This window comes from Planktotalea sp. (assembly GCF_965659345.1).
Lineage (GTDB): Bacteria > Pseudomonadota > Alphaproteobacteria > Rhodobacterales > Rhodobacteraceae > Planktotalea.
In genome coordinates, this window is record NZ_CBFHVK010000005.1 from 119,736 (window position 1) to 211,349 (window position 91,614).

A 91,614-nucleotide genomic window follows, 5' to 3' on the forward strand; every position below is an offset into this window, starting at 1 on the left:
GTCCATCTCAGCGCCGTAACGCGACTTCGCAGCCCGTGCGAGGCTTTCTTCCATGGCCTCAATCACAAGACCCGGATCAATCATCTTTTCGCGCGCAACCGCTTCTGCGGTTTGCAACAGCTCAAGCTGGTTCGCTGAGGTGATAGCCATGGTTATTTCTCCTCCGACAACGGCGTTTCATCCGTTTCAATTTCGTCAAACTCATCTTCGTTAATATCGCCTGCGGCTTTGCGCTGGCGTAGCATCTCTGTGATCAACTCATCCGTGAGAACCAATTTGGCATCGCTCAGCCAATCAAAGTTCAAACCGACAGTCCCCTCTTCGATGTTGATCAGCACATCATTGCCCTCAACACCTGCAAGCTGGCCTTTGAAACGACGGCGGCCATCAATCAGCTCAGTCGTTTCAATTTTAGCTTCATACCCTTCAAACGTCGCGAAATCCTTAAGACGTGTTAAAGGACGGTCGATACCAGGGCTCGACACCTCAAGCGTGTACTCGTCCACAATCGGATCTTCGACATCCAAAGTCGCGCTGACCGCAGTGCTAATCGCTGCACATTGATCAACTTCAATGCCACCTTCAGGGCGTTCCGCCATAATCTGCAAAGTCGTCGTTTTGCCCGACATCAAGCGCACGCGCACCAATTCAAACCCAAGATCTTCAATCACAGGCATGATGATCCCAGCAAGGCGTTGGTCGATAGCAGCTTTGGCAATCAAATCGTTGTTCATAACTTATCCTGCCTGCACTCAGGCACAAAAAAAACGGGCGCGCGGCCCGTTGATCGTTCTCGGTGGAGCGTTTGGTTTGGACCCAGCCGCGCCGCTGTTGAGACGCATATAGACAAGACTAACTGAGTCCGCAAGGCCACATGTCACAATAACAAAGCAACACTCTTCGAAGATAACATCATCTTCTATTGCGGCGCACACCGCTTAAAGATTAAAAACCTAAGGGAACACACTTTTTACGTGCAATCCTTCCTTGTTGTAACGAGTTCTCAGTTAAGGCCGCCCTCTCACCGGGCGGTCTTTTTTACGCAAAACTTTCTGCTATCTGATCCATCGCCCTCACAAGCTCCGCACTTATGCCCGGCTCGCTCAAGGCATGCCCCGCATTACGCACCATGCGTATGTCTGCGTTCGGCCAGTTCTGAGCAAGATCATAAGCAGACTTTGGGGGGCAAATCATATCATAGCGCCCCTGCACAATCACACTTGGGATATGGCTGATGCGATCAACGTTGTCCAAAATCCAACCGTCGCTTTCCAAGAAAGCCCCATGCACGAAATAATGGTTTTCCAATCGCGCAAACGCACGTGCATACTCTCCTGGTGCGTCTCCGCTGCGCCCATTCGAATAGACCGACGCCAATGCATTTTCCCAGCTCGACCATGCTTTGGCAAAACGCGTCTCTAGCTGATAGTCACCGCTGAACAAACGCCTATGATACGCACCGATGAAATCGTCGCGCTCGTCCTCAGGCACAAGTTTCACAAAATTCGCCCATGTTTCTGGCCAAAATTGCCCAGCGCCGCCGCCATAAAACCAATCCAGCTCTCGCTGCATCGCTAGGAAGACACCGCGTAAAACCAAATGGGTCACACTGTCTGGGTGGGTTTCTGCATAGATTAGCGCCAATGTCGCACCCCAGCTTCCACCAAAGACGATAAACTGTTTGATGTCCAAAGCATCACGAATGCGCTCAATGTCAGCGACCAGGTCCCATGTCGTGTTGTTCTCAACAGACGCATGCGGACGAGAACGGCCACATCCTCGCTGGTCAAACAGCACAACACGGTACACCGAAGGATCAAAGTAACGCCGCATCGCAGGGCTACAGCCACCACCAGGGCCACCATGCAGGACAATTACAGGAATGCCATCGGGGTTGCCACATTGCTCAACATAAATGTTATGCCCCCCTGGCATCTCCATCATACGTTGATCGAACGGGTCAATCGGCGGGTACAAATATTGCACCGCGCTCTTTTGGCCTGAGATTTTATCGAGATCCATCCTATATAACCCTCTGAAGGCCCGTTAAGCCCAGATGAGCATATGGAGACAGGAATGCAAGCCGCCCAAACCACAGTGGACCCCTCAGAAGTCGCAAAGTTCGAAGCTATGGCCGCCGAATGGTGGGATCCAAAAGGTAAATTCAAACCTTTGCACATGCTTAACCCTTGCCGCCTCGACTATATCACCAGCCAGATCGCAGGTGAGTTTGATCGCGATCTGAGCACCCCAGAGCCATTTAAAGGTCTGCGCATCTTGGATATTGGATGCGGCGGTGGTCTTTTGTCCGAACCAATGGCGCGTCTTGGTGCAACTGTTGTTGGTGCCGACGCAGCAGAACGCAATATACCGGTTGCACAAGTCCACGCAGAACAATCCGGCCTGACTATTGATTATCGCTGCACCACCGCCGAAGCCCTTGCCGAAGCAGGTGAGCAGTTTGATGTTGTGATCAATATGGAAGTGGTCGAACACGTGGCCGACCCGCTTGCGTATCTCACAGCATGTCAGCAACTTTTGAAACCCGGTGGTTTGCACGTTTGCTCTACCATCAATCGCAATCCAAAAAGCTATGCGATGGCGATCATTGGAGCCGAAGTCATCATGCGCTGGCTACCCAAGGGGACGCACGAATGGAACAAGTTCATCACGCCAGATGAGCTTTGCGATCTATTATCTCAATCAGGTGTGAACCCAGTTGATCGCAAGGGCTTTGTGTTCAATCCAATCCTTTGGAGCTGGAGCCTGTCTGATCGAGATCTGAGCGTGAACTACGTAACGGCCAGTGTAAAACCAAGCTAGCGCTTCCTCTCTCCTTAAATATCCCCGCCGGAGGCACAAAACTCTTCCGGCGTGGATCACGCTTTCTCGAGCATCAGTCGCAAATCACGCAAAAACGGCAAAGCTGCGCGCAGCTTTTCACTGCCCAGCGCTTCGACGATCTCTGAAATAACCGGATCCATCTCAAGCAACGCGGCATCGCGTGCCGCGCGTCCCGACGGGCTAATCGCAACTTGTTTGCGTCGCGCGTCATCCCAATCTGGGCGAATATGAATATATCCGGCGCGCTCTAATTTGCCCAAAGTGTTAGTCATCGCCCCGCGCGTTAAATGAAAGCTTTTCGCCAATTGAGCAGGGGTACGTTCACTCGACTTGCCAGCCAAATGATTCAGAACGGAAAAATGCGACAGCTCCATCCCTTTGGGCAAAACGCGACCCAACTTGTTACGCAGCAGTTGATCAGAGGTCAGGATTTCACTGAACAACGTCACTGCTAAAGCATTCGCATCTTCGGACATCAGGGTCCTTCAAAACTTCGATCATGACACAGCGCCGCGATCTTCCGTCTTGCTTGTGCCACTTCTGCGCGGTCAATTTCAACCAAGACAGTACGTTCTTCGGTTCCACCATCTGCCAGAACCTCGCCCCAAGGCGAAATCACAAGCGAATGCCCATAAGTTTGGCGCGCTTTGCCATGCCCCGCACTATGCTGACCCGTTTGCGCAGGAGCCAGGACATAGCACCCAGTTTCAATCGCACGCGCACGCAAAAGCGATTCCCAATGCGCCTTGCCCGTGACTGGGGAGAACGCCGCGGGCACCGTCAAAATTTCCGCGCCCGCCTGCGCCAACGCGCGATAAAAATAAGCAAAGCGCAAATCATAACAAATACTCAGACCCAAATCGCCAAACGGCGTCGATGCGACAACCGCCTGCGTGCCCGGGCGATACCCATCAGATTCGCGGTAAGTTTCGTCTTTGCTCACATCAACGTCAAACATGTGAATTTTGTCGTAGCGTGCAGTGACCGCTCCATTTGGACCGATCAGAAAAGAACGATTGGCAAAGCGACCATCCGCATCACCGGTCTTGAGCGCGAGAGAGCCAATCAGCAGCCAAATCCCCAACTCACCCGCAAGCTTGCGATAGCCAGCTAGGGACAAATCTTCCGCTTCAAGCTGCAACACTTGCTCTTGGTGCGAACGGCTCATTGAGATGCAGTTGCTCACTTCAGGGGTCAGAACAAACTCCGCCCCATTGCTCGCCGCTTCACGAATACGCGCTGAAATCCGCGCAAGGTTCTCGCGCGGATCGTCGCTTGAGGTTGTTTGAATCAGTGCAACCAGCATCAGGCTGCGAGCACGCCATCCAGCTTGCCAGCGCGTTCCAACGCATAAAGCTCATCGCAACCACCAACGTGCTCGTCACCAATGAAAATCTGCGGCACAGTACGTCCACCATTCGCGCGCTGCATCATCTCTGCACGGCGCTCAGGCTCCACAGCAATGTCGACTTCGGAAAACGTAACGCCTTTTGACGTCAGCAAACGTTTCGCGGCATGGCAAAAACCACAAAGCGGCGATGTGTAGATCTCAACTTGTTTCACGAGCATATTCCTTTTCAGCTTGCTCGTAAGTTAGTCATCCTTTGCCACGCGCGCTAGGGTTACAACACAAACCTCGCTCGCCTGTGATTTAAGACACGCTTCTGCACAGGCGGCGAGCGTTGCGCCCGATGTCATCACGTCATCAACCAGCAAGATTGAACGCCCCCTCATCTCCCCTGCGCGTTTTGGGTTCACAACAATGGCGCCCTGCAATTCGGCGAACCGCTCTTCACGAGACTTTCCATCCAAGGACACTGTCGCACGCGTACGCATCAAAAGATCAGCACTAAACGAAGCACCAACCTCGCGCGCCATAGCTTGGCCAATTAAACTCGATTGATTGTAGCGACGGCGCACCATGCGTGTCCAATGCAGTGGAACAGGCGCAACCAACATATCATCGCGCAAGATGTCCTTCACAGCCCGCGCAAGCCACAGACCTACAGGACGCACAATATCATGGCGGTCACTATGCTTTAGCGCCAATACCAAGGCGCGCCCACGATCCTTATACAACAGTGCGGCCCGCCCCTGAGACCAGGGTCGCGCAATGCTCAGACAGTCGTCACATCGATCACCTCTTTGCACATCGCCATGCATTGGCACCCCGCAAGCATCACAAACGTCACCCGTTATAAACGCAGTATCGCGCCAACATGGGCCACACAGCCCGTCATCACTTGCCACACGCATCCGACACGAAAGACATTCGGGCGGAAAAACCGCATGCACAAAGGTTTGTAAGATCGGCCCTCGCGCAATAAGACGTGACATATGCAAAACACTCCACTCCTCACTGATCGCACCGCCCTGCTTCGCAACCGCTCCCGCGCGAGCGATCGCTTTTTGCACGAGATTGCGAGCGATGAACTGCTTGATCGCCTGAGTCTGGTTAACAGGGAGTTTAAAGATCCGATAATTATCGGCCCTGCCGATAAGTTCCTTGTTGGCGCGCAACTGATTGAGGACGCAGAAACCCTTCACGTCACCCCAGCCGCGCATGATCTTGCGATCCACTTTATGGCGCTGCATTGGGCAAACGATCCTGTCGGCCAGATCATTCAAAGCGCTCGCGCCCTGCGACCCGATGGCCATTTTCAAGCAGCCTGTCTTGGCGGCCAAACCCTTCATGAACTCCGTTCCTGTCTCGCTCAGGCCGAGAGCGAAGTTACAGGTGGTCTTTCTCCGCGCATTGCACCTATGGGCGAAATTCGCGATCTTGGTGCGCTCTTACAACGCGCAGGGCTTGCTCTGCCGGTGGCTGACAGCATCACAATCAAAACCAGCTATCAAAGCGTTTACCATTTGATGCGGGACTTGCGTAAATTTGGCGAAACAAACGCGCTTTACGCACGTCTGCGCCGCCCAACGCGACGCTCCGTCTTTGAGCGATGCGCAGAGCTATACGATCAGACGTTTTCTGAGAATGGCAAAATCATCGCGACGTTCGAATTTCTATTCCTATCCGGCTGGGCTCCATCCGCAGACCAGCCCAAACCTTTGCGCCCAGGATCTGCGACAACTCGCCTCGCGGATGCCCTGAAAACAACAGAAAAGCCGCTGCGCGATTGACCGCACGCATATTTCGCTTATCTGGCGTATCAACAAGACACTTCGGAGTGACCCCATGCGTGACGACACAATTCCTATGACCTGCCCAATGCATGCCCCAGATGATCACCCTAAGCTGCCTAAACCAAAGGTCGGCGTCCTTTTGTCAAACCTTGGGACACCCGACGATACGGACTACTGGTCCATGCGCCGCTATCTGGGCGAGTTTCTTTCCGACCGTCGCGTCATTGATTATTCTCCTTGGCTTTGGCAGCCGCTTTTGCAGCTCATCATCCTGACCAAGCGTCCATTCACCTCCGGTGCTGCATACCGCACAATCTGGAATGAGGAAGCAAACGAAAGCCCGCTCCTCACAATTACCAAACAACAAAACGCCGCTATCCGCGAAACCATGAAGGCGCGCTACGGCGATGACGTTATGGTTGATTACTGCATGCGCTACGGCAACCCTTCGACCAAAAGCAAGGTGCGCGAGATGGTCGAAGCAGGCTGCACCAAAATCTTGTTTGTCCCGCTTTACCCACACTATGCAGGTGCCACATCCGCCACAGCGAACGATCAATTCTTTCGCGCTTTGATGGAAGAAAAATGGCAACCCACAACACGCACGATTGAACCCTACTTCGAACATCCGCTCTACATCGAAGCACTCGCACAGTCTGTTGAGCGCGCCTACGCAGCGGCAGAGCAGAAACCAGACATCTTGGTGTGCTCTTATCACGGCGTTCCAAAGCGCTATTTGATGGAGGGTGACCCCTACCACTGCCAATGCCAAAAAACGACGCGACTTCTAAAAGAACGCCTTGGCTGGGCCGACACAGAAATCGCGACGACGTTTCAATCTAAGTTTGGCCCCGAAGAATGGCTTCAGCCCTACACAGTGAAAGAAGTGGCGCGCCTCGCGGAAGAGGATGGCAAAAAGAACATTGCCGTCATTGCACCCGCGTTCTCGGCAGATTGTATTGAAACGCTGGAAGAGATTAACGAAGAAATCAAAGAGAGCTTCGAAGAAGGTGGTGGTGAACACTTCACCTACATCCCATGCCTCAATGATGATCCAGCTCACATCACTGCGCTCTCAGCCGTGATCGAAGAAAACCTCAAAGGTTGGCTCGACTAAAAGCTTCACGTTTCCAGATAAACTCCCGCCGGAGGCAATACTGCATATCTTTTAAGATATGCTAAACCTGTGCGCGTTTGCGCGCTCAATTAAAAACCGTTTAGACAAAAAGAAAGAGCGGCACCAAACGGTACCGCCCTTCCTAAACTGTGTCTTCCTAGCGAAAAGCTTAGGAAAGAGCCGCAGCCAATACAGCCAAGATCAACAGTGGAACGATGATGTTGGAAGAAGAAGAAGCTGCCTTTGCTTCTTCAACGATGATTGGAGCTTCCATGATTGGAGCTGACATGTTGCCAGCGAAAGCTGTGGAAGCAGCGACGGAAAGTGCAGCAGCAAGTGCGATTTTTTTCATTGTAGTATCCTCTAGAATTCGCCTACAGCCCAGACATAGGACCATAAGCACCCAAGACTTAAACCTCGTATCCCGTTCTAAACAGCTATTTTAACGGAATGCAAACCCATCTTTTAACCATTCAGCCCGAGATCGACATGATGTCGTCAAATAAGCAACACTTGTGTGCCCACTTTGGCCATCCCAAACAGCTGCGCAATGTGCTCATTATAAAGGCCAATACACCCATTTGATGACCGACGGCCAATTTTTCGCGTGTCGTGCGTCCCGTGAATGCGATAATAGGTCCAGCTCAGATACAGCGCATGCGTACCAAGTGGATTATCTGGGCCTGGCTCAACAACATCAGGCCATTCAGGATTACGCTTCTTCATGGATGGTGTGGGTCGCCAAGTCGGACCTTCAACCTTACGCACCACTTTCGTGCGGCCTTTCTTCGTCAAATCAGGCGTTAATGGTACGGAAGATGGATACAGTTTATACGTATCGCCCCCTTCGGACCAATAATGCAAAGCCCGACTTGAAATATCGACCAAGATCGCACCGTGATTCAAATTGTTAAAATAAGGCTGCCAATCCAGCGTGCGGAACGACGAAATGTTGCGGCGCACCGCTTCGCTGATATCGCGCTCAAGTTCTACGGTTCCATTGCTTGGCAATCCTGGTTGCGTCGCCAAAGCTTGCTGGGCGATCGCCGGAGCTGCAAGAACCGATGCACCGGCTGCCCCGATAAAGCTACGACGGCTTAACGCCTTATTTGATTGTCCACTCATACCGCTCTCCAATTCAGACACTGGTTTTTACAGCGCACATTAGTGCGCGAAAGCCTCACTCGCAATTCAAACGCACGCATTTGTGCAATTCTCAACCGATTGTGGGTTTGAATCGCAACGCATTGGGGGATAGTGCTAGAAAAAAAGCAGGCTAGGGTAAGTTAAAATGACGCGCATCGGATTTCTATTAATATCAGCACTGCTGGTTTTGTCAGCATGTGGCGGCTCACAAACCACCCTAGCGCCAGATGGCAAACCACTTCCAAAAGTCTACCGCATTGGCTCAAACGAGCTACCGAAGATACAATTCCGTATGCTTGATGCCGTCAACTCACTTCGCCAAGCGTCTGGCGCAGCGCCGCTACAGCTTGATGCCAAACTCAACGCAGCTGCAGCAACGCATTCGCGTGATATGTCCATTCAGAACCGCCCTTGGCACTTTGGCTCCGACGGGTCCTCCCCAATCGATCGCGTACGCCGCGTTGGATATTTTGGTGAGCTGAAAGGCGAAAACATCTCTGAGACATATGAGACAGAACTCGAAACTCTAGGCGCATGGATGGAAGACCCAAGCACGCGCAACGTGGTTCTTGATAAAACTGCTACTCAGATGGGCTTTGCATATTTCCAAGAATCCAACGGCAAGATTTGGTGGACACTGGTTACAGGCGCACCATCAAGTGCACCGCCCCTGCAGCTCGCAGCGAATTAATCAGGGATAGATTGTGATTGGCGTGCCATTTTTAACCATGGCGTAGATCTGTTCCATTTCCTTGTTAGTCACGGCGATACATCCAGCAGTCCAATCGGGACCCTTTGGAACGAACGCGTTTGGCTGCCCGTGGATAAAGATATCACCACCCGGGCTGACGCCCGCGGCACGCGCTTTTGCTATGTCTTGCGCATTTGGATAATCAATCCCGATCGACAAGTGGAACTTTGAATTCGGGTTTCGGCGGTCAATAATGTAATTGCCCTCAGGTGTGCGGCCATCACCCTCTTCTCGCTTATGCTGATATGGCGCAAAACCAAGATCAAAATCATAGCTGCGCAGTGCTTTGCCTTTGTGCATCAGATGCATCTTACGCTCACCTTTGAAAACGATGACGCGCGTGACCTCAGGGCCATTATACCGCTTAAATTTGCTACCACACGCAGTAAGCAACAATGCGGATGCTGCTGAAAAAAGAACAATCCGTCGTTTCATGAAAAGTACTGCCTCAAAATTATACGCTTATAAGTTGCACTTTTCTTAAACGGTTTTGGCCGTTGTTCAAAAGGAAATCATTTACTTTGACGCTGTTGTGACTCTGCTGTCTCTTTGAGCAACTTTTCTATCGCTTGAAGCCGCGCCAGAACGTCATCGCGGTAGGCATCGGTTCGCTGCACGTCCTCTTCCTGATGCGCGTCCTGCATGGAATTCACAATCAAGCCCACCAACAGGTTAACCACGGCAAACGTCGTCACCAGAATAAACGGCAGGAAGAACGCCCAAGCATAAGGATATAGTTCCATCACTGGACGCACGATGCCCATGGACCAGCTCTCAAGTGTCATCACTTGAAACAGCGTATAGCCTGATTGACCAAGTGATCCGAACCACTGCGGAAAATCAGCGCCGAATAGTTTTGTCGCAATCACAGCACCAATATAGAAGATGATCGACATCAGCAGGAAAACACTGCCCATTCCAGGAAGCGCTGTAACAAACCCCTCCACAACACGGCGTAGGCTTGGCGCGACAGATACGACACGCAAAACACGAAGAATACGAAGTGCCCGCAGGACCGACAGACCGCCGGTAGATGGCACAAGCGCAATCGCGACGACGGCGAAATCAAACAGGTTCCAGCCGTTGCGGAAGAAACGCGTGCCTCTTGCGATCAGCTTGGCCACGATCTCCAAGACAAAAATAGCAAGACACACTTGATCAATCGCCAAAATCAAAGTGCCAAACTGTGCCATAATCGGTTTGGACGTCTCCAACCCGAGCACGATCGCGTTCACGATGATAACCACGATGATAAAATTGCTAACGATCGGTCGTTCTAACCACTTGTCTAACGCTTGACGCATATCCGCTTCCTCTGCCTTAGCGCTGCATATGTGGGCGCGAGAGTTTTGCTGCAAGTTCTACATGCGAAGACCAGCGAAATTGATCCACAACCTGCACCCAATCAAGCGTATATCCCGCCGTGATTAAAACTTTGGCATCCCGTGCAAACGTCACTGGATTGCACGACACATAAGCAATTTGCGCAATATCGCTTTTTGCTAATTCAGCGACCTGCGCTTCTGCCCCTGCGCGCGGCGGATCAAGGACTGCAAAATCCAGCTTTGCCAATTCATCAGGCAAGAAAGGTCTGCGGAACAAATCCCGCGCGACCGCTTCGACCTTTTTCAGACCCTTCGCCTCACGCCAACCACGATCAAGCGCTGCGATCATCGGCTTTTCGCTCTCTAGCGCGATCATTTCATAATGCGCGGCCAGTGGTAAAGTGAAGGTACCGCAACCTGAAAACAGATCGACACCTTTCTCACCGCTCACAGCCTCCATGACTGCAGCTGTCAACGCGGCCTGCCCATGCACCGTCGCTTGCAAGAATGAACCGGGCGGAGGCGCCACCTTGCCAACACCAAACTTTTGAAACGGCGGGTTGCGCATACCAATGACTTCATCGTCCCACGTTAAGCGCGCCAACTTATGCGCCTCGACGATACCAGACAGCCCAAGCGTCAATTCGTTATCCAGCGGCTTGCCACCCGTCACAAATATATCAAGACCCACCTCAGAGAGCGTGACATTCACAGCCATCTCCCCCTTGCGCGACCCACCAATACGCGCGAGATCGTTCATCAACGCATCAACAGTGAGCAACTCAGGCAGCACCAACTGACAGTCAGGAACAGCAACCACCGTATCAGAACCGCGCGCATGAAATCCCCAAAGCGCGCCTTTTTTCGTGCGGCGCACCGCAAAGGTAGCGCGCCGACGGCTTTGTACAGGCGATGTCACAATCGGGCGAAACTCAGTTTCGATCCCATGCGCATCCAGCGCGCTTTTTACGATCTGCTGTTTGTACTCTGCGACGAATGGTTCAGCCGCGTGCTGCAACTGACAGCCACCACAGCTTTTGAAGTGGCGACACAAGGGCGCAACGCGCTGATCAGAGGGCTCAACAATTTTCACGTCGCTCAGTCGATCACCGTTGCGAACGCCACTCACGCGTTCACCCGGCAAAGAGCGCGGCACAAACACAGGGCCCTCGGCGATCCCGTCGCCCTGATGCCCTAACCGTTCAATCAAAAATTCATCCATAGGCGCGCTAGTGCCTTATTCCGCAGCAGAACGCACGTCGATAAATCCACCCGATTGCCTGTTCCAATAGCGCGCGTATAGACCGTCTTGCTGCAGCAACATCTCGTGCGAGCCATCTTCCACGATTTGCCCTTGGTCCAGAACGATAATGCGGTCCATCTGTGACAAAGTCGAAAGCCTGTGTGCAATGGCAAGAACGGTCTTGCCCTCCATCGCACGTTCAAGCGCCGCTTGGATCGAGGCTTCAACCTCACTGTCCAAAGCACTTGTCGCTTCGTCCAACACAAGGATCGGCGCATCCTTCAAGATTGCGCGCGCCAAAGCTATGCGCTGCCGTTGTCCACCCGACAGCTTCACGCCACGTTCGCCCAGATGTGCATCATAACCTTTGCGCTGCTTGTTATCGCGCAAATTAGCGATAAATTCATGCGCCTCTGCCTGCTCAGCAGCGTGAATCATATCGTCCTCTGTCGCGCCATGACGGCCATACATAATGTTGTCACGCGCGGAACGATTGAACATAGCTGTCTCTTGCGTGACCATCCCAATCGCGCGACGCAGCGAGGTTTGCGTGACACTTTCAAGCGGTTGCCCATCGATCAAGATACGACCCTGTTCCGCATCATAGAGCCTAAGAAGCAGTGAAACGAGTGTAGATTTACCAGCGCCAGACGCACCAACAATGCCGATCTTTTCTCTTGCACCAATCTTCAGGTTTAAGCCAGTCACACCACCCAACGCATTGCCGTATTGGAAATCTACTTTCTCGAACGTGATCTCTCCTTTGGTCACGTCCAACTCTGTTGCGCTACTCGCGTCCTCAACCCGAACGGGGTTGGCTAAAGTGCGCATACCATCTTCAATCTCGCCGACGTTTGAATAGATCGCCATAAGTGTAAACGACACCCACCCCGTCATCTGCGCGATACGAATGGACACAGCCCCGGCAGCAACAATATCGCCGGGCGTCGCTTGGCCAAGTTGCCAGAAGTAAATCGACGCACCCATCAACAGCACCGGCAAAATGCCCGCGATCACCATTAGGAAAAAGCGGAATGTCGCTGCAAGCCAACCGTAATGCAGTGATTGCTGACGAAACTTACCCATCGCATCCAAGGCGACTTCATCTTCATGCGCATCATGGGCGAACAGCTTAACAGTTTTGATGTTGGTAATCGTATCAACCAACTGGCCCGATACGACCGCACGCGCATTTGCACGCGTTGCAGCGCGCGCACGGATGCGTGGCAAGAACCAAGCAATCAGAGCAAAGTAAAAAACCAGCCAGATCACAAACATACCCGCAACCCGCCAGTCAATCGCACCAAGCAGCGCAAAGCTGCCCAGCAAAGATGCCAATGCAAACGCAACGACGTTGATCGATTCAGATACAACATCCGTCACAGCACGCGCCGTCTGCATTTGCTTCTGCGCAATGCGGCCAGCGAAATCATCATCAAAAAAGCTAACCGATTGGCCCAGCGACCATCGGTGCAAACGTGATTGCACAAGGGTTGAAACGTTGGGCATAACAATGATGTGGTTCGCACCTGAAGACAACGCAAACATCAAAGGGCGAATAACGACAAAGAACCCGACCGCAAGCAGAACCATCAAGATGTTCGCTGGCGTGTAAAAATTGTCCGCGCCAGATCCCACGACAGCATCAATCACGAGCCCAAGAATATAGGCGGTGCCAGCTTCCATTGCGCCTGCCCCTGCAGACAAAAGCGCAGCAAGGATTAAGACCGGCCAAGAACTTGCCAAACACCAGCTGACGAATGCCCAAAGCGTCTTGGGTGGTGGCCCGTCGGCTTCACGAAACGCTTCGATCCAATTCTCAATATTTTTCATGTGTCCTCGGCATTCAAAAATCCACCAGACTGACGCGCCCAGAAATCAGCATATAGCCCACCTTTCGCCAAAAGCGCGTCATGCGGGCCATCTTCGACAATCTGGCCTTGATCCAGAACCAAAATACGATCCATCTGAGCAATTGTGGACAAGCGGTGCGCAATCGCAATTACGGTCTTACCCGCCATCATCCCATAAAGCGTTTCTTGAATCGCTGCTTCTACTTCACTGTCCAAAGCGCTCGTTGCTTCATCTAAAAGCAAGATAGGCGCATCCTTCAACATAACCCGCGCAAGCGTGATCCGTTGGCGCTGACCACCAGACAATTTCACGCCACGCTCACCGACCTGCGCATCGTATCCTTCACGTCCTTCCGCATCAGCAAGGCCGAGGATAAATTCATGCGCTTCAGCTTGCTTTGCAGCGGCGATCACATCCTCTTCAGTTGCATCAGGTCGCCCGTAACGAATGTTGTCCCGCACAGAGCGATGCAGCAACGAGCTGTCCTGCTGCACCATCCCGATATGCGCGCGCAAGCTATCCTGTGTGACCTTGGCGATATCTTGATCGTCAATTAAAATACGCCCGCCATCGGCATCATAAAACCGGAGCAAAAGTTTAACGAGCGTACTTTTTCCCGCGCCAGATCGGCCAATCAAACCGATCTTTTCGCCCGGCTGAATTTGCAAAGAAACAGAGTCTAAACCGCCTGTTTGTCTACCATAATGATGGGTTAATTGATCAATATTGATCTGCCCTTTGCGAAATTGCAACGCCTTCGCATTGCTCTCATCGGTTAAGGTGATCGGCTGCGCAATCGTTTCCATCCCCTCCTTCACAACACCGAGCTGACGGAAGAAAGACGTAAGCGCCCACATGATCCAAGCGGTCATCGCATTCAGCCGCAGCACCAACGCAGTCGTCGCCGCGACAACACCAACTGACGCTTCACCGAGCGTCCAAAGCCAAACAGCGCCACCGACAACACCAATAATCAGCACGCCATTCAACATTACCAAAGTGATGTCCATAATCGTGAAAATGCGCATCTCTGTTTGAAAGGTCGTGCGCGCGTTTTCTATCGAGTCTTTGGCATACTCCAGCTCTTGCGGGCCATGACTAAACATCTTCACGGAATGGATGTTTGTATAAGCATCCACGACGCGCCCTGTCACAGTCGAGCGCGCATCAGATGACGCTTGCGAGGCCGGACCGACACGCTTGACCGTCCACACAACAAGGCAAGCGTAAAGCCCAAGCCAGATGATCAAAGGCAAGGCCAACCGCGGGTCCGCGTTGGCAAGCAAAATTGCAGAACCAACAACATAAGCCAGCGAGAAGGTGATCGCGTCAAACACCTGAAACACTGCTTCGCCAGCTGCAGGTGGTGTTTGCATAATGCGGTTGGCGATGCGTCCTGCGAAATCATTCTCAAACCAACCCACAGATTGACGCAAAACATGTTTATGCGCGCGCCAACGGATAAGCGTGCCGAAATTTGGCAGGATAGTATTGTTTAAAAGCGCGACATCGATACCTTGCAAAATCGGACGCACGAACAAAATAAACAGCGCGACAATCACAAATTCTGTGCCATAGGTCTGCCAGACCAACGCAGGGTCGCCCTGCAAAATATCCACAACGCGGCCCATGTAAGAGATCAACCAAATCTCCACGACAGCAACGACAATCGACATGAACGCCGTAATCCAGAACACACGCTTAAAGGGCTGCGAATAGACCATCATAAACGGCCACAACTTTTGCGGCGGCGTGTCTTGTTCTTCGTAGTCTACATATGGATCAACAAGGCGTTCGAAAAAGCGCAGCATGGTCGTCTGCTTTCCGTTTTTAATGAGTTAGACAAAGACCATGATTGAAAACACAACCAAGGCCAAGGCCATCACCCGTGTGAAATTGTACCAAGCAATTTCAGAACTGAGCAGATAAACCAGCAAAGACCCTGCATATGTCCAAAACATACACACAAAAAAGTTGATGCCAGAGAAGGCGCTGGCAAGCCGCACAGCTTCACCAATTGGGGCTAATCCACCTGGGTAAGCACTGATGGCAGTTAACGCGACAGCCCAGATTTTGGGATTCACCCATTGAAACAAGACCGCCTGTACGAACGTCATCGGCGCGTCAGCTTCATCAATTTCGCGGGGCTTACTGTTCCACAGCCCCCACGCAAGCCAAAGGATCCAAAGCGCGGCACATAATTTCAAAACAAATGTAAGGCTCGGCAAGGCAAGTAAAATTGCCCCTAGTCCAAACGCAGTCAGACCCGCCGTGATACCAACCCCTACGACCACGCCCAAAAGGTGCGGCAAAGTGCGCTGAAAGCCAAACTTTGCCCCTGATGCTGTCAGAAGAATAACGTTGGGACCCGGCGAAAAGAGGCCTAGAAAAACGAAAATGTATAGCGGATCACTTAAAAGGATCATCCAAGCAGCTCTTCTTTAGAAAGCGTGAACTGCGACGTAACCCAAATCGCTTCCAGCTCTTTTAGCTTTGCACCAAGATCGCGCCCCTCAAGAGGGGCAAGATCTTTCGCTTTGATTGGAAACACCGCATTTTCACCTGTCTTTGCTTCGCTCATCGCTTTGACGTCGAATGGCATTTCCAACAGCGCCGCACGCAACAACAAGATATCTTGAGCAATATGTGCTCCATAGATATGGCCCAAGTGCCCCGCAGATTTCATGTCACCAACTTCATCACGCAAAACCGCCCAGCGCTTCTTATCCGCTTTACTGAAACGCAAACGTTCGGCGTTGTCAGAGGTGGCAATCGCAGCCAATCGACGGATCGCATCCGGCTTTTTATCGACCATCTGTTCCAAATGGATCAAAGGGCCCAGCGCGCGATCATCTGGCTCAGCCAAAACAGCGCTCAGAACCCCAGACGCACGCATCGCAGCCACCGCTTGCGTTGGCTCTTGCGCAGAGAACAATTTTTTAAGTTCTGTCCCGACACGTTCACGCGAAAGCCCGGCAAGGCCATCGATATTTTCCGCGATTGCTGCAAGGCCGTCGGCATCTATACCCAGTGCGGGATCTCCGTACCATGCGGTAAAACGAAAGAACCGCAAACTGCGCAAATAATCCTCTCGAATGCGCGCATAGGGATCACCGATGAATCGCACTAAACGCTTTCTAAGATCGGGCATGCCACCCAAGGGATCAATTACAGTCCCGTTTGCTTGCGCATAAATGGCGTTCATCGTGAAATCTCGGCGCTCAGCGTCCTCAATCACATCTTTAGAAAAACGTACTTTAGCATGTCGTCCATCCGTTTCCGTATCAGCGCGAAACGTCGTAACTTCATGCGCAACGCCTTCACAAACAACGGTAATCGTCCCGTGATCTATGCCCGTTGGAATCGCTTTCAAATGAGCCTGTTCAGCACATTTCAAGATCATGTCCGGTTCGGCGTCCGTAGCAATATCGATGTCAGAGACAGGGACATTCAGCAAAGCATTGCGCACGCAGCCACCAACAAAAAGCGTCTGATACCCTTGGTCTGTTAGGCTGGCGCATACTCGTTGCGTTGCTGACGCGTCAATCCATGCACCGCTGATTTTCATTTCACTGCCAGCGTCTCATTGAGCATCTTCAACATCCGCGCTGTCGCACCCCAAATGTAATAGGGGCCATATGGAATGGTATAATAATACCGCTTCTGACCACGCCAACGACGATACTCAATTTGAAAATTCTTTTGCTCGGTCAGAAAGGCAAGCGGCACGGTAAACACCTCTGCAACTTCGCCCGGCTCAGGCACCTCGTCAAAATGCGATATCACATGCGCCACCACGGGTGTCACTGTGAAGCCTGTCACCGTTTCATGGGTCGGCAAATTGCCCAGAACATTTACTTTTTCTCGCGGCAAACCAATTTCTTCAAAGGCTTCGCGAAGTGCGGCATCCTCGAGCGACGTATCACTCTCATCCAGTTTACCACCAGGAAAAGCTATCTGACCCGGGTGATGCTTCAATGCACTGGAGCGCATCGTTAAAATAACCTGCAGTTCACCGTTCTTTTCTATGATCGGGATCAAGACTGCAGCCGCGCGCAACTTACGCTCTTCGGGCAATTTTATCTCTGGATTCAGATCAAAGTCCGACGATGGCAGACCGCTCCCCACTAATAGCCGTCGGATCTGATCTATTTCTTCAAGCATCAGCCTCAAAACCAACGCTCTTTGGGTCCAGATCGTAATGCGCACCGCAGAATTGACAGTCTGCTGTCACACGCCCCTCATCTGTGGTCATCGTTTCGATATCTTTGGCCGAATAGATCGAAAGGCTTTGACGCACACGATCCTCTGAACACGTGCAGCCAAAACGGACAGGCTGCGCATCATAAACGCGCGGCATTTCCTCGTTGAACAAACGAAGCAATAGCGTGTCAGGTGATATACTAGGCCCGATCAGCTCAAGCTCTTCCACCGTATCAAGCAACACGTTCGCACGCGTCCAATTTTCAGCATCATCGCCTTCACCAACAACATCACTCGGCGTGAGCAAGCCATCCTCTCCGCTGCCTTCTACGGTCACAGAGGGCGATGCTTTGGGCATATGCTGCAACATAACACCACCCGCACGCCAATGTGGTTCACCCGATTCCGTCGAAATACCGAAGCTCAACTCAAATCGCGTTGGAATTTGCTCTGACTGTGCAAAATAGGCCTCTGCACAGGCAGCAATAGATCCACCTGCAATTGGAGTGATCCCCTGATACGGCGTCATGTCTGGCCCCTGATTGATCATCACAGCGAAATAGCCTTCCCCCAATTGATCGAAAGGCGACGCATCGCTCAAGCGATCTGCATCGTAACTAGCATATGCGCGAATGCGCGCTGGCTCGCCTTCTTCCGTGGGACCGTAGTAATCAGTCGCAATCATGCGAACTGCACCTTTGGTCTGAACCTGAAGCGATAGTTTCCAGCGTAATTTTATAGTTTGGCCAATCAAAGCGGTCAGCACAGCCATCTCGGCAACAAGTGCTTCCACCACAGGTGGATACGAATGTTGCTCCAATATTCCATCCAAGACACCGTCAAGCCGCGCGACGCGGCCACGAATGTCAGATGCATCGAGTTGGAATGGAAGGACTGAGTCGTCCCAAGCGAGTTTTTGTCCGAGTGACATAGGCTTTCCTTATGCGCAGTGACTTGGCATACCGCGCCTATATAGTCGCAGCAAGCGAAGGTCCAAGGGCAAGAAGATGATCAGACGTTTTGGTGAGCCGCCAATCTCAAATCTTAAATACACTTTGAGACCTGGTGCCTATGCGATTTTGCAGCACGATGATCAAGTTTTACTGACGTTTCAGGACGCACCTTTTTCCGAATTTCAACTACCAGGCGGCGGTATTGACCCGAATGAAAACATTCTTCCCGCGTTGCGTCGCGAGGTTATGGAAGAAACAGGGTATACTATTGGAGCTGCGACTAAGGTTGGTGCGTTTCGCAGATTTGTTCATATGCCTGAATATGACATTTGGGCTGAAAAGCTGTGCCACATCTTCTATGCGCGCCCTGCACTTCGCCGGGGCCCACCGACAGAAGCTGGCCACACCTCTCATTGGGTAAGCAAACAACAGGCTATCGATCTTGTTGCGAATACCGGAGATCGTCACTTTCTAAGACGCATATTCAACGCGCTATAGGTGGCGAATGTTCGTAAAGCACCGCTGAAACATCATCTGGAAAAGGTGCATCATCCGAATATTCAGACAACTTCCAAACCAGCGTTTCGAGCAAATTGACACTTTCAACACCATCTAACTCAGACAATATTTCTTCAAAACCATCTTCCCCCAAAATTTCATCTATAGCATTTGGACATTCAGTAATGCCGTCAGACGCTAGGATTAACTGATCACCTGCGTTGAGCTTGATTTGAAACTCCTCAAACTCTGCTTCAGGAAAAAGCCCGACGGGTAAGCCACCAGGTCCATTCTGCTCAATTGGCCCATTCTTGCGGCGAACAACCGGATGCGGATGCCCCGCTTGGCAAAGCGTTACGACACCCGAATCCATATCAGCAATAGCTAGAATGACCGTAAAGTAATGTTCCGTCTCCATCTCATCCAGCACAATTCGGTTCAAATCAGAAATCACATCCGCCAGTGGGCGCGTCAAAACCGTATCTTGGGAGCCCTGTACCAAAACGATATTCTGCTCTGGCGAGGGTGAAGTCAGATAGCCCGCCAAACGCGCAGTCATGAGCGCGGAACTTACGCCATGACCAGAAACATCAATCGCGAAAAAGCCGACCTCTCGCTTGGACACAGGGAAATATCCGACAAGGTCGCCACCAATATGCCCGGCAGGATGTAGAATAAATGACAAAGCCGCATTCGGAAACTGTCGGTACTTTTCACGCACTAGCGATTGCTGAAGTTTTTTAGCTTCGATCAGATCCTGATTGAGTGAATCGTGCACTTTGCGAAGTTGTTCCAGCGTTTCTGAAACAATTCTTTTCTGTTCAAGCAAAGCGCGCTGCATCTCCACGATCCGCTCACCCGCCATCAAACGTGCACGTAGCTCGACGCCGTTCACTGGTTTGCTCAGAAAATCATCCGCGCCGCATTGAAGCCCTTCAGCAACCTCCTCTTTATCGCTTTTCGAAGTGAGCAGAATAAAATAGCCGTACCCTTCGCGATCAAGCGCCTTGAACGCACGGCAAAAATCAATCCCATCCATGCCAGGCATCATCCAATCGCTCAGCACAAGATCAGGCTGCCAAACTTTGCATATCTCTAACGCGGATTGACCAGAATCCGCTTCACGCGCCTCATACCCATCCCGAGGAAGAAACGCTGAAATAATCTTGCGCTGTAATGTGCTGTCATCAACGATCAAAACTTTGATTTGCGAGCTTTGCGCAGCAGATTCTTGCTTATGTTCAATGGTCACACCTGCCTGCACATCGTCCTCCTTCACAGCAGAGGCTTAGCGTGAAGACACTAACGAAGCGTGAATCGAAAACATGAAATAGAGGGTGGATGCAAAATTTGAAGAAACGAAATTTTTACCTTTAGACCCTTATGACATCCCCCAGGAGGCCGCATGATTGATTGGGCAAGAGTGGAAGAATTGCGCGAAGAAATTGGTGCTGATGACTTTGATGAAGTTGTCGAGCTTTTTCTATGTGAGGTCGAAGAACGTGTCGAACAGCTCAGCAGTCACAAAGCACTATCCGAGATTGAAGAGGATCTACATTTTCTCAAAGGGAGCGCACTCAACCTCGGGTTTACAGCGTTCGCACGCCTTTGCCACGAAGGTGAAAGGATAGCCCAAACTGACCAAATGGTTGCGAACTTAACAGACATCAAAAACGCCTTTCTTGAATCGAAAGGGTGTTTTTTGACCGAATTTGCGAAGACGGCGATGGCATGAATCAAACAAATTTGTGCATGTCTTTAAGTTTACCACTTCCAGACTCGCGTAAAAACTTCCTGCGCAACCCTCTCATCCCCGACAACCAAGCGCTATGATCATTGCCTTTTACCTTACAATAATCAGCTACTTGCGGGTGTGGCAAAATCAAAAACTCTTTCGCCGCAATTCCTCTAACGATCTCATCTGCAGCGCTCTGCGCGGAAATAAGCGACCCAACAATCTCGGTCTCGTCGCTCATATCGATCAATGGTGTCGCAACATATTGAGGGCACACCACAGAAACGTCGATCCCATCATCAGCATGCGTGATCGCAAGCGATTCGGCAAAACTGACAGCCGCGTGCTTGCTGGCACTGTAAGCGGCATCGCCAATCTGATTCAAAAGCCCCGCTGCAGACGCAACATTCACAAGGTGCCCATGACCGCGCTTGATCATTTCTGGCAGCAGTGCGCGTGCTGCAAAGACGTGTGCCAGAACGTGAATTTCCCAGTTCAACTGCCAAACTTCAGTACTCGCCGATGCTGCATGACCTTGTTCAGGTCGCGCAAGTCCGGCGTTGGAAATGAAGACATCAATCGGCCCAAAATGATCTTGCGTAGTGGCGATCAAATCAACGATTTCGCTCTCTTGACGAACATCACATTGCACACCCAGCCCATTAATATCCTCGGCAGTCTTTTGTGCGGCATCCCCATCAATATCGGCAATACAGACATTCGCGCCCTCTTTCACGAAAGCGCGCGCAACTGCAGCACCGATCCCGCTCGCTCCTCCAGTGACAACAACGGTCTTATTTTCAAACATTGCTCATCCTCAAATCAAAAATTGCGCCAAAATCTCGTCATCAGTGATGTCAGTATAGGCAAATCCAGCATCCGTAAGTTTCGCCAGCAGGACAGAAAAGTTCTCCGCCTTCTTGGTTTCGAGACCTATGAGGATCGAACCAAAATTTCGCGCCGACTTTTTAAGATACTCGAAGCGACTAATGTCATCTTCAGGACCCAGTATATTCAGAAATTCCTTCAAAGCACCCGGTCGTTGGGGCATGCGAAGAACAAAATACTTTTTCAGTCCCGCAAATCTTTGCGCACGTTCTTTGACTTCTGGCAGCCGTTCGAAATCAAAGTTGCCCCCTGACGCAATACAAACGACTTTCTTGCCTTTGATCTGCTCTTTCAAATCGCTCAAAGCATCAAGCGCAAGTGCACCAGCAGGCTCTAGTACAATACCTTCGATATTCAGCATCTCGAGCATAGTAATACACAATCTATCTTCATGAATTTGCAGCGTATTCGATAGAGATACGTCTTTCAAAATCTGAAAAGTTCGCGCGCCGATTCGCCCAACGGCAGCGCCATCCGCAAATGTATCTACACGCGGCAGATTAACCGGTTCATGCGCCGACAAAGCCGCGAACAAACATGCGCCACCTAGTGGTTCGACAAACGTCATTTCACTTCTTGTTCCGATGTAGCCACGAACACCGGCTGACAAACCACCACCGCCAACCGGAAGCACAATTCGATCAGGCATTTCGCCAAGTTGCGCTTCTATTTCTACGGCAACCGTCGCCTGACCTTCGATCACGTCATCATCGTCGAAAGGAGATAAAAAATGACCTTCGACGCTTTCACAATGCGCTTGAGCTGCGCGCAAAGTATCATCAAAATAGTCGCCGATCAGCCTAATCTCTATCGTATCCCCACCAAAGATACGCGTTTTCTCAATTTTCTGCTGCGGCGTTGTCACTGGCATAAATATGGTGCCATTCACGCCAAAATGCTTGCACATATACGCTACGCCTTGCGCATGATTACCTGCACTGGCGCACACAAAATTTCGCTTTTTAGGATCAGCGCTTAGAACTTTGCGCATAGCATTGAATGCGCCACGCAATTTGTAAGACCGCACTGGCGAGAGATCTTCGCGCTTAAGCCAAATATCCGCTTCAAATTTTTCGGATAAATGCACATTGCGTTGCAAAGGCGTGGGTGGAAGCACCGCGCGAATGGCGTGCTCGGCGAGAATTGCTCTATCTTGAAAACTTGTCATTCCCTGTGTCTGACGCAGCGCAGACATGCATTCAAGCTTTATAGATCAGCACTTGCCTTGCTCCGATCTCGAAAACACGGTATCGCGCGCTCAAATTCTCCTGAAAGGAACCCGCGATGACTGCGCCTAAAAAAGTCGTTTTGGCCTATTCCGGCGGCCTCGACACCTCGATCATCTTGAAGTGGCTCGAAACGGAATACGGTTGCGAAGTAGTGACCTTCACAGCCGATCTTGGTCAAGGTGAAGAGTTAGAACCTGCACGCGCCAAAGCCGAGTTAATGGGCGTTAAGGACATATATATCGAAGATGTACGCGAAGAGTTTGTGCGCGACTTCGTCTTCCCGATGTTCAGAGCAAACGCCGTCTACGAAGGTTTGTACCTGCTTGGCACCTCGATTGCGCGACCACTTATCTCAAAGCGCTTGATCGAAATCGCAGAGGAAGTTGGCGCCGACGCAATCGCACATGGCGCAACGGGCAAGGGCAACGATCAGGTTCGTTTCGAATTGGCCGCATACGCGCTGAACCCGGACATCAAAGTGATCGCGCCTTGGCGTGAGTGGGATTTGACGAGCCGAACAAAACTAATTGATTTTGCGGAACAGCATCAGATTCCAATCGCAAAAGACAAACGCGGCGAAGCGCCGTTTTCTGTAGATGCGAATTTGCTTCATACGTCGTCTGAAGGCAAAGTTCTTGAGGATCCAGCCGTCAGCGCGCCCGATTACGTTTATCAGCGCACTGTTGCGCCAGAAGATGCGCCCAATGAACCTGAGTTCATCGAAGTTGGGTTTGAGCGCGGTGATGCTGTTTCAATCAACGGTGAAGCTTTGAGCCCAGCGACAATCTTAACAAAACTTAACGAGCTTGGTGGCAAACACGGGATTGGCCGCTTGGACTTCGTTGAAAACCGTTTTGTTGGCATGAAGTCACGCGGCATTTACGAAACGCCCGGTGGCTCTGTTTTACTTGAAGCACACCGCGGTATCGAGCAAATCACACTCGATAGTGGCGCGGGGCATCTCAAGGATAGCCTGATGCCACGCTACGCAGAGCTCATTTACAATGGCTTCTGGTTCAGCCCAGAGCGTGAAATGTTGCAAGCTGCCATCGACAAAAGCCAAGAGCACGTAACTGGCACAGTCCGCTTGAAGCTTTACAAAGGCGCTGCGACTTGTGTGGGCCGTTGGTCTGATCACAGCCTTTATTCAGAAGCACATGTGACCTTTGAAGATGATGCAGGTGCCTATGATCAAAAGGACGCAGCGGGCTTTATTCAACTGAATGCGCTACGCTTGAAACTACTTGCGTCACGTGACCGTCGGCTGAAAAAATAGACACTAAATTGAAATTTTATGCGCTGCCAGTCTTTCATAGAGTGGCAGCGCTTTTTCATTGATCAGAGCCAGCTCACCGCGCAATTCCGGCAGATCACCCTCCGCGCTTGCGAAACCTGAAGACCGATGCACCGCGTCATACCAGTGTTTTGCCCACACCCCGTCAAACGGTTTTGGGCCAACATCCCAGCCTAGCATTGCCGCGTCCCACTCAAGCTCAAGCGCGGCGCAAAGCGCGCGAAGGCTGGGTTCCGGATGCGCGCGTATGTCACTTGCATCTATCACTGTTACGCTTTTGCCCAGCGCAACAACCTGTTCAAAAATCTCTAGTTGCTGCTCAAATCCGATGTCTGCCAAACTTGGCGTATCGTGTTTATTTGCCCAACTGGCGAGAACTCTTGCCGGATGGCGGATCAGAAAAACGTTATTAACCTTAGTTAACCAATCGCGCTCGATAGTCGGCACCATGTGTTGGGTCATATGCTTTTGATAATAATGAACGCTTGGGTCATCTTCCAAAAGCGTCTTAATAACAGTCTTCGGATCGACACTTTGTGAGGCAATGACTTCATCCCGCATCGGGTGCGGTAAGCCAGTTTGTGCAAGATACGTCGCATAGAATGGTTCATCGACAACACGCATATCAACGCGACTGGCAAAGCTATACATCAACGCTGTCGACAAGTTACGCGGACCAGACCACATGGCAATTTTCACAAAACTCTCCTTCATTTCAGCCAAACGGTACGCGCTGTAACGAAAGAGGCCAATCGGTAAAGTCCGCTCACCAAGCCGTGACATTGCATGACACCCGATTGATTACGCAAGCGTGCTGGCGTTAGCGTCAACGAAAGGAGTTCAGACATGTTCCAACTAAAGCAAATAAAACCCGTTATTCTTGCGACCCTAATCGCTATCGGTCTTTCGGTTCATTCGCAGCCCGCCCAAGCGGCTGGTACAGAAGTTTTGACCGTCGCAGGTGGATGCTTCTGGTGTGTTGAGAGTGATTTCGAACGTGTGCCTGGCGTCAAGGAAGTCATCTCGGGCTACACAGGCGGTAAGACCAAGAACCCAACGTATAAAGATGTGACAAAGGGTGGTTCAGGACACTATGAGGCGGTTCAAATCCAATTCGACCCTGACAAAGTTTCGCGGGATCAGCTCTTGAATATGTTCTTCCGCTCAGTCGATCCTACGGATGCTGGTGGACAGTTTTGTGATCGTGGTGAAAGCTATCGCACTGCCATTTTCGTCTCTAATAACGCACAAAATGCCTCTGCTAGCGCAGCCAAGCAAGCCGCGCAGAATGCGTTGGGTCAAAAGATTGTAACGCCAATTCTGCAGGCAAGTCAGTTCTACACCGCTGAAGATTATCACCAAGACTATTATAAAGGCACCAAGCGTGTGCTGACGCGGTTTGGCGCAATCAAGCAATCAGATGCTTACAAACGCTACCGCAAAGGATGCGGGCGGGATGCGCGTGTGAAACAACTTTGGGGCAACGACGCGCCCTTTGTTTCTAACTAATACCTGAAAATTCCTCGACCTCTTTTAGGTCGGGGATTACATCTGCAGTACCCATACGCGTCACCATCAGTGCGGCTGCCCGCATTGCGAGCGAAATGGATTGTCCCATCGTTAAACCACGATCCAATCCAGCCAACACGTACCCCGTGAACGTATCCCCAGCCCCTGTGGTATCGACCGGTTCTACCGCAATCGCGTCAAAGTGCTGATCAGTGCCATCGCCAATCCAACGCGCACCGTCAGAGCCAAGCGTGATAATGATGTCGGTGACATCCAGATCTTCAATCGGTATGCCCAGCGCTTCTTCCAATTGCTGTGCTTCAACAGCGTTTAAGATCAAAAAATCAAGGTATGGCAAAACAGCTTTAACTGAATTGGCGTCAAATGGTGCAGCGGCATAGCAGACCCGAAAGCCCAATTTAGAGCCTATTTCTGCCGCGACGGCCTGAGCGTTCGTTTCGTTTTGTGTAACCAGAATGTCGCCAGTATTTCCAGCGCTGAGCACACTGGCAACCTTGTCTTCTGAAATCGCCTGATTGGCACCCGCAAAAAGCGTAATTGCATTTTCACCAGCATCATCAACATTGATTATAGCATGACCTGTTGGCACGCTCAGTTCAGCGATATGGCGCGTATCAACACCATACTCTAACAAGCGGTTTCGCGCCCAAAGACCATCGGATCCGATTGCGCCAATATGTGCAACATGACTGCCCGCGCGCGCGGCCGCCACAGACATGTTGGCACCCTTTCCACCTAGGCCCGTTTGCAGCGACGTCGCCGCAAGCGTTTCACCTGGTCCCGGCAAATGCGACACACGGTAAACGTGATCAGCATTGATCGAACCAAGGTTAAAAATCGTCATTAGGTGTCCTTTGCTACGTTAGCCAACCTTACAAGACGCCAGAACCGCCATGTTCAGAATGTCATTCGCAGTCGAGTTGGTCGAGCAAATCTGAATTGACTTATCAATCCCGCTCAAGATTGGTCCAATCACAGTTGCCCCCGCAAGTTCCTGCATGAGCTTCACAGAAATGCTCGCAGAGTGGCGCGCAGGAACGACGAGAATATTGGCAGGACCGCTCAGACGAGAGAAGGGGTATTGTTCTGCCGATTTCGCATTCAGCGCGACATCGACGGTCATTTCACCTTCGTATTCGAAATCAACGCCGCGCGCCTTCAAAACCCTCGGCGCAATATGCATTTTCTCTGCACGCTCAGACACTGGATAACCGAACGTCGAGAAGCTAACAAAAGCAACGCGCGGCTCAAGGCCCAAGTGACGCGCAACATCTGCGCCACGCTCCGCGATTGTCGCCAGATCGTTTTCATCAGGCCATTCATGAACCAACGTATCAGCCATCAACACAATACGACCTTTGTGCAACAACGCTGTCACGCCCACTGCACCATGCGCTGCATCCGCATCAAACACATGGTTAACAAGTTCCAGAACATGAGCTGATTTTCGCGTTGCTCCGGTTACCAGACCATCGCCGTGACCATGCGCAAGCATAAGCGCAGAAAACACGTGCCGATCACGCGTAGCAAGCCTGTGTACATCAGCGCTATCATAGCCTTTACGCTGCAAACGCTCATACAAGTAGTTTTTGTAAGTATCCAAATGTTGCGTATTCGCAGCGTTGACGACGTCCAATTCTCTGAACGCGTCACCCATGCCGGCCTCTTCCAGCTTTGCTTTCACATCGTTAGATCGGCCAACAACCAAAGCTTTCCCAAGACCATTTCGTTGATACATAACCGCCGCACGCAAAACACGTGGGTCATCACCCTCGGCGAAAATCATACGGGCCTGAGCAGATCGCGCGCGCGCATTGATGCCGCGCAAAATGCTGGCCGTCGGATCCATACGCGACATGAGCGACAGCTCATACGCATCCATGTCAATGATCGGGCGTCGCGCAACGCCGGTTTTCATACCTGCCTTCGCAACCGCGGGCGGGATACGGTGGATAAGGCGCGGATCAAACGGAGTTGGGATAATATAATCACGCCCAAACGTCAGATTCTTACCATAAGCAAGCGCAACCTCATCAGGTACATCTTCACGTGCGAGATTGGCCAGCGCATGTGCACAAGCGATCTTCATTTCATCGTTAATTGCGCGCGCATGAATGTCCAAAGCACCACGAAATAGGTAAGGAAAGCCCAGCACGTTGTTCACTTGATTCGGGTAATCGCTGCGCCCTGTCGCAACAATCGCATCAGCGCGTACTTCATGTGCTTCCTCTGGCGTAATCTCGGGGTCCGGATTTGCCATCGCAAATATAACCGGATTGTCCGCCATGCTCATAACCATGTCTTGCGTCACAGCACCCTTCACAGAAACACCTAGAAAGACGTCTGCGCCTTTCATGGCTTCTTCTAAAGTGCGCAGCTCTGTTGTGATGGCGTGCCCAGATTTCCATTGGTTCATACCTTCAGTACGACCCTGATAAATCACGCCTTTTGTGTCACAGACGATGCAATTGCTATGTCTTGCACCCATTGATTTGAGAAGTTCGATACACGCAATGCCAGCCGCGCCGGCACCGTTGAGAACGATTTTCACATCCTCAATTTTCTTTCCGCTCAAGTGCAACGCATTTATCAAACCCGCGGCACAAATCACCGCTGTACCATGTTGGTCGTCATGGAAGACTGGAATGTCCATCTCTTCTTTGAGGCGCTGCTCTATAATGAAACATTCGGGCGCTTTAATGTCTTCAAGGTTAATGCCCCCGAATGTCGGCCCCATCAAACGAACCGCTTCACAAAACTTGTCTGGGTCTTCTGTATCGAGCTCGATATCGATCGAATTTACATCTGCAAAACGCTTGAACAGAACGGCCTTGCCCTCCATCACCGGCTTGGAGCCAAGTGCGCCCAAGTTGCCCAATCCCAACACGGCAGTACCGTTAGAAATGACCGCAACAAGATTGCCTTTGTTCGTGTAGTCATAGGCAAGTTCAGGGTTCTCAGCGATTGCCGTACATGGCACCGCGACACCGGGGGAATAGGCCAAGGACAAATCGCGCTGCGTTGTCATTGGCACAGTCGCAGTGATTTCAAACTTGCCCGGCGTTGGCTCTAAGTGAAACGCAAGCGCGTCTTCATCGGTGATCTGTTGCTTCGACATTGCTTCACATTCCTTATGGCGTTCCCGCCTCATATCCCATGAAATCACGGCGCTCAACAGGTACAAGGTTTTTGCCTTTTCCCTTAGCCTACGTGACGCTAGTCTGCGCTCGGATTTCGGGGATTTTTATGAGCACTGCCAAACCAACCGTAACGCCCATGATGGCGCAATTTCTTGAGATCAAGAAAAGCTATCCAGACGCTTTGCTGTTCTACCGTATGGGCGATTTTTATGAGTTATTCTTCGATGACGCCGTTGCGGCATCCGAAGCCTTGGATATTGCGCTGACGAAACGTGGCAAACACGACGGTGCTGAAATCCCCATGTGCGGTGTTCCGCATCACGCCGCCGAAGGATACTTGCTAACGCTTATCCGTAAAGGGTTTCGCGTTGCTGTCTGTGAGCAAATGGAAAGCCCTGCCGAGGCTAAAAAACGTGGTGGTAAATCCGTTGTGCGCCGCGATGTCGTACGCCTTGTCACACCTGGCACATTGACTGAAGAAAGCCTGCTCGACGCACGCAGGCACAACTATCTTGCAGCGTTCGCAGATGTACGCGGCGACGGCGCTTTGGCGTGGGCAGATATGTCCACAGGTGCGTTTCACGTAATGTCACTAAGTGCGGTACGATTGTCCCCTGAATTGGCGCGCCTGGCTCCAAGCGAGGTCATCGTGTCCGACTCGACAGACCCCGAAACTCTTAATTTAGTGTCTGAAACGGGCGCATCCATATCGCCTCTATCACCAGGGGCGTTCGATAGCACACAAGGCACCAAACGAATTTGCGACGTGTTCCAAATCGCGTCACTCGATGCATTTGGTGAATTCACGCGTCCCGAAATCTCAGCGATGAGCGCACTGATAGAATATCTGGAAATAACGCAAAAGGGAAAGCTTCCGCTCCTTCGTCCACCTCAAAAGGAAAACAGCGGTGGCACAATGCAAATTGATGCTGCGACCCGCCGCAATCTGGAGCTCACACAAAGCCTAAGCGGCACGCGCAAGGATACACTCTTATCTGTAATTGACCGCAGTGTAACAGCCGCCGGCGGCAGACTTTTGGAGCGTCGCCTGTCGAGCCCGTCTCGCGACCTCGCAACGATACAAGCGCGCCTTGATGCCGTTTCATGGCTGCATGAGCAAACCCGCATTACCGAAGATCTGCGCAGCACCTTGCGTAAGGTACCTGATCTTGACCGTGCCTTGTCACGTATTTCACTAGAACGCGGCGGGCCGCGCGATGTCGCTGCTATTCGAAACGGGTTGGAGCAAGCCGAAGCAATCCAAGCGACGGACTTGAACGACGCGCCAGATCTCATCCTTCAAAGCGTTCGCGCAATGGGGGGCCATGATGAACTGATCGGCTTGCTCAATGATGCTTTAATCGCCGAACCTCCACTGCTTTCGCGGGATGGTGGCTTTATCGCCTCTGGTTTCGACGAAGAGCTCGATGAAACCAGAGCACTTCGCGACGAAGGGCGCAGCGTGATTGCCGCCATGCAAGCGGAATACTCCGAGCTTTCAGGGGTCAATGCGCTCAAAATCAAGCACAACAATGTTCTTGGCTATTTCATCGAAACCACCGCCACGCATGCAGAAAAAATGCTGGCGTCGCCCTTGAATGAAACTTTCATTCACCGCCAAACAACTGCAAATCAGGTCCGCTTCACAACAGTTGATCTATCAGAAATCGAAACGAAAATCCTAAATGCTGGCAACAGGGCGTTAGAAATTGAGAAACGTCATTTTCAGACACTAACAGCTGCAATACTCAAAACTGCTGCAGAAATTTCCAACACTGCACGCGCGCTCGCAGAAGTTGACTTAAACGCCAGTCTCGCAGCGCTCGCACGCGCAGAGAATTGGAGTAAGCCAAAAGTTGATAACAGCAGAATGTTTCACGTGACGGGTGGCCGACACCCTGTCGTTGAACAGGCTCTGCGCAATCAAGGCGGTGCACCTTTTATCGCCAACAACTGTGATCTGTCGGATGGATCAAATGGTGCTGCGATTTGGCTCTTAACAGGCCCGAACATGGCGGGTAAGTCGACTTTTCTACGTCAAAACGCACTGATCGCAGTTCTCGCACAAATGGGCAGTTTCGTTCCCGCGAGCGAGGCACATATTGGTATTGTCAGCCAGCTTTTCAGCCGCGTCGGTGCGTCAGATGATCTCGCGCGCGGACGCTCAACCTTCATGGTTGAGATGGTTGAAACTGCTGCAATCCTCAACCAGGCTGACGAAAACGCTCTTGTGATCCTCGATGAAATCGGGCGCGGCACGGCGACCTACGACGGTCTTTCAATCGCTTGGGCAACACTTGAACACCTGCATGATGTGAACAAATCTCGCGCACTTTTCGCCACGCATTATCACGAACTCACCAACCTTACCGCAAAACTCGATGGCGCTGAAAACGCGACTGTTTCAGTGCGTGAATGGGAAGGTGACGTCATTTTCTTGCATGAGGTCATCAAAGGCGCAGCAGATAGAAGCTATGGCGTCCAGGTAGCAAAACTCGCAGGTCTTCCAAACGCAGTGGTCGAGCGCGCGCGCATTGTTCTGGATGCGCTTGAAAAAGGCGAACGTGAGGGCGGCGGTCAAAAAGCAGTCATTGATGACCTACCCCTGTTTTCAGCCGCACCACCACCCCCACCAGTGCAAACCAAACAATCGCCTGCAGTAGATATGCTTGGTGAAATCCATCCGGATGACCTCAGCCCGAAAGAGGCGCTAAACCTTATCTATAAACTGAAAGAGGCGTCGCAAACTTAATCGCAACGCCCCTCTTCATTTTTCAAAATAAACTCAATACCGAGCTATCAACCAGGCGTGGAGCTTACCCCAACTTGCGCAGGTCTCAACAATCGATCGTGCAACATGAAGCCTTCCGCGGCCACCTGAACGATCTCACCTGCTTTCGTTCCGGGAACAGGTGCCTCAAACATGGCTTGATGCAACTTGGGATCAAATTTGTCACCGATTTCCGGTGAAACAGGCACGATTCCGTGCTTTCCAAAGACGTTAACCAATTCGCGCATCGTCAGTTCGACACCTTCGATCAAAGCAGACGAGACGTCTCGTTGCTCGTCTGTGGCCGCTTCCAAAGCGCGTTTCATGTTGTCGTACACAGGCAGCAAATCGCGCGCGAGCTTAGAGCCGCCATAGTTTTCAGCCTCGCGACGATCACGATCAGAGCGTTTGCGCGAATTCTCTGCATCCGCCAAAGCACGCATAAAGCGGTCTTTAAATTCGTCACGCTCCGCCGTTACAATTGCCAACTCGTCCGCCGCCAGCTCTTCTTCCGTCGGTTCCGCCTCTTCAGCGTCGTCAAACTCCGCCTCAAGCGCATCTACATCGTCCAGAAAGCCGTCTTCTTCACGCTCTGCCATATCTTTACCCTCTAACTCCGGTCAGAAATCAACTTACCAACCAGTTGCGCCGTATAATCCACTATTGGCACGATCCGTCCGTAATTCAGACGAGTCGGTCCGATAACACCAACAGCACCAATAATTTTTCGCTCAGCGTTCATATAAGGAGAAACAACCAAAGAGGAACCCGAAAGTGAGAAAAGTTTGTTCTCAGAACCAATAAAAATGCGCACACCATCGCCATCTTGAGTCAGCTCAAGGAAATCAGCGATATCGCGCTTGCGTTCAAGGTCATCGAATAGCGTTCTGATGCGCTCCAACTCTTCTTCTTCTGCCTCACCGGCGAGCAGATTTGAACGGCCGCGCACGATCAAACGCTCGTGGTGTTCCCCTTCATTCTGCCAAACGGCCAATCCGCTATCGATCAGATCACGCGCAAGCACATCAATTTCCTGCCGACGCGCTTTGATTTCATCGAGCATTACAGTCTGTAGCTCCGAAAGCGTCCGACCTTCCATCAAAGCATTCAGAAAATTCGCAGCCTCACGCATCGAGCTTGGCGTCTGCCCCGGTGGCGGGGTGAATAGGCGGTTTTCGACATGCCCGTCTGCAAAAACTAAAACCACAAGCGCACGATCTGTCGACAGCGATACAAACTCTATATGTTTGATGACCGCCTCATGCTTGGGGGTAAGAACCAATGATGCGCCCTGCGTGACACCAGACAATGCTGAACCGACACGATCCAACAAGTCACCCACGTCAGATCCGTTTCCAACGGTCGAATTGATCTTGTCGCGATCATCATTGTTCAAATCATCAACTTCAAGAAGCCCGTCGACGAACATCCGCAAACCCTGTTGGGTCGGCACGCGACCTGCACTGACATGGGGGCTGCCTAACAGACCCAGAAGCTCCAAGTCCTGCATCACATTCCGGATTGTCGCAGCACTGACCTTTTCGGACAAAGACCGCGTGAGCGTGCGCGAACCGACAGGCTCACCATTCGCCAGATAGCCTTCAACAATCTGACGAAACACCTCGCGTGAGCGATCGTTCATTTCCGACAAAAGCTGTGGACTGTCCTGCATCTTCACCACCTATTACACCACTGTATTAAGAGCGCCCTGAACACCAAAGGTCAATCGGGGTTGCACACTGCTATGACGCCCCTGTATCCCCTAAGCAAATCGAAAGGATATCTCATGCGACCTTCAGGACGTGAACTAAACGAAATGCGCGCCGTTTCTATCGAAACGAACGTAACAAAACACGCCGAAGGTTCGTGTATGATCAAAATGGGCGACACGCATGTTCTGTGTACCGGAACTATCGAAAACCGCGTGCCGCCTTTTATCAAAGGCTCCGGTCTGGGTTGGGTAACCGCTGAATACGGCATGCTTCCCCGCTCAACCACATCACGCATGCGTCGTGAAGCGACAGCGGGCAAGCAAGGTGGTCGCACAGTCGAAATTCAGAGACTAATAGGGCGTTCCTTGCGCGCAGGTGTTGATCGTGTGGCCATGGGGGAACGTCAAATCACCATCGATTGCGACGTTATACAAGCGGATGGTGGAACGAGATGCGCCTCTATCACGGGTGGCTGGGTTGCTTTGAAACTAGCAGTGAATAAGCTTATCAAAGCAGGTGATATCGTATCCGACCCGCTCATCAGTCCAGTTTCTGCAATCTCTTGTGGCATCTACGCGGGTCAGCCTGTGCTTGATCTTGATTACCCTGAAGACAGCGAAGCAGGCGTTGATGGCAACTTCATCATGCTCGCCAACGGTCAAATGATCGAAACACAGATGAGCGCTGAAGGCAGCACATATTCGCGTGATCAGATGAACCAGCTGATCGACTTGGCGGAAAAGGGTGTCTCAGAGCTTTCGGCACTACAACTGGCTGCAACTACATGAACCGGAAATTCTCAGGCGACACGCTTCTGATCGCGACCCACAATGCAGGTAAGCTCGAGGAAATGCGCGAATTGCTTGCCCCGTTCGGGGTAAGCGTTGTTGGTGCGGCTGAGAAGAACTTGCCCGAGCCTGAAGAGACGGAAGACAACTTCGTTGGAAACGCGCGCATTAAGGCACATGCCGCTGTGAAAGCGACGGGTCTTCCTGCCCTGTCCGATGACAGCGGGATCGAAGTCGAGGCGCTCAACAATGAACCCGGTGTTTACACCGCTGACTGGGCTGAAACGCCCAACGGTCGTGACTTCGTGATGGCGATGACCAAGACACACGACAAGCTTGAAGCGGTTAACGCGCCTCATCCCCGTCGCGCGCGCTTTTGTTCAACCCTCGTGCTTGCTTGGCCTGATGGTCATGACGAAGTGTTCGAAGGAAAAGTTAACGGTTCCCTCGTCTGGCCCATGCGCGGTCAAGTCGGTCATGGCTACGATCCTATGTTCCAACCTGACGGCTATGACATAACCTTTGGCGAAATGGCATTCGAGAAAAAGAATGAAATCAGTCATCGCGCCGATGCATTCGCAAAACTCGTGAAGGGCTGCTTTGAACGCTGATTGGCAAAATGGTGGCTTTGGCATTTATGTGCATTGGCCGTTTTGCCAAGCCAAGTGTCCCTACTGCGATTTCAACTCTCATGTTTCACGCGAAATAGATGAGAGCCGTTGGCTAAACGCGTACACGTCTGAGCTAGACCGTGCAGCACTGGAACTCCCGGGTCGCGTCGTAAACGCCGTCTTCTTTGGCGGTGGCACACCGAGCCTCATGCATCCTGACACAGTCGCTGCGATCATCGGGCGAATCCGGAAACTCTGGCCGATGCCGAACGACCCAGAAATTACACTTGAAGCAAATCCCGGATCTGTGGAAGCTGGCCGCTTTCGTGGATATGCCGATGGCGGCGTCACGCGGATCTCCATGGGTGTGCAAGCGCTGAATGATCGCGATCTCAAGCGCCTTGGGCGCCTTCATAACGTCGATGAGGCGAAAAAAGCCTTCGACATAGCCCGCTCAACCTTTGAGAGAGTTTCATTCGATCTTATCTACGCCCGGCAGGACCAAACGCTGCAAGATTGGAAAAAGGAGCTAAAAGAAGCCCTTTGTTTGGCAATTGATCATTTGTCACTTTATCAGCTAACTATCGAGAAAGGCACAGCTTTTTCGGATAGATACGAAAAAGGAGGGCTCACAGGGCTTCCTGTGGAGGACCTCGCTGCAGATATGTACGACGCGACCAACGAGCTCTGCGAGAGAGCCGGTTTATTTGGTTATGAAGTTTCCAATTACGCGAAGGTCGGAGCCGAATCTCGGCACAATTTGATCTATTGGCGCTACGGCGATTACCTTGGCATCGGACCCGGCGCACACGGTCGACTCACCATCGACGGCGTGAAACACGCGACCGAACATTTCAAAATGCCAAACGCTTGGCTTGAACACGCAGAACGCGGAAGAGGCGAAAAAGTTAGGGACGCACTGAGCGGTATCGATCAAGCGAACGAGTACTTGATTATGGGCCTTCGGATCACCGATGGCATCGACAGAAACCGCCTCGAAAATCTCGCCGGGACTGAAGTTGATAACGCGGCTTTACGCCATCTCACGGACTTAGGCTTGATCGAAGAAAGTGGTTCACGTTTGCGAACTACTTCTCAAGGGCGTTTGTTGCTGAACTCCGTGATCGGGGAACTGATCTTCTAACTGATGCTCAGGATGCGGCAAATCTCATCGAGCTGATCCAAAGACGCATATTTGATCGTCACCTGACCAGACTCCCCGCCCGCTTTATGATCAACTTGAACTGGTAGGCCCAATGCCGCAGACAAATCACTTTCCAGCGCTTTAGTGTCTGCATCCTTCTCGACAGCGGTCCCTTTTGAACGGGTCGAACTGGACGAACCGCCCTCATCCTTTTTCTTGGCCAACGCTTCAGTTGCACGTACAGACAAACCTTGCGCCACAACCTGCTTCGCCAAACCAGATGGATCATCAGATGTAATCAACGCACGTGCATGACCAGCTGAAAGCTTCCCTTCAACCAAGAGCTCTTGAACATCCCTAGGAAGGTGCAACAGGCGCAACAGGTTCGCGATGTGGCTACGGCTTTTGCCCAACTCCTCCGCAAGCTTTTCTTGTGTGTGGCCGAACTTGTCCATCAGTTGGCGATAGCCTGCTGCTTCTTCAACTGGGTTCAGATCGGCACGCTGAATGTTCTCAATGATCGCGACTTCAAGAACTTCCGTATCTGTAAAGTCGCGCACAAGAACTGGGATTTCGTGCAGTTGCGCCATTTGCGCAGCACGCCAACGACGCTCGCCCGCAACAATCTCAAACTCGCCATCTCCTGTCGAACGCTTTCGCACGATAAGCGGCTGAATGATCCCTTTCGCCTTAATAGACGCTGAAAGGTCCTGTAAATGCTCATCAGTAAAACTGCGTCGCGGCTGATCCGGATTTGGAAATACCTTTTCGATCGGGACAATCAAATCAGGACGCGCAGCACTGTTAGGCGTACTCGTAGGTTCTGGCCCAACATCGGCCATCAAAGCTGAAAGGCCCCGACCCAAACCACGGTTCTTCTTCATATCTGCCATATTCGTTTTCCTTTAAGCCGAGAGCCTAGCGTTTTTTGCGATCACTTCACGCGCGAGGTCACCGTAAGCCTTGGCGCCTTTTGACAATGGATCGTAATTCAAAACCGGCACCGCGAAAGAAGGCGCTTCACTGACGCGGACATTTCTTGGGATTTTGGTTTGAAAGACGATGTCACCTAGATTTTCACGCGCATCGTTTTCCACCTGTTGAGACAGGTTGTTGCGCGCGTCAAACATGGTCAAAACAACGCCTTCGATCCGCAGATCTGGATTTGCTGTTTGGCGTACTTCGCGAATAGTCAGCATAAGCTGCGAAAGACCTTCGAGGGCGAAAAATTCACTTTGGAGCGGTACAAGAACAGAATGAGACGCAACCATCGCGTTAACCGTCAATAGGTTCAAAGACGGTGGGCAATCGATCAGAATGTAGTCAAACTCATATTCGTCCATCAAAGGCTGGCGTAGCGCGTCATGAAGAAGAAAACTACGTTTCTCATTGGACATAAGCTCAATATCAGCGGAGCTAAGATCAACTGTCGCTGGAACAATATTCAAGCCATCAGTTTGAGTGTTTAGAATCACATCGGACAACGCGACATCATCAAGCAACAGCTCATACGTTGTATATTCCCGCGCACTTCCTTCAATGCCAAGTCCAGTGGACGCGTTTCCCTGCGGATCAAGATCAATAATGAGAACGCGCATACCTTCAGCCACCAAAGATGCAGCTAGATTAATAGTCGTTGTTGTTTTTCCAACGCCACCCTTTTGATTGGCAATCGCTACAATTTTCGTATCCATAGATCGCGTAGGGTCAGACATGTTCAATCCTGTTTATACGTAAAATAACAGCTTCGTCGCTGGTTTCACTTTTAATCGCTTCATATTCAAAGCGCCATGAGTCTTGTGCCGCTTGAACTTCTTTTTTCCAATTTACGCCCTTAAGAAAAAGGCAAGTTCCGGTTTTTGATAAATGCAAATTTGCAAATTCTAATAGCTTACTCAAGTCAGCAAGCGCGCGCGCTGTCAGTACATCAGCGTTTATTGGGGTTAATTTTTCAACACGCTCTGAAAGGATCTGCACCTTACATTCCGTCTCCCTCGCAACTGTACGGAGAAAAGCGCATTTGCGTTGATCGCTCTCAACCAGAGTTGTCATCCGATCCGGCGCAAGCTGTTTCGAAAGGATTGCCAACACCATTCCTGGAAAGCCACCGCCAGAACCGATGTCCAGCCAACTCGTTGTTTGTTGATCGCTTTGTCGAAAAATCTGCGCAGAATCGAGTATGTGACGCTCCCAAATTTGATCAAGTGTCGCTCTGGAAACCAGGTTTATCTTCGGATTCCACTTCAAAAGCAGCGCTTCATAGTGCTTCAAGCGCTCAATTGTTTCACGTGAAACATCTAGATTACCTAGTTGATCGCTCATTTCAGGCACGCTTCCGCTGACGTAGCTTTGCCAGCAGCAAAGTTAACGCAGCAGGTGTCATACCATCCACACGCCCCGCTTGCGCGATATTCATGGGCTGCACACGACCAAGTTTCAACTTCAATTCATTTGAAAGGCTATCAATACCCTCATAATCGAAGTCTTCTGGGATAATTTGAGCCTCGTCACGCTTCAGCGCATCAACATCCTTCTGCTGACGCGCGATATAGTTCGAATACAGCGCATCACGCTCTACCTGCTGTGCTATCTCTTTATCAGTCTCAGCGAGCTCGGGAAACAGCCCAAACATGTCGGAAAACGCAACATCAGGGAACGCCAGAACTTGTACCCCATCACGGCGATTGCCGTCTTGATTGACGAAAACACCACCAGCATTGATCTCTTTAGGTGTCATAGAACGAGACTTTAGCTTTTCTACAACAGCAAAGATCTTTGCTTTCTTGTTTTCAAACGAGTCCAATCTCTCTTGATGGACGCACCCAAGCTCCATACCAATTGGGGTAAGACGTTGATCAGCGTTGTCAGCACGAAGTGAAAGCCTAAACTCTGCGCGCGACGTAAACATTCTATAAGGCTCGGTCACACCCCGTGTTGTGAGATCATCAATCATGACGCCGATGTAACTGTTTGTTCGGCTGAAGATGAAGGGTTCACGCTTCTGAACTGCTAAAGCGGCATTTAGACCAGCCGCCAGCCCTTGCGCTGCGGCCTCTTCATACCCTGTCGTGCCATTAATCTGCCCAGCAAGATAAAGTCCTTCATACCCTTTTACACTTAAACGCGCATCGAGGGCGCGCGGATCGACATAATCGTATTCGATGGCATAACCAGGTTGAATGATCTTCGCCTCCTCAAGTCCAACGATTGTTTGGACGTAGGCATGCTGCACATCCTCAGGAAGGCTGGTCGAAATTCCGTTTGGATAAACCGTATGATCATTAACTCCCTCTGGCTCTAAAAAGACCTGATGAGAGGTTTTATCAGCGAAGCGTACAATTTTATCTTCGATCGACGGGCAATATCTGGGGCCAATTCCGTCGATGTGGCCACCATACATCGCACTTTGCTTAAGGTTTTCTTCAATCAATTTATGCGTATTGGCGTTTGTGTGGGTGATTCCACAGTTAACTTGCGGCGCACTCACCCCTTTAGACATGAACGAAAACAGGACCGGGTCATTATCACCTGGTTGGCTTTCAAGCATGTCCCAATTTATAGTTCGACCATCTAGCCGCGGCGGTGTTCCAGTTTTTAGTCGCCCCAATGGCAGATCAAAACTATCGATCCGCTCCGCCAGCTTGATCGAGGGCTTATCACCCATACGCCCACCCGGCTTTGACACGTCACCGATATGAATAACACCACGCAGGAATGTTCCAGTGGTCAGAACAACAGCTTCGCACGAAAGCTCACTTCCGTCAGCGAGCTGGACGCCCTTGATCTTCCGACCTTCCATGATGAAATCAGTGACTTCGCCTTCAACGATACTTAAGTTCTCTTGCTTCTCGATCTCATTCAACATTTCAATGCGGTAAATCGCACGATCAGATTGAGCGCGTGGACCTTGAACTGCTGGACCCTTACGACGGTTAAGAAGCCGAAATTGAATGCCGGCCTTGTCGGCGACATGCCCCATTACACCATCAAGCGCGTCGATTTCTCGAACAAGGTGGCCCTTACCAAGCCCCCCAATAGCAGGATTACATGACATAACGCCAATGCCATCTCGGCTTAGCGTAATCAGCGCAGTGCTGACCCCCATGCGAGCGGAAGCGTGCGCCGCATCACAACCCGCGTGACCGCCACCAATAACGACAACATCAAAATGAGATTGTTTCACGTGAAACATTCCTTACTTACCAAGACAGAAGCTGGAAAAAATTTCGTCCAAGAGATTCTCAACATCTACATGACCGATGAGACTGTTCAAAGCACGAATAGCAGAGCGCAAATCCTCAGCAACGATATCATAATGATCCGGGCCAAAGTTTAACCCACTCTTCGCAGCATCCAAACACTGCATCGAAACGATAAGCGCCTGCCTATGCCGTTCCCGCGTTGCTATACCAGCACTCGCAGATCGGTCCAACAAAGTGTTGGAAATCAGCGAGACAAGATCATCTACACCTTCGCCTGTTTTACCAGACACCGCCATTAAGCCTCGATCCGATGAAATATCGGCCTTGCCCACGACTTCGATATCACCTGTTTGAGGAGACAGAGGAAGATCTTCACCATCAAATGACTTAAGAAAAACACGAAGATCTGCCGTTTCGGCGCGTTGAAGCGCTCGATCGATACCGATCTTTTCCACAAAATCTTCCGTTTCCCGTAAACCCGCAGTGTCCAATATAGTTACGGCCAGCCCGTTAAGGTCCAACTTCACTTCAATGACATCGCGCGTTGTTCCAGCATATTCAGAAGTAATTGCCGCATCGCGCCCTGCGATCGAGTTAAGCAACGTAGATTTACCAACGTTGGGTGCGCCTATAATTGCGACTTCAAAACCCGTTCTGATCCGTTCGGCGGATTTCACGCCTTCGGCTTCTTTCACAATCGCGGCTTGGCTGCGCTCAAGAAGCTCCATTACTTCCGGCGTCACGTCTACAGGGACATCCTCGTCGGCGAAATCTATCGTCGCCTCGAGCAGTGATGCCGCTCTTATCAGATCAGTTCGCCAAACTTCAGCTGTGCGACCAAGATCACCGGCCAACACACGCACAGCTTGCTTGCGTTGTGCTTCTGTTTCAGCGTCGATCAAATCAGCAAGTCCTTCGACCTGCGCTAAATCGAGTTTGCCGTTTTCCAAAGCACGACGTGTGAATTCACCTGGCTCTGCGAGGCGCAAACTGTCAACTTCACCAAGCAATTCCATCATCCGAGAAACGATTGCCGTACTCCCATGAAGATGAAACTCAACGACCGGCTCGCCAGTGAAACTCTTACGATCTTCAAACGTCAAAACTAATGCTTGATCAATCAAAGCACCGTTTTTGTCCGTCAGACTTCGAAGCCCTGCCTTGTGCGACGCTGGAAGGTTGGAACAAAACACCAAACCAGCATCCCAAGCGCGCGCACCTGAAATTCGAATGACAGAAACACCTGCTTTACCTTGCGCCGTCGCAAGCGCAAAAATCGTGTCCATGACACCTGCCCCGTGTTGGTTTTAGGTATTCATTGAATCGAAGAACTCAGCATTGCTCTTTGTTTGCTTGAGTTTACCAAGCAAGAACTCAACAGCGTCTGTCGTACCCATCGGGTTAAGGATACGGCGCAGAACGAAGGTTTTCTGCATATCAACCTTATCGATGAGCAAGTCTTCCTTGCGGGTACCGGACTTGAGAATATCGATTGCTGGGTAAACACGCTTGTCAGAGATTTTACGATCCAGAACAATTTCAGAGTTACCCGTACCTTTGAATTCTTCAAAGATCACCTCGTCCATGCGCGAACCAGTATCGATCAAAGCTGTTGAGATAATAGTAAGCGAGCCACCTTCTTCAATGTTACGCGCCGCACCAAAGAAACGCTTTGGCCGCTGGAGCGCATTCGCGTCTACACCGCCTGTTAGTACCTTACCAGATGATGGCACCACAGTATTGAAGGCTCTACCAAGTCTTGTGATAGAGTCTAGTAAAATGACTACATCTCGCTTATGTTCAACCAAGCGCTTGGCTTTTTCGATGACCATTTCGGAAACAGCTACGTGACGCGTTGCCGGTTCATCAAACGTGGACGATACGACTTCACCCTTTACGGAACGCTGCATGTCGGTGACTTCTTCAGGACGTTCATCGATCAGAAGAACAATCAGGTAGCACTCTGGGTGATTCGCTTCGATGCTGGCTGCGATGTTTTGCAGAAGAACGGTCTTACCGGTACGCGGTGGCGCAACAATCAAACAACGCTGGCCCTTACCAATCGGCGCGACCAAGTCGATAACCCGTGCAGAGCGATCCTTGATGGTTGGATCTTCGATCTCCATCTTGAAACGCTCATCAGGGTAAAGCGGTGTGAGGTTATCAAAGGCGATTTTGTGCTTTGTTTTCTCAGGTGCCTCGAAATTGATCTGCATAACATTGATCAAAGCGAAATAGCGTTGATTGTCGTCAGGTGCGGTAATCACACCATCAACCGTGTCACCCGTGCGCAGTGAATATTTGCGGATCATTTCAGGGGAAACATAAATGTCATCAGGGCCTGGAAGATAGTTCGCTTCTGGTGAGCGCAAAAAACCGAAACCGTCTTGAAGAACTTCCAGAACACCGTCGCCCATGATCTCCCAACCTTCATCCGCGCGTTCGCGAAGAATTTGGAACATCATTTCGCCTTTACGCATTGTGGAGGCGTTTTCGATCTCTAGCTCTTCAGCCATGGAAACGAGGTTCTTGGGGCTTTGCGCTTTAAGCTGCGAAAGGGTGAGAGAGTTTTGTGTCATGGAAAAACCTTTGGACAGCACACGAGCGTGGCGCTGTTTGATAAAACTGGAATCAGGAAGTGCGCGTTTGTCCCGAATGGGCGCGCGTTGCGGCTCTGATACAGATCACACGCTGCGAAGTCAAACAGGCGCTTAGAACTTCACAACCACGGATACGACGATAAGGACCATCAAAAGGGTCGGTACCTCATTCATAAGCCTATATTGCCGCCCTGAGAGCGTATTTGAGCCGTTAATGAAATCTTTACGACGTTTACCTAGCCATTCATGGAAGACTGTCATCGCAATCACCGACGCCCCTTTCACCCAGGGCCACCAAGAGGACCAATCAACAATACCGGGTGTTACGACCAGACATAGACCAAAGATCCAGGTGGCAATCATCGCGGGCTGCATGATCACTTTGAAAAGCTTCATTTCCATGTCTTGGTAGGTTTCGTGTAACAGACCTGTGGGATCAGCACGCTCTACGTGGTTCACAAGCAATCTTGGAAAGTAGAACAACCCTGCCATCCAAGAGATGACTGCCATGATATGCAGTGATTTGATCCAAGGATATGCTGAGGCGAGTAAGTCTGACATGTCCTATCCTTAATAATAATAAATAAAAGAAGAAAGGTTGATGATTAAGTAGGGAGACCTGTTTCTGTGGATTAATGAGTTTTCCCCAAGATCACACACATTTTCAAAAGGCGAAACTTATCCTTTAAGACTGTACCATATATAAATATTAACTAACAAAAACAATGTCTTGCACTATTTTTACCTGTGGATAAATATAGCACTTAACCTTGGTAACTTCTGATAGATCAAATATTTGGGCACTTAAATTTATCCTCATCCACAGCGGAGGAATCGGTGCGCTTTTGCTTGGAACGACGTGGAATTCCCCAGCTTGCCAAGTCTCACCAAGTTGCCCAGTAATACTCCTTAATAAATCCTTACCTTGATCCACGGAATTATCCACATGCCTGCTTCCCTTATCCTAGCGTCCGGTTCTGAAACGCGGCGTGAGATGCTGCAAAATGCAGGTCTTGAGATTGACATCATTAAGCCCCGAGTTGACGAAGAGATGATGCGCGACGCGCTGTTGGCAGAAGAAGCTTTGCCACGCGATATTGCAGACGCGCTAGCAGAAATGAAAGCACGTAAGGTGAGCGAGAAATATCCGGATCGTCTTGTTCTTGGATGTGATCAAGTTCTTGATTTTCGGGGGGAATTGATAAGCAAAGCACGCAGTATCGAAGAAGCGCGTGAACAGCTGATCAAACTTCGGGGTGCACGACATACGCTTTTGTCTGCTGCCGTCCTTTATGAAGAGGGAAAGCCAATCTGGCGTCACGTGGGTCAAGCGCGTTTGACCACGCGTGTGTTTAGCGATGCTTTTCTTGATGATTATCTTGCGCGCAATTGGGACGATGTTCGTCATTGTGTGGGTTGCTATAAACTAGAGGCCGAAGGCGTACGTTTGTTTGCGCAGGTTGAGGGCAATCATTTCACCGTCCTTGGCCTTCCCCTCATCGAACTGGTCAATTATCTCACCCTCAAAGGGGAGTTACAGCAATGACTGAGCAGAAAATTCCATTGGCAGGTGTGATCGGTCACCCGATCGCGCATTCAAAATCGCCACAGCTTCACGGTCATTGGCTGCGTAAATATTCAATCAAAGGGCACTACATTCCAATGGATGTTGCGCCTGAGGACCTTGAATCCACGATTAAGATGCTCCCGAAGATAGGGTTTGTTGGCTTGAACGTTACCATTCCGCACAAGGAAGCGGTGATGGATATCGCTGATTTGGTGACAGATCGGGCAAAGCTGATTGGTGCCGCCAACACGCTTATCTTTCGCAAAGATGGCAAGATTCATGCGGACAACACCGATGGCTACGGATTTATGCAAAATTTGCTACAAAGCGCGCCAAGATGGAATCCGAGAGCAGGACCAGCGATGGTGTTGGGTGCTGGTGGCGCTGCACGCGCTGTTCTTGCGTCCTTTATAGATATTGGCGTGCCAGAAATCCTTTTGACCAACCGGACACGTGGACGTGCGGAACAATTAAAGAATGATTTTGGTGACAAGGTTACAGTCATTGATTGGGTTCAGGCTGGCAATGCTATGGAAGGGGTTAATGCTGTGATCAACACGACGTCGCTTGGTATGATCGGCAAGCCTGAAATGCGCGTGCCTTTGGATGCGCTTGCTCCGGGTATGTTGGTAAGTGATTTGGTCTATGCGCCATTGCAGACGAAACTTTTACGCGCTGCAACAGAGGCAGGTGCAACTGCCGTTGACGGGTTGGGCATGCTTTTGCATCAAGCCGCGCCAGGGTTTGAGCGTTGGTTCAAAGTAAAGCCAGATGTTGATGATGAACTCCGCGCAGTTGTGTTGCGATGAGTTTCAAGCTTGGACTGACGGGTTCCATCGGGATGGGAAAATCGACGACAGCGCAAATGTTCGCACAATCAGGTTGCGCCGTTTGGGATGCGGACGCGGCTGTGCATCGCCTTTATTCAAAAGGTGGCGCAGCGGTGGCGCCCATGCAGGCCCTATTCCCCGATGTGATTGTTGATGGCGCTGTTTCACGCGACGCTTTGCGCGAAGTGATTGGCGCTGATCCCAGCACATTAAAGCAGATAGAAAGCATCGTTCATCCGCTTGTTGGGCAAGATCGGGCAACATTCATAGCAAATGCTAATGAGAGTATTTTGGTCTTTGACATACCCATTCTGTTCGAGACCGGTGGCAACAAGGCAATGGATGCTGTCGCGTGTGTACGCACTGATGCAACGACCCAGCGCGAACGTGTTCTCGCAAGGGGCACTATGACCGACGCACAGTTTGAACAAATCCTCGGCAAGCAAATGCCCATTGAAAAAAAGTGCGCGCTTAGTGATTATGTGATCGAGACTGACACGCTTGAGCATGCCCAAGAGCAGGTTGAAGCAATCATTAACGATATAAACGGAAAGCTGAATAATGCGTGAACTGGTTTTGGACACGGAAACGACTGGCTTTGATCCGCAACAGGGCGACCGAATTGTAGAGATTGGTGCAGTTGAGCTGATCAACCAGATGCCAACAGGGCGCACGTATCATCAATATATCAATCCTGAACGCGCCATGCCAAATGAAGCGTTTGAGGTACATGGGCTTGGTGATGACTTCTTGCGCGATAAACCTGTGTTCAAGCAGATTGCACAAGAGTTTCTGGATTTTGTTGGCACTGACAAAATGGTCATCCACAACGCCGCATTTGATATGAAATTTCTGAATGCAGAGCTTGGTTGGCTAAATCTGCCGCAATTGCCTTGGGAGCAAGCGCTCGACACGCTGGCTATCGCACGCAAGAAATTTCCCGGTTCGCCTGCGTCACTGGATGCACTTTGTCGTCGCTTCAATATCGACAATTCAAACCGCACCTTGCACGGCGCCTTGCTCGATTCTGAAATTCTTGCGGAAGTTTATTTGGAGTTGTTGGGTGGTCGTCAGCCGGGTCTCGTGCTTGCCAATTCTGGCGGGGGTACGAATAGCGGACCTGAAGAAACGTGGCGCGCATCTAAGCGTCCTACTCCGCTTGCGCCTCGGATCACCGAAGACGAAGCCAAAGCGCATGCCACCTTTGTTGAAAAACTCGGGGAAGACGCGCTTTGGTCTAAGCTTGGTTAACGCGTAGTTTAGTTAGGCTGCGCTTGCGCTGCTGCTTCTGCCTGACGACGCGCAATTTCGTTGCGGTAAAGCGCTACGAAATCAATGTTCTCAAGGTTCAATGGTGGGAAGCCACCATCACGCGTGACGTCTGAGACGATACGGCGCACAAACGGGAACGTCATGCGCGGGCATTCGATCAACAAGAACGGATGCATCTGATCTTCTGGCACACCTTCAATGTGGAACACACCGGCATATTCAAGCTCGAGCAAGAATAGCTGCTGATCAGTGTCTTTCACCTTGGAGCTGATGTTCACTTTCGTGATCACTTCATATTGATGCTCGGCTGTGCGTTTCTTGGCATCTAGGTTCACCTGAACCTGAACATCTGGGTTCACTTCGCCTTGAATACCTTTTTGTGCCAGAATGTTCTCAAATGACATATCGCGAATGTATTGCGCGAGGATGTTCATTTTGACCTGCGGTGCCTCTGCAGCGGCGCCCGCGTCTGGTGTTTCGTTCTCAGCCATTTAATTTCTCCGGTTTTTTATCAGTTGGCGGTTGCTTAGCAGCAAGCGAGTTGGGTCTCAATGCTTGGTCCAACCAGAAGGCGGTGCGTTCGGGTCGCGCGGAACTTCTTCGAATTCGCCATCGATAATGTTAGGGTCCTGACGCGCTCGCGGGTGAGTGAAGCTAGCACCAGATTGCGCTTGCCCTCCCATATCAAACGTTTGAACTTTGATCCGCGACTTGAGGTAGCGAAAAACAGCAGATCGCACACCCGGGACAAGCAGAGCAAAGCCAACAGCATCTGTAAAAAAGCCGGGTGTGAGCAAAAGCGCGCCAGATACAAGGATCATCGCCCCATGTGCGAGCGGTTCGGATGGATCAGAGAGCGTGCCGAAGGATTGTCGTAGGTTGTTCATCGCCAATGCGCCCTGTGTTCGCACCAAAAACGTTCCGATGACGGCCGTTAAAATAACGATTCCCAAAGTTGACCAAAGGCCAATCGCACCGCCGATTTGAATAAATAACGCGATTTCTATCAATGGTACCGACAAAAAGGCTAAAAATAACCACATCTTTCCGCTTCTCCTGTGACCTGCGGGCACAGTGGACTTGACCACCGCCCTTGCGTACATAAGTCCTCAACTAACGTGTTGCTATGCTTGAGAGGACGACACATCCATGAATTCGCCCATTATTCAGCTTTTGGTGCTTGCTGGCATCGCAGTTTTTTTAATTTTACGTCTTAAAAATGTTCTTGGGACACGGGAAGGTTTTGAAAAACCGCCTGCGGCTGCGCCAACAACGCGCAAGCGTCCCGAGTTCGAAGTGATCGAAGGCGGTCCTGATCTTGATATCGCAGATCACACAGATGGCATGCCTGAGGCGGCAGAAGCCTTGGCCAAAATGAAAGCGGCTGAACCCTCCTTCGGCGTTTCAGATTTTCTTGGCGGTGCCCGCGGCGCTTATGAGATGATCCTTATGGGGTTCGAGCGTGGCGATCTGGCTGATATCAAGCCGTTTCTTGACAATGATGTTTATGAAAGCTTCGCAGAAGTTGTTGAGCTTCGTGAAAAGCAGGGTCTTTCTGTGGAAGCTTCCTTTGTTGGTATTCGTGAGATGGCACTGGCAGATGCTACGTTTGACGATGAAAGCGGCATTGGTGAAGTGTCTGTGAAATTCATTGGTGAGATGACGTCTGTCGTACGTGACAATGCAGGTGAGATCGTTGAAGGGGACGAGAAGAAGATCAAGCGTCAAAAGGACGTTTGGACCTTCGCGCGTAAGATGGGCGCAGACGACCCGAACTGGCAACTTGTAGCCACTGGCGAATGATCGGTGCCCTTAGGGCATTATTACTTGCAGGGGGCGTTTTGATGAGCGCCCCCGCACAGGCGGAAACCGTCTACTCTATCCTTGATTTCGATGATCTTGACGGCTGGGCCGAAGACGATCATCAAGCAGCGCTTGATACGTTTCGCAATACCTGCCGCGACATGAAAACCCCCGATTGGCAAACCCTATGCCGCGCTGCGCAAGATCAGCAAAATGCGCGTGCGTTCTTTGAGTTGTTTTTTCGCCCTTTGTTGATCGAAGATGGCAAAGAAATGATGTTCACCGGATATTTCGAGCCGGAGCTTGACGGATCTCGCACAAAAACAGCACGTTATAAATATCCAATCTATGCCATGCCGCGCGATGCAAAGACTGCAGGTCAATGGTACACACGCCGTCAAATTCTTGAAGATGGGGTGATGGACGGTCTCAACCTTGAGATTTGTTATGTCGATGATCCTGTTGAGCTGTTCTTTTTGCAGATCCAGGGTTCAGGGCGCGTGCGCCTTCCCGACGGAAGTTTCTTGAGGGTCGGATTTGGTGGCTCGAATCGTCATAATTATCGCTCCATTGGAACAGAATTGGTGCGCCGTGGGATTTATCAATCCCATCAGGTGTCTGCCGAAGTCATCAAAAATTGGGTCCGCCGAAACCCCGAAGCGGGCAAAGAGCTGCTTTATCACAACCCTTCTTACGTGTTCTTTCGTGAAGTAAGCGAAGTTCCAGCTGACAAAGGTCCGCTTGGTGCGATGAACAGATCTATCACCACGATGCGGTCTGTTGCGGTTGATCCGAAATTCACACCCCTTGGTGCGCCTGTTTGGATTGAAAAAGATGGTGATAGCCCGCTGCGCCGCCTGATGGTAGCGCAAGATACGGGCTCTGCTATCAAGGGTGCGCAACGTGCTGACGTATTTTTTGGCACAGGCGATGAAGCTGGAAAGCAAGCTGGTCGTTTGCGCGACCCGGGCCGCATGGTTGTCCTGATGCCGATCCAGCGCGCTTATGCCTATTTGCCAGAGAACGTGCAGTAAGATGTCTCGCAGGCGCGTTAAGCAGGATGAGCTTGATCTTTGGAATCAAGTGGCACGTACGACGGAACGGTTAACTCCGCCAAAACGTTCAATCATTGTAGACGCCCCGCTTCAAGAGAAGTCACCAAAGCCACAAGCGAAAGCCATAGCGCCATTTACACTAGGCGCTCTCCCGACAGCGACACGTGAAATGTACGATGTTCTACCCGCATTGAGCGAACGGTTGCGAAGTGCGCCTGTGCAAATGGACGCGAAGTCGTACAAGACTATGCAACGCGGCAAACTGAAACCCGAAGGGCGTATCGATCTTCACGGAATGACAGTCGCGCAAGCGCATCCAGCGCTGATTTCGTTTATTATGTCTGCGCAATCTTCGGGAAAGCGCCTTGTTCTGGTGATCACTGGTAAAGGTGGCAAACGTGAAGAATTAGGGGCCATCGCCCCGCAACGCATGGGTGCGCTTAAGCGCCAGGTGCCAATTTGGTTGACTATGGCGCCTGTCTCAACGGCTGTTTTGCAAGTGACAGAAAGCCATATCAGGCATGGTGGGGCAGGGGCGTATTACGTTTATCTACGCCGCGCTCGGTAGCAATTTGCGCGACGTCGAAACCCCGATCCAGATCGAAAGTGACGTTACAACGAAGTAAACCGCGACCCAGATGTATTGTGTTTCAATGCCGATCCCCAAGTCGATCAAAATGCCTGTTAACCCTGGCCCAATTGCTGATCCAAGTACCATGACCGCAGCGGCGACTGCTTTAATTGCGCCTAGATGCGCTGTTCCGTAGAATTCTGCCCAGAAGGCTGCGATTAAAGTTGATTGCGCACCTGCTGTAAGGGCCATGAAGAAAAAGCCCCAGCCAAGCCCCAACATATGTGTCGCAAAGATTGCAAAAGCCGCAACCATTGGAATCTGATGGAACGGCAGCAATCGCGCTGTGCCGAAACGATCCACTAAAACACCAATTGCGATCATTGCGACGACGGTTATGACTGTGAAAAACGGGAAATAACTCACCATTTGCAACGTACTGATCCCAATGACTGTGGAATAGTGCACCTGATGAAAGAAGAAGGCGGTATTGAAAGCGGATGGGCCAAGAATGGCGGGCACCATGAGCCAGAAAAGCGGATGGCGGAGCATATCTTTGCGGCTCCAATGAAGTCCGCGCATGCCAAGGCTGTCATTGCTTTGAGCCATCGATGCGGGTGTACGTTCTTTCGCCAAAAGGGTGAGCAGAATGGGAACCCCAAGCAAGGCGATACCAGCGCATAGGATCCAAATCACATGCCAGTCCAAAAGGGTCATCAACGCGACAACTGCGATGGGAAGGAAGGCTTGCCCAATTGAAAAGCCAAGCGCTGCGATCGAAAGTGCACGCCCGCGCGTCGCAACAAACCAGCGCGCCATTGCGACAGAGGCGATATGACTCATCATGCCCTGCCCTGTCAGACGAAGGGCGAAGATCACAAATGGCAAAAGCCAGAGCCAAGGATTAAACGCCATGGCCAAGCAGGCCATCGCAAGCGCAACAAGGGACATTGCACCCAGAGTGCGCACGCGAAAAATGTCAGCTTGGCGACCCGCCCAAACCATTACAATCGCAGACGCAGTGGTACCGACCGTGTACATCGAACCCCAACCACCGTGGCTAAGGTTGAACGCGCTTTGAATATCAGCCGCAAAAAGAGCGATGAAGAAAGTTTGCCCAAAGCTGGACAGATAGGTCAAAAGAACACCGGCACTTAGCCATCTGACATTCTCGCGCAGATAGGCTGCAAGCTCGTTCACGTGGCGCTACAAGACATAGCGGGAAACGTCGGTAGAGCGTGATAGTTCACCCAAATACGTCTCTACAAAGGCGGAATCGACTGAAATCGTTTCGCCGCCACGATCTGGTGCAGTGAAGGACAATTCTTCAAAGACACGCTCAAGCACTGTGTAAAGCCGCCGCGCGCCAATGTTTTCGACGCTTTGATTAACCTCAGCTGCGATCTTGGCGAGTGCGGCGATACCGTCATCTGTGAATGAGACGATGACTTCTTCGGTTTGCATCAAGGCTGTGTATTGGCGCGTCAACGCGTTGTCTGTTTCTGTCAGAATGCGAACAAAGTCCTCTTCCATCAGCGCGCGCAATTCAACGCGGATCGGCAAACGACCTTGAAGTTCTGGCAACAGATCAGAGGGTTTAGCGATGTGAAATGCGCCAGAGGCAATGAATAGAATATGATCCGTCTTTACGGGGCCATGTTTAGTACTGACGACCGTACCTTCGATAAGCGGAAGCAAATCGCGCTGCACACCTTCGCGGGACACATCACCACCGCGCGCGTCGGCGCGGGTGCAGACTTTGTCGATCTCATCAAGGAAGACGATGCCATTTTGCTCCACTGCTTCAAGCGCAGCGCGCGTGACGCTTTCATCATCGAGCAATTTGTCCGCTTCATCGCCAATAAGAACGTCGTAGCTTTCTGAAACGGTCATCTTCTTGCGCGTCGTGCGTCCGCCCATGGCTTTTCCGAAAAGGTCGCCAATGTTCATCATGCCCATGTTAGAGCCTGGTTGACCCGGTATTTCGAAACCCGACATGGGGTTCGAGGTATCCGCGATCTCCAGCTCGATCACTGTGTTATCCAGCTCGCCCGAACGTAGCTTCTTGCGAAACATCTCACGCGTCGCATCGCGTGCGCCTTCGCCCGCGATCGCTTCGATCACGCGCTCTTCTACGGCGGCTTCGGCTTTGGACTTCACATCCTCACGCATATATTCGCGGGTTTCGCTAATCGCATTTTCAACGAGATCACGAACAATCTGCTCCACATCGCGGCCCACGTAACCAACTTCAGTGAACTTGGTCGCCTCAACTTTGATGAAGGGCGCACGCGCGAGTTTAGCGAGGCGACGGCTGATTTCCGTTTTACCAACACCAGTTGGCCCGATCATCAGAATATTCTTCGGATAAACCTCGTCACGGAGATCATCGGCCAGCTGCTTGCGGCGCCAACGATTGCGCAGTGCCACGGCGACAGCGCGCTTTGCGTCGTTCTGACCTATGATGAAACGGTCGAGTTCCGAAACGATTTCGCGGGGGGTGAGGTCGGTCATAGTGAAGTCTCCGTCAGTCCCCATGGGGGTAATTTGTCTTTGCCGGGAAAGCTGGGCAATGCATCCATGATGCGCGCGCGCAACCCTTCCCACTTTGCGCCAAGGAATACGAGCCCAAGGCCAAGGATCAGAATGACGATAGCTGCGTTTCCATCGAGAACTGTGATCGCAAGCGCGACGATGTAGCCAATGCCAGCCACTAAAAAACTGCGTCGATCAATGATGATCGCAAAGATCGCCATTATCGCGAGGAAAGCGAGGAGTATGATCTGATTCAGCACGCCGCCGCTTTCAAGAAGCGTGAGCGCAACTGTGTTCACAATCGCAGGGGCTGCGATTACATGGAGCCAAAATCCAGAAGACGCACGACGTGTCACGCGGTGGGGGTCAGACATATCAAACCGCATCGCGATGAAAAGGCCGATAAGACCCAAGATGATCGTGATGTAAGCGTAAGGGCCATTGTTCGTGAGCATGAAGAAATCGCTCACGCTGGGGGTGTTGACGCCGCCTTGCACAACAAGTGCACCAGTCGCGACGAACACACCAAGGGCGATGAAGAAAACAGTGACAGGAATGCGAAACACGAAATAGAACGCTCCAAGAAGCAGCGTTGAAAGCGTGGCCGCGAAAGCAATCATAGATGCGCCATCAAAGCCAAAAAGATTGGCAAGGCTTGCGCCAATTTGTAGCCCACTCAGCCCCATCAAGACGACAAGCATGATGGAGGGTGCAACCATGCGGCGTTGCAATGTGAAATAGCGCGTGAGTGCATAGGTGACGACGACTGAAATGACGCCATAAACCAGCGCACTGCCATTGGCATTGTCAGACAGGAACGAATTGATCCCTGTCAGCCCCATCCAACCAGAGTAGAGAATGACCAGACCAATCACGATGAAAACTTCGTTAAAGCCGCGGAACAGCTCGAACGGCTCATCTAGCCCATCCATGTTTTCACGTGTGCCACGACGACTATCAGCCAGCGCCATAAGTGACGCTGCTTGTGGCTCTGTTAGGATATTAGAGGCAACAGCGGCGCGAATGTCATCTTTATCAAGGCTCATGCTTTTATCGTTTCCACGGTCAAACGCCCGTTTGTGTAAACGCAAATATCTGAAGCAATCGCCATTGCCTTGCGTGCGATATCTTCGGCATTCTGATCGCTGTCCATCAAAGCACGCGCAGCAGCGAGCGCAAAGTTGCCACCAGAGCCAATCGCAGTGACGTCATGCTCAGGCTCCAAGACATCGCCAGCGCCTGTTATAACGAACAGGTCTTTGCCGTCAGTGACGATCAACATCGCCTCGAGCTTTTGAAGGTATTTATCAGTGCGCCAGTCCTTGGCGAGCTCAACAGAAGCCCGCGCGAGTTGGCCGGGGGTTGCTTCCAGCTTTGCTTCTAAACGCTCAAGCAATGTGAATGCATCCGCAGTAGAACCAGCAAACCCAGCGACAACATCGTATCCACCGGGGGACAGACGGCGCACTTTCTTCGCAGTGCCCTTAATCACAGTTTGCCCAAGAGACACCTGACCATCGCCTGCAATTACAACTTCGCCACCTTTGCGCACGCCGATAATCGTGGTGCCGTGCCAGCCGGGGAATTCATCGCTGCTCATGGGCTCTCTCCTGATTTGTTAGTGACTATATGGAGGGGAGGGCGGCATGGTGCAAGAAAGAGGCACAAAAAAGCAAAAGGGCGCACCAGTGGCACGCCCTCTCATAAATCAAATAATCCGATTTAGATCGATTCATCGATCCAGCTTTGCAAAGCAGCTTTCGGAGCAGCACCTGCGCGGTTGGAAACAACTTCGCCGTCTTTGAAGATGAACAGCGCAGGAATACCGCGCACGCCCATTGCTGCAGCAGAATTCGGGTTGGAGTCGACATCGACTTTCACAACCTTAACTTTGTCGCCGTATTCAGTGGACAATTCTTCCAGCGCTGGGCCGATTTGCTTGCAAGGGCCACACCATTCTGCCCAGAAGTCGACAACGACTGGAACGGAGGAATTTTTGACTTCAGCGTCAAATGTGGCGTCGGTAACGGCAACAGTAGCCATGGGGCGTCTCCTAAGGAATATCGCGGTAAATCTAGATGCGCAAACCTAGGTATTGGGGGTCGCGCCGTCAAGGCGCATAGATGCGCCGGCCCTTTGGATTGCTGCGGTGGTTAAATCCGCATCAAGTTCCATCAAGCTTGCGGTGCCCGTCCAGACAATTGCTGTGCGTATGGTTTTCTGGGGATAAATCTCTGTCAAAGCAGCGCTGTACGCCCCCATTTGGCGAAGCAAGCCTTCCGGGCATGCATTCGCAGTCTTGGGAATTGCAGCGTTGGTTTTGAAGTCAATTGCCCAAACATCTTTGTCGTTCACGATAAGGCGATCAATGATGCCGTAGAGCGGTTTTTCTGAAAGTTCCGAAAGTTGCGCTGTGATTGGCACTTCTGAAAGAGTGCCCTCATCAAAGATAAACGAAAGGTGCTGCGCGGTGATGACATTTGCGGCTTCACTGACATACGCGTCAATGTTCGCTAGATCGGGAAGTAAAGCGTCGGCAATATTGCTCCAATGATCTTTGGGCGTTTGCGCAAAATGCTCGATCAGCAGATGGATCTGTGTTCCTCGTAATTTCGCTGCCTCTTCATCAAGAGCAGTCTCGCTCGGCAGCGCTTTTGCGCCACCTAGATCAGAGGGGCTGATGCTGGCTTTGCTTTCTTCGACCTCAGAAGCATTTTCACGAAAAATAGGCTCTAACACTGCAGTGTCTTGTACCAAAGCAGGTGTGGTCAGTTGTTCGTCCGCTTCCCAAGGAGCAGGCTCGATTCGAATACCGCGACCAAATCCAAAGTCATGCTCTACGTGTGGGCGTTCGCGCGCAGCAGCGCTGACCATGCCGTACCAGCTGTCTTCATCACTTTTACCAAGATCGCCCGCAGCGCCAAGGATCAACCATTTCTCTGCGCGGGTCATCGCGACATACAAAAGGCGCATGCGTTCTTCGGCTTGGCGTTCCTCGCGCTGGGTTTTGGCGGCAAGCACATTCGCAGGCGCATCTTCATTGCGTACGTTCCAGCCAACGAGGGTCTCCATCTCGATCAGCGAACCACCGTTTGGGCTGCGCCGTTTTTGGGTCTCAGGCATGATGACAATCGGCGCTTCAAGACCTTTTGAGCCATGCACCGTCATCACGCGAATTTCGTCACGATCCTGACTAAGCTGGCGTTTGATCGTCAGGTCATCGGTTTCCATCCAAGTTAGAAACCCTGTGAGTGATGGAATGCGAGATCGCTCAAACGAAAGCGCTTGTGCAAGCAAAGCATCAATGCCGTCGTCCGCCTCACGCCCCAGACGCCCAATAAAACGACGACGCCCTTCGTGGCGGGTTAAAACGCGTTCGATCAGATCATAGGGGCGTAGAAAGTCTGCTTCTTTGCGCAAATCTTCGAGCAGTTCGAACACCATTGGATGCTGATCTTTTTGATTGCGCAATTCTTGCCACAGAAAACGTGCGTCACGCCCTTGGGCAAGATCAAAGAGCTGCTTCTCGCCCCACCCAATTAGTGGCGACTTAAGCACCACAGCAAGGGAATAATCATCCTCGGGTGTTGCAAGAAAACTCAGCAAGGCTTGCAAATCGCGCACAGCCATTTCTGCGCCAACCTTTAAGCGATCAGCACCTGCTATGGGCAGACCAGCCGTTTTGCAGGCGCGTATGATTTCTTCAAACAGATCAGAGCGACGCTGAACAAGGATCAAGATGTCGCCTGCACGTACTTTGCGAAACCCATCCTTATCATGAATCGACTCACCATAAGGGCCCGTCATCCGCTTGATTTCATCCGCGATGCGCTGGGCCATCAATACGGTTTCGTCATTTTCGCTTAGCTTATCGACCGTGTCGGACCAATTGCCCGGCTCTTGTTTCTCGGCCTTTTCAATCGCGGGCCATATATCGACACGACCTGGCGGCCCGCCCTCAAAAGCGAGGTGAGTAGAGCTGGCAAAACCAGCGGCGGCGTGTCCTTCGAATGTTTTGTCGACAAGTTCCAGAATGCATTGCGCGGAGCGGAAAGAGTAATGCAGTTCGGCATCAACGAGTGGCGTGTTTGTTGGGCGCAAACGGGTGTCAAACTCGCTACGCATACGATCAAACTCACGCGGGTCCGCCCCCTGGAACGAATAAATCGATTGCTTTTTGTCGCCGACAACGAAAATGGTGCGCGGAACCTCGTCGCGCGCTCCCTCTCCAGCGGTGATTTCAGAGGTGAGCCGTTCAATCACATCCCATTGCGTTGGGCTGGTGTCCTGTGCTTCGTCGACAAGGATATGATCGATGCCACCGTCGAGTTTATAAAGCACCCATTGCGCCATTTCGGAATTGGCAAGCAGGTCGCGCGTTTTCAGAATGAGATCGTCAAAATCAAGCCATCCGCGCGCTTGTTTGCTTGCTTCGTATCGTTTGAGAAACGCCGCAGCGAAGCGATTCAGATGAAGCGTTTTTTGCACGGCAGAGAGTTTGAGCCGCGAGGTACGCGCTGCTTCAACCCGTAGGATCCAAGCATCGAGCGCGTCTTGATGCGCAACGAAATTCTTTTGTGCACCTTTTGCTGGAACCTTGCCAACCTTCGCACTGCCATCTTTTTTGAGCAGGAAAGCATCTTCTAGAACGGGCAAAACGCTCGCATCAAGGGACGTAATCAAGGTTAATTTTTCGGCCATTTCGACGTCTCGAACACCGGACGTCTTAAGCACGTTAATAAGCGCAGTTAGCAGCTCTGCCTCACCCCCCAAAAAGACAGAGCTGGCGATCTTATCGTCGCTCAAGTCAGGGGCGACATCGTAGGCATGAAACACGGTACTGTCATCTGGCGGCGTGATCAAAGCGCTGCGATGGCGCACGATTTCACCGCTTAGTTCCGTCAAATCATAGGCACCTGTGACCGTCGCGAGATCAACGATCAACTGCGCGTCGGCGCTTGCTGCCATGTCTTCGATGATCTCCTCACGCAAGAGATCTGCTGCGCGCTCTTCCATTTCTGCGAACTGAGGCGACACGTTTGCTTCTAGTGGAAAGCGGCGCAGAACTGTGGAACAGAACGAGTGAATCGTCTGAATTTTCAAACCACCTGGCGCCTCGATGGCCGCTGCAAACAAGGTGCGCGCGCCGCGTAGGTCGTCCGCGTTGATCGCTCCTTCTTCACCCAATTCGCGCAGGGCATCGCGTAGCGTGTCGTCCTCTAGCATGGCCCACTCGCCAAGGCGTTTGAACAAGCGGTTTTGCATCTCTGCAGCGGCCGCTTTGGTATATGTTAGACATAGGATGCGTTCGGGCGGAACTTGGGCCAACAACAAGCGAGCAACGCGATCTGTTAATACACGTGTTTTGCCAGAGCCCGCGTTCGCGGAAAGCCAAGTGGACACATGAGGGCGCGCGGCGTTGACCTGCGCGAGGGTCGCATCGTTGCGCGCGATCATGGTTTTACTCCATCGTCATCCGGCATACTCGTTTCATCCCACTCACCAAAGCGAGCAAGCTGGTCATACCGACCAAAGCTTTTTGATTTTTCCATCGCGCGCCGCGCCGTATAGCCCTTATTAGGCTCTTGATAGTCCGCGATAAGCTTATGAAGTTCGCTCCAAACCTGTGCGGTTGGCTTTTCATCCAACGGCGCTTTCACTGATGTCACACTTGAGCCAACACCAAGATATGTCGCGCCTTCTACGTGGCGTGGGTTTATCCCGTCAAAGTCACCGCGTTCTGCCATCGCAGCTTCGAGCAAAAGCTGCATGTCAAAGGCAATTTGTTGGTTTTTGGTGGGAATAGCACCAGTTTTGTAATCATAAAGATGCGCGCCGCTGCGTGCGTCCAGATCAATACGGTCCGCTTTGACTGTAAGTGTAAAGCCAAGATCGGGCAGGGTGCTTTTGCCTTTTACTTCCAGTTTTGTTGAAACAGCATTTGTCTGTCGCTCACGTTCCTGAACGACGAAGTCATCAGCCAATCGCGCAATGCGTGCAGCCCACATAAGACGGGCAGACGGCCAATCCACATCACTGTCGAAAATGCGTTTGGCATGCGCCATAAGATCATTAGCGGTGTTGGCGCTGTCCCAGCTTCGCACGAAATCCTCAAACACCTGATGCACTGCAATGCCACGCAAACGTGCGTCAGCTGTTTTGACAAGACTGTCGAGGGGCGCAAGTTTGAGAACATGTTTGGCGTAGATCGCATAAGGATCCCGCACGAGTGTTTTGATTTCTGTAACTGACAGCTGATCGGGTCGAGCAGTGATCGCAGGCCTAGGTGACGGGCGCGCGGCGGGTGCGCTTTGGATCGGACTTTCCAAAAGTGCCGCGCGTTGGAGCCATGCGTTACCTCGTGCTTGCATTTGGCCGATCGCGTCGGGACCATTCTGATCCGGCAAACCGCCCATCAAATTGGTTAATCGGTTAAGCCAACGTGACGGCACAGTTTGCGCATCGTCTGAGCGCTGCGAACGGGTGAGCCAGACCTCTGGCGCGGCAATGGCTTGTTGAAAGTCGTGAGCCGACAAGCCAACGCGACGCTCGGGCAAAAGCAAGCCTGCTTCTGCGCGCATACGACGGTTGAGCCAAGGGTCAGGCTTTGGCGCTTCGGGCCAGCTGCCCTCGTTCAAGGCAGCAAGGATGAGCAAATCAGCGCCTTGAACACGTGCTTCCAGTGTTCCCCAAATCAGAACGTTGGGGTGGCCCAAGTCAGGGTTACGCACTTCGCCGCTTGATAAAATCCCACCGAACAAATCGGCATAGTCGCGCGCGCTAAGATCGGGCAAAGCATCAAGAACGGGTTGAAGGGCGTGCCACTGCGCGAGCGCTGCGCGACCCGCTGCTTCTTGCCATAACTCACCAGTTCCAGCGCCTATCGAACCTTGCGAGATACATTCTGCCAAGTCGATATGCCTCTGCGCAAACTCAGCCGCGTTCTGCGGACCCTCGCACATGAGATCACAAAAGGTTTGCGCTACCCAATCAGCCCACTCTTTTGCACCCTCAAGCTTATTCTTTTTTGCCCAATCCATCAGACTTTCTGCGGTTGGAAAGGCGGGCCCATACTTGCGGATCGAGAGTTCCAACTCACGAGTGAGACGCAAATGATCTCCGCGATCAGACCCTCGATGTGTAAGCGGATGTTTGAGCAGTGTCAGCAACGCTTCCGCATCCAGCGGTTGGGTGAAAAGCTCCAGTACGTGCCGCAAAAAACGACCAGGAGGCGAGAGTTGCAAAGGTGTTCCCGCACTGTCATCGGGTTTGATATTCCAACGATCCAGCGCTGCGGTTACTTGCCGGGTCAGCATTCTGTCAGGCGTAATAAGGGCTGTGGTTTTTCCCTCTTGCGCAGCGAGGCGTAATCGCATCGCAATGGCAAGCGCCTCTTCACGGGTGTTTTGTGCTTCAACCAGCGTTACATTTTCCATCGCACTGGGAAGATCGCCCAAATCAGGCCCGTCGCGTAGCCAACCATCGGTCACTGGAACAGGACGGAGCGCTAATGATACAACGGCGTTCCGACGTGCATCAATTGCTGGCGCAGTGCCCCACATCGGGACCCTTTTTGGATGAAGCGAAAGCGATTGAAGAAAGCGCGCGAAGCGATATTGCGGATGATCTTCTGGTGCGAGGCGAGCAGGGTGCTCGGCAATAAGCTCCTCCCACACCTCTGATGGCATATCCGCATCAAAACCGGGCAATATTACCGCGCCTTGAGGTAAATTCGCGACAGCATTCATAAGCAAAGCCGTTGTTCCGCGCGAGCCTGTTGAACCTGCGAGAATAATCGGATGCTCAGGTGGCGCAATGCGCCACTCCTCGATTTGAGCGAGGACGACAGCACGTGCACGCGCCTCTGTATCGGGATGTTCCTGTGATAAATCCAAGAACTGGCCGACGATGCCAATAAATTGCTGCGCGCGCGCCCAATGCCCCGAGATATCACTGACTTCTAGCTCCGAGATATCGTTGAGGGTGACGCCCTCGCCTTGCATCTCGTCCATCAAACCCGCGAGGGATTCAGCAAGATCGAACAAAGAACTACGCGATGCCAGAGACGGGTTCTGCCGCAGCAAAGCATCGACCAGCGAGATCAATTCAATGCGACGCGCCAGCGGTGAAACGGGTTGTGGTATCTTGTGAAACTTTGGTTCTTTGCCAAGATCACTGAGCAGCGTAATACGTGGAAGAAAATGCGGATTTCTATCTAGAAAAAGAGCAGTTACACGCCGCCGCATCCGCGCTGTATTCACGATCAAATGAACGCGCGCCATGTCTTCTGGCGCGTGGCCTTGCATGCGATCGAATATCCCAGAAACCAATGCTTTCGGGAAGTCGACACCGAGCTCTGATGCAAACACGCGCGCGTTTTCTTGTGGCTCAAACACTGGAATATCCAAGCATGTCTTCGGCGAGCGTGACCCCCTCAGGGGTGCCGACATCACACCAACGTCCGGCATATCGGACGCCATACATGCGTTTGCGCGACAGAAGTTTTTCCCAAAGAAGTTTGAGCGAGAAAGACGTTTCATTAATCTCGCTTAGGAGGTCTGTTCTTACAATTTGAACGCCTGTGTAAATGTCGCCCGCACCATAGGTCAGCCGCCCATCATCGGCCAAAATAAAGTCGCCGTTCCCTGTGTGGCCAACGGCGCTGCCCTTTGGCACACAAAGCAACAACGCGTCCATAGTTTCGGGATTCCAAGACTCTAATAAGGTAGAAAGAGCGTTAGGGCCTTGCCAAACGGCGTCGGTATTCATGGTGAAAACAAGGTTTGAGCCGAGTATAGGCAGCGCATTTTTTAAACCACCCCCTGTTTCTAAGATAATGTCCTGTTCTTCGATGACGGTGATGTCTTTATGGTCCTTCAGATGCGTTTTGATCTGTTCCGGAAAGTAGTGACAATTGACAACTTTTTTCAAATCAATGGATTGATCCACCTGTTCAAGTGCGTGATCAAGAAGGGTGCGGTTGGCAACGCGCACCAACGGTTTTGGTTGATGCTTGGTTAATTCGCGCATGCGTGTGCCAAATCCAGCGGCAAAAAGCATTACAGCGTTGGGACGGTCGCGCATTTGTCTTTAAGCCTTTTTAGGATGTCAGGTGTTGGTGTTGGGAGCGCTTTGTTCAAAAGCTCAGCGACCGGTTCGTTAGCTTTGTGCTTCAAATCGCGTTCGATGAATTCCCAGACGCGTGGAATGAAATCGACATAGTGTGGCTTGCCAAAGTGCATCGAAAGTCGTGCAAACACCCCTAATATGCGCAAGTTTCGTTGCAAGCCTAGTATGTGATAGGCATCTCTGAACTCTTGATCGTCAAGTTTGGAGTGCGCGATGTAACGTTGGATCATTGTCTCCTCGATAGCTACTGGTACATCTCGGCGCGCGTCCTTCAACATAGAAACGAGATCATATGCTGGATGACCCAGTTGCGCATCTTGATAGTCCAAAAGACCAACGCGCGCGTGTCCTTTGCGATCTGGGAGCCAAAGCAAATTTTCTGCGTGAAAATCTCGTTGAATAAGAACGCTGGGGGCACCGACTTTTGTTGCAAGCAAGTTGGAAAAAGCGGCCTTGAACGCCTCGCGCTGTTTAACGTCAACTTCGTCGTCAGCGCCGAACTGATACCAATCAAAAGCAAGCACAGCCATATCTGTCATTGAGTTGGTATCGTAGGGTACCAAAGATGGCGGGGTGGATTTATGTAGATGAAGCAAAACATCAGTCGCGGCTTCATAAAGCGGTATTTCAAGCTCTGGCAGGTCGCTAACCACTTTTGCATAGAGCGCATCGCCAAGATCCTCTATGACAAGCAGGCCATTGGCCTCATCGGCTGCAAAAATCTCAGGTGCGCTTAGCGAAAGACTGCGAAGGTAGTCAGTGATTTTAATAAATGGCCGAACGTCATTTCCAAGCGCCGGATCAGCATCCATAAGCACAGCGATGCGGCCATCTTTCCCTGCAGCGAGCCGCTGATATTTCCGCAACGAGGCGTCACCCGCGAGGTGTGAGCGCTCAGCATTGGCCCAATTTGTTTGGGCGAGAAATTCCGAAATAACACTTTCGCGCAGGCTCATAAGAAGGCTTTCATTATTTTGTCGGCTAGGTCGGATTTGTTGTTTTCGATTGCGACACGTCGCGCGTCTTCTTCTTCTTCGGTTGTTTCGAACAATAAGGTCACGGCCGATTTTGGTGTCGCGCTGCCTAATCGGTCGGGCCACTCAATAAGACAAATCGCACTGTTAAAGGCGTCTAGCAATCCAAGTTCGTCCGCTTCGCTCGGATCGCCCAAACGATAGAGATCGGCATGCCAAATTTCGCCCGAAAGCGTGTCGTACGTTTGAACGAGTGTAAAAGTTGGCGAAGGCACGTCTTCTGGAATTTTTTGCAAAGACTGGATCAGCGCACGTGCGAAAAAACTTTTGCCAGTGCCGATGTCACCCTGAAGCAAAAGCACGTCGCCTTTGGATAGAAGTGCACCTACTTTAACAGCGAACGCTGCGGTCGCGTTCGTACTGGTGAGTTCGATATGAGTTGATGTGACAGTCATATCGCGAAACTACGGTGCTTTCGGGGAACGTGAAACCGTGAATTTCGATCAAGCGACGGCGGAAGGTTTTTGCCGGACCTGCCTGTGCGCTGACTTTTGAACTTTCGGGAGGCTCAAAGATTGCAGGTTGGGCAAAAGTGTAACAAGGCTTGCACCAGACGCGAGCGGAGCAACGCGTAGCTCAACTGGTTGACCGTCTTTGCTGATGAGATTTGCGCTCCAAGCTTCGCGCTCCAAGCCTTCCGAAACGAAATTTCGAATTTCACCCCAAGCCGGGGTCGGTTGACAGGTCTTCTGACAAAGTCGCGTAATATCTTTGACTGACATATTGATTAGGTTTTGATCGGCGTCTTGTCCTAAAAACTCTAGCATAGCCGCGTTGTGTTGCTGCAAGTAGCCCGCTCTATTGAAAATGGCGATCGAATGATCGAGTGTATCAAGTGCTGACCGCGTGACATCGGCTTCTTCGCGAAAGCGGCGCGTTAGAGAGATTTCAGCGCTGATGTCCTCGAAAAGGAATGCGATTGCCCCATCCGGATGTGGACGCCCCGTCACCCGATAGGTGAGACCATTCGGAAGATGCCATGTTTCGCTAAAGTTATCATCGCTTGCAGCAAAAATAACGTCTGCAATCCGTTCACGCCAACTGGCGTAATTCTTTGGTTCGGGCATGATTTGATTATCGCGAAGTTGATCGAAAAAAGAGAATAGATTTGGACGTGCGGTAAGAAATTCTGGTCGAAGTTCCGTGAGATCAAAAAGCGAAGGGTTGAAGAGTACAAGCTGGCGGTTGCGGTCAAATATTGCGAGGCCAGTTGCGAGATGAGCAAATGTCTTAGCGAGTGTTTGAACAAAGTTGCGCTGGGCGGTTTCGGCGTTAACGACTGCATGAACGTCTGTTGCGAAGTAAAGATGACCATCCTCGAAGGATTGACGTGTGACATCAAACCAATGCGTGCGATTATGTGCTGGATCTTTCAAGGAAATGCGCTGTGCATTCTTTTCGAAATCCTGGGTTGGCGTAATTTCAAAAAGTGGAGCGTTTTTACGATCGATGCGTCGTGCCAGCGATTTGTAAAATGCGTTTGACCATTCAATCTTACCTGCTTTGTCGCTTTGCCAAACGGGGAACGGTGCATTTTCACTTACTGCTTGAACAAGCGCAATATTGGGCAGTGTGCTTAGAACGTTATGAACCGCGACATGACTCATGAAGTCGCTAATCTCGCGCTCGAACATAGTGAGTGAGAGACCGTCAACATGCTGCTCAATTTCGATCGTCATTGGGTCGATGTCGGAGAATGGCTGAAGTGATGTCAGAACAGGCGTCTCTGTTTCATTGATACACGTTGGTAAATCACCAAAACGGTGTTTCAAAGTATCTCGCAAGCACGTCCAATCTGGGTCCACAAGCTTTAGATCAGTCAAAAAGTCGCGCGCGTGTTCGTTGGTACAAACGAGTTTGCCAGCGTGATCAAATTCAAAAAGATACTGTCGTTTTAGAGGTATGACGCTTGGCTCTGTGGCGCGCATATCTGATCTGCCAAGAGTTTTGATGAAAGCAAAACTTGCCAAAGTGATGCTGAAAACCAGACCAATATCGACCCACGAGAGCGTAGTGAACATGCGAAATTCCCATTAAACCCCCTCTTTCATAGCGCGCTTATTCTTAATGAATGCTTAAGCCATATCGCTATTCGTAAATTTAGTAAGTTTGGTTTCGCACGTTTTCACCGGTCACTTCAGCGACATTGGAAAACGCGGCATCAACCTTTTCCCGAGGCCAAGTGACATCGATAACAGCACCAGTTTTTCCATTTGTTCTCTTGGCAAACTGAGATCCGCCATTAGAGAAGTGCAACTTTGCACCAGAGCGTTCGAGCAGCGTTTTTGCGATGAATAATCCGAGACCCATGCCCTCATACTCAGGCCGTTTTGCGCTTTCTTTTTCGGATTTTCGCTTGCGGACAAAAGGATCACCAATGCGCCCAATCAGGTGCAAGGGGAAGCCAGCGCCGTCATCGACAATGCGCACTCTGATCTCACTATCGCTCCAACTGGTTTCCACCCATATTGTTGTTTGTGCGAAATCGACGGCGTTCTGAACAAGGTTGCGCATGCCGTGGATAATTTCGGGTTTGCGAAGGATATCTGGTTGATCAAATAGATCAGCGTCGTGTTCTGCTTGCTCGAAGACAATCGCTTTTCCACGCTCCAGATGGGGTTCTGCGGCTTCTTCCAGAACGGCACTTAAGGGTGCCTTGCGCAGGTGCAGATCATCTTTGCCTGCGCGCCCCATTGATTGCAAAATATCGCGGCAGCGATCAGCTTGCTGAGAAATCAACGCTGCATCTTCGGCAAGTTCGGGCATGTCAGAAAGTTCATCTACGAGCTCAGAGCTAGCGAGCTTGATCGTTGCCAAGGGCGTGCCAAGTTCATGGGCTGCCGCAGCAACAACGCCACCAATATCTGTTAACTTCTGTTCTCGTGACAACGCCAAGTAGGTAGCTTGCAAAGCCGCAGCCATGGAATGCATTTCATTGGAGGTTTTCCAGCTATATGCACTGAGAAAGACCAGCGCGATAATGATCGCAACCCAATTGCCGAAGACAAAAACATCGGGAATACGCAGAATAAACCCTTCTTCAGTGCGCAAAGGTAGATGAAAAACAGCAAGCAGTGATACGATAACAAGCGCCATCACCCCTAGCATTACTGTGGATCGCAGCGACATCACCGCTGCGGAGACAGTGACGGGTCCCAGAATCAAAAGTGAGAATGGATTGTGAAGACCGCCTGTCAGAAATAGTAAAAATGACAGCTGCAAAAGGTCGAAAACAACCATTAACAAGTTCTCTGTTTCAGAGAGGCGCTTGTTTTCTGGAAACAAGAAGATCGCAACAAGATTGCCGATAACAGATGCGCCAATCACGAGACAGCACAGCAACAACTCAAGCTGCAAATTATACATCTGTTGGGCGACACTGATGGCGATGATTTGACCCGCAATAGCGGTCCAACGCAGCATGGTGATCGTGCGCAAACGGATCCAGTTGTGGCGTTGCGTACCGGAGCCGGTCATGAGTTGAGGGTCGTTGGCAGGCATAGTCATCCTTTATGTCGCAGGCGCTCACGCTTTGGTGCGTATGGAGGGGATTGCTCAAGCGGTAATTTAAGCTAAGTCAATGTCTAACACATTGAACGCCGACGACGGAGAAGTCTATGACTCGCCTACTTGCTATTTTCGCTGCTCTTGCAGTTGTTTTGGCTCTTTTTGGGGTGTGGTTCGTAACACAAGCCAACGAGAGCGATGATCAATTTGCACAATGCCGCATTGGGCAAGTTGCTGGTGGTGCCGGGCAGATTGGTGGGCCTTTCACATTGCTTGATAAGGCGGGCACTGAAGTCACCGATCAAGATGTCATCACGCAACCGTCGTTGTTATATTTTGGATATTCGTTCTGCCCGGATGTTTGTCCGTTTGATTTGTCTCGCAACGCGATTGCGACGGATATTTTGCAAGAGCGTGATCGCGAAATAACACCCGTCTTCATCTCTATTGACCCGAACCGGGATACACCTGAGGTCGTGGGAGAATTCGCTGACAATCTACATGAACGCATGATCGGTCTGACAGGAACGCCAGCTCAGGTGAAAGCTGCGAGCCAAGCGTATCGCACTTACTACAAAGCGCAGCCGGCAGACGATGAATTTTACCTCGTGGATCATTCAACGTTTTCTTATTTGGTTCTTCCAGAGCACGGGTTTGTCGAGTTTTTCCGTCGTGAAATTCAACCCGAGCAAATGGCTGACACGATCCAGTGCTTTGTAGACAATGCCTAAAACGCACAAAAGTTTGACGCTTCAAACCCTTAGGCGTAGGGTTTGCAAACGACGCTTTGAGGGGAGATCCTTGCGTGAACACTGAAGCCAACAAAAACATCGGTGAAGACAAAACACTTTTGCTTGTCGATGACGATGAACCGTTTTTGCGCCGTTTGGCCAAAGCTATGGAGAAACGTGGGTTCGAAGTGGAAACCGCAGGCTCCGTGGCCGCGGGAAGCGCGATTGCGACAGCACGCCCAGCGGCTTACGCGATTGTAGATTTGCGCCTTGAGGATGGCAATGGGCTCGACGTTGTCGAAGTGCTGCGAGAGAAGCGCCCTGATAGCCGTGTCGTTGTTTTAACGGGATATGGTGCTATCGCGACAGCTGTCGCCGCGGTTAAAATTGGCGCAACGGATTATTTGTCAAAGCCCGCAGATGCCAACGATATCACCAACGCACTTTTAGCGACGGGTGATGAATTGCCACCGCCCCCTGAAAACCCGATGAGCGCGGATCGTGTGCGGTGGGAACACATTCAGCGCGTCTATGAGCTATGTGATCGAAACGTGAGCGAGACTGCGCGCCGCCTGAACATGCACCGTCGTACTTTGCAACGTATCTTGGCAAAACGCAGCCCGCGCTAGAACTTACATCTGCATTTGGATCATTGTGCGCGCAGCGTTAAGGTCGCGCGACAGGACTTTTGCATCTTGCATGAGTGGCATCAGATCGGGTCGACCTGAAGTTTGAATGGCTTGCAATGTTTGATCCGTCCGCGCGGCACTGGATTGAAGCGATTGGATCAAAGACGCGCGGTAGGCACGCATTGCTTCATAGCGCGCCTTCAGTGCTGTTTTGCTTTCAGTTTTGTTAGCCACAGCCTGACGCATTGCAGCGATTTCAACATCTTGATCAGCCAAAAGCGTGGGTAGGTTCATGTGGATCTGATCCATCTGAACGATGCTTTCGTCTAGTGCGTCGCTCAGTTTGCGTGGCGAGGTGAAGGTTCTTGATGCGTTTAGGTGAAGTGCTTCTGTCATGGACAAAAGCTCATTCGATTGACCGCGTACAAGGCTGTGCAGGTTCAGATCAACCACTTCGTTTTTCATTGCAAAAGAGGGTTCAGACGGTTCGCCGCATCCAGCGAGAAGGCTGGTAAGCCCTAGAAAGCCGGCACATGTTATTTTACGGATCATACTCATCACTCCTCAACGTTGCTCAACTTTTGTGAGCATTCGGGTAGGAGTAGGGGGCTCAATTGGGGCAAGAATGTGATCAACTTTGAGTAACTCTAAGGCAAATGGTTAACGTTTTAGCTAAACTACAACCAGAAAACGCATTGACGTAAAACAGCCACCCTAGGGGGTGGCTGAGTTATGATCACGATGGATTGGTGTTTTACAGTAGCGAGATTGCAGAGCGCGCTGATGTTGCGTCGCGCGCAAGATTACGTGTTGCGCTAAGATGCCAGTCCAGACCCGTTTGCCCTTTGACTTTGGCGGCTTGCAAATTTTTATGTGCCTCATTTGCCTGTGCAGCACTTAGGCTTAGCGCCTCAGCAAGTTGTGCTCGGTTCGCTTTGATCACTTCAAAACGGTGAGCATACTGTTCTTCGCTGATCTGACCTGACTTCATACGATCGCTCAAAAGCGCGAGCTCGGTGTCTTGTTTCTTTAGCAGGTTTGGAAGGTCGCGAGATACGATATCCATGCTGTCATCAGCTTTGCCAATCGCGCGCACAAGCGCACTAGGAGAGACAAGCTCAACGCGTTTCGCAGCTTGCTTCTTGCCGCTCGCCGCGCCTGCGACAGCACCGATAGCACCACCCGCAACAGCACCAGTTACACAGTTTTTGGCATTACTTGCAGACAGTATAACCAATCCGCATCCCGCGAATGCGCCAATCGCGGCACCTTGTACGGTAGATTTACGAATGATGTTACGCGTCATAGCGTTCAATGCGAGCGCTTGATCTTGCATCTGAATTTCGTTGCTTGCGTTATGAACGGAGATCGTTTCGGGCGCGACGCCACGAGAGCTGAACATAGGTTCGTTTGATGGCAAACAGCCAGACAAAGCTATGGAGACGGTAAGTGTTAGAATAACCTTGGGTGCACGCATGAAATATTCCTCAATTGCGATCTTGCCTGTGCCGAATTCAAAAAAATATCCGGCTTTGTCGTCGGTTAGGCGTCAATTGGGGCACAATTGGGGCGAATGTTCGCGATTTTACATAAATTAAAGATCGAAGCGTTTGTGGTTCTTTCCCGTCACACGCCCATCAGAAAGAGCTGCGTCAGGATCAACCTTCCAATCGATAAAGCCCATCTTGGTATAGTAGCGTAGGCCACTGTCATTGTCAGAACGGATCGAAGCGTTGATCCATTCAAAACCCAGAGCGCGCATTTGTGTTGAGGTGGCTTCAAACAGTTTCGAGCCGATTCCAGCACCAACAACACCAACACGCACAAAGGTTGCGATACTTGCGGCTTCAGGTGGGAGATTGGGATGAGATTCAGCCCATTGAAACCCAACAATCTGTCCGGTTTCATCTTGTGCAACATTCCATCGTGCATGCGCGACTTTGCGTTTCGTCCAACTCTCAAGGTCACTTTCTTTGAGCGGGCTCAAATAGGCAGTGGTTCCGCCAATTTCGATAATTTCGTTCAAAATCTCAGTCATTTGCGAAAGATCTTTTTGGTCATACGCGCGAATAGTGACCTGCATCACATTTTCTCCAAGAGTATTAAATGGCGCGCGGTGAACTCGTTGCGCGCATCTAAAGGAGGGCGCAATCTTATCGAAAGCCCAGCTGTGAGGTTTGTATCGAGCTTGCCGAAGATCTGATCGGCCTCGCTTTGTGAAAAGCCAGCGATTTGCTCTGCTTCTAGCCGTGCGCTGACTTTATCCGCTTTCTTGATTTGTTTCTTAATTGCGACGGGGATCGTCGCAGGCAGCCCAAAACGAATGTGAATGGCAGCTGTGAGGCGCTCATCAAGCTCGCCGTAGCCTGATCCAACCGCCGCTTTGACGGGACTGATCATGTCACCAATGACATATTCAGGCGCATCATGTAACAAAGCAGCCAGTCGCCATTTAACAGATGCGCTGGGCTGCATGCGGGTGAAAAGCGTTTCCACCAGCAGCGAATGCTCAGCGACAGAATAGGCAAAATCCCCTTTAGTTTGGCCATTCCAGCGCGCCACAAAGGCAAGACCGTGGGCGATATCCTCGACTTCTATATCCACAGGAGTGGGGTCCAAAAGGTCAAGACGACGACCAGATAACATACGTTGCCAAGCACGTTTTTGTGACATGGGGAGACTCCGCGACAATCAATTCCTAGCTTGGGATCAAGATGTAACGCAGCCAACCCTTGGATGAAAAGGAAACTTACTCATGACCCTCACACGCCGCTCCTTTACCACGCTTGCTGTTGCAAGTTTCGCGACCAGCCTTGCAATGCCCGCTTTCGCCACAACCGAGCCGCGCTGGTACAGCAAAGGCGATAATCTTGTGGCAGGCGGGCGCGATGTTGTTGCCTACTTTAGCCTTGATAGTGGCGATGGCGTTTTGGGCAGTGACGCGTTCATGGCAAAGCACAAAGGGTCTGTTTTCCATTTTGCCAATGCGGAAAACCTAGCGACATTCCAAGGCGACCCTGACAAATATGCGCCGCGCTTTGGTGGATACTGCGCCTTTGCGATGTCGCGTGGGTATTTTGCGCCAGGTGATCCTAATGCATGGTCTGTTCACGAAGGTGCGCTTTATCTGAATGTCTCAAAAACGATCCGCGCGCGTTGGGCGTTGCGTCGTGCGTCGCATATTGCTTCGGGTGACAAAAACTGGATGACCCATTTCCCTGGTGAGAGATAAGTCACGATTTTGCTGCTCTCTTAACTTCCTTTCGGCTTTTATTTGATGGAACAGGCACACAGTGCTAAGTGCACAACAGAATAATAAAATCTTCGAGGAGAGCGGCAAAATGGCCAATGATTATATCGTAAAAGACATCGCGCTTGCGGACTTTGGTCGCAAGGAACTGGATATTGCTGAAACGGAAATGCCGGGCCTGATGGCGCTGCGTGAAGAGTTTGGAACTGAAAAGCCGCTCAAAGGCGCGCGCATTGTCGGCTCGCTTCACATGACGATCCAGACAGCGGTTCTGATTGAAACATTGGTTGAGCTGGGCGCGGACGTGCGCTGGGCGTCATGCAACATCTTTTCCACGCAAGACCACGCTGCGGCGGCGATTGCAGCGGGCGGCACGCCTGTCTTCGCAATCAAAGGTCAAAGCTTGGAAGAGCACTGGGACTACCTTGATAAATCCTTCATGTTCCCAGAAGGCGCGAACATGATCCTTGATGATGGTGGCGATGCAACGCTCTACATTCTTTTGGGCGCGCGCATGGAAGCGGGCGAAGATGTTTTGGCCGTGCCAACATCTGAAGAAGAAGAAGTTATCAAAAAGCAAATTCAGAAGCGTATCGCTGAAACACCGGGTTGGTTTGCAAAGACGAAAGCGGACATCAAAGGTGTTTCTGAAGAAACAACAACGGGCGTTCACCGCTTGTACGAACTCCAGCGTGAGGGCCAACTGCCATTCCCTGCGATCAACGTGAACGACTCTGTGACGAAGTCCAAGTTCGACAACAAATACGGCTGTAAAGAGTCCCTCGTTGACGGCATCCGCCGCGCGACAGATACGATGATGGCCGGCAAGGTAGCAGTAGTCATGGGCTACGGCGATGTGGGCAAAGGTTCTGCTGCGTCCCTCGCAGGTGCGGGTGCGCGTGTTAAGGTGACTGAAGTGGACCCGATCTGTGCATTGCAGGCGGCGATGGATGGCTTTGAAGTTGTGACGCTTGAAGACGCCGTTTCTACGGCTGATATCTTTATCACGACGACAGGCAACAAAGACGTGATCCGCATCGAGCACATGCGCGAGATGAAGGACATGGCGATTGTTGGTAACATTGGCCACTTCGACAACGAAATTCAGGTCGCATCATTGAAGAACCACAAGTGGACGAACATCAAAGAGCAGGTCGACATGATCGAAATGCCAAACGGCCATCGCTTGATCCTGCTCTCTGAGGGTCGTTTGCTGAACCTTGGTAACGCAACGGGCCACCCGTCTTTCGTGATGTCTGCATCGTTCACAAACCAAGTTCTCGCACAGATGGAAATCTGGCTACGTGGTAATGAATACAAGAACGAAGTCTACATTTTGCCCAAGCACCTCGACGAGAAAGTCGCGCGTTTGCACCTTGATCGTATTGGCGTGAAGCTGTCCAAGCTTGACCCAGAGCAAGCGTCCTACATCGGCGTTTCACCAGATGGTCCTTTCAAGCCTGAGCATTATCGTTACTAATACGCTCTTATGAGTGAAGAATTTGAAAAGCGCCGCAGTCCTTTGAAACGGAGTGCGGCGCTTTTTGTTTTGGTCTCTGTGCTGTTGCTCGGCTCTGCTTTGATGCGCCATCCAGATACGCCGCTACCACCACGCTGGAATGTGTTTGAGCCCTTAGTGGTGAGTGATGCAATTACGCCCTTAACAACTTGGAAGTTGGATTGGGCCACGAGCGATCCCAAGCTTTGTAAAGAGATTATGCAGGATGCAGGGCGCATTACTGAGATGGAGGATCTTGTACTAGACGGTGATTGCGGGATCGAGGGGCGCGTGCAGCTTAGACGGGTTGGTGATGCTGATATTGGTCCCATTGAAACCGCTTGTGCGACGGCATTGCGAACAGCGATGTGGGAGGAGCACGGTGTTCAACCTATCGCCCAAGATCTCTTTAGCGCGCGCGTGAGCAGAATCCGTCACGTCGGATCTTACAACTGCCGGCGTATTTCAGGATCTTCCCGGATGAGCACGCACGCAACAGCAAGCGCAATCGATATAACGGGTTTCGATCTTAGTGATGGCACGCGCATTCGTTTGCTCAAAGACTGGGACAACGATGACGCCAAGGCGCAATTCTTACGCGCGGTGCGCGATACATCATGCGATTGGTTTGGAACCACACTCGGCCCAGATTACAACGCTGCGCACGCTGATCACTTTCACTTGCATAACACTGGCTGGGGAACGTGCCGTTAAAGACCTGTGTCGTCTCGCATCAGGCGAAGCTTCAACCAGTTTGCGCGTTTCGGATCAGCACCCTCAACAACGTAACCAGCGTTTCGCAGCGCTTTCATCGACTTTGCATTTTCTTCGTGAACACGCGCGATAAGTGATGTCAGCCAAGGATTGTCGCGCAAGGAGCGCGTGGTGAACAGTTTGACGACATCGCGGCCAATACCTTTGCCCCAGTATGGACGGCCAATCCAAAAGCTGATCTCGGCGCTTGAAGGATTGTCTTGCTCAACATCATATTCAAGACGTACCTGACCCACGAGATCGCCATCGCGCATAATTGCGTAGACCTGATGGTGGTTGCTTGCGTTCGACAATTCGATCAAAGCCATCGCCATATCGTCACTCAATGGATTCGGATAATCCTCTGGCATAAAGTGCCAGACCTCAGGATCATCCAGTAGTGCTTTGTAGGTTTTCAGATCGCTAGTTCCCCAAGCGCGCAACAAGTATTGCGGCTGAAGCGGGATCAAATCTGCATTCATTTTGGCACGTGGTTTTGGCTCTATTGTATCAAATGAGATTGCCGGTGCGAGTGTTAGATCATCTTCGCAATCAGCACGAACCCATCCCTGCTGCATCGGGTCAAACGCAAGCGCGGTTCCGTCGGCATCGTGCATTGCAAGATCAGAAGAGCTGAGAACGCCAGCACTGCGCGTACGAATGGGCGTTTGAGCGGGGATATCGAGTGGCGATATCACTTGCGACGGCTTACGATATTTCTTCATTTCCACGCTCCCTATTTCTGATTGTTACACTCAGAAATAGGAGGGGCAGGCAGTATTTCAAGAATTTGCCTTCTGTTTTACCTACTTCTCAAGGGTGAGTGGTCAAAGCGGTTACAGCACCCTCTTTAATGATCGCTGCGTCATAGGCTTTACGCGCAAAGACTTCGCGTACGAGCGGCTCGAAGCTATCAAGCGAGTCTTGCTCATATTTAGGGTCGAACGAGGATTGGTCCCAGCGCTCGCAAAACTCTGCGCAGCTTTCAAAGCAAGGATGGTCTTTGAATTGATCGCGCGCGTTCTCGTCCCAGCCATAGTGGCGACCGTAATAAAGCATTTGAAAAATGCCATGATGCTCGACCACCCAAGATACATCCCAACGCACAAACGGGCGAATGACCTCTGCGGAAAAGCGATCATGATTTTGTGGTGCAAGCCCATCACCAATGTCGTGCAAAAGGGCACCGACGATCCAGTCAATATCAGCGCCGTCGCGACGCGCACGTGTCGCGGATTGAAGGGCGTGATCAAGACGTGTGATTTTGTAGCCCTCCAGCGATACCTCACCCTGTCGGCGTAACTCATCAAGGACGCGATCGGCGGTCAAAGTGAGGTAGGGCTTTTCAAGCTTTTCCAGCAGCTCATAGTCTTCTTTGGTGCCGTCTTTCATCTGCGTAAAAGAGACTGTGTTTACTTCGCTCATATCGACTCTCCGCTTGTTTGATAAAGCCTAACCAGTTGCTGTTCATCTTTAGACAAAGTGTTTGGCTCATGCAGCAGTTCTTCTTCATAATATATCAGTCATGATGATAACGAAATGTACACGCTGGATATAGATATGCTGTCTCGAACGGATCACATCATGCGAACAAGGCTTCGAACGAGGGAGGTATGTTCCCGGCCCAAAGAGGCCTCTGAAACGTCGTTTTACCTATTGGGGGGAATTCATGCACTACAATCCCCATTGATCTGTAGGTAATTATCGCTAACCTCTTGCGAGCTTCGGCACTCACACATGCAATATATGCAGTTGCGGCTGCAAACGGGAGAAACTTGATGGGAAAACGTGACGACTTGATCGCTCAGTATGCAGATGATCTGAAAAACAAATGCGGTATGACGCCCGACATGGACTTGCTGACAAAAGTCACAATTGGCTGTGGTCCAGCGATTTATAACGCGGATGCATCTACCGTTGCAGGAAGCCAACCTTCCGAGCTTGAGACGGTCAAAAAGAACTTCCTCATCAAAAAACTCGGTTTGTCTGATGGCCCTGAATTGATAGACGCGATCAACAAAGTGATTGAAGTTTACGGCAAATCAGAGCGCAACAAGTACCGTGCGGTTGTTTATTACATGCTGACAAAGCACTTCGGTAAAGAAGCTGTATACGGCTAACATCTATCGGTTTTGAATTAGATAGGGCGTTCTTCGGAACGCCCTTTTCGTTTGGAACGATCAAATTTTCTAATTATTTGAATGACTTGGAGTTTGCCAAAAACGTGGAGCTCATCTAACCAGTTTAGTGAGGTCAGGACGACCCATCCCGTTTACAAGCGTGGCGGCTGTGGGAGTCTTCAACGCGGGGCGACGGGGGTGCGTGCATGTCCATGGCGCACCCCCATTGTTTTTGCGCATCTTAGAACGCGGTAAGGATTAACCCAATCGCAGCACTTCCAAGTGCAGCATAACCACCGTCAATCAACAAAAGCTGCAGCGGGCGACCGGCAAAGCCATAGCAGATCATCAACCATGGGGCGGCAAGGAAGATACCAATACCGAACCCTGAGATCAGGCCTTTGCCAACGGTTTCAATATCGCTGAGCTCGAACACATGGCGCATCATACCTGCAACAAGGATCATCGCCAGAAAACCCATGATGTAGGGCATTGGGTTGGCGTTGTTCGCAGGCTTGCCATCAGCACCAACTGAAACGCCAGATGCATCCATCCAAGGTTTCGACAATACGCCATACCAGATTGCGCCAACGCCAAAACCAGCAATGGCTGCGACAAAGACATTGATAAATTCCATAGTTCAGTCCCTTTATTCTAATGTGAACGAACTATGCAGCGTGCTTAAAAATTAAGCAATTCCCCCAAGCGTGCAAATAATCTGCCATTCTTCAGGGGTGACAGGCTGAACAGAGAGACGCGAGTTTTTCACGAGCACCATTTCAACAAGACGCGGATCGGCTTTGATATCATCAAGCGTGATATGCGTTTTCAATGGTTCAACCGCCTTGATATCAACGCACTCCCAGCGCGCATCATCGGTGGTGCTGTCTGGATGCGCTTCACGACAGACTTTAACAATGCCAACGACGGCTTTCTCTTTCTGGCTGTGGTAGAAAAATCCAAGATCCCCAAGCGCCATCTCGCGCATGAAATTGCGTGCTTGATAGTTTCGCACGCCATCCCATTCTTCGCCATCATCACCTTTTGCGACTTGGTCATCCCAGCCCCAAACAGAGGGTTCGGATTTGAAAAGCCAATAGCGCATCACCCGATAACCTTGTTCCAACGGATCAGCTCGCTCGACGCAAAAAGCCCTGCTTGGGCGTAGGGATCATTCGCAGCCCAATCTTCTGCGGCTGCCATATCCTCAACATCGAGTATCACAAGTGAACCGCACATCTCTCCCGCGTCATCAAGCAAGGGACCCGCGTATAGAACGACACCACTATCGTTGATATGGGCCACATGTGCCGGACGATTGTCGAGACGAATTTGCAACGCACCTTCTTTGTCTTTTGCCATCAATGCTATCAGCATGTTTCCTCCTTAAGCGGACGCGCAAGCAGCGAATCCATAGCTTGTTTCAGGGTCAGTGTTTGATCGATCATTGCAGTAACCGCAGCGGTGATCGGCATGTCAACTTCCAGCTCTTTTGCCTTTTCATGACATGCGCGAGCAGTCGCTGCGCCCTCAACAGTGATGTTGGCATCAAAGGGTTCAGATCGTCCAAGCGATAATCCAAACCTGAAATTACGTGACCCTTCGGACGCGCACGTCAGCGCGAGGTCACCAAAGCCGGAAAGCCCAGCAAGGGTTTCTGACTGCGCACCCAAGACGTCTGCCATGCGTCGCATTTCAGCGTATCCACGCGTGATCAAAGCCGCGCGTGCGCTTTCGCCAAGCCCAGCGCCAATCGCTGCACCACAAGCAATCGCAATAACATTCTTCAAAGCACCACCAAGTTCCGCACCGGTCACGTCAGTACTGCGATAGAGCCGAATGTTGGATGTGTTCAAAGTCGTCTGAAGCATTCGCCCCAAGTGACCGTCTTCGCACGCGAGTGTCAGTGCAGTTGGCAGGCCTGCGGCAATGTCATGCGCAAAGCTCGGGCCAGTGAGAACCGCTGTACGCCTTTCGGGCAAAATGGCGCGAATGACTTGTGTTGGGCTAAGACCGCTCTGCAAATCAATGCCCTTGCAGCAGGCAACGAGCGTTTTGCGCGCGAGGTGAACTTTATTGCGTTCAATAAACTGCGCAAGCTGCTGCATTGGAACGGCGATTAGTAACGTCTGTTGTTCTTTGAGATTATCCAAATCAGCAGTGACATTCAGTGAAGCCGGAAAGTCTGCCTGCGGCAGGCGTGCTGCGTTCACGCGGTCCTTTTGCATCGCGTTGGCCTGTGACGCACTGCGTGCCCAAAGCGTTATATCCTGCCCATCGCGCGCCATTGAAATCGCCAAAGCTGTGCCAAACGCGCCAGAACCAAGCACTGCGATACTCATGCTTTTGCCCCCTTTTTGCCGCTGCCCAGCATCGGCGCGCTTGATGTATCAAGCGGCCATCGGGGTCGAGCGGACAAGTCCATGCCATCGCGCTGACCCGCTTCAAAGAGCTCCAGACCAGCGTAGGCAATCATTGCCGCATTATCTGTGCACAGCGCGAGAGGAGGGGCCGTGAATTGAACGTCTAATTCGTTTGTAACTGACTCTAATCCAGCGCGAATGGCTGTGTTGGCAGCAACACCACCTGCAACAGCAAGCGCTGGCTTTGTGGGGTTCTCAGCAAGATAGAGGGTCAGTGCGCGTTTCGTCTTTTCCATCAGCACGTCGACAACTGCCGTCTGAAAGCCAGCACATAAGTCACGTACATCTTGGCGCCGGATAGTGTTTTTCTGCATCGTTTCGTTGCGCGCACGCAATACAGCGGTTTTGAGGCCGGAAAAAGACATATCGCAGCCAGCACGATCCAACATAGGACGCGGAAATTTGAAACGCTTGGGATCGCCCTGTTCCGCCTCAGCTTGCACAGCAGGACCACCGGGTTGCGCCAATCCTAGCAAGCGCGCTGTTTTATCGAAGGCCTCACCAGGGGCGTCGTCAATTGTGCCGCCAATGCGTGAGAAGTTATTCGGACCACGCGCAATGAGAAACTGGCAGTGACCCCCCGAGACAAGCAACATCAGGTAGGGATAGTTCAATTCATCGGTCAGTCGTGGCGTCAGGGCGTGACCTGCAAGGTGGTTCACGCCGATCAAAGGTTTGCCCGTCGCTGCAGAAAGCCCTTTGGCACACATAACGCCCGACATAACGCCGCCGATTAATCCCGGGCCTGCGGTGACAGCAATCGCATCGATATCAGCCAGCGGCACGTCTGCTGCTGCCAGCGCTTGTTCAACACAAAGATCGATTTTCTCTGCATGCGCGCGCGCGGCGATTTCAGGGACAACACCGCCAAAGGCTTTGTGCAGATCATTCTGGCCTACCACAATGTTCGAAAGTACTTCAGCATGCCCATCAGCTCCACGGCGCACGACTGCCGCAGCAGTGTCATCGCAACTGCTTTCCAGTCCAAGAAGTGTGATCGTTTGCGCCAAGATAAGGGGGCTCCATTGCAAGAAGGCTTGTCAGCAGCTACCACTGACGCCTGTCTCAAACAACACCGGCTTGAACCTATGGCGCAACCAGCAACTTTGCTTTTGACCCGACCTAAAACGGCGTCTGAGCGATTTGCAAAGCAGGTCATTGCCGCGCTGGGCGAGATGCCTGTTGTTCATGCGCCCTTGATCGAGATTGAACACCTTCCCATAGCATCGATGCCTTCTGATGGCACGCTCGTGTTCACTTCTGGCAACGGTGTGGAGGCCTGGACAGGCCCCAAACTTCCTTGTTTTTGCGTGGGTCAAGCAACAGCTGAAAAAGCACGCGCGGGTGGATTCGAGCCCTTTGTCAGTGGCGGCACAGTAGAGCATTTGCTTGACGATCTTTTGAACAATCACCCTAAGAACATGATTATTCACGTTCACGGGCGTCACACACGCGGAAAACTGGTAGAGCGGTTGAGGGCTTCAGGACTGAACGCAGCAGGAATTGTTGCGTACGAACAAAGGCTTCTTCCATTGCCAGATCTTGCCAATTCGCTCCTTCAAGGGGGAGCGCCTGTCATAGTTCCCCTTTTCTCCCCGCGCATTGCAGCGCAATTTTCAAGCTACGGGCCATTTGGCTCTCAGGTAAAATTGATTGGAATCTCAAAATTTGCTGCTGCGGCTTGTCGAGGTGCACATATTGCCCCAAGTCCAGATGCAAACGGTATGATATCTGCGATTTCAGCTGTTTTGCCGCCTTGAGGGTCAGGGCCGGGAACAGTAAGGTTATTTTTGACTGCATGTATAAGTTGCAGAATCGAAGGGGTGCGTAAGGTGGCAAAATCGACCAAAGGCAAGGGCGGAAAAGCGCAACAGCCAGTCAATGCAGAAGAGATTGTGCAAGACGCCAGCGAAGCTATTGCTGAAGATGTTACAGAGATCGTTGAGGACGCGGAAGTTCTGTCTGACGACGCGCCAGTTGAAACGTCTGAACCCGATGATGCGACCGAAGAGGCCAGCGTTGACGACATCGCAGAGCCAGAGACACCTGTAGAGCCAGAAGCTCCAACGCCCGAAGTTATTCGTGAAACCGTTGTAGAACGCAAAGGCGGGTTCGTTCCGCTTGTTCTGGGTGGTGTTGTTGCGGCAGGTATCGGTGTGGCGAGCGCGGGCTACATATTCCCGAACGGTTTGCCATTTGGTCCGCAAGCGACGGACTATTCAAGTGCGATTGAAGCGCAATCTAGCCGTATTGACGCCCTGAGCGAAGAGCTTGCGGCGAAGCCAGCGTTTGATCCGAGCGCGCTTGAGGTTGCGGTTGCAGATGCGAGCAACGCTGTAAGTACTGCACAGGAGCAAATTGAAGGCCTCTCTGAAACGGTCGGTACTTTTGAAGAACGACTTACAACGCTTGAAGCACTCCCGCGCCAAGATGGTAGCGGCGTTTCCCAACAGATGGAGAATGCGCTGAAAGAGATGCGTGCAGAGCTGGATCAGCAGAATGCAGCGCTCGAACAGATGGCACCTGTTGAAAACGAATTGAACGATATGCGCGCTGCCTTGGACCTTCAAAAAGGTGAGCTCGCGACAATGATTGCGGAGGCGCAAGCGACAAAGCAAGACGCGGAAAAGACGGCACGCGATACTTTGGCGCGTGCTGGCGTGACACGTATTTTGGTTGCCCTTGAAAGCGGCGCTCCGTTTGCAGATGCCTTGGCAGAGGTCGAGGCCAATAGCGACGCTGCTGTGCCAGAAGCGCTGGCGCAAACTGCGGCTGACGGTGTTCCGACACTCGCCGCACTAAGCGAAAGCTACCCGATTGCAGCGCGCGAAGCTCTGGCGGCTGTACGCAGCGAAGACACGGGCGGCGGCGTTTCTAGCTTTTTGACCCGTCAACTTGGTGTGCGTTCCGTTACGCCGCGCGAGGGCGATGATCCAGACGCGGTTCTATCGCGTGTGGGCGCTGCGGTTGACGAAGGTCGGATAGCCGATGCGCTCGCGATTGCAGATGCACTACCAGAGGGCGCGAAAGCACCGCTGGCCGATTGGATGACGCAGGCTAACCTTCGTTTGTCCGCCGCGCGAGAGGCGCAAGCCCTCGCTACTTCTTTGAACTCTCAATAAGGCGCTTTTGAATGCTTTGGTCTTTGCTAAAAGTTCTCGTTTTTGTGGCAATAATAGCAGCGCTCACACTTGGCGCTGGATATCTGATGGAGATGGGCGGCGGTGCTGTCATCAACATGGCTGGATTAGAGTTCACGCTCTCACCGCTTCAGATTATTTTGGGTCTAGTGATTTTGCTGGTTGCGCTTTGGGTTGTTTTAAAGCTGCTCTCGCTGCTTGTTGCCATTTTGAAGTTCATCAACGGTGATGAGACAGCGATTTCGCGCTATTTTTCGAAAAACCGTGAACGCAAAGGTTATCAAGCGTTGTCAGAAGGCATGATGGCGCTCGCGTCTGGTGATGGTTCTGCAGCGATGAGCAAAGCGGCGAAAGCAGAGAAATATCTGGGCAAGCCTGAGTTAACCAATCTGTTGACGGCGCAAGCGGCTGAGATGGCTGGGGACACCCAGAAGGCGGAAGAGACTTACAAGAAACTGGTGAAAGATGAAGCGACGCGCTTTATCGGTGTGCGCGGCATCATGAAGCAAAAATTGGCTGATGGTGATACTGACACAGCCTTGCAATTGGCAGAACGCGCATTCGCGCTGAAGCCAAAGCACGAAGAAACACAAGACATTCTGCTCAAGCTGCAAGCGCAAGGGTCTGATTGGTCTGGGGCACGTAAGACGCTCGCAGCTAAGTTGAAAAGTGGCACGTTGCCCCGCGATGTGCATAAGCGTCGCGAAGCGGTTTTGGCGCTGTCGCAAGCGGCGGGTGTTTTGGACGATGGCAATGACATCGAAGCACGCGAAGCTGCCATAGAAGCAAATCGGCTGTCCCCTGATCTGATCCCTGCCGCAGTGATGGCTGCACGCAGCTATATCGAGCAAGACAAGAAACGCTATGCTGTACGCGTGTTGAAAAAGGCGTGGGATGTGCAGCCTCATCCGGAACTTGCAGCCACTTTTGCTGAGATTGAACCTGATGAGACACCCGTTGATCGCATCAAGCGTTTCGAGAAGTTGACGAAGGCCAAGGCGGACCATCCTGAGACGAAAATGCTGAATGCAGAGCTTAACATTGCTGCTGAAGATTTCCCTGCTGCGCGTCGCGCTCTGGGCGATTTGGTCGAGACAGCACCTGATGCACGTTCGCTTACAATTATGGCAGCGATTGAACGTGGTGAAGGGTCTTCTGACGCAGTTGTCAAAGGTTGGCTGGCACGTGCGTTGAATGCACCGCGCGGCCCACAGTGGGTTTGTGACGCCTGCAATCACATTCATGCGGAGTGGGAGCCGGTTTGCGGCAACTGCGCAAGTTTTGATACGCTCAGCTGGAAATCCCCGCCCATGGCTCAGATTGCTGCGCCAACAGGTGTGGCGATGCTGCCTTTGATCGTTGGCGCGCTGGAGGATAACTCAAGCACAGAAACTGATGAAACGCCCCTCGCTGAAGAGGTCGAGGTTGTTGAAGCGGAAGTCGTGGACGTTGCAGAGGATGCTGTCGAAACAAAGGCGTAATTCATGAACCTTGATCATGTAGCTCTGCTTAGAAAAATGTTCGACGCAGCGATTGAGGCGGCAGATCCGCTTGCCTCTCTCAAAGCTCACCTACCCGAAGAACCCAAAGGGCGGACCGTTGTGATTGGCGCTGGCAAAGGCGCTGCGCAAATGGCTGCTGCATTCGAAAGCCTTTGGGATGGCCCACTGTCTGGGGTGATTGTCACGCGCTATGGATATGCGGCGCCTTGCAAATATGTGGAAGTACTCGAGGCGTCACATCCCGTTCCCGACGACGCCGGGCTTGTCGCTAGCACAGCTCTTTTTGAAGCGGTGAGGGATTTGAGCGCTGATGATTTGGTGGTGTCTTTGGTCTGTGGCGGTGGTTCTTCCTTGCTGCCCTCCCCACCCGAAGGTTTAACCCTTGCAGATGAACAAGCCTTGAATGAAGCGTTGCTCGCGTCTGGTGCACCGATTGGTGCGATGAACGCTATTCGCAAACACTGTAGCACGATCAAAGGTGGACGTTTGGCACAGGCCGCATATCCGGCGCGTGTCGTGTCATTGGTTGTGTCTGATGTTCCGGGCGATGACCCTGCGCAAGTCGCGTCTGGCCCCACTGTGCCCGATAGTGTTTCTTTGGAAGACGCGCTCGAATTGATAGAAAGCCTGCGCATTCAGCTGCCTGACGCGATCACAAAGCATCTCGCCAAAGAAGTTGCGCGCGCGCCGGATCCGTCTGATGATGCGTTTGCGCGCAATGAGGTCACTGTTGTAGCATCCGCTGGCATATCACTTGATGCCGCTGCTCTGGTCGGGCGAGAGGCGGGGTATTCCGTCTCGGTCCTGTCAGATGCGATTGAAGGGGAGGCGCGCGACATCGGCCTGATGCACGCGGCAATTGCGAGCCAAGTGGCGAACAAGAACCTACCGTTCCAAAAACCTGCGATCATCTTGTCAGGCGGTGAAACCACAGTGACCCTACGCGCTAAGGGCCGTGGCGGACGCAATACGGAATTTTTGCTGTCATTCGCGAATGCGATTGAAGGATCGCAAGGAATTACGGCACTTGCCGCTGATACGGATGGCATTGATGGATCAGAAGATAATGCAGGTGCATTTGCTGATGGCCAAAGTACGACGCGGATACGAGCAGGTGGCGTTGATCCCAAAGCTGCCCTGTCTGGCAATGACGCTTGGGGTGCTTTTGAGGCGGCTGGTGATCTATTTGTTCCCGGTCCAACAGGCACCAACGTGAATGATTTTCGCGCGATCCTGATAGAAGACGTCTAAAGGATCCTGCATGTGTTGTTGGTGAACGCTGCGGCTGTTAATTCACCTGTGAAATAGCATCCTGTATCAAGTGATACACGGCTATGTTCCCAAACCGGTCTGTCGACAACAGTGTGTCCGTGAACAACCCAATTTCCATCATTGCGCGGCGTATTCATAAAACTGTCACAGCCCCAAAGCATCACTTCGCTCGATTGCTGTTTGATGGTGTGCGCGGGATCAAGCGCGGCATGAACGCAGTGCAAATTGCCACTAGACCATTGCAGCGGCAGATAGCGTAGCCAAGGCTCTAACCCCTCTGGCATCGCGTCCCAGAGTTCCTCACAGGCTTCATACAGTTCTTCTTTGGAGGCATCAGCGTCGATGCCCGTGATACCATAGCTTTCCAGCGTTTCTATTCCGCCATACCGCAACCACCGCGGACCTGCCTTTTGCGGTTGATCCAGGAAATCTAGCATCATGAGTTCGTGATTGCCCATAAGACAAACGACTGCATCTGGATCAGATAAGCTCAACCCAAGCAAATATTCCAAGACGTCCGCAGACCGTTTACCGCGATCAACGTAGTCACCTAGAAACACTAAGGTCGGGTCGCCAATGTCTAACGCTTCAATATCATCGTCAACACGGCTTAAAGCAGCAAGCATTTGATCCATGCAGCCGTGTACATCACCGATTGCATAAAATGGGCGCTCAGGGCTCATCTCGACTTGCAAAGGGCGCAGGTTGATCGAAGACGCAGCGCCGCCGCGTTTGTTGCTTATATTGCCTAACATGATCCAACCATTCTTAACCTTGGGTTAGACTTAATCGAGCACGCAAGGGGAGGCAAACACGAAGCGCGTGACGCGTTCCGCTTGTGAAAGTATCGCGCACTGGCCAAAGCGCGTCAAAATTGCTTTGTAGCCAGATATTGTAGCGTCCATTCGCAACCGACTTTAGCCGCCCATGCTGCGCGCCAATCACATTACGGGTGTGTTGGCGGTAATACAGCGTTGGAACCGGATCATGGATAAACTGCGCGCCAATTCCTTTTAAGATGAGCGCGGCCCACCAATCGTGAAATGGCACATTGATGGGCGGTATATACCCTCGCAATGCTTTGACAGCTTTTGGATTCAACACGCACGTATGACCCGCTATTCGATTGCGAAACAGAAGCTGCGTGAAAGCGCCAACGTTGCGCCGTTTTTGATACCATTGAATCTTGAGGTCATCATCCGTGACGATCCGGCCAGACGCGTAAACAGCAGGGCCTGTTTGCCCTTTAAGGTGGTCTAACGCACGGGTTAGTTTGCAATGTCGCCAAACGTCGTCTTGATCACAAAACGCCGCATAATGATCGTTGGGGACATGTTTTAGCGCGTTCCAAAAGTTCTGAGCCAACCCAAGCCGAGGCCCCTCAAGCAGCTTCAACTGATCTTTTGGGACAACATCTTGTGCGATCAAAACCGTATCGTCGTAAGACCCATCGTCGCTTAGGATAAGATCCCAGCAATGGTGCTTTTGCTGCAAGATCGACCGTAACTGCGGTTCTAGAAATCGTGCGCCATTCAGCGTTGCAAGCACGATGCTGACTTTTTCTGCCTTTGCTATCATGCACATCAAATTTCATAAAAACCCTATCAAACTGTAAAGCTAAGTCGCGAAACCGACGCTGTCGTTCCATTTTGGCGTCTTTCGGCTGCCCTAAATCTGACTTCATCCGAAAACGAGGGCTGAAATGACCGAACTGACAGTAATCAACACTTGGGCTCTTGGACCCGTTACGCATCGTATGAATTTGCGAGATCTGGATTTGGTTGCCACATCCAGCGACACCGTGCTGTACGCGACCAACGGCTCTACAGGTGGAATTGTAAACTTTGGTGTGAACGCAAATACAGGTGCGCTCAGCTATCGTGACGCGATCACTTTGCCTCATCTTGCGTCTGTCGATGGCTCTGCTCATTTGGAGCAAACACGTTTTGGCGGGCAAGATTATATTGTCAATCTTGGACGTCATGCGGATGGGTTAGAGGCAATTCAAATCGGGAGCGGCAGCAACCTTGATATGCGGGTTGATTTGGCTGGTACAGATGATGCGAATATCAGTTCGTTGGTGTTTCATAGCGCTGACACGCGTGATGTTGCATATGCGAGTTATTGGGGCAGCTCTGATCTAGGTATCTACCAGTTAAGCGCGACAGGGGCGATGAGCTTGCTTGGCACCGTGAAAGGGCAGTTCGAGTCCCAAGGCGCTGACTTGCTCGGGTTTCAAGTGACTGAAGCGCACGGGCAAGATGTTTTGGTCTTCGCATCACAAGAACAAGACACCGTATTTAGCTACACGATCAATGCCAACGGCGGGCTCGCAATCGCTGATTTGATACGTATGAGTGATGGCTTGCCAGTTGCGACACCTACCGCGATGGAGATCATCGAAAACGGCGGTCAGCGTTTTGCTGTGCTTGCCTCCTCAGGCACCTCTTCACTGACGGTGATGCAAATTTCTGCGACTGGTGAACTGACGCCGACAGATCATATCAATGGAAGCCTGCATACGCGTATTGAAAACGTCATTGCCCTCGAAACGGTGAGCTACGCAGATCGTCATTTTGTGATTGCCGGTGGAGCAAACGATGGCATCAGCTTGTTTCAACTTTTGCCAGATGGGCGACTCTATCATTTGGATGCCCAGGCCGATTTACTAGGTGCTTCATTGTCCAATGTCACCGCAATCACGGCGCAGGTGCGTGGCACCGGCATAGACATTTACGCAGCTTCTGAGAATGAAGCGGGGCTCACGCAGTTGCGCTATGAGCTCGGCGCGCAGGCTGCTACCCAGAGAGGGACATCTGGCGATGACCTTCTAAACGGCAATGGTGCTGGCGATTATCTGATTGGCCACGGTGGGGATGACACGCTGCATGGGGGTAATGGCAACGATTTGATCCTCGATGGCGCTGGCGCTGATGTGATGACCGGCGGCAATGGCGCTGATATATTTATTCTCGCGCGGGATGGTGAGCGGGACGATATCCTCGATTTTGATCCTGGGCAGGACCGTATGGATCTGTCAGGCTGGGGCCGACTTTATCATGTGAGCGGTTTGGAATGGTCTGAACGCAGCAATGGTGCCGTTATCCGCTATGGTGAAGAAGTTCTTATCGTGCGTACCGCGGACAATACACCGCTTAAAAGCACGGACATCCCCGCGCATGAAATGTTCAATCTCACGCATACGGATTTAAGTTACATGATCGGTGGGACTGACCCGCTTGCGGATCATACACAGCCAGGAAACTTTGAAGGAAGTGCTGGTAATGACACGCTGAACGGGACCGATTTTGATGATGTCATACGTGGCAATCTAGGCGACGATTCACTGACTGGTGGCGACGGTGACGATGTTCTTAACGGCGGCGTCGGCGCTGATACTCTGGACGGGGGAGCGGGATCCGATTGGGTAAGTTACGAAGGATCGCGCGGCTCGCTTCGCGTGGATTTGATGTTCTCTCAGATCAACACCAATGTGGCCGCAGGAGACATTTATCACGCCATCGAAAACCTGATTGGTTCGCAAGGGTTCGACAATCTTCGCGGAACGTTGAGCGAAAACCATATCCAAGGCGGCCGAAACGTCGATTATATTTTTGGGCGTCGTGGCGATGACACTTTGGATGGCGGCATCGGGAATGATGTGTTGTTTGGAGGCGCTGGGCGGGATGTGCTGATCGGTGGTGAAAATCGCGACCGCGCCCAATATTCTGAATCCTTAACTGCGGTTCTTGTCGATTTGGAGCGCGCTTTTCTAAACACGGGCGAAGCGGCTGGCGACAGCTTTGACAGCATCGAAGATCTTGCAGGCGGGCGGTTTGATGATGATCTGTATGGGGATGCTTTTGCAAATCGTTTGTTTGGTCGCGAAGGCGCTGACGACCTATTGGGTCGCGAAGGGAATGATTATCTAAACGGTGGCGCTCACAATGATACTCTCGATGGCGGTGCCGGAAACGATATTTTGCGCGGTGGGCAACACGCGGATACCTTTGTGTTTCGTGAAGGCAATGACGTGATCGAAGACTTCGTTGATGATGTCGATGAAATCGAGCTCGCAACGGCTCTTTTGGGTGGTGGCGCGATCACTGCAGGGCGCGCTTTGGAATTTGCAAATGTGGTCGCTGGAAACATTTTTTTTGATTTTGGCGAAGAAGGTCAACTTACACTTTTGAACTTTACTGATCCTTCTGCTCTTTTAGATGACATTTCCTTTGTGTGAGCGCTAAAGCTCCAGCCGATCCATAAGGGCGATATCGAGCGAAACGAAGCTCTCTAACCGAGCTTTGCTTTGATCACGCTCTAAGGCGTTCAGCAAACGGGGCCATCGAAGTTCTGTTGCTGGCCGGTCCCCTGTGTTTGTTTGGTTTTTGCTGAAGTCCAAGTCAAACCCGTAAAGAGCGTTAAGATCATCCTCCAATGCGGATAGGTTTTCCAAGGAGTATATCCAATCGATTTTGTTCAGATTGCGCAATGCAGCGCGAAGTTTACGCCTTTTCGGAAGAGCGGAAAAATCGCTGCCAGCGCGGATCTTTTGCGTCGCGAGGTAGCGGCAATAGAAATTGTCGTAGTGGTCATGGATGAAGGTCTGCCAACTTTGATCATCGCCGAAAAAATAGTCATCCACGCTTTGATTTAAGATGGTTTTCTTCCCAATGTTGTGCGGGTGTTCCAGCGCCACTGCGCTTAGCAGCTTTGCCTCCTTAAGAAGGTAGAAATAGAAAGAGGCGATGCGTTCTCGCGGATCACGAAAAATGGAAAACACAAAGCGCGGTTTCTGAATTTGATCAAGTGCAAGCCAATCAATATGCCCTGAATAGAGCCTATATCCGAAAGGTAATTGTGTTTCTGCTGACGTCGCCTGAGCGTGAACCCGCACGGGGCTCACATCCCTTTGCCCCACTGCACGCGCCAGTTCATTATGAACGGTTTGGCCCGCAGTTTTGGGAATATGAAGGAACACTATAGGTGCATTGAGTGGCGCTGTATCAAACATGACGGTTCGTTTAAGCGATTCCTCTTACCAGCGGGTAAATCGCGACACTCACTGTGCCAAATTCTGTTCATGGACTGCGATTGCAGTCTCTATGTCGTCGAAATACGTGAGTTTCCCGTTTTCAAGCACAGCCCCTGACGTGCAAAGTTGACGGATCATCCCCATCGCGTGCGAAACGACTATCGCACCTGCGTTTTGCGTTCTTTGTTTGAGAAGATCGCGGCTGCGTGCCTGAAATGATGCATCGCCGACTGATGTGACTTCGTCGATGAGGTAGGTATCAAAATGAATGCCCATTGAAACACCAAAAGCGAGTCTTGAGCGCATGCCAGAAGAATATGTGCGAAAGGGAAGTTGGAAGTGACCGCCCAAATCGGCAAAATCACCAACAAAATCTACCAGATCTTCGGTGTCGCATCCATAAACGCGCGCAAGGAAGCGAACGTTTTGCGCACCGCTTAATTCTGGATGAAAAGAGCCAGCAAAGCCAACTGGCCACGACACCGTTCCTTTGTGATAGATATGTCCTTCGCTAGGCGCGAGTGTGCCAGCGATCATCCGCATGAGTGTTGATTTCCCCGCACCGTTGCGACCTAAAAGTCCAACGCAGGCTCCGCTCGGAATATCAAGATTCACATCGCGGGCGACAGTCTTTTGACGACCATTGAGCACGTAGGTTTTTGAAACGTTTTCAAACCTAACCATCCTTTAACGTCGATCCAAAAAACTGAAGCCAATCAATGAAAGCAAAGCCCAAAACAAAAACGCAGCGAGTGCAATAAGCGATAAGATCAGCCCGCGTTTTGGAAAAAGTGACTGTTCCGCAATTGTTGGAAAAATATGAGCAGCAAGATAGCGCGTATTGCGGCGCGCGTCTGAAACTGCAGTTTCAAAACTTGCGCGCGCGGCTTGGTAACTTTGCTCCGCAAATTCTACATCCACGACCAAACGCTCGTACTCCCCAAAGATCTGAGCACGGTTTTGATTTCCAGAGTCAGCTGCCCCTAAAACGCGTTTTGTTCGTTCCTCATCGATGCGCAATTGGAGCACGTTTTTATGCGTTTGCGCCTGATTCAAACGCGTGTCGGAGCGGCGTGTATTCGCACTTAGAATGTCGATCTCGATTTGTGTTTCGCTAAGTTGAGCTTCCAGAGACGCCATCAACGATGACTGGGCACCGAAATCGAAACTTGGATCAACGATCTCATTTAAAATTCGAAACTCGGTTAACGCTCCACGCGCATTTGCGAGACGCGCTTTGGTACGCTGTAAGTCGTCTAACGCGTATCGCACCGAATCTTCCGCTGCGATATTATTGATCTGATTGATGAGGTCTTCGCTTTTCCGAAGAATTTGAGCACCAATGTCTTGCGCTTCCAAAGGTGAAAACGCTCGCGCGCGCACCTCAATAATACCGCGCGTGCTGTCGAGTGAAATGTCGACCATTTGCCCCCAATGCATATGAAGATCCTCGATCGATCCACTGGAGTCATAAGCAAAAACCGGATCATTAAGTGGCTTTGACCAAAGCGCTGACAAGTTGAGAGCGTCTTGCATTTGTTCGACCAACTGCTGACTTTTCAAGTAGTCATAGAGAATGTCACTATCGCTTGCGCCGGATCCTGAAATGCCAGCGATCCCACCCAACAATTCTAGCCCGCTAGAGGGCTCTTCACTTCGAATGCTGAAAGCGAAAGTCGACGCATATTGATCGGCGGCGCGCGCCCAAAGGTACCAAGCGCTAATCATGACCGGCAGGCACACCAAGATAGCAAAACTTATTGCAATTGCCACGTGTCGGCGACGCAAACGAGCTGGGCGCACCGTTGGCTTGAACGGCGTGCTTTGCTTTTTTCCTGGGATCAAAACCGATATGTTTTCAGCGAGCGCCACAGATACCCCTTTTGCTGATATCTGTTTGGCAGGCTGGCATAAAGATTGTGTAAACCTGAACGCGGTAGATAGCGTCTATGGCCAATGATATTGCTAAAATCCCACCTATTCGAACGTTGCGACTACCGTGCGCGTGTCGGACAATTATCGCTTTGGTGCTTCGTGAAATGTCAACGAGCTATGGGCGTTCACCTGGTGGATACATATGGGCAGTGGCGGAGCCGGTGGCAGGAATTGCGTTGCTGACGTTTATCTTTTCACTTGGTTTTCAGGCACCGCCATTGGGTACGAGCTTTGCTTTGTTCTATGCATCAGGACTAGTGCCGTTTTTGATCTACTCTGATGTAAGCGGCAAGATTGCCCAATCTATCAATTTTTCCCTACCCCTGCTTGGCTATCCAAGGGTTACGTTGATCGATGCAGTGCTTGCACGAACGATCCTAAGCATTGTGACGCAAACGCTCGTTTGCAGCTTGGTATTTGGCGGTCTTTTTCTGTTCATAGGCACACAATCACGCCTTGATATTGCGCATTTGATTCAAGCGGGGCTCATGGCGTTCGCACTTGGGTTTGGCGTTGGTGTGATGAACTGTTTTTTGATAACAATGTTTCCCGTTTGGCAGCGCATTTGGAGCATCGTAAATAGGCCTATGTTTTTGTTATCTTGCATTGTTTTTGTGTTCGGAGCCATTCCTTTACCTTATCGAGATTGGCTTTGGTACAACCCGGTTGTGCATATCGTCGGACTAACACGACAAGGGCTCTACTTCAGCTATGGGGGCGAATATGTCTCAACGCTTTATGTGTACTTCCTTTCATTGGGCTTAAGCGTAGGAGGTTTTTTTCTAATCTGGCGTTTCAAAGATAAATTACTCAATCGATAGGACTGGCGCGTCGCTTTTTGTAGAAGGCATTAGCTAAAAATTCAGACATCAGCGGTAATCGAAAAGGGAAGCCCCTTGAAAGGTGACCCTGACGTGTTTTCGCAGCTCATTCGATTATTCCATATCTACTGTGATCACCACTTTACGATCACTGTTTCGGGTTTTCCAATTGTCGATGGCGAAGGGCGAAAAATCGGCCATGTTGATCGTTTGAATTTCGCGCGCAACAGTGTGCGTCTGGAGGGGTGGAGCATAGCTGAAAAAGTTGCTTTTGGGGCTCCCGGTAAAGCGGCATGGCAACAACCAGACATACCGCGAAAGGATGTGGTGAGCGCACTAGGACCAAAGGCTGGAGATAATCCAGGCTTTAACCTGATCTGGCATGGTGCTCATGATAGTCTCATACTATCGGGCTTTGTTGCACAAATCGGTCTGAGGCCGATCTCCCCCTTACCCCAGACGGATTTAGCCTACAGCCACGGTACTT

Annotated in this window: 94 protein-coding genes and 1 pseudogene; 32 read left to right on the top strand and 63 right to left on the bottom strand. The window is 51.4% G+C overall.

Annotated features, from left to right (window positions below):
* The 3 genes from ACTG3Z_RS05285 to pip all read right to left on the bottom strand — a co-directional run.
* The coding region (locus ACTG3Z_RS05285) for a NusA N-terminal domain-containing protein (protein ID WP_439141830.1) at positions 1-150 on the bottom strand (150 nt) is incomplete at its 3' end.
* 2 nt (positions 151-152) lie between these two features.
* Positions 153-734 (bottom strand): ribosome maturation factor RimP, encoded by a 582-nt coding sequence (gene rimP, locus ACTG3Z_RS05290; protein ID WP_439141697.1) that lies wholly within the window; start codon positions 732-734, stop codon positions 153-155.
* 304 nt (positions 735-1,038) lie between these two features.
* Positions 1,039-2,022, bottom strand: a complete 984-nt coding sequence (pip, locus tag ACTG3Z_RS05295) for a prolyl aminopeptidase (RefSeq protein ID WP_439141698.1) — start codon at positions 2,020-2,022, stop codon at positions 1,039-1,041.
* Positions 2,023-2,076: 54 nt separating this feature from the next.
* Between pip and ubiG the strand changes: the two genes are divergently transcribed.
* Positions 2,077-2,823, top strand: coding sequence for a bifunctional 2-polyprenyl-6-hydroxyphenol methylase/3-demethylubiquinol 3-O-methyltransferase UbiG (gene ubiG / locus ACTG3Z_RS05300; RefSeq protein ID WP_439141700.1), 747 nt, complete (start codon positions 2,077-2,079; stop codon positions 2,821-2,823).
* Between the two features lie 56 nt (positions 2,824-2,879).
* On the opposite strand, the gene ACTG3Z_RS05305 is transcribed toward ubiG, so the two are convergent.
* Genes ACTG3Z_RS05305 through ACTG3Z_RS05320 form a run of 4 tightly spaced genes read right to left on the bottom strand, consistent with a single transcriptional unit; the run spans position 2,880 to position 5,181 of the window.
* Positions 2,880-3,320 (bottom strand): MarR family winged helix-turn-helix transcriptional regulator, encoded by a 441-nt coding sequence (locus ACTG3Z_RS05305; RefSeq protein WP_375266564.1) that lies wholly within the window; start codon positions 3,318-3,320, stop codon positions 2,880-2,882.
* A complete protein-coding gene (locus ACTG3Z_RS05310; protein WP_439141702.1) occupies positions 3,320-4,150 on the bottom strand; it encodes a carbon-nitrogen hydrolase family protein in 831 nt (276 codons plus the stop codon). The genes ACTG3Z_RS05305 and ACTG3Z_RS05310 overlap by 1 nt, the downstream gene beginning before the upstream one ends.
* Complete coding sequence (gene grxC, locus ACTG3Z_RS05315; protein WP_439141703.1) at positions 4,150-4,407, bottom strand: glutaredoxin 3; 258 nt, start codon at positions 4,405-4,407, stop codon at positions 4,150-4,152. The genes ACTG3Z_RS05310 and grxC overlap by 1 nt, the downstream gene beginning before the upstream one ends.
* Before the next feature lie 30 nt (positions 4,408-4,437).
* The gene (locus tag ACTG3Z_RS05320; RefSeq protein ID WP_439141704.1) at positions 4,438-5,181 is read right to left on the bottom strand and encodes a ComF family protein; all 744 of its coding nucleotides are present in this window, start codon (positions 5,179-5,181) and stop codon (positions 4,438-4,440) included.
* On the opposite strand from ACTG3Z_RS05320, the gene ACTG3Z_RS05325 reads away from it, so the two are divergent.
* Together ACTG3Z_RS05325 and hemH are read left to right on the top strand one after the other, a co-directional pair.
* Positions 5,182-5,979 carry an SAM-dependent methyltransferase gene (locus tag ACTG3Z_RS05325; RefSeq protein WP_439141706.1) on the top strand — a complete coding sequence of 266 codons (798 nt, stop codon included), beginning with the start codon at positions 5,182-5,184 and terminating at the stop codon, positions 5,977-5,979.
* 55 nt (positions 5,980-6,034) lie between these two features.
* The gene (hemH, locus tag ACTG3Z_RS05330) at positions 6,035-7,099 is read left to right on the top strand and encodes a ferrochelatase (RefSeq protein WP_439141707.1); all 1,065 of its coding nucleotides are present in this window, start codon (positions 6,035-6,037) and stop codon (positions 7,097-7,099) included.
* 169 nt (positions 7,100-7,268) lie between these two features.
* Here hemH and ACTG3Z_RS05335 read toward each other — a convergent pair whose 3' ends face one another.
* Both ACTG3Z_RS05335 and ACTG3Z_RS05340 read right to left on the bottom strand, forming a co-directional pair.
* The gene (locus tag ACTG3Z_RS05335; protein ID WP_072629479.1) at positions 7,269-7,451 is read right to left on the bottom strand and encodes a hypothetical protein; all 183 of its coding nucleotides are present in this window, start codon (positions 7,449-7,451) and stop codon (positions 7,269-7,271) included.
* 146 nt (positions 7,452-7,597) lie between these two features.
* On the bottom strand, positions 7,598-8,224 hold the full coding sequence (locus ACTG3Z_RS05340) for a L,D-transpeptidase (RefSeq protein WP_439141709.1): 627 nt from the start codon (positions 8,222-8,224) through the stop codon (positions 7,598-7,600).
* A 166-nt stretch (positions 8,225-8,390) separates the two neighbouring features.
* Between ACTG3Z_RS05340 and ACTG3Z_RS05345 the strand changes: the two genes are divergently transcribed.
* On the top strand, positions 8,391-8,936 hold the full coding sequence (locus ACTG3Z_RS05345) for a CAP domain-containing protein (protein ID WP_439141710.1): 546 nt from the start codon (positions 8,391-8,393) through the stop codon (positions 8,934-8,936).
* On the opposite strand, the gene ACTG3Z_RS05350 is transcribed toward ACTG3Z_RS05345, so the two are convergent.
* The 9 genes from ACTG3Z_RS05350 to ACTG3Z_RS05390 form a co-directional block, all read right to left on the bottom strand.
* Positions 8,937-9,431: a L,D-transpeptidase family protein gene (locus ACTG3Z_RS05350; protein ID WP_439141712.1), complete on the bottom strand. Its 495-nt coding sequence runs from the start codon at positions 9,429-9,431 to the stop codon at positions 8,937-8,939. It abuts the gene before it with no gap.
* 77 nt (positions 9,432-9,508) lie between these two features.
* Complete coding sequence (locus ACTG3Z_RS05355) at positions 9,509-10,300, bottom strand: ion transporter (protein ID WP_439141713.1); 792 nt, start codon at positions 10,298-10,300, stop codon at positions 9,509-9,511.
* A gap of 16 nt (positions 10,301-10,316) precedes the next feature.
* Entirely contained in the window at positions 10,317-11,543 is a 1,227-nt protein-coding gene (locus ACTG3Z_RS05360) for a class I SAM-dependent RNA methyltransferase (protein WP_439141715.1), read from the bottom strand.
* Between the two features lie 15 nt (positions 11,544-11,558).
* Entirely contained in the window at positions 11,559-13,397 is a 1,839-nt protein-coding gene (locus tag ACTG3Z_RS05365; RefSeq protein ID WP_439141717.1) for an ABC transporter ATP-binding protein, read from the bottom strand.
* Positions 13,394-15,229, bottom strand: a complete 1,836-nt coding sequence (locus ACTG3Z_RS05370) for an ABC transporter ATP-binding protein (RefSeq protein WP_439141718.1) — start codon at positions 15,227-15,229, stop codon at positions 13,394-13,396. Before ACTG3Z_RS05370 ends, ACTG3Z_RS05365 begins: the two co-directional genes overlap by 4 nt.
* Positions 15,230-15,256: 27 nt before the next feature.
* Complete coding sequence (locus ACTG3Z_RS05375; RefSeq protein ID WP_439141719.1) at positions 15,257-15,844, bottom strand: LysE family translocator; 588 nt, start codon at positions 15,842-15,844, stop codon at positions 15,257-15,259.
* Entirely contained in the window at positions 15,841-16,986 is a 1,146-nt protein-coding gene (locus ACTG3Z_RS05380; protein WP_439141720.1) for a CCA tRNA nucleotidyltransferase, read from the bottom strand. Before ACTG3Z_RS05380 ends, ACTG3Z_RS05375 begins: the two co-directional genes overlap by 4 nt.
* Positions 16,983-17,582 (bottom strand): CoA pyrophosphatase, encoded by a 600-nt coding sequence (locus ACTG3Z_RS05385; protein WP_439141721.1) that lies wholly within the window; start codon positions 17,580-17,582, stop codon positions 16,983-16,985. The genes ACTG3Z_RS05380 and ACTG3Z_RS05385 overlap by 4 nt, the downstream gene beginning before the upstream one ends.
* Positions 17,575-18,552, bottom strand: a complete 978-nt coding sequence (locus ACTG3Z_RS05390; RefSeq protein ID WP_439141722.1) for an Hsp33 family molecular chaperone HslO — start codon at positions 18,550-18,552, stop codon at positions 17,575-17,577. The genes ACTG3Z_RS05385 and ACTG3Z_RS05390 overlap by 8 nt, the downstream gene beginning before the upstream one ends.
* 76 nt (positions 18,553-18,628) lie before the next feature.
* Here ACTG3Z_RS05390 and ACTG3Z_RS05395 point away from each other — a divergent pair, with 76 nt between their 5' ends.
* Complete coding sequence (locus tag ACTG3Z_RS05395) at positions 18,629-19,072, top strand: NUDIX domain-containing protein (protein ID WP_439141724.1); 444 nt, start codon at positions 18,629-18,631, stop codon at positions 19,070-19,072.
* Here ACTG3Z_RS05395 and ACTG3Z_RS05400 read toward each other — a convergent pair.
* On the bottom strand, positions 19,059-20,336 hold the full coding sequence (locus ACTG3Z_RS05400; protein WP_439141725.1) for a SpoIIE family protein phosphatase: 1,278 nt from the start codon (positions 20,334-20,336) through the stop codon (positions 19,059-19,061). The two genes, ACTG3Z_RS05395 and ACTG3Z_RS05400, sit on opposite strands and share 14 nt — an antisense overlap.
* A gap of 141 nt (positions 20,337-20,477) precedes the next feature.
* Here ACTG3Z_RS05400 and ACTG3Z_RS05405 point away from each other — a divergent pair, with 141 nt between their 5' ends.
* Positions 20,478-20,807 (top strand): Hpt domain-containing protein, encoded by a 330-nt coding sequence (locus ACTG3Z_RS05405; protein WP_439141726.1) that lies wholly within the window; start codon positions 20,478-20,480, stop codon positions 20,805-20,807.
* 1 nt (position 20,808) lies between these two features.
* On the opposite strand, the gene ACTG3Z_RS05410 is transcribed toward ACTG3Z_RS05405, so the two are convergent.
* Complete coding sequence (locus ACTG3Z_RS05410; protein WP_439141728.1) at positions 20,809-21,615, bottom strand: SDR family oxidoreductase; 807 nt, start codon at positions 21,613-21,615, stop codon at positions 20,809-20,811.
* A gap of 9 nt (positions 21,616-21,624) precedes the next feature.
* Positions 21,625-22,863 (bottom strand): threonine ammonia-lyase IlvA, encoded by a 1,239-nt coding sequence (ilvA, locus tag ACTG3Z_RS05415; RefSeq protein WP_439141730.1) that lies wholly within the window; start codon positions 22,861-22,863, stop codon positions 21,625-21,627.
* A gap of 116 nt (positions 22,864-22,979) precedes the next feature.
* Between ilvA and ACTG3Z_RS05420 the strand changes: the two genes are divergently transcribed.
* Positions 22,980-24,200, top strand: a complete 1,221-nt coding sequence (locus ACTG3Z_RS05420) for an argininosuccinate synthase (RefSeq protein WP_375264589.1) — start codon at positions 22,980-22,982, stop codon at positions 24,198-24,200.
* Between the two features lie 3 nt (positions 24,201-24,203).
* Here the strand turns inward: ACTG3Z_RS05420 and ACTG3Z_RS05425 are convergent, their stop codons facing one another.
* Positions 24,204-25,001 carry an HAD family hydrolase gene (locus tag ACTG3Z_RS05425; protein ID WP_439141732.1) on the bottom strand — a complete coding sequence of 266 codons (798 nt, stop codon included), beginning with the start codon at positions 24,999-25,001 and terminating at the stop codon, positions 24,204-24,206.
* A gap of 63 nt (positions 25,002-25,064) precedes the next feature.
* Between ACTG3Z_RS05425 and msrA the strand changes: the two genes are divergently transcribed.
* On the top strand, positions 25,065-25,727 hold the full coding sequence (gene msrA / locus ACTG3Z_RS05430) for a peptide-methionine (S)-S-oxide reductase MsrA (RefSeq protein ID WP_439141733.1): 663 nt from the start codon (positions 25,065-25,067) through the stop codon (positions 25,725-25,727).
* Here the strand turns inward: msrA and ACTG3Z_RS05435 are convergent.
* On the bottom strand, positions 25,720-26,592 hold the full coding sequence (locus ACTG3Z_RS05435) for a ribokinase (protein WP_439141735.1): 873 nt from the start codon (positions 26,590-26,592) through the stop codon (positions 25,720-25,722). The two genes, msrA and ACTG3Z_RS05435, sit on opposite strands and share 8 nt — an antisense overlap.
* An 18-nt stretch (positions 26,593-26,610) precedes the next feature.
* Positions 26,611-28,866 (bottom strand): NADP-dependent malic enzyme, encoded by a 2,256-nt coding sequence (locus ACTG3Z_RS05440; protein ID WP_439141736.1) that lies wholly within the window; start codon positions 28,864-28,866, stop codon positions 26,611-26,613.
* A 158-nt stretch (positions 28,867-29,024) separates the two neighbouring features.
* On the opposite strand from ACTG3Z_RS05440, the gene mutS reads away from it, so the two are divergent.
* The gene (mutS, locus tag ACTG3Z_RS05445; RefSeq protein ID WP_439141832.1) at positions 29,025-31,640 is read left to right on the top strand and encodes a DNA mismatch repair protein MutS; all 2,616 of its coding nucleotides are present in this window, start codon (positions 29,025-29,027) and stop codon (positions 31,638-31,640) included.
* 47 nt (positions 31,641-31,687) lie between these two features.
* Here mutS and ACTG3Z_RS05450 read toward each other — a convergent pair whose 3' ends face one another.
* Positions 31,688-32,257, bottom strand: coding sequence for a nucleotide exchange factor GrpE (locus ACTG3Z_RS05450; RefSeq protein WP_439141737.1), 570 nt, complete (start codon positions 32,255-32,257; stop codon positions 31,688-31,690).
* 11 nt (positions 32,258-32,268) lie between these two features.
* Complete coding sequence (gene hrcA, locus ACTG3Z_RS05455; protein ID WP_439141739.1) at positions 32,269-33,330, bottom strand: heat-inducible transcriptional repressor HrcA; 1,062 nt, start codon at positions 33,328-33,330, stop codon at positions 32,269-32,271.
* 114 nt (positions 33,331-33,444) lie between these two features.
* Here hrcA and rph point away from each other — a divergent pair, with 114 nt between their 5' ends.
* From rph to hemW, 3 genes are read left to right on the top strand one after another with little or no spacing between them, the layout of a single operon-like run.
* Positions 33,445-34,158, top strand: coding sequence for a ribonuclease PH (rph, locus tag ACTG3Z_RS05460; protein WP_439141740.1), 714 nt, complete (start codon positions 33,445-33,447; stop codon positions 34,156-34,158).
* Entirely contained in the window at positions 34,155-34,769 is a 615-nt protein-coding gene (rdgB, locus tag ACTG3Z_RS05465; RefSeq protein ID WP_439141741.1) for an RdgB/HAM1 family non-canonical purine NTP pyrophosphatase, read from the top strand. Before rph ends, rdgB begins: the two co-directional genes overlap by 4 nt.
* On the top strand, positions 34,759-35,913 hold the full coding sequence (hemW, locus tag ACTG3Z_RS05470; protein WP_439141743.1) for a radical SAM family heme chaperone HemW: 1,155 nt from the start codon (positions 34,759-34,761) through the stop codon (positions 35,911-35,913). The genes rdgB and hemW overlap by 11 nt, the downstream gene beginning before the upstream one ends.
* Here the strand turns inward: hemW and ACTG3Z_RS05475 are convergent.
* The 7 genes from ACTG3Z_RS05475 to ACTG3Z_RS05505 form a co-directional block, all read right to left on the bottom strand.
* The gene (locus tag ACTG3Z_RS05475; protein ID WP_439141744.1) at positions 35,910-36,806 is read right to left on the bottom strand and encodes a ParB/RepB/Spo0J family partition protein; all 897 of its coding nucleotides are present in this window, start codon (positions 36,804-36,806) and stop codon (positions 35,910-35,912) included. The genes hemW and ACTG3Z_RS05475 overlap by 4 nt on opposite strands.
* 12 nt (positions 36,807-36,818) lie before the next feature.
* On the bottom strand, positions 36,819-37,628 hold the full coding sequence (locus ACTG3Z_RS05480; RefSeq protein ID WP_439141745.1) for a ParA family protein: 810 nt from the start codon (positions 37,626-37,628) through the stop codon (positions 36,819-36,821).
* Positions 37,621-38,235, bottom strand: coding sequence for a 16S rRNA (guanine(527)-N(7))-methyltransferase RsmG (gene rsmG / locus ACTG3Z_RS05485; protein ID WP_439141746.1), 615 nt, complete (start codon positions 38,233-38,235; stop codon positions 37,621-37,623). The genes ACTG3Z_RS05480 and rsmG overlap by 8 nt, the downstream gene beginning before the upstream one ends.
* Position 38,236: 1 nt before the next feature.
* On the bottom strand, positions 38,237-40,105 hold the full coding sequence (gene mnmG, locus ACTG3Z_RS05490; protein WP_439141748.1) for a tRNA uridine-5-carboxymethylaminomethyl(34) synthesis enzyme MnmG: 1,869 nt from the start codon (positions 40,103-40,105) through the stop codon (positions 38,237-38,239).
* 3 nt (positions 40,106-40,108) lie between these two features.
* Positions 40,109-41,401, bottom strand: coding sequence for a tRNA uridine-5-carboxymethylaminomethyl(34) synthesis GTPase MnmE (gene mnmE / locus ACTG3Z_RS05495; RefSeq protein ID WP_439141750.1), 1,293 nt, complete (start codon positions 41,399-41,401; stop codon positions 40,109-40,111).
* A 21-nt stretch (positions 41,402-41,422) separates the two neighbouring features.
* Positions 41,423-42,694 carry a transcription termination factor Rho gene (gene rho, locus ACTG3Z_RS05500; RefSeq protein ID WP_439141751.1) on the bottom strand — a complete coding sequence of 424 codons (1,272 nt, stop codon included), beginning with the start codon at positions 42,692-42,694 and terminating at the stop codon, positions 41,423-41,425.
* 132 nt (positions 42,695-42,826) lie between these two features.
* Complete coding sequence (locus ACTG3Z_RS05505; RefSeq protein ID WP_439141752.1) at positions 42,827-43,276, bottom strand: CopD family protein; 450 nt, start codon at positions 43,274-43,276, stop codon at positions 42,827-42,829.
* 385 nt (positions 43,277-43,661) lie between these two features.
* On the opposite strand from ACTG3Z_RS05505, the gene ACTG3Z_RS05510 reads away from it, so the two are divergent.
* From ACTG3Z_RS05510 to dnaQ, 4 genes are read left to right on the top strand one after another with little or no spacing between them, the layout of a single operon-like run.
* Complete coding sequence (locus ACTG3Z_RS05510) at positions 43,662-44,261, top strand: Maf family protein (protein ID WP_439141753.1); 600 nt, start codon at positions 43,662-43,664, stop codon at positions 44,259-44,261.
* Positions 44,258-45,091: a shikimate dehydrogenase gene (locus ACTG3Z_RS05515; protein ID WP_439141755.1), complete on the top strand. Its 834-nt coding sequence runs from the start codon at positions 44,258-44,260 to the stop codon at positions 45,089-45,091. The genes ACTG3Z_RS05510 and ACTG3Z_RS05515 overlap by 4 nt, the downstream gene beginning before the upstream one ends.
* The gene (gene coaE / locus ACTG3Z_RS05520) at positions 45,088-45,681 is read left to right on the top strand and encodes a dephospho-CoA kinase (protein WP_439141756.1); all 594 of its coding nucleotides are present in this window, start codon (positions 45,088-45,090) and stop codon (positions 45,679-45,681) included. The genes ACTG3Z_RS05515 and coaE overlap by 4 nt, the downstream gene beginning before the upstream one ends.
* Entirely contained in the window at positions 45,674-46,363 is a 690-nt protein-coding gene (gene dnaQ, locus ACTG3Z_RS05525; protein WP_439141757.1) for a DNA polymerase III subunit epsilon, read from the top strand. The genes coaE and dnaQ overlap by 8 nt, the downstream gene beginning before the upstream one ends.
* 8 nt (positions 46,364-46,371) lie before the next feature.
* On the opposite strand, the gene secB is transcribed toward dnaQ, so the two are convergent.
* Together secB and ACTG3Z_RS05535 are read right to left on the bottom strand one after the other, a co-directional pair.
* The gene (gene secB / locus ACTG3Z_RS05530; RefSeq protein WP_439141758.1) at positions 46,372-46,875 is read right to left on the bottom strand and encodes a protein-export chaperone SecB; all 504 of its coding nucleotides are present in this window, start codon (positions 46,873-46,875) and stop codon (positions 46,372-46,374) included.
* 57 nt (positions 46,876-46,932) lie between these two features.
* Positions 46,933-47,427 (bottom strand): FxsA family protein, encoded by a 495-nt coding sequence (locus ACTG3Z_RS05535; RefSeq protein WP_439141760.1) that lies wholly within the window; start codon positions 47,425-47,427, stop codon positions 46,933-46,935.
* 106 nt (positions 47,428-47,533) lie between these two features.
* Between ACTG3Z_RS05535 and ACTG3Z_RS05540 the strand changes: the two genes are divergently transcribed.
* Genes ACTG3Z_RS05540 through ACTG3Z_RS05550 form a run of 3 tightly spaced genes read left to right on the top strand, consistent with a single transcriptional unit; the run spans position 47,534 to position 49,810 of the window.
* Positions 47,534-48,187: a Tim44/TimA family putative adaptor protein gene (locus tag ACTG3Z_RS05540; protein WP_439141761.1), complete on the top strand. Its 654-nt coding sequence runs from the start codon at positions 47,534-47,536 to the stop codon at positions 48,185-48,187.
* Positions 48,188-48,228: 41 nt separating this feature from the next.
* A complete protein-coding gene (gene mltA, locus ACTG3Z_RS05545) occupies positions 48,229-49,221 on the top strand; it encodes a murein transglycosylase A (protein WP_439141763.1) in 993 nt (330 codons plus the stop codon).
* Position 49,222: 1 nt separating this feature from the next.
* The gene (locus tag ACTG3Z_RS05550) at positions 49,223-49,810 is read left to right on the top strand and encodes a Smr/MutS family protein (protein ID WP_439141764.1); all 588 of its coding nucleotides are present in this window, start codon (positions 49,223-49,225) and stop codon (positions 49,808-49,810) included.
* Here the strand turns inward: ACTG3Z_RS05550 and ACTG3Z_RS05555 are convergent.
* The 12 genes from ACTG3Z_RS05555 to regB all read right to left on the bottom strand — a co-directional run bounded on the left by ACTG3Z_RS05555 (position 49,793) and on the right by regB (position 66,018).
* Entirely contained in the window at positions 49,793-51,013 is a 1,221-nt protein-coding gene (locus ACTG3Z_RS05555; RefSeq protein WP_439141765.1) for an MFS transporter, read from the bottom strand. The two genes, ACTG3Z_RS05550 and ACTG3Z_RS05555, sit on opposite strands and share 18 nt — an antisense overlap.
* Positions 51,014-51,019: 6 nt before the next feature.
* Positions 51,020-52,327: an ATP-dependent protease ATPase subunit HslU gene (gene hslU, locus ACTG3Z_RS05560; protein ID WP_439141766.1), complete on the bottom strand. Its 1,308-nt coding sequence runs from the start codon at positions 52,325-52,327 to the stop codon at positions 51,020-51,022.
* Positions 52,324-53,394: a hypothetical protein gene (locus tag ACTG3Z_RS05565; RefSeq protein WP_439141768.1), complete on the bottom strand. Its 1,071-nt coding sequence runs from the start codon at positions 53,392-53,394 to the stop codon at positions 52,324-52,326. Before ACTG3Z_RS05565 ends, hslU begins: the two co-directional genes overlap by 4 nt.
* A complete protein-coding gene (gene hslV, locus ACTG3Z_RS05570) occupies positions 53,391-53,948 on the bottom strand; it encodes an ATP-dependent protease subunit HslV (RefSeq protein ID WP_439141769.1) in 558 nt (185 codons plus the stop codon). Before hslV ends, ACTG3Z_RS05565 begins: the two co-directional genes overlap by 4 nt.
* A gap of 122 nt (positions 53,949-54,070) precedes the next feature.
* Positions 54,071-54,391 carry a thioredoxin gene (gene trxA / locus ACTG3Z_RS05575; protein ID WP_375264558.1) on the bottom strand — a complete coding sequence of 107 codons (321 nt, stop codon included), beginning with the start codon at positions 54,389-54,391 and terminating at the stop codon, positions 54,071-54,073.
* Between the two features lie 45 nt (positions 54,392-54,436).
* Positions 54,437-57,805 (bottom strand): double-strand break repair helicase AddA, encoded by a 3,369-nt coding sequence (gene addA, locus ACTG3Z_RS05580; RefSeq protein ID WP_439141771.1) that lies wholly within the window; start codon positions 57,803-57,805, stop codon positions 54,437-54,439.
* Positions 57,802-60,744 carry a double-strand break repair protein AddB gene (gene addB, locus ACTG3Z_RS05585; protein WP_439141772.1) on the bottom strand — a complete coding sequence of 981 codons (2,943 nt, stop codon included), beginning with the start codon at positions 60,742-60,744 and terminating at the stop codon, positions 57,802-57,804. Before addB ends, addA begins: the two co-directional genes overlap by 4 nt.
* Positions 60,737-61,432, bottom strand: a complete 696-nt coding sequence (locus tag ACTG3Z_RS05590; protein ID WP_439141773.1) for a nucleotidyltransferase family protein — start codon at positions 61,430-61,432, stop codon at positions 60,737-60,739. The genes addB and ACTG3Z_RS05590 overlap by 8 nt, the downstream gene beginning before the upstream one ends.
* On the bottom strand, positions 61,408-62,433 hold the full coding sequence (locus ACTG3Z_RS05595; protein WP_439141775.1) for an aminoglycoside phosphotransferase family protein: 1,026 nt from the start codon (positions 62,431-62,433) through the stop codon (positions 61,408-61,410). Before ACTG3Z_RS05595 ends, ACTG3Z_RS05590 begins: the two co-directional genes overlap by 25 nt.
* Entirely contained in the window at positions 62,430-62,906 is a 477-nt protein-coding gene (gene tsaE / locus ACTG3Z_RS05600; protein ID WP_439141776.1) for a tRNA (adenosine(37)-N6)-threonylcarbamoyltransferase complex ATPase subunit type 1 TsaE, read from the bottom strand. Before tsaE ends, ACTG3Z_RS05595 begins: the two co-directional genes overlap by 4 nt.
* Positions 62,907-62,954: 48 nt before the next feature.
* Complete coding sequence (locus tag ACTG3Z_RS05605) at positions 62,955-64,532, bottom strand: PAS-domain containing protein (RefSeq protein WP_439141778.1); 1,578 nt, start codon at positions 64,530-64,532, stop codon at positions 62,955-62,957.
* A 79-nt stretch (positions 64,533-64,611) separates the two neighbouring features.
* Complete coding sequence (gene regB / locus ACTG3Z_RS05610; RefSeq protein ID WP_439141779.1) at positions 64,612-66,018, bottom strand: sensor histidine kinase RegB; 1,407 nt, start codon at positions 66,016-66,018, stop codon at positions 64,612-64,614.
* Positions 66,019-66,128: 110 nt separating this feature from the next.
* On the opposite strand from regB, the gene ACTG3Z_RS05615 reads away from it, so the two are divergent.
* Positions 66,129-66,749 carry an SCO family protein gene (locus ACTG3Z_RS05615; protein WP_439141781.1) on the top strand — a complete coding sequence of 207 codons (621 nt, stop codon included), beginning with the start codon at positions 66,129-66,131 and terminating at the stop codon, positions 66,747-66,749.
* Positions 66,750-66,823: 74 nt separating this feature from the next.
* Positions 66,824-67,378: an ActR/PrrA/RegA family redox response regulator transcription factor gene (locus ACTG3Z_RS05620; protein WP_439141783.1), complete on the top strand. Its 555-nt coding sequence runs from the start codon at positions 66,824-66,826 to the stop codon at positions 67,376-67,378.
* Positions 67,379-67,381: 3 nt separating this feature from the next.
* Here ACTG3Z_RS05620 and ACTG3Z_RS05625 read toward each other — a convergent pair whose 3' ends face one another.
* The 4 genes from ACTG3Z_RS05625 to ACTG3Z_RS05640 all read right to left on the bottom strand — a co-directional run bounded on the left by ACTG3Z_RS05625 (position 67,382) and on the right by ACTG3Z_RS05640 (position 70,051).
* Positions 67,382-67,930 carry a hypothetical protein gene (locus ACTG3Z_RS05625; protein ID WP_439141784.1) on the bottom strand — a complete coding sequence of 183 codons (549 nt, stop codon included), beginning with the start codon at positions 67,928-67,930 and terminating at the stop codon, positions 67,382-67,384.
* Positions 67,931-68,132: 202 nt separating this feature from the next.
* Positions 68,133-68,855 carry a hypothetical protein gene (locus ACTG3Z_RS05630; RefSeq protein WP_439141786.1) on the bottom strand — a complete coding sequence of 241 codons (723 nt, stop codon included), beginning with the start codon at positions 68,853-68,855 and terminating at the stop codon, positions 68,133-68,135.
* Positions 68,856-68,972: 117 nt separating this feature from the next.
* Complete coding sequence (locus tag ACTG3Z_RS05635) at positions 68,973-69,461, bottom strand: GNAT family N-acetyltransferase (RefSeq protein WP_439141787.1); 489 nt, start codon at positions 69,459-69,461, stop codon at positions 68,973-68,975.
* Positions 69,461-70,051 carry an HD domain-containing protein gene (locus tag ACTG3Z_RS05640; protein WP_439141788.1) on the bottom strand — a complete coding sequence of 197 codons (591 nt, stop codon included), beginning with the start codon at positions 70,049-70,051 and terminating at the stop codon, positions 69,461-69,463. Before ACTG3Z_RS05640 ends, ACTG3Z_RS05635 begins: the two co-directional genes overlap by 1 nt.
* Positions 70,052-70,133: 82 nt before the next feature.
* Between ACTG3Z_RS05640 and ACTG3Z_RS05645 the strand changes: the two genes are divergently transcribed.
* The 3 genes from ACTG3Z_RS05645 (at position 70,134) to ACTG3Z_RS05655 (ending at position 72,840) form a co-directional block, all read left to right on the top strand.
* On the top strand, positions 70,134-70,610 hold the full coding sequence (locus ACTG3Z_RS05645; RefSeq protein WP_439141790.1) for a YHS domain-containing (seleno)protein: 477 nt from the start codon (positions 70,134-70,136) through the stop codon (positions 70,608-70,610).
* Between the two features lie 109 nt (positions 70,611-70,719).
* Positions 70,720-72,108, top strand: coding sequence for an adenosylhomocysteinase (gene ahcY, locus ACTG3Z_RS05650; protein WP_439141791.1), 1,389 nt, complete (start codon positions 70,720-70,722; stop codon positions 72,106-72,108).
* A gap of 9 nt (positions 72,109-72,117) precedes the next feature.
* Complete coding sequence (locus tag ACTG3Z_RS05655) at positions 72,118-72,840, top strand: extensin-like domain-containing protein (protein ID WP_439141792.1); 723 nt, start codon at positions 72,118-72,120, stop codon at positions 72,838-72,840.
* On the opposite strand, the gene ACTG3Z_RS05660 is transcribed toward ACTG3Z_RS05655, so the two are convergent.
* Positions 72,837-73,604 (bottom strand): GNAT family N-acetyltransferase, encoded by a 768-nt coding sequence (locus ACTG3Z_RS05660; protein WP_439141794.1) that lies wholly within the window; start codon positions 73,602-73,604, stop codon positions 72,837-72,839. The genes ACTG3Z_RS05655 and ACTG3Z_RS05660 overlap by 4 nt on opposite strands.
* Positions 73,605-73,692: 88 nt before the next feature.
* A complete protein-coding gene (locus ACTG3Z_RS05665; RefSeq protein WP_439141795.1) occupies positions 73,693-74,304 on the bottom strand; it encodes an HD domain-containing protein in 612 nt (203 codons plus the stop codon).
* Positions 74,305-74,657: 353 nt separating this feature from the next.
* On the opposite strand from ACTG3Z_RS05665, the gene ACTG3Z_RS05670 reads away from it, so the two are divergent.
* A complete protein-coding gene (locus ACTG3Z_RS05670; RefSeq protein WP_439141796.1) occupies positions 74,658-74,999 on the top strand; it encodes a DUF2853 family protein in 342 nt (113 codons plus the stop codon).
* A gap of 241 nt (positions 75,000-75,240) precedes the next feature.
* Here the strand turns inward: ACTG3Z_RS05670 and ACTG3Z_RS05675 are convergent, their stop codons facing one another.
* The 5 genes from ACTG3Z_RS05675 to tsaD are packed head-to-tail and all read right to left on the bottom strand — an operon-like array spanning position 75,241 to position 78,432.
* Positions 75,241-75,636, bottom strand: coding sequence for a DUF1761 domain-containing protein (locus ACTG3Z_RS05675; protein WP_439141797.1), 396 nt, complete (start codon positions 75,634-75,636; stop codon positions 75,241-75,243).
* A 51-nt stretch (positions 75,637-75,687) separates the two neighbouring features.
* On the bottom strand, positions 75,688-76,104 hold the full coding sequence (locus ACTG3Z_RS05680; RefSeq protein ID WP_439141799.1) for an EVE domain-containing protein: 417 nt from the start codon (positions 76,102-76,104) through the stop codon (positions 75,688-75,690).
* On the bottom strand, positions 76,104-76,376 hold the full coding sequence (locus ACTG3Z_RS05685) for a YciI family protein (protein WP_439141800.1): 273 nt from the start codon (positions 76,374-76,376) through the stop codon (positions 76,104-76,106). The genes ACTG3Z_RS05680 and ACTG3Z_RS05685 overlap by 1 nt, the downstream gene beginning before the upstream one ends.
* A complete protein-coding gene (locus ACTG3Z_RS05690) occupies positions 76,370-77,341 on the bottom strand; it encodes an NAD(P)H-dependent glycerol-3-phosphate dehydrogenase (RefSeq protein ID WP_439141801.1) in 972 nt (323 codons plus the stop codon). Before ACTG3Z_RS05690 ends, ACTG3Z_RS05685 begins: the two co-directional genes overlap by 7 nt.
* The gene (gene tsaD / locus ACTG3Z_RS05695; RefSeq protein ID WP_439141802.1) at positions 77,338-78,432 is read right to left on the bottom strand and encodes a tRNA (adenosine(37)-N6)-threonylcarbamoyltransferase complex transferase subunit TsaD; all 1,095 of its coding nucleotides are present in this window, start codon (positions 78,430-78,432) and stop codon (positions 77,338-77,340) included. Before tsaD ends, ACTG3Z_RS05690 begins: the two co-directional genes overlap by 4 nt.
* A gap of 78 nt (positions 78,433-78,510) precedes the next feature.
* Here tsaD and ACTG3Z_RS05700 point away from each other — a divergent pair, with 78 nt between their 5' ends.
* From ACTG3Z_RS05700 to ACTG3Z_RS05715, 4 genes are all read left to right on the top strand, one after another.
* Positions 78,511-79,182 carry a uroporphyrinogen-III synthase gene (locus ACTG3Z_RS05700; RefSeq protein ID WP_439141804.1) on the top strand — a complete coding sequence of 224 codons (672 nt, stop codon included), beginning with the start codon at positions 78,511-78,513 and terminating at the stop codon, positions 79,180-79,182.
* Between the two features lie 72 nt (positions 79,183-79,254).
* Positions 79,255-80,544, top strand: coding sequence for a COG4223 family protein (locus ACTG3Z_RS05705; protein WP_439141805.1), 1,290 nt, complete (start codon positions 79,255-79,257; stop codon positions 80,542-80,544).
* 11 nt (positions 80,545-80,555) lie between these two features.
* Positions 80,556-82,043, top strand: coding sequence for a heme biosynthesis protein HemY (locus ACTG3Z_RS05710; RefSeq protein WP_439141807.1), 1,488 nt, complete (start codon positions 80,556-80,558; stop codon positions 82,041-82,043).
* Between the two features lie 3 nt (positions 82,044-82,046).
* Entirely contained in the window at positions 82,047-83,315 is a 1,269-nt protein-coding gene (locus ACTG3Z_RS05715; RefSeq protein WP_439141808.1) for a glycerate kinase type-2 family protein, read from the top strand.
* Here ACTG3Z_RS05715 and ACTG3Z_RS05720 read toward each other — a convergent pair.
* Together ACTG3Z_RS05720 and ACTG3Z_RS05725 are read right to left on the bottom strand one after the other, a co-directional pair.
* Entirely contained in the window at positions 83,312-84,091 is a 780-nt protein-coding gene (locus ACTG3Z_RS05720) for a metallophosphoesterase family protein (RefSeq protein WP_439141810.1), read from the bottom strand. The two genes, ACTG3Z_RS05715 and ACTG3Z_RS05720, sit on opposite strands and share 4 nt — an antisense overlap.
* Positions 84,092-84,104: 13 nt before the next feature.
* A complete protein-coding gene (locus ACTG3Z_RS05725) occupies positions 84,105-84,920 on the bottom strand; it encodes a glycosyltransferase (RefSeq protein ID WP_439141812.1) in 816 nt (271 codons plus the stop codon).
* A gap of 118 nt (positions 84,921-85,038) precedes the next feature.
* Between ACTG3Z_RS05725 and ACTG3Z_RS05730 the strand changes: the two genes are divergently transcribed.
* A complete protein-coding gene (locus ACTG3Z_RS05730; protein WP_439141814.1) occupies positions 85,039-87,576 on the top strand; it encodes a calcium-binding protein in 2,538 nt (845 codons plus the stop codon).
* Positions 87,577-87,579: 3 nt separating this feature from the next.
* Here ACTG3Z_RS05730 and ACTG3Z_RS05735 read toward each other — a convergent pair whose 3' ends face one another.
* Genes ACTG3Z_RS05735 through ACTG3Z_RS05745 form a run of 3 tightly spaced genes read right to left on the bottom strand, consistent with a single transcriptional unit; the run spans position 87,580 to position 90,243 of the window.
* Positions 87,580-88,350: a sulfotransferase family 2 domain-containing protein gene (locus ACTG3Z_RS05735; protein WP_439141816.1), complete on the bottom strand. Its 771-nt coding sequence runs from the start codon at positions 88,348-88,350 to the stop codon at positions 87,580-87,582.
* Positions 88,351-88,398: 48 nt separating this feature from the next.
* A complete protein-coding gene (locus ACTG3Z_RS05740) occupies positions 88,399-89,055 on the bottom strand; it encodes an ABC transporter ATP-binding protein (protein ID WP_439141818.1) in 657 nt (218 codons plus the stop codon).
* Between the two features lie 3 nt (positions 89,056-89,058).
* Positions 89,059-90,243, bottom strand: coding sequence for a capsule biosynthesis protein (locus ACTG3Z_RS05745; RefSeq protein WP_439141820.1), 1,185 nt, complete (start codon positions 90,241-90,243; stop codon positions 89,059-89,061).
* Between the two features lie 77 nt (positions 90,244-90,320).
* On the opposite strand from ACTG3Z_RS05745, the gene ACTG3Z_RS05750 reads away from it, so the two are divergent.
* Both ACTG3Z_RS05750 and ACTG3Z_RS05755 read left to right on the top strand, forming a co-directional pair.
* On the top strand, positions 90,321-91,127 hold the full coding sequence (locus ACTG3Z_RS05750; RefSeq protein WP_439141822.1) for an ABC transporter permease: 807 nt from the start codon (positions 90,321-90,323) through the stop codon (positions 91,125-91,127).
* A 75-nt stretch (positions 91,128-91,202) separates the two neighbouring features.
* Positions 91,203-91,614: pseudogene (locus ACTG3Z_RS05755) on the top strand (hypothetical protein); the annotation flags it as partial.

Excerpts from the sequence above, each read along its gene's own strand:
- ACTG3Z_RS05450 (WP_439141737.1), bottom strand. The coding sequence starts at position 32,257 with ATGGCAGAGCGTGAAGAAGACGGCTTTCTGGACGATGTAGATGCGCTT.
- ACTG3Z_RS05425 (WP_439141732.1), bottom strand. The coding sequence starts at position 25,001 with ATGTCACGGCTTGGTGAGCGGACTTTACCGATTGGCCTCTTTCGTTAC.
- ACTG3Z_RS05645 (WP_439141790.1), top strand. The coding sequence starts at position 70,134 with ATGACCCTCACACGCCGCTCCTTTACCACGCTTGCTGTTGCAAGTTTC.
- ACTG3Z_RS05635 (WP_439141787.1), bottom strand. The coding sequence starts at position 69,461 with ATGCAGGTCACTATTCGCGCGTATGACCAAAAAGATCTTTCGCAAATG.
- ACTG3Z_RS05605 (WP_439141778.1), bottom strand. The coding sequence starts at position 64,532 with ATGTTCACTACGCTCTCGTGGGTCGATATTGGTCTGGTTTTCAGCATC.
- ACTG3Z_RS05565 (WP_439141768.1), bottom strand. The coding sequence starts at position 53,394 with ATGAGCCTTGATAAAGATGACATTCGCGCCGCTGTTGCCTCTAATATC.
- ACTG3Z_RS05375 (WP_439141719.1), bottom strand. The coding sequence starts at position 15,844 with ATGATCCTTTTAAGTGATCCGCTATACATTTTCGTTTTTCTAGGCCTC.
- regB (WP_439141779.1), bottom strand. The coding sequence starts at position 66,018 with ATGACTATGCCTGCCAACGACCCTCAACTCATGACCGGCTCCGGTACG.
- ACTG3Z_RS05335 (WP_072629479.1), bottom strand. The coding sequence starts at position 7,451 with ATGAAAAAAATCGCACTTGCTGCTGCACTTTCCGTCGCTGCTTCCACA.
- rsmG (WP_439141746.1), bottom strand. The coding sequence starts at position 38,235 with ATGAGCGATCAACTAGGTAATCTAGATGTTTCACGTGAAACAATTGAG.
- hslU (WP_439141766.1), bottom strand. The coding sequence starts at position 52,327 with ATGACCGACCTCACCCCCCGCGAAATCGTTTCGGAACTCGACCGTTTC.
- ACTG3Z_RS05320 (WP_439141704.1), bottom strand. The coding sequence starts at position 5,181 with ATGTCACGTCTTATTGCGCGAGGGCCGATCTTACAAACCTTTGTGCAT.
- pip (WP_439141698.1), bottom strand. The coding sequence starts at position 2,022 with ATGGATCTCGATAAAATCTCAGGCCAAAAGAGCGCGGTGCAATATTTG.
- ACTG3Z_RS05355 (WP_439141713.1), bottom strand. The coding sequence starts at position 10,300 with ATGCGTCAAGCGTTAGACAAGTGGTTAGAACGACCGATCGTTAGCAAT.
- ACTG3Z_RS05640 (WP_439141788.1), bottom strand. The coding sequence starts at position 70,051 with ATGTCACAAAAACGTGCTTGGCAACGTATGTTATCTGGTCGTCGTCTT.
- ACTG3Z_RS05750 (WP_439141822.1), top strand. The coding sequence starts at position 90,321 with ATGGCCAATGATATTGCTAAAATCCCACCTATTCGAACGTTGCGACTA.
- dnaQ (WP_439141757.1), top strand. The coding sequence starts at position 45,674 with ATGCGTGAACTGGTTTTGGACACGGAAACGACTGGCTTTGATCCGCAA.
- mutS (WP_439141832.1), top strand. The coding sequence starts at position 29,025 with ATGATGGCGCAATTTCTTGAGATCAAGAAAAGCTATCCAGACGCTTTG.
- addA (WP_439141771.1), bottom strand. The coding sequence starts at position 57,805 with ATGATCGCGCGCAACGATGCGACCCTCGCGCAGGTCAACGCCGCGCGC.
- rdgB (WP_439141741.1), top strand. The coding sequence starts at position 34,155 with ATGAACCGGAAATTCTCAGGCGACACGCTTCTGATCGCGACCCACAAT.
- ACTG3Z_RS05505 (WP_439141752.1), bottom strand. The coding sequence starts at position 43,276 with ATGTCAGACTTACTCGCCTCAGCATATCCTTGGATCAAATCACTGCAT.
- ACTG3Z_RS05475 (WP_439141744.1), bottom strand. The coding sequence starts at position 36,806 with ATGGCAGATATGAAGAAGAACCGTGGTTTGGGTCGGGGCCTTTCAGCT.
- ACTG3Z_RS05630 (WP_439141786.1), bottom strand. The coding sequence starts at position 68,855 with ATGCGTGCACCCAAGGTTATTCTAACACTTACCGTCTCCATAGCTTTG.
- ACTG3Z_RS05690 (WP_439141801.1), bottom strand. The coding sequence starts at position 77,341 with ATGAGTATCGCAGTGCTTGGTTCTGGCGCGTTTGGCACAGCTTTGGCG.
- ACTG3Z_RS05395 (WP_439141724.1), top strand. The coding sequence starts at position 18,629 with ATGATCAGACGTTTTGGTGAGCCGCCAATCTCAAATCTTAAATACACT.
- ACTG3Z_RS05715 (WP_439141808.1), top strand. The coding sequence starts at position 82,047 with ATGAACCTTGATCATGTAGCTCTGCTTAGAAAAATGTTCGACGCAGCG.
- secB (WP_439141758.1), bottom strand. The coding sequence starts at position 46,875 with ATGGCTGAGAACGAAACACCAGACGCGGGCGCCGCTGCAGAGGCACCG.
- ACTG3Z_RS05420 (WP_375264589.1), top strand. The coding sequence starts at position 22,980 with ATGACTGCGCCTAAAAAAGTCGTTTTGGCCTATTCCGGCGGCCTCGAC.
- ilvA (WP_439141730.1), bottom strand. The coding sequence starts at position 22,863 with ATGACAAGTTTTCAAGATAGAGCAATTCTCGCCGAGCACGCCATTCGC.
- ACTG3Z_RS05675 (WP_439141797.1), bottom strand. The coding sequence starts at position 75,636 with ATGGAATTTATCAATGTCTTTGTCGCAGCCATTGCTGGTTTTGGCGTT.
- ACTG3Z_RS05345 (WP_439141710.1), top strand. The coding sequence starts at position 8,391 with ATGACGCGCATCGGATTTCTATTAATATCAGCACTGCTGGTTTTGTCA.
- ACTG3Z_RS05310 (WP_439141702.1), bottom strand. The coding sequence starts at position 4,150 with ATGCTGGTTGCACTGATTCAAACAACCTCAAGCGACGATCCGCGCGAG.
- ACTG3Z_RS05390 (WP_439141722.1), bottom strand. The coding sequence starts at position 18,552 with ATGTCACTCGGACAAAAACTCGCTTGGGACGACTCAGTCCTTCCATTC.
- ACTG3Z_RS05515 (WP_439141755.1), top strand. The coding sequence starts at position 44,258 with ATGACTGAGCAGAAAATTCCATTGGCAGGTGTGATCGGTCACCCGATC.
- rph (WP_439141740.1), top strand. The coding sequence starts at position 33,445 with ATGCGACCTTCAGGACGTGAACTAAACGAAATGCGCGCCGTTTCTATC.
- hemH (WP_439141707.1), top strand. The coding sequence starts at position 6,035 with ATGCGTGACGACACAATTCCTATGACCTGCCCAATGCATGCCCCAGAT.
- ACTG3Z_RS05665 (WP_439141795.1), bottom strand. The coding sequence starts at position 74,304 with ATGAGCGAAGTAAACACAGTCTCTTTTACGCAGATGAAAGACGGCACC.
- ACTG3Z_RS05370 (WP_439141718.1), bottom strand. The coding sequence starts at position 15,229 with ATGCTGCGCTTTTTCGAACGCCTTGTTGATCCATATGTAGACTACGAA.
- coaE (WP_439141756.1), top strand. The coding sequence starts at position 45,088 with ATGAGTTTCAAGCTTGGACTGACGGGTTCCATCGGGATGGGAAAATCG.
- hrcA (WP_439141739.1), bottom strand. The coding sequence starts at position 33,330 with ATGCAGGACAGTCCACAGCTTTTGTCGGAAATGAACGATCGCTCACGC.
- mnmG (WP_439141748.1), bottom strand. The coding sequence starts at position 40,105 with ATGTTTCACGTGAAACAATCTCATTTTGATGTTGTCGTTATTGGTGGC.
- ACTG3Z_RS05305 (WP_375266564.1), bottom strand. The coding sequence starts at position 3,320 with ATGTCCGAAGATGCGAATGCTTTAGCAGTGACGTTGTTCAGTGAAATC.
- ACTG3Z_RS05625 (WP_439141784.1), bottom strand. The coding sequence starts at position 67,930 with ATGATCCGTAAAATAACATGTGCCGGCTTTCTAGGGCTTACCAGCCTT.
- ACTG3Z_RS05480 (WP_439141745.1), bottom strand. The coding sequence starts at position 37,628 with ATGTCTGACCCTACGCGATCTATGGATACGAAAATTGTAGCGATTGCC.
- ACTG3Z_RS05380 (WP_439141720.1), bottom strand. The coding sequence starts at position 16,986 with ATGAAAATCAGCGGTGCATGGATTGACGCGTCAGCAACGCAACGAGTA.
- ACTG3Z_RS05680 (WP_439141799.1), bottom strand. The coding sequence starts at position 76,104 with ATGCGCTATTGGCTTTTCAAATCCGAACCCTCTGTTTGGGGCTGGGAT.
- ACTG3Z_RS05435 (WP_439141735.1), bottom strand. The coding sequence starts at position 26,592 with ATGACGATTTTTAACCTTGGTTCGATCAATGCTGATCACGTTTACCGT.
- ACTG3Z_RS05660 (WP_439141794.1), bottom strand. The coding sequence starts at position 73,604 with ATGAAGAAATATCGTAAGCCGTCGCAAGTGATATCGCCACTCGATATC.
- ACTG3Z_RS05365 (WP_439141717.1), bottom strand. The coding sequence starts at position 13,397 with ATGAAAAATATTGAGAATTGGATCGAAGCGTTTCGTGAAGCCGACGGG.
- ACTG3Z_RS05685 (WP_439141800.1), bottom strand. The coding sequence starts at position 76,376 with ATGCTGATAGCATTGATGGCAAAAGACAAAGAAGGTGCGTTGCAAATT.
- ACTG3Z_RS05590 (WP_439141773.1), bottom strand. The coding sequence starts at position 61,432 with ATGCGCGACCGTCCCAACGCTGTAATGCTTTTTGCCGCTGGATTTGGC.
- msrA (WP_439141733.1), top strand. The coding sequence starts at position 25,065 with ATGTTCCAACTAAAGCAAATAAAACCCGTTATTCTTGCGACCCTAATC.
- ACTG3Z_RS05360 (WP_439141715.1), bottom strand. The coding sequence starts at position 11,543 with ATGGATGAATTTTTGATTGAACGGTTAGGGCATCAGGGCGACGGGATC.
- ACTG3Z_RS05510 (WP_439141753.1), top strand. The coding sequence starts at position 43,662 with ATGCCTGCTTCCCTTATCCTAGCGTCCGGTTCTGAAACGCGGCGTGAG.
- ACTG3Z_RS05710 (WP_439141807.1), top strand. The coding sequence starts at position 80,556 with ATGCTTTGGTCTTTGCTAAAAGTTCTCGTTTTTGTGGCAATAATAGCA.
- ACTG3Z_RS05410 (WP_439141728.1), bottom strand. The coding sequence starts at position 21,615 with ATGTTTGAAAATAAGACCGTTGTTGTCACTGGAGGAGCGAGCGGGATC.
- ACTG3Z_RS05325 (WP_439141706.1), top strand. The coding sequence starts at position 5,182 with ATGCAAAACACTCCACTCCTCACTGATCGCACCGCCCTGCTTCGCAAC.
- trxA (WP_375264558.1), bottom strand. The coding sequence starts at position 54,391 with ATGGCTACTGTTGCCGTTACCGACGCCACATTTGACGCTGAAGTCAAA.
- ahcY (WP_439141791.1), top strand. The coding sequence starts at position 70,720 with ATGGCCAATGATTATATCGTAAAAGACATCGCGCTTGCGGACTTTGGT.
- ACTG3Z_RS05440 (WP_439141736.1), bottom strand. The coding sequence starts at position 28,866 with ATGTCGAAGCAACAGATCACCGATGAAGACGCGCTTGCGTTTCACTTA.
- ACTG3Z_RS05405 (WP_439141726.1), top strand. The coding sequence starts at position 20,478 with ATGATTGATTGGGCAAGAGTGGAAGAATTGCGCGAAGAAATTGGTGCT.
- tsaE (WP_439141776.1), bottom strand. The coding sequence starts at position 62,906 with ATGACTGTCACATCAACTCATATCGAACTCACCAGTACGAACGCGACC.
- ACTG3Z_RS05730 (WP_439141814.1), top strand. The coding sequence starts at position 85,039 with ATGACCGAACTGACAGTAATCAACACTTGGGCTCTTGGACCCGTTACG.
- mnmE (WP_439141750.1), bottom strand. The coding sequence starts at position 41,401 with ATGGACACGATTTTTGCGCTTGCGACGGCGCAAGGTAAAGCAGGTGTT.
- ACTG3Z_RS05700 (WP_439141804.1), top strand. The coding sequence starts at position 78,511 with ATGGCGCAACCAGCAACTTTGCTTTTGACCCGACCTAAAACGGCGTCT.
- ACTG3Z_RS05615 (WP_439141781.1), top strand. The coding sequence starts at position 66,129 with ATGACTCGCCTACTTGCTATTTTCGCTGCTCTTGCAGTTGTTTTGGCT.
- ACTG3Z_RS05350 (WP_439141712.1), bottom strand. The coding sequence starts at position 9,431 with ATGAAACGACGGATTGTTCTTTTTTCAGCAGCATCCGCATTGTTGCTT.
- ACTG3Z_RS05740 (WP_439141818.1), bottom strand. The coding sequence starts at position 89,055 with ATGGTTAGGTTTGAAAACGTTTCAAAAACCTACGTGCTCAATGGTCGT.
- hslV (WP_439141769.1), bottom strand. The coding sequence starts at position 53,948 with ATGAGCAGCGATGAATTCCCCGGCTGGCACGGCACCACGATTATCGGC.
- mltA (WP_439141763.1), top strand. The coding sequence starts at position 48,229 with ATGAGCGCCCCCGCACAGGCGGAAACCGTCTACTCTATCCTTGATTTC.
- ACTG3Z_RS05535 (WP_439141760.1), bottom strand. The coding sequence starts at position 47,427 with ATGTGGTTATTTTTAGCCTTTTTGTCGGTACCATTGATAGAAATCGCG.
- ACTG3Z_RS05340 (WP_439141709.1), bottom strand. The coding sequence starts at position 8,224 with ATGAGTGGACAATCAAATAAGGCGTTAAGCCGTCGTAGCTTTATCGGG.
- rho (WP_439141751.1), bottom strand. The coding sequence starts at position 42,694 with ATGACACAAAACTCTCTCACCCTTTCGCAGCTTAAAGCGCAAAGCCCC.
- ubiG (WP_439141700.1), top strand. The coding sequence starts at position 2,077 with ATGCAAGCCGCCCAAACCACAGTGGACCCCTCAGAAGTCGCAAAGTTC.
- ACTG3Z_RS05670 (WP_439141796.1), top strand. The coding sequence starts at position 74,658 with ATGGGAAAACGTGACGACTTGATCGCTCAGTATGCAGATGATCTGAAA.
- ACTG3Z_RS05385 (WP_439141721.1), bottom strand. The coding sequence starts at position 17,582 with ATGCTTGAAGAAATAGATCAGATCCGACGGCTATTAGTGGGGAGCGGT.
- ACTG3Z_RS05655 (WP_439141792.1), top strand. The coding sequence starts at position 72,118 with ATGAGTGAAGAATTTGAAAAGCGCCGCAGTCCTTTGAAACGGAGTGCG.
- ACTG3Z_RS05735 (WP_439141816.1), bottom strand. The coding sequence starts at position 88,350 with ATGTTTGATACAGCGCCACTCAATGCACCTATAGTGTTCCTTCATATT.
- ACTG3Z_RS05595 (WP_439141775.1), bottom strand. The coding sequence starts at position 62,433 with ATGAGCCTGCGCGAAAGTGTTATTTCGGAATTTCTCGCCCAAACAAAT.
- ACTG3Z_RS05725 (WP_439141812.1), bottom strand. The coding sequence starts at position 84,920 with ATGTGCATGATAGCAAAGGCAGAAAAAGTCAGCATCGTGCTTGCAACG.
- ACTG3Z_RS05720 (WP_439141810.1), bottom strand. The coding sequence starts at position 84,091 with ATGTTAGGCAATATAAGCAACAAACGCGGCGGCGCTGCGTCTTCGATC.
- ACTG3Z_RS05540 (WP_439141761.1), top strand. The coding sequence starts at position 47,534 with ATGAATTCGCCCATTATTCAGCTTTTGGTGCTTGCTGGCATCGCAGTT.
- ACTG3Z_RS05550 (WP_439141764.1), top strand. The coding sequence starts at position 49,223 with ATGTCTCGCAGGCGCGTTAAGCAGGATGAGCTTGATCTTTGGAATCAA.
- rimP (WP_439141697.1), bottom strand. The coding sequence starts at position 734 with ATGAACAACGATTTGATTGCCAAAGCTGCTATCGACCAACGCCTTGCT.